107 protein-coding genes, 1 pseudogene and 1 riboswitch (2 of these 109 running past the window's edge) are annotated in these 115,343 nt (G+C 50.0%); of the genes and pseudogenes, 69 read left to right on the top strand and 39 right to left on the bottom strand.

Features of this window, described 5'->3' with window-relative positions; translation table 11 throughout:
• The 6 genes from P4D80_RS18380 to recQ all read right to left on the bottom strand — a co-directional run.
• Positions 1–197: the start of a M48 family metalloprotease gene (locus tag P4D80_RS18380; protein ID WP_421655456.1), read on the bottom strand. The gene continues 685 nt to the left of window position 1, outside the view; 197 of the gene's 882 nt are visible here — the first part of the coding sequence; its start codon is at positions 195–197; its stop codon lies beyond the left edge, outside the window.
• 237 nt (positions 198–434) lie between these two features.
• A complete protein-coding gene (locus P4D80_RS18375; protein ID WP_421655455.1) occupies positions 435–578 on the bottom strand; it encodes a hypothetical protein in 144 nt (47 codons plus the stop codon).
• 435 nt (positions 579–1,013) lie between these two features.
• Entirely contained in the window at positions 1,014–1,469 is a 456-nt protein-coding gene (locus tag P4D80_RS18370; protein WP_421655454.1) for a response regulator, read from the bottom strand.
• A gap of 284 nt (positions 1,470–1,753) precedes the next feature.
• Positions 1,754–3,784 (bottom strand): GAF domain-containing protein, encoded by a 2,031-nt coding sequence (locus tag P4D80_RS18365; protein ID WP_421655453.1) that lies wholly within the window; start codon positions 3,782–3,784, stop codon positions 1,754–1,756.
• Between the two features lie 272 nt (positions 3,785–4,056).
• A complete protein-coding gene (locus tag P4D80_RS18360; protein WP_421655452.1) occupies positions 4,057–5,748 on the bottom strand; it encodes an ATP-binding protein in 1,692 nt (563 codons plus the stop codon).
• Positions 5,749–6,128: 380 nt separating this feature from the next.
• Positions 6,129–8,372: a DNA helicase RecQ gene (gene recQ / locus P4D80_RS18355; RefSeq protein ID WP_421655451.1), complete on the bottom strand. Its 2,244-nt coding sequence runs from the start codon at positions 8,370–8,372 to the stop codon at positions 6,129–6,131.
• A 549-nt stretch (positions 8,373–8,921) separates the two neighbouring features.
• Between recQ and P4D80_RS18350 the strand changes: the two genes are divergently transcribed.
• Positions 8,922–11,729, top strand: a complete 2,808-nt coding sequence (locus P4D80_RS18350; protein ID WP_421655450.1) for a cation-translocating P-type ATPase — start codon at positions 8,922–8,924, stop codon at positions 11,727–11,729.
• A gap of 139 nt (positions 11,730–11,868) precedes the next feature.
• Here the strand turns inward: P4D80_RS18350 and P4D80_RS18345 are convergent, their stop codons facing one another.
• From P4D80_RS18345 to pgl, 5 genes are all read right to left on the bottom strand, one after another.
• Entirely contained in the window at positions 11,869–14,289 is a 2,421-nt protein-coding gene (locus tag P4D80_RS18345) for a sucrose synthase (RefSeq protein WP_421655449.1), read from the bottom strand.
• A gap of 698 nt (positions 14,290–14,987) precedes the next feature.
• Positions 14,988–16,073, bottom strand: a complete 1,086-nt coding sequence (locus tag P4D80_RS18340; RefSeq protein ID WP_421655448.1) for a tetratricopeptide repeat protein — start codon at positions 16,071–16,073, stop codon at positions 14,988–14,990.
• A gap of 405 nt (positions 16,074–16,478) precedes the next feature.
• A complete protein-coding gene (locus tag P4D80_RS18335; RefSeq protein ID WP_421655447.1) occupies positions 16,479–17,945 on the bottom strand; it encodes a protein kinase domain-containing protein in 1,467 nt (488 codons plus the stop codon).
• A gap of 246 nt (positions 17,946–18,191) precedes the next feature.
• The gene (locus tag P4D80_RS18330; RefSeq protein WP_421655446.1) at positions 18,192–18,947 is read right to left on the bottom strand and encodes an FHA domain-containing protein; all 756 of its coding nucleotides are present in this window, start codon (positions 18,945–18,947) and stop codon (positions 18,192–18,194) included.
• 49 nt (positions 18,948–18,996) lie between these two features.
• Positions 18,997–19,719, bottom strand: coding sequence for a 6-phosphogluconolactonase (gene pgl / locus P4D80_RS18325; protein WP_421655445.1), 723 nt, complete (start codon positions 19,717–19,719; stop codon positions 18,997–18,999).
• A gap of 419 nt (positions 19,720–20,138) precedes the next feature.
• On the opposite strand from pgl, the gene P4D80_RS18320 reads away from it, so the two are divergent.
• From P4D80_RS18320 to P4D80_RS18300, 5 genes are all read left to right on the top strand, one after another.
• Positions 20,139–20,897: an HpsJ family protein gene (locus P4D80_RS18320; RefSeq protein WP_421655444.1), complete on the top strand. Its 759-nt coding sequence runs from the start codon at positions 20,139–20,141 to the stop codon at positions 20,895–20,897.
• 698 nt (positions 20,898–21,595) lie between these two features.
• Entirely contained in the window at positions 21,596–22,318 is a 723-nt protein-coding gene (locus tag P4D80_RS18315) for a DUF502 domain-containing protein (RefSeq protein ID WP_421655443.1), read from the top strand.
• Positions 22,319–22,348: 30 nt separating this feature from the next.
• Positions 22,349–22,975, top strand: a complete 627-nt coding sequence (gene nusB / locus P4D80_RS18310) for a transcription antitermination factor NusB (protein ID WP_421655442.1) — start codon at positions 22,349–22,351, stop codon at positions 22,973–22,975.
• Positions 22,976–22,991: 16 nt separating this feature from the next.
• A complete protein-coding gene (ftsY, locus tag P4D80_RS18305; protein ID WP_421655441.1) occupies positions 22,992–24,674 on the top strand; it encodes a signal recognition particle-docking protein FtsY in 1,683 nt (560 codons plus the stop codon).
• Positions 24,675–25,299: 625 nt separating this feature from the next.
• Positions 25,300–26,739: a PP2C family protein-serine/threonine phosphatase gene (locus P4D80_RS18300; RefSeq protein WP_421655440.1), complete on the top strand. Its 1,440-nt coding sequence runs from the start codon at positions 25,300–25,302 to the stop codon at positions 26,737–26,739.
• Positions 26,740–26,795: 56 nt separating this feature from the next.
• Here P4D80_RS18300 and P4D80_RS18295 read toward each other — a convergent pair whose 3' ends face one another.
• A complete protein-coding gene (locus P4D80_RS18295; RefSeq protein ID WP_421655439.1) occupies positions 26,796–27,608 on the bottom strand; it encodes a carbohydrate ABC transporter permease in 813 nt (270 codons plus the stop codon).
• 649 nt (positions 27,609–28,257) lie between these two features.
• Between P4D80_RS18295 and P4D80_RS18290 the strand changes: the two genes are divergently transcribed.
• The 5 genes from P4D80_RS18290 to folE all read left to right on the top strand — a co-directional run bounded on the left by P4D80_RS18290 (position 28,258) and on the right by folE (position 33,264).
• Complete coding sequence (locus P4D80_RS18290; RefSeq protein WP_421655438.1) at positions 28,258–28,953, top strand: aldehyde oxygenase (deformylating); 696 nt, start codon at positions 28,258–28,260, stop codon at positions 28,951–28,953.
• 343 nt (positions 28,954–29,296) lie between these two features.
• Positions 29,297–30,337: a long-chain acyl-[acyl-carrier-protein] reductase gene (locus tag P4D80_RS18285; protein WP_421655437.1), complete on the top strand. Its 1,041-nt coding sequence runs from the start codon at positions 29,297–29,299 to the stop codon at positions 30,335–30,337.
• 80 nt (positions 30,338–30,417) lie between these two features.
• Positions 30,418–31,398 carry an acetyl-CoA carboxylase carboxyltransferase subunit alpha gene (locus P4D80_RS18280; RefSeq protein WP_421655436.1) on the top strand — a complete coding sequence of 327 codons (981 nt, stop codon included), beginning with the start codon at positions 30,418–30,420 and terminating at the stop codon, positions 31,396–31,398.
• Between the two features lie 355 nt (positions 31,399–31,753).
• Positions 31,754–32,479, top strand: coding sequence for an SDR family oxidoreductase (locus P4D80_RS18275; protein ID WP_421655435.1), 726 nt, complete (start codon positions 31,754–31,756; stop codon positions 32,477–32,479).
• Positions 32,480–32,556: 77 nt separating this feature from the next.
• On the top strand, positions 32,557–33,264 hold the full coding sequence (gene folE, locus P4D80_RS18270) for a GTP cyclohydrolase I FolE (RefSeq protein ID WP_421655434.1): 708 nt from the start codon (positions 32,557–32,559) through the stop codon (positions 33,262–33,264).
• 292 nt (positions 33,265–33,556) lie between these two features.
• On the opposite strand, the gene P4D80_RS18265 is transcribed toward folE, so the two are convergent.
• Positions 33,557–33,895, bottom strand: coding sequence for a hypothetical protein (locus P4D80_RS18265; RefSeq protein WP_421655433.1), 339 nt, complete (start codon positions 33,893–33,895; stop codon positions 33,557–33,559).
• A 306-nt stretch (positions 33,896–34,201) separates the two neighbouring features.
• Positions 34,202–34,765, bottom strand: coding sequence for a DUF721 domain-containing protein (locus P4D80_RS18260; RefSeq protein ID WP_421655432.1), 564 nt, complete (start codon positions 34,763–34,765; stop codon positions 34,202–34,204).
• Positions 34,766–35,060: 295 nt separating this feature from the next.
• Here P4D80_RS18260 and P4D80_RS18255 point away from each other — a divergent pair, with 295 nt between their 5' ends.
• The 8 genes from P4D80_RS18255 (at position 35,061) to P4D80_RS18220 (ending at position 41,604) form a co-directional block, all read left to right on the top strand.
• Positions 35,061–36,524 (top strand): SPOR domain-containing protein, encoded by a 1,464-nt coding sequence (locus P4D80_RS18255; RefSeq protein ID WP_421655431.1) that lies wholly within the window; start codon positions 35,061–35,063, stop codon positions 36,522–36,524.
• A 178-nt stretch (positions 36,525–36,702) separates the two neighbouring features.
• The gene (locus P4D80_RS18250) at positions 36,703–37,455 is read left to right on the top strand and encodes a PspA/IM30 family protein (protein ID WP_421655430.1); all 753 of its coding nucleotides are present in this window, start codon (positions 36,703–36,705) and stop codon (positions 37,453–37,455) included.
• A gap of 502 nt (positions 37,456–37,957) precedes the next feature.
• On the top strand, positions 37,958–38,758 hold the full coding sequence (locus P4D80_RS18245) for a PspA/IM30 family protein (protein WP_421655429.1): 801 nt from the start codon (positions 37,958–37,960) through the stop codon (positions 38,756–38,758).
• A 100-nt stretch (positions 38,759–38,858) separates the two neighbouring features.
• Positions 38,859–39,233, top strand: a complete 375-nt coding sequence (gene trxA / locus P4D80_RS18240; RefSeq protein ID WP_421655428.1) for a thioredoxin — start codon at positions 38,859–38,861, stop codon at positions 39,231–39,233.
• Between the two features lie 191 nt (positions 39,234–39,424).
• Positions 39,425–40,597, top strand: coding sequence for an LL-diaminopimelate aminotransferase (locus tag P4D80_RS18235; protein WP_421655427.1), 1,173 nt, complete (start codon positions 39,425–39,427; stop codon positions 40,595–40,597).
• A gap of 93 nt (positions 40,598–40,690) precedes the next feature.
• Positions 40,691–41,164 (top strand): 16S rRNA (cytosine(1402)-N(4))-methyltransferase, encoded by a 474-nt coding sequence (mraW, locus tag P4D80_RS18230; protein WP_421655426.1) that lies wholly within the window; start codon positions 40,691–40,693, stop codon positions 41,162–41,164.
• A complete protein-coding gene (gene rsmH / locus P4D80_RS18225) occupies positions 41,106–41,546 on the top strand; it encodes a 16S rRNA (cytosine(1402)-N(4))-methyltransferase RsmH (RefSeq protein ID WP_421655425.1) in 441 nt (146 codons plus the stop codon). The genes mraW and rsmH overlap by 59 nt, the downstream gene beginning before the upstream one ends.
• Positions 41,524–41,604, top strand: coding sequence for a hypothetical protein (locus P4D80_RS18220; RefSeq protein ID WP_421659564.1), 81 nt, complete (start codon positions 41,524–41,526; stop codon positions 41,602–41,604). Before rsmH ends, P4D80_RS18220 begins: the two co-directional genes overlap by 23 nt.
• A gap of 306 nt (positions 41,605–41,910) precedes the next feature.
• Here the strand turns inward: P4D80_RS18220 and pheT are convergent, their stop codons facing one another.
• Positions 41,911–44,364 (bottom strand): phenylalanine--tRNA ligase subunit beta, encoded by a 2,454-nt coding sequence (gene pheT, locus P4D80_RS18215; protein WP_421655424.1) that lies wholly within the window; start codon positions 44,362–44,364, stop codon positions 41,911–41,913.
• 158 nt (positions 44,365–44,522) lie between these two features.
• On the opposite strand from pheT, the gene P4D80_RS18210 reads away from it, so the two are divergent.
• Positions 44,523–46,589 carry a protein kinase domain-containing protein gene (locus tag P4D80_RS18210; RefSeq protein WP_421655423.1) on the top strand — a complete coding sequence of 689 codons (2,067 nt, stop codon included), beginning with the start codon at positions 44,523–44,525 and terminating at the stop codon, positions 46,587–46,589.
• Between the two features lie 585 nt (positions 46,590–47,174).
• On the opposite strand, the gene P4D80_RS18205 is transcribed toward P4D80_RS18210, so the two are convergent.
• The 8 genes from P4D80_RS18205 to P4D80_RS18170 all read right to left on the bottom strand — a co-directional run bounded on the left by P4D80_RS18205 (position 47,175) and on the right by P4D80_RS18170 (position 53,096).
• A complete protein-coding gene (locus tag P4D80_RS18205; protein ID WP_421655422.1) occupies positions 47,175–47,747 on the bottom strand; it encodes a PepSY domain-containing protein in 573 nt (190 codons plus the stop codon).
• 63 nt (positions 47,748–47,810) lie between these two features.
• Entirely contained in the window at positions 47,811–48,482 is a 672-nt protein-coding gene (locus P4D80_RS18200) for a Fe2+-dependent dioxygenase (protein ID WP_421655421.1), read from the bottom strand.
• Between the two features lie 128 nt (positions 48,483–48,610).
• Positions 48,611–48,949: a hypothetical protein gene (locus P4D80_RS18195; protein ID WP_421655420.1), complete on the bottom strand. Its 339-nt coding sequence runs from the start codon at positions 48,947–48,949 to the stop codon at positions 48,611–48,613.
• A 191-nt stretch (positions 48,950–49,140) separates the two neighbouring features.
• Positions 49,141–49,770, bottom strand: coding sequence for a calcium-binding protein (locus tag P4D80_RS18190; RefSeq protein WP_421655419.1), 630 nt, complete (start codon positions 49,768–49,770; stop codon positions 49,141–49,143).
• Positions 49,771–49,871: 101 nt separating this feature from the next.
• The gene (locus P4D80_RS18185) at positions 49,872–50,867 is read right to left on the bottom strand and encodes a sensor histidine kinase (RefSeq protein WP_421655418.1); all 996 of its coding nucleotides are present in this window, start codon (positions 50,865–50,867) and stop codon (positions 49,872–49,874) included.
• 47 nt (positions 50,868–50,914) lie between these two features.
• Complete coding sequence (locus P4D80_RS18180; RefSeq protein WP_421655417.1) at positions 50,915–51,277, bottom strand: hypothetical protein; 363 nt, start codon at positions 51,275–51,277, stop codon at positions 50,915–50,917.
• Complete coding sequence (locus tag P4D80_RS18175; RefSeq protein WP_421655416.1) at positions 51,243–51,920, bottom strand: response regulator transcription factor; 678 nt, start codon at positions 51,918–51,920, stop codon at positions 51,243–51,245. The genes P4D80_RS18180 and P4D80_RS18175 overlap by 35 nt, the downstream gene beginning before the upstream one ends.
• Before the next feature lie 207 nt (positions 51,921–52,127).
• A complete protein-coding gene (locus tag P4D80_RS18170; protein WP_421655415.1) occupies positions 52,128–53,096 on the bottom strand; it encodes a sodium:calcium antiporter in 969 nt (322 codons plus the stop codon).
• 247 nt (positions 53,097–53,343) lie between these two features.
• On the opposite strand from P4D80_RS18170, the gene P4D80_RS18165 reads away from it, so the two are divergent.
• The gene (locus P4D80_RS18165) at positions 53,344–54,033 is read left to right on the top strand and encodes an IS1 family transposase (protein ID WP_421655414.1); all 690 of its coding nucleotides are present in this window, start codon (positions 53,344–53,346) and stop codon (positions 54,031–54,033) included.
• Positions 54,034–54,037: 4 nt separating this feature from the next.
• Here P4D80_RS18165 and P4D80_RS18160 read toward each other — a convergent pair whose 3' ends face one another.
• Positions 54,038–54,244 carry a hypothetical protein gene (locus tag P4D80_RS18160; RefSeq protein ID WP_421655413.1) on the bottom strand — a complete coding sequence of 69 codons (207 nt, stop codon included), beginning with the start codon at positions 54,242–54,244 and terminating at the stop codon, positions 54,038–54,040.
• A 125-nt stretch (positions 54,245–54,369) separates the two neighbouring features.
• Between P4D80_RS18160 and chrA the strand changes: the two genes are divergently transcribed.
• The 18 genes from chrA to P4D80_RS18070 all read left to right on the top strand — a co-directional run bounded on the left by chrA (position 54,370) and on the right by P4D80_RS18070 (position 70,423).
• The gene (gene chrA / locus P4D80_RS18155) at positions 54,370–55,593 is read left to right on the top strand and encodes a chromate efflux transporter (RefSeq protein WP_421655412.1); all 1,224 of its coding nucleotides are present in this window, start codon (positions 54,370–54,372) and stop codon (positions 55,591–55,593) included.
• A gap of 289 nt (positions 55,594–55,882) precedes the next feature.
• A complete protein-coding gene (locus P4D80_RS18150; protein WP_421655411.1) occupies positions 55,883–56,791 on the top strand; it encodes a cation diffusion facilitator family transporter in 909 nt (302 codons plus the stop codon).
• 47 nt (positions 56,792–56,838) lie between these two features.
• Positions 56,839–57,327 (top strand): arsenic resistance protein, encoded by a 489-nt coding sequence (locus tag P4D80_RS18145; RefSeq protein ID WP_421655410.1) that lies wholly within the window; start codon positions 56,839–56,841, stop codon positions 57,325–57,327.
• Positions 57,305–57,979: an arsenic resistance protein gene (locus tag P4D80_RS18140; RefSeq protein WP_421655409.1), complete on the top strand. Its 675-nt coding sequence runs from the start codon at positions 57,305–57,307 to the stop codon at positions 57,977–57,979. The genes P4D80_RS18145 and P4D80_RS18140 overlap by 23 nt, the downstream gene beginning before the upstream one ends.
• Positions 57,980–58,033: 54 nt before the next feature.
• Positions 58,034–59,461: a F0F1 ATP synthase subunit beta gene (atpD, locus tag P4D80_RS18135; RefSeq protein ID WP_421655408.1), complete on the top strand. Its 1,428-nt coding sequence runs from the start codon at positions 58,034–58,036 to the stop codon at positions 59,459–59,461.
• Complete coding sequence (locus tag P4D80_RS18130) at positions 59,458–59,844, top strand: F0F1 ATP synthase subunit epsilon (RefSeq protein WP_421655407.1); 387 nt, start codon at positions 59,458–59,460, stop codon at positions 59,842–59,844. The genes atpD and P4D80_RS18130 overlap by 4 nt, the downstream gene beginning before the upstream one ends.
• A gap of 1 nt (position 59,845) precedes the next feature.
• The gene (locus P4D80_RS18125; protein WP_421655406.1) at positions 59,846–60,163 is read left to right on the top strand and encodes an AtpZ/AtpI family protein; all 318 of its coding nucleotides are present in this window, start codon (positions 59,846–59,848) and stop codon (positions 60,161–60,163) included.
• Between the two features lie 81 nt (positions 60,164–60,244).
• Positions 60,245–60,556, top strand: a complete 312-nt coding sequence (locus P4D80_RS18120) for an ATP synthase subunit I (RefSeq protein ID WP_421655405.1) — start codon at positions 60,245–60,247, stop codon at positions 60,554–60,556.
• 1 nt (position 60,557) lies between these two features.
• Complete coding sequence (locus P4D80_RS18115) at positions 60,558–61,265, top strand: F0F1 ATP synthase subunit A (protein WP_421655404.1); 708 nt, start codon at positions 60,558–60,560, stop codon at positions 61,263–61,265.
• Entirely contained in the window at positions 61,258–61,527 is a 270-nt protein-coding gene (locus P4D80_RS18110) for a F0F1 ATP synthase subunit C (RefSeq protein ID WP_421655403.1), read from the top strand. Before P4D80_RS18115 ends, P4D80_RS18110 begins: the two co-directional genes overlap by 8 nt.
• A 14-nt stretch (positions 61,528–61,541) precedes the next feature.
• The gene (locus tag P4D80_RS18105; protein WP_421655402.1) at positions 61,542–62,351 is read left to right on the top strand and encodes a F0F1 ATP synthase subunit B; all 810 of its coding nucleotides are present in this window, start codon (positions 61,542–61,544) and stop codon (positions 62,349–62,351) included.
• Positions 62,311–63,912: an alternate F1F0 ATPase, F1 subunit alpha gene (locus P4D80_RS18100; protein WP_421655401.1), complete on the top strand. Its 1,602-nt coding sequence runs from the start codon at positions 62,311–62,313 to the stop codon at positions 63,910–63,912. The genes P4D80_RS18105 and P4D80_RS18100 overlap by 41 nt, the downstream gene beginning before the upstream one ends.
• Positions 63,899–64,855, top strand: a complete 957-nt coding sequence (locus P4D80_RS18095; protein ID WP_421655400.1) for a F0F1 ATP synthase subunit gamma — start codon at positions 63,899–63,901, stop codon at positions 64,853–64,855. Before P4D80_RS18100 ends, P4D80_RS18095 begins: the two co-directional genes overlap by 14 nt.
• 1,273 nt (positions 64,856–66,128) lie before the next feature.
• A complete protein-coding gene (locus P4D80_RS18090; RefSeq protein ID WP_421655399.1) occupies positions 66,129–67,859 on the top strand; it encodes a serine/threonine protein kinase in 1,731 nt (576 codons plus the stop codon).
• A 259-nt stretch (positions 67,860–68,118) separates the two neighbouring features.
• The gene (locus tag P4D80_RS18085; RefSeq protein WP_421655398.1) at positions 68,119–68,268 is read left to right on the top strand and encodes a hypothetical protein; all 150 of its coding nucleotides are present in this window, start codon (positions 68,119–68,121) and stop codon (positions 68,266–68,268) included.
• Positions 68,268–69,569 carry an IS110 family transposase gene (locus tag P4D80_RS18080; protein ID WP_421655397.1) on the top strand — a complete coding sequence of 434 codons (1,302 nt, stop codon included), beginning with the start codon at positions 68,268–68,270 and terminating at the stop codon, positions 69,567–69,569. The genes P4D80_RS18085 and P4D80_RS18080 overlap by 1 nt, the downstream gene beginning before the upstream one ends.
• Positions 69,570–69,793: 224 nt before the next feature.
• Entirely contained in the window at positions 69,794–70,024 is a 231-nt protein-coding gene (locus tag P4D80_RS18075; protein ID WP_421655396.1) for a DUF433 domain-containing protein, read from the top strand.
• A gap of 261 nt (positions 70,025–70,285) precedes the next feature.
• A complete protein-coding gene (locus tag P4D80_RS18070) occupies positions 70,286–70,423 on the top strand; it encodes a hypothetical protein (protein WP_421655395.1) in 138 nt (45 codons plus the stop codon).
• Between the two features lie 61 nt (positions 70,424–70,484).
• Here P4D80_RS18070 and P4D80_RS18065 read toward each other — a convergent pair.
• A pseudogene (locus P4D80_RS18065) lies at positions 70,485–70,864 on the bottom strand (IS1 family transposase).
• An 85-nt stretch (positions 70,865–70,949) separates the two neighbouring features.
• Positions 70,950–71,183, bottom strand: coding sequence for an IS1-like element transposase (locus P4D80_RS18060; RefSeq protein WP_421659563.1), 234 nt, complete (start codon positions 71,181–71,183; stop codon positions 70,950–70,952).
• Between P4D80_RS18060 and P4D80_RS18055 the strand changes: the two genes are divergently transcribed.
• On the top strand, positions 71,112–71,279 hold the full coding sequence (locus P4D80_RS18055; RefSeq protein ID WP_421659617.1) for a hypothetical protein: 168 nt from the start codon (positions 71,112–71,114) through the stop codon (positions 71,277–71,279). The genes P4D80_RS18060 and P4D80_RS18055 overlap by 72 nt on opposite strands.
• Before the next feature lie 207 nt (positions 71,280–71,486).
• Here the strand turns inward: P4D80_RS18055 and P4D80_RS18050 are convergent, their stop codons facing one another.
• The gene (locus tag P4D80_RS18050) at positions 71,487–72,146 is read right to left on the bottom strand and encodes a sigma-70 family RNA polymerase sigma factor (protein ID WP_421655394.1); all 660 of its coding nucleotides are present in this window, start codon (positions 72,144–72,146) and stop codon (positions 71,487–71,489) included.
• Positions 72,147–72,670: 524 nt separating this feature from the next.
• Between P4D80_RS18050 and P4D80_RS18045 the strand changes: the two genes are divergently transcribed.
• The 11 genes from P4D80_RS18045 to P4D80_RS17995 all read left to right on the top strand — a co-directional run bounded on the left by P4D80_RS18045 (position 72,671) and on the right by P4D80_RS17995 (position 81,878).
• Positions 72,671–73,507 (top strand): Npun_R2479 family HD domain-containing metalloprotein, encoded by an 837-nt coding sequence (locus P4D80_RS18045; protein ID WP_421655393.1) that lies wholly within the window; start codon positions 72,671–72,673, stop codon positions 73,505–73,507.
• 141 nt (positions 73,508–73,648) lie between these two features.
• The gene (locus P4D80_RS18040) at positions 73,649–74,785 is read left to right on the top strand and encodes an ABC transporter permease (protein WP_421655392.1); all 1,137 of its coding nucleotides are present in this window, start codon (positions 73,649–73,651) and stop codon (positions 74,783–74,785) included.
• A gap of 151 nt (positions 74,786–74,936) precedes the next feature.
• Entirely contained in the window at positions 74,937–75,206 is a 270-nt protein-coding gene (gene pipX, locus P4D80_RS18035; protein WP_421655391.1) for a transcriptional coactivator PipX, read from the top strand.
• On the top strand, positions 75,203–75,892 hold the full coding sequence (locus tag P4D80_RS18030; protein ID WP_421655390.1) for a YggS family pyridoxal phosphate-dependent enzyme: 690 nt from the start codon (positions 75,203–75,205) through the stop codon (positions 75,890–75,892). Before pipX ends, P4D80_RS18030 begins: the two co-directional genes overlap by 4 nt.
• Before the next feature lie 435 nt (positions 75,893–76,327).
• Positions 76,328–76,939 carry a cell division protein SepF gene (locus P4D80_RS18025; protein ID WP_421655389.1) on the top strand — a complete coding sequence of 204 codons (612 nt, stop codon included), beginning with the start codon at positions 76,328–76,330 and terminating at the stop codon, positions 76,937–76,939.
• 317 nt (positions 76,940–77,256) lie between these two features.
• Positions 77,257–78,069: a pyrroline-5-carboxylate reductase gene (gene proC, locus P4D80_RS18020; protein WP_421655388.1), complete on the top strand. Its 813-nt coding sequence runs from the start codon at positions 77,257–77,259 to the stop codon at positions 78,067–78,069.
• Between the two features lie 358 nt (positions 78,070–78,427).
• Positions 78,428–78,718, top strand: coding sequence for a hypothetical protein (locus tag P4D80_RS18015; protein WP_421655387.1), 291 nt, complete (start codon positions 78,428–78,430; stop codon positions 78,716–78,718).
• A gap of 62 nt (positions 78,719–78,780) precedes the next feature.
• Positions 78,781–79,278 (top strand): FHA domain-containing protein, encoded by a 498-nt coding sequence (locus tag P4D80_RS18010; protein ID WP_421655386.1) that lies wholly within the window; start codon positions 78,781–78,783, stop codon positions 79,276–79,278.
• Positions 79,193–81,019: an ATP-binding cassette domain-containing protein gene (locus P4D80_RS18005; RefSeq protein WP_421659562.1), complete on the top strand. Its 1,827-nt coding sequence runs from the start codon at positions 79,193–79,195 to the stop codon at positions 81,017–81,019. Before P4D80_RS18010 ends, P4D80_RS18005 begins: the two co-directional genes overlap by 86 nt.
• The gene (locus P4D80_RS18000; protein ID WP_421655385.1) at positions 80,991–81,173 is read left to right on the top strand and encodes a hypothetical protein; all 183 of its coding nucleotides are present in this window, start codon (positions 80,991–80,993) and stop codon (positions 81,171–81,173) included. Before P4D80_RS18005 ends, P4D80_RS18000 begins: the two co-directional genes overlap by 29 nt.
• A 210-nt stretch (positions 81,174–81,383) precedes the next feature.
• Positions 81,384–81,878 carry an SAM-dependent methyltransferase gene (locus P4D80_RS17995; RefSeq protein WP_421655384.1) on the top strand — a complete coding sequence of 165 codons (495 nt, stop codon included), beginning with the start codon at positions 81,384–81,386 and terminating at the stop codon, positions 81,876–81,878.
• Positions 81,879–81,890: 12 nt separating this feature from the next.
• Here P4D80_RS17995 and P4D80_RS17990 read toward each other — a convergent pair whose 3' ends face one another.
• From P4D80_RS17990 to P4D80_RS17980, 3 genes are all read right to left on the bottom strand, one after another.
• A complete protein-coding gene (locus tag P4D80_RS17990; protein ID WP_421655383.1) occupies positions 81,891–83,423 on the bottom strand; it encodes a glycosyltransferase family 39 protein in 1,533 nt (510 codons plus the stop codon).
• Positions 83,424–83,502: 79 nt separating this feature from the next.
• Entirely contained in the window at positions 83,503–84,516 is a 1,014-nt protein-coding gene (locus P4D80_RS17985; RefSeq protein ID WP_421655382.1) for a glycosyltransferase family 2 protein, read from the bottom strand.
• Positions 84,517–84,588: 72 nt separating this feature from the next.
• The gene (locus tag P4D80_RS17980) at positions 84,589–85,317 is read right to left on the bottom strand and encodes a C40 family peptidase (protein ID WP_421655381.1); all 729 of its coding nucleotides are present in this window, start codon (positions 85,315–85,317) and stop codon (positions 84,589–84,591) included.
• A gap of 743 nt (positions 85,318–86,060) precedes the next feature.
• Here P4D80_RS17980 and P4D80_RS17975 point away from each other — a divergent pair.
• Positions 86,061–88,364, top strand: coding sequence for a glycogen debranching N-terminal domain-containing protein (locus tag P4D80_RS17975; protein ID WP_421655380.1), 2,304 nt, complete (start codon positions 86,061–86,063; stop codon positions 88,362–88,364).
• Positions 88,365–88,616: 252 nt separating this feature from the next.
• Here P4D80_RS17975 and P4D80_RS17970 read toward each other — a convergent pair whose 3' ends face one another.
• The 4 genes from P4D80_RS17970 to P4D80_RS17955 form a co-directional block, all read right to left on the bottom strand.
• On the bottom strand, positions 88,617–89,198 hold the full coding sequence (locus P4D80_RS17970; RefSeq protein ID WP_421655379.1) for a Uma2 family endonuclease: 582 nt from the start codon (positions 89,196–89,198) through the stop codon (positions 88,617–88,619).
• Positions 89,199–89,263: 65 nt separating this feature from the next.
• Positions 89,264–90,583, bottom strand: coding sequence for a YcjF family protein (locus tag P4D80_RS17965; RefSeq protein WP_421655378.1), 1,320 nt, complete (start codon positions 90,581–90,583; stop codon positions 89,264–89,266).
• Between the two features lie 11 nt (positions 90,584–90,594).
• Positions 90,595–90,915 carry a DUF2973 domain-containing protein gene (locus P4D80_RS17960; RefSeq protein ID WP_421655377.1) on the bottom strand — a complete coding sequence of 107 codons (321 nt, stop codon included), beginning with the start codon at positions 90,913–90,915 and terminating at the stop codon, positions 90,595–90,597.
• A 164-nt stretch (positions 90,916–91,079) separates the two neighbouring features.
• Positions 91,080–91,397, bottom strand: a complete 318-nt coding sequence (locus tag P4D80_RS17955; RefSeq protein ID WP_421655376.1) for a DUF2605 domain-containing protein — start codon at positions 91,395–91,397, stop codon at positions 91,080–91,082.
• Positions 91,398–91,745: 348 nt separating this feature from the next.
• Between P4D80_RS17955 and thrS the strand changes: the two genes are divergently transcribed.
• The 5 genes from thrS to lepB all read left to right on the top strand — a co-directional run bounded on the left by thrS (position 91,746) and on the right by lepB (position 96,824).
• Positions 91,746–93,578 (top strand): threonine--tRNA ligase, encoded by a 1,833-nt coding sequence (gene thrS, locus P4D80_RS17950; protein WP_421655375.1) that lies wholly within the window; start codon positions 91,746–91,748, stop codon positions 93,576–93,578.
• A gap of 155 nt (positions 93,579–93,733) precedes the next feature.
• Positions 93,734–94,810 (top strand): DUF3616 domain-containing protein, encoded by a 1,077-nt coding sequence (locus tag P4D80_RS17945; protein ID WP_421655374.1) that lies wholly within the window; start codon positions 93,734–93,736, stop codon positions 94,808–94,810.
• Positions 94,811–94,816: 6 nt separating this feature from the next.
• Positions 94,817–95,014, top strand: coding sequence for a hypothetical protein (locus P4D80_RS17940; RefSeq protein ID WP_421655373.1), 198 nt, complete (start codon positions 94,817–94,819; stop codon positions 95,012–95,014).
• 28 nt (positions 95,015–95,042) lie between these two features.
• Positions 95,043–95,224: riboswitch (cobalamin riboswitch) on the top strand.
• A 32-nt stretch (positions 95,225–95,256) separates the two neighbouring features.
• Positions 95,257–95,964 (top strand): FAD-binding oxidoreductase, encoded by a 708-nt coding sequence (locus tag P4D80_RS17935; protein ID WP_421655372.1) that lies wholly within the window; start codon positions 95,257–95,259, stop codon positions 95,962–95,964.
• Positions 95,965–96,152: 188 nt separating this feature from the next.
• Entirely contained in the window at positions 96,153–96,824 is a 672-nt protein-coding gene (lepB, locus tag P4D80_RS17930) for a signal peptidase I (RefSeq protein ID WP_421655371.1), read from the top strand.
• Here the strand turns inward: lepB and P4D80_RS17925 are convergent.
• Positions 96,814–97,434, bottom strand: a complete 621-nt coding sequence (locus P4D80_RS17925; RefSeq protein WP_421655370.1) for a ComEA family DNA-binding protein — start codon at positions 97,432–97,434, stop codon at positions 96,814–96,816. The two genes, lepB and P4D80_RS17925, sit on opposite strands and share 11 nt — an antisense overlap.
• Positions 97,394–97,792: an SHOCT domain-containing protein gene (locus P4D80_RS17920; RefSeq protein ID WP_421655369.1), complete on the bottom strand. Its 399-nt coding sequence runs from the start codon at positions 97,790–97,792 to the stop codon at positions 97,394–97,396. The genes P4D80_RS17925 and P4D80_RS17920 overlap by 41 nt, the downstream gene beginning before the upstream one ends.
• Positions 97,793–98,042: 250 nt before the next feature.
• Between P4D80_RS17920 and P4D80_RS17915 the strand changes: the two genes are divergently transcribed.
• On the top strand, positions 98,043–98,984 hold the full coding sequence (locus tag P4D80_RS17915; protein ID WP_421655368.1) for a J domain-containing protein: 942 nt from the start codon (positions 98,043–98,045) through the stop codon (positions 98,982–98,984).
• Between the two features lie 121 nt (positions 98,985–99,105).
• On the top strand, positions 99,106–99,429 hold the full coding sequence (locus P4D80_RS17910) for a DUF1825 family protein (protein WP_421655367.1): 324 nt from the start codon (positions 99,106–99,108) through the stop codon (positions 99,427–99,429).
• Positions 99,430–99,562: 133 nt separating this feature from the next.
• On the opposite strand, the gene P4D80_RS17905 is transcribed toward P4D80_RS17910, so the two are convergent.
• Positions 99,563–101,479 (bottom strand): transglycosylase domain-containing protein, encoded by a 1,917-nt coding sequence (locus P4D80_RS17905; RefSeq protein ID WP_421655366.1) that lies wholly within the window; start codon positions 101,477–101,479, stop codon positions 99,563–99,565.
• A gap of 309 nt (positions 101,480–101,788) precedes the next feature.
• Here P4D80_RS17905 and tyrS point away from each other — a divergent pair, with 309 nt between their 5' ends.
• Positions 101,789–103,018, top strand: coding sequence for a tyrosine--tRNA ligase (tyrS, locus tag P4D80_RS17900; RefSeq protein WP_421655365.1), 1,230 nt, complete (start codon positions 101,789–101,791; stop codon positions 103,016–103,018).
• Here tyrS and P4D80_RS17895 read toward each other — a convergent pair.
• Positions 102,925–105,411, bottom strand: coding sequence for a PAS domain S-box protein (locus P4D80_RS17895; protein ID WP_421655364.1), 2,487 nt, complete (start codon positions 105,409–105,411; stop codon positions 102,925–102,927). The genes tyrS and P4D80_RS17895 overlap by 94 nt on opposite strands.
• Before the next feature lie 247 nt (positions 105,412–105,658).
• Between P4D80_RS17895 and pyrF the strand changes: the two genes are divergently transcribed.
• From pyrF to rsgA, 3 genes are all read left to right on the top strand, one after another.
• Positions 105,659–106,387, top strand: a complete 729-nt coding sequence (pyrF, locus tag P4D80_RS17890) for an orotidine-5'-phosphate decarboxylase (RefSeq protein WP_421655363.1) — start codon at positions 105,659–105,661, stop codon at positions 106,385–106,387.
• 126 nt (positions 106,388–106,513) lie between these two features.
• Positions 106,514–107,113 (top strand): hypothetical protein, encoded by a 600-nt coding sequence (locus tag P4D80_RS17885; protein WP_421655362.1) that lies wholly within the window; start codon positions 106,514–106,516, stop codon positions 107,111–107,113.
• 442 nt (positions 107,114–107,555) lie between these two features.
• Positions 107,556–108,629 (top strand): ribosome small subunit-dependent GTPase A, encoded by a 1,074-nt coding sequence (gene rsgA, locus P4D80_RS17880; protein ID WP_421655361.1) that lies wholly within the window; start codon positions 107,556–107,558, stop codon positions 108,627–108,629.
• 63 nt (positions 108,630–108,692) lie between these two features.
• Here rsgA and P4D80_RS17875 read toward each other — a convergent pair whose 3' ends face one another.
• Positions 108,693–109,400, bottom strand: coding sequence for a uracil-DNA glycosylase (locus tag P4D80_RS17875; RefSeq protein WP_421655360.1), 708 nt, complete (start codon positions 109,398–109,400; stop codon positions 108,693–108,695).
• Between the two features lie 407 nt (positions 109,401–109,807).
• On the opposite strand from P4D80_RS17875, the gene P4D80_RS17870 reads away from it, so the two are divergent.
• From P4D80_RS17870 to P4D80_RS17845, 6 genes are all read left to right on the top strand, one after another.
• Positions 109,808–110,494 carry a phosphoribosyltransferase gene (locus P4D80_RS17870; protein ID WP_421655359.1) on the top strand — a complete coding sequence of 229 codons (687 nt, stop codon included), beginning with the start codon at positions 109,808–109,810 and terminating at the stop codon, positions 110,492–110,494.
• A gap of 388 nt (positions 110,495–110,882) precedes the next feature.
• Positions 110,883–112,301 carry a glycogen synthase GlgA gene (gene glgA, locus P4D80_RS17865; RefSeq protein WP_421655358.1) on the top strand — a complete coding sequence of 473 codons (1,419 nt, stop codon included), beginning with the start codon at positions 110,883–110,885 and terminating at the stop codon, positions 112,299–112,301.
• 113 nt (positions 112,302–112,414) lie between these two features.
• Positions 112,415–112,897: a hypothetical protein gene (locus P4D80_RS17860; protein ID WP_421655357.1), complete on the top strand. Its 483-nt coding sequence runs from the start codon at positions 112,415–112,417 to the stop codon at positions 112,895–112,897.
• 261 nt (positions 112,898–113,158) lie between these two features.
• Positions 113,159–114,022, top strand: a complete 864-nt coding sequence (locus P4D80_RS17855; RefSeq protein WP_421655356.1) for an ABC transporter permease — start codon at positions 113,159–113,161, stop codon at positions 114,020–114,022.
• Positions 114,022–115,299, top strand: coding sequence for an ABC transporter ATP-binding protein (locus P4D80_RS17850; protein WP_421655355.1), 1,278 nt, complete (start codon positions 114,022–114,024; stop codon positions 115,297–115,299). The genes P4D80_RS17855 and P4D80_RS17850 overlap by 1 nt, the downstream gene beginning before the upstream one ends.
• 25 nt (positions 115,300–115,324) lie before the next feature.
• Positions 115,325–115,343: the start of a class I SAM-dependent methyltransferase gene (locus tag P4D80_RS17845; RefSeq protein ID WP_421655354.1), read on the top strand. The gene runs 866 nt beyond the window's last position; only the first 19 of its 885 coding nucleotides appear in the window; it begins with the start codon at positions 115,325–115,327; its stop codon lies beyond the right edge, outside the window.

The raw sequence follows: 115,343 nt of genomic DNA, 5'->3' as shown, positions 1-115,343 counted from the left end.
TGCTCAGGACCAATGGGTTGAGCACCATAGGCTGCAAGGGCAATTTTATCTGAGAAGAACCAGGAGCCCAGGTTTGTGACCGCCGCCAGTACGATGCCAATAATGATCCCACTGGTGCCACCGATAATATAGTAACCGATCGCCACCAACAAACCCGACAACAAAGCTAACAGAGCCAGCGTTTTGAATTGGTTCATACTTCTTGTACTCCTTGAACAGGCAATTTCTTGAGTTTTCGTTCCCTGGCGAAGAATGGGTTGGAGGCTTTTATTCTTCTATAACATTATTTTTTACAGTTCCTTTATGATTATCTGACAATTGCATCAGGCTGTATAGGCGGGAAACTCGAATGTGAGGAGTTCGGTCGTTTGTTGCTAGGGAGCAATCGCCTCGAAATCCAACAAGGCTTCACCGAAAGTCCCATTTGTTTTGTTTCAAAGACAAAGCTTCAATTCGCGTCGCATCTCTACTAGTAGTTTTCCTGCCTGACAGGCCAGTAGCCGCAGAATGAGCGATCGCTCTCCTTCCTGTCGCATCCTTTCCAGAATCTCCTGGTAAATCACAGACTCGCGCATCATCCCCTCCCAAAACATCCGCCCAATCAATTCTTTCTCAAATTTTAGCCCCGCCAGAATCTCTGCATCGGCGTTACTGAATTTGGATATGAAATATAGCGATAGTCACCAAGCTTAAGACGGGTACAGGTGGGGAAACCTTGGTTGGGGACGGAAGCCTCCCCTTAAAACCAATGTCTTAAAAACCAATGTCTTAAGCAACCTGGTGACAGCTATTTAGGTGCAGTATGAATCGAAACTTCGTTTCGATTCATACTGCTTTTTAGCAATGCCCTGCATCAGTCACCGCTTCTGTCCATTGCAGCGGTCACTCACGATTTAGGGCGTAAGTATGTTGCGAGATGGACTGTGATTAAATCCGTTGATACTACTGGTGTCCATGCAGAGAATTTTCAGGACATTTTGCTCATGAAATTGGAGGTGTTTGATGAATTGAAACTAACTGAGTCTTTGATAGCTAGGAGGAGCTTCATTTAACAGTAACCAGTACATGCCTAACTGCTGCACGGCCTGAGAAAACTGAAGGAAGTCAATTGGTTTACGGACGTAGCTATTACACCCCAGACTGTAGCTATTAATGACATCCTGTTCTTCTTCGGAAGTGGTTAGAATCACAATTGGCAACAAGCGAGTACTTTCGTGGGCTCGTAACTCGCGCAGTACTTCAATGCCATCCATTCTCGGTAGTTTAAGATCAAGCAAAATGACTGCAGGTTGATTGGACAGATCTCGCCCGGCGTAGGCTCCACGGCCAAACAGGTAATCAAGGGCTTCGACGCCATCATGAACAACCACAATCTCATTGGTAATTCGGCTGCGCCGCAATGCACGAATTGCCAGTACTTCATCATCGGGGTTATCTTCCACTAAAAGAATTGATCGCTCTCTAACCATTCTCAACTGAGTAACCTTTCCATAGAAACTCTGATTTCCTCAATTCAATCCAGAAATTGAAGGTTCCAGAGCGATGATTTGAATCCTAGAAGCAGGTAATAACTTGTTAAGGTTAAATGCTGGCCTGGATTCCATTTGGTCAATCTATTTTACGCATTATTAAGTTTAAGTTTGGTAGTGTTAATTGCTGGGCGGAGTAAATCCCCTTTGCAGAGTCTTTACGGAACGGGTGGGAAAATGAATACCTTATTTAGGATCGCGATAGCAAATGTACATGCTTCCTTTCACTGCAAAGTGAAGTAAAAAGTGGCTCCTTGCTCGATCGCCCCCTCTGCCCAGACTTGTCCACCGTGACGATGGATAATTCGCTGAATCGTGGCCAAACCAATACCATTGCCAGGAAAGTCTTTCATGGAGTGCAACCGCTGAAAAGGTCCGAAAAGCTTATGGGCATATGCCATATCAAACCCTGCTCCATCATCTTTAAAAAAATAAATTTTTTTACCATCTTTGTTGACAAGTCCAAATTCGATGCGGGCATGGGGATGCTTGGAAGTGAACTTCCAGGCGTTTTCAAACAGATTGATCAGCATAATCCGCATCAGGCGTGAGTCGCCTGTTACCGTCATTCCTTCCTGGATCACGATCTCAACTTCACGTTGGGGAGCCGATTGTCGAAGTTCGGTGGCAATGGCGGTTGCGATCGCGCTCAAATCCACCGTTTCTTCTCGCAAGTCAATGCGAGTCACCCGTGACAGGGCAAGCAGGTCATCAATGAGTTGTCCCATGCGTTGAGTGGCCGTCCGGATACGTTGCAGGTAGTCTTTGCCCGTGTCATCAATTTGCTCAAAGTAATCTTCGAGCAATGCCTGACTGAACCCGTCAATGCTACGCAGAGGTGCCCGCAAGTCGTGGGAGACGGAGTAGGCAAAGGATTCCAATTCATGATTAATCAGGGCCAGTTCTTTATTCCGCTTTTGCAAATTCTGGTTGAGTTGGTGCACCTGTTCCTTGGCTTGCTGCCGTTCAGCGATTTCCACTCGCAGGTTAGCAATGAGTTCTGCTTGTTGCAGGGCGATTCCCAGTTGCACTCCAATCTGAGCGAGCAGTTTTACCTCTCCCGCCTGCCAGAAGCGAGGACGATCGTTCTGGTAGGCTGCCAGCAATCCCCAAAGTTGATGCCCCATGAAGATGGGAGCGATCGCATAGGCTCTTGCCTGAAATTGCTCTAAAAGTTCAATATGGCAGTCGGTTAAGCCAGCCGTGTAAATATCACTGACTGCAGAAGTTTCACCGTTGCGGTAACGGCCTCCCTGGTTTTCTTGAAGATAAGTATCTTCCCAAATTTTTTGGATATCCGTTCCAACCAAGGGTATCCAGCCTTCATCCCGTGATTCGGCAATGAATTTACCATTCCAGTCGGGGGTAAAGCTGTAAACTGCAACCCGGTCTGCATTGAGAAGTTGGCGAATTTCCTGGATTGTTGTTTCAAGAATCACCTGAATATCCAGGGGTTTGCGGATGCGGTTGGCAACGTTGGCAATGATCTGTCTCCGCTCTACCTGGAGTTGAGCTTCCTGGATAGAGTCTGCCAGTTGCAGGGCTGCCCCCAGTTGTCGCCCAACCTGAATCAAGAGCTGCACTTCTGATTCCTGCCAGGTGCGGGGGCCAGAATTCTGGTAGGCTGCCAGCAATCCCCACAGTTTTTGGGCAACATAGATGGGCACGATCGCGTATGCTTTTGCCTGATATTGTTCCAAAGCTTCGATGTAGCAGTTGGTGAATCCAAGGTTGTAGATGTCGTTGGCAATAAAACTGTCCCGTTTCTGCAAGACTTCTCCCTGGGTTTCGCGGATGTAGGAATCTACAAAGTCTCCTAGTTTCACCTGATAGTCACTTAAGCGGCAATTGCTGATATTTCGCACCAAAATGGGGTTTTGATGTTGCTCTTTCGACAAAGATAACCAACCATCGCCAACAGATTCGCTGATGAACTCTCCACTCCAGTCAGGCTGAAAGCGATAAACGGCGACCCGATCAGCCCCCAGGAAATGCCGCACTTCATCAAGGGTGGCATAGAGGGTATCGTTGAAGTTAAGTGATTGTTGAATTTGGTCGATGATAGATTGCCCCAGCTTGCCAATCACCCGAATGATGCTGCTTTCGCGCTCTCTAGCCTGCTGCGATTGCGCCACCTGTGCCTTCAACTGTTCCAGGTTTTCTCCAAATTCATTATTAAGAATTTGCTGCAACTGCTCAAATGCTTTGTCATCCCGGCAACATTTTCGTAGCTTTGTCAACAGTTCTGGATTCATAAAAAAGTTTTGAGTTTTGAGTTTTGAATGAAAGGTGAAGAGCGAAAGGGTGGATGAGTGGATAAGTGGATGAGTTTTTGAGTTTTGGGCTTTCACCTCACTCCTCGCTCCTTACTCCTCATTTCCTTAGCATGGCTGATTCTGGGTATGAATTAAAAGCAGTATGAATTGAAACTTCGTTCCAATTCATACTGCTATTCAGCAACACCCACTTCCTCTGATACCTGGCACCTGACACCTCCTTCCCCCTCTCCCCTCCCTCCCCTCCGCCCCTAGTCCCTGGCCCCTTCCCCGCCTGGCTTCTCAACCCCTTCAACTGGCTTACTATAGAGCGGTAAGCAAACAGTAAAGGTAGTGCCGACTTCCACCTGGCTCTCTACAGAAATGGTGCCACGATGAAGCTGCACTGATTGATGGACGATCGCTAATCCCAATCCCGTTCCTGGAATTTTACCTACATTGCTGCCCCGGTGGAAAGACTCAAACAGTTGCTGGCGATCGATTTCAGGGATTCCGATTCCCTGATCCTGAATTTGGAATGTGGCCCAACTCTGCTGGCGAGTGAGTTCAAAGTGAATGTTCCGATTAGCTGGAGAATACTTGATGGCATTGGAAAGCAAATTGGTGAGGATGTGCCTCAGCAATACCTCATCCATACAGACTGAAAGGCTGGTTTCCTGGCAAATGAAGTGAATTACATGCCCACTACTGATGGTTAATTGCATTTCTTCTACCAGATCCCGGCAAAACTGCACCAGTTCGAGGGGGGAGGGTTGAAATTCTTGTTTGCCCAGCTCTGTTTTGCCAAGAAACAACACATCATCCAGAAGTTGGGTCATTTGTTTTGCTGCTGTTTGAATGCGATCGAGGTACAGTAACTGCTTTTCTTCCGGTGCAACTTTGTGGAAGCGTTCTAACAGGCGGGCTGATAAAACGACGACACTGAGCGGAGTACGAAATTCGTGGGACACCATTGAAACAAACCGGGATTTCAAGTCATTCAGTTCCTTTTCCTTTTGCAGGGCTTTACGAGTTTCCTCTGCCTGCTTCCGTTCTGTGATGTCGCGGGCATTGACGACCAGACGGCTGACCCCGGCAGATTCCACAAATTGCCTGCCAACTGCTTCTAGAACCCGCCAGGAGCCATCCCGATGGTGGAACTGAAATTCTGCGGAAACAGCTTGATTGGGGCTTTGAATGGCTTTCTTAAATGCTGAGAGGATCATTCGAGCATTATTGGGATGGACATAATCGAATGCCACTTGACCCACTAAATCTTCAGGTTTGTATCCTAAAATCTGCTCAATGGAAGGGCTGATGTAGCGAATAATGCCTGCTTCATCTAGAACAGCGATAATATCCAGGGCATTTTCGATCAGCGATCGCAACCGCTCTTCACTATCCCGCAGGGCCTGTTCTGCTTTGCGTCGTTTTCTTCGCTCCTGGGCTTCTCGCAATTCTCGTTCTACCGCAGGTACTAGCCTTGCCAGATTGTTTTTCATGAGATAGTCATGGGCACCCGCCTTCATGGCTGCCACGGCTGTATCCTCTCCGATACTGCCCGATACGATAATGAAGGGGATGTCCAGCTTTTTTTCCTGAATGAGCTTGAGGGCGTCGATCGCATCAAAATGGGGCAGGTTATAATCGGCAATCACCAGATCCCAGGATTGTTCTTCTAACACCGCTTTCATCTCCTGGCGGCTGTCCACTCGTTTGTAGGTGAAAAGATAACCTCCACGTCGCAATTCTCTGGTGATGAGAAGAACGTCATCTTCAGAGTCCTCAATGATAAGAACCCGCAGTGTTTGACTGGTGGGGTCTGAGTCAGTAGGAGCCAAAGATGCGGGTTGGGTGATTGCTGGGTTGTTGCCCGATGGCAAAGATTGACCTGATTGAAGTTCCATCTGGGAGGCTATGGCTGGTGCATTTTTTCCTGGAGGCTTTGGAGCTGACTGGGACATAAAGCCAACCTAGATCCGCATTTTCTGGAATGGCTCAATAGTAGGGGATTACGAAGAGATCGGTGGCAGGAGTGAGAATCCATTGCACCATTTGTCCTAACCCCGTTACGACTGTGGCTATAGCGGTAGTCATCATGGTTAGGACGGGGTGCAGGGGTGAACCCCTGACTGGGGGTGCAGCCCCCACTCCCTCTCTAATTCTAATGTCCTAACGCACCCGCGTAGAGCTATATCTCAAGGGTTCACAGAAGGATTCGAAAAATGGTGATCTCAGATACGAATCCGGCAAAATCGAATGATTCAATCTCGCAATTGCAGGACAGGCAATACTTCAGGGCAACTTAAAAACAGAAAGAAATATTGCGTTTTCTCAAAATCCTTTACATTTCTTTTCCCTGCCGCTTCATTTGTTGTTTCCACCAGGCCAGAACCAGGTGAATTTCGTCATACCCATAGCGGCCCTCCAGGTGGTCATAGATCGTGCGCCGGGAGGCTGTGCCCACCACTTGAATCGCTTCTAGAATTTTGTCGCAGCGATCGCATTCCACCAACTCCTCCAGATTGATTGCATAGCCCATTTCCACCAGTTCGATCAGGTGGCTCAAAATAGTGCCAATCCGCAGGTTTCGCTGCTCAGCAATCTCCGCAGGTTTCATTCCCTGCTGGAACAGCTCAAAGGTTTGCAACTGAGTGAAGGAGGGGGAGACAGGAGGAGTCGGGGCAGTGGGGGGCGAGGGAGGAGTCGGGGAAGAGGAGAGCCCCCGTTCTTCACGAAAGCCGCGAATTTCGGCCAGAAATATATCTCCGTACTGGGAGAGTTTACGACTCCCAACCCCAATAATTTCGGCAAACTGGCTGCGGTTTTGGGGTTGTTTACGGGCCATCTCGCGCAGACTGGTGTTGGCAAACACGACATAGGGCGGCACGGATTGTTCGTCTGCCAGGCGTTTGCGTAGCTTTTGCAAGCGCTCAAATAAAGCTTCGGTTTCCTCTGTATCAATGGTCGTGGTGGTTGTGGAGGTATCTGGTCTGGTCGCGATGACAGCCATCTCAACTTTTCGCTGCTTGCGCAAAACTTCCCAACTCTGGTCATTCAGTTTCAAAACCGAGTAACCGTCTGTAGTTTCATCCACCAGGCGTTGATGGATGAGCGATCGCGCCAGCATGCGCCACTCTTCACTGCTGCGCTCCTTACCAATACCGTAGGTTGAAAGCTTGTCGTGCCCATTTTTCAACACCCGTTCATTCTTAGCCCCCCGCAGCACGTCAATCGTATGCCCAATGCCAAAGTGCTGCCCCCGCTGAGTAAAGCGAGCAACGCAGGAAAGGAATTTTTGCGCTTCAATCGTCCAGTCTTCAACGGGTTTGGGATAACGGCAGTTGTCACACTGATTGCAGTTCCCAGGAAAGGTTTCCCCAAAATAACCCAACTGAATAATGCGGCGGCATTCAGTAGCTTCCGCATAGTTTACAACTCGCCGTAATTGTTGAGTGGCAATACGCTGTTCATCTTCTAGCGGCTTACCCGTTGTAGGGTCAATTTTCTGGCTGATCAGATATTCAACCGTTTTGATATCCCCAACTCCAAAATAGAGGGTGCAGCGGGCCGGTTCCCCATCTCGCCCGGCCCTACCCGACTCCTGATAGTAGCCTTCAATATTGCGCGGCAAGTCGTAGTGGATGACAAAACGCACATCGGGTTTATTAATGCCCATCCCAAAGGCGATCGTCGCTACCATCACCTGCACATCATCCCGAATAAAGTGAGTCTGGTTTTCCTTACGAGTGGCATTGTCCAATCCGGCATGGTAGGGAAGGGCTGAAATACCATCGTGTTGAAGTTTATAGGTGAGTTCATCAACTCGTTTGCGACTGAGGCAGTAAACAATCCCCGATCCTTTGCTTTGACGAATTTGCTGCACCATGTCGGCGTAGGAATTCCGGTGCTTGGGGCGCACTTCATAGTACAGATTGGGACGGTTGAAACTGGCAACGTGAATGCCTGGATTTTGCAGGTTGAGTTGCTCAATAATGTCCTGCCGTACCCGCTCAGTGGCCGTTGCCGTCAGTGCCATCACCGGCACCCCCTGACAGTGCTGCCGGACATGTCTCAACTGACGGTATTCCGGGCGAAAATCGTGCCCCCACTCGGAAACACAGTGGGCTTCATCGATCGCCAGCGCAGAAATACCAGCCCGCTCCTGAATTTGAGGCAAAAATCCAGTCAAAAATTCCTCACTCAGTAGCCGTTCTGGTGCGACGTACAATAACTTGATCTGGTTATTGAGAATGGCCTGCGATCGCTCCCGTACCTCCGCCACACCCAGACTACTGTTGAGAAAGGTGGCAGGAATGCCATTGTCCTGAAGCAACTGAACCTGGTCTTGCATCAACGCGATCAGCGGAGACACCACAATCATCAGTCCCGGCTTCAATAGAGCAGGGAGCTGAAAACAGAGCGACTTGCCCCCGCCGGTGGGCATCACAACCAGTAAATCCCGGTTTTGTAATGCTTCTTCAATAATCTGGCGCTGTCCCAGTCGAAAACTGTCGTAGCCAAAGTAATGCTTGAGTGCCTGTTCTAATGAGTTGAACTGAGTGGGGAGAGAAAGGCTGGCTGTCATGGAATTGAACGTTTAGACGCACTTTCATAAAGAGTTCCCTGAAAGTTTAGCAGTGGAATGAAAACTTCGGTGTTTCCCCATTTTGAACATCCGGTTCCTTCAATGGTGGGGTTCCTATCACCAATCTGGCCTGTAGCACGATTATGCTACACGGCAGGCGATCGCTGATGGGCTACTGGCCGGCGGAGAAGGGAAGTTAGAGCGGTGGATGGGGGAATAGGCGAGTATTCACTCATCCACTCATCCACCCTCGCACTCCCCACTCTCCACTCCCCACTTCGCTCCAATCATTAACCTCTGTAACGACCTGCGCTGTTTTGCGGGCATCTCTTTCATGCTTTAAACAAGCTTGCAGACTTGAAAATAGCCAATCGTCAAGCTAATAGCCAACCGCCTATAGCGATCCTATTTGAATTGTGAGAAAGGACTCCTGCAGAATCCTTTCTCACAAAGCCTCTCCATCTCACGACTGATTTAGGACTGCTATATTTCCATTTATTTCCATTGGTGGCGTTGTACGCGGTTCATCGTCGCTTGGCTCAATAGCAGATGACTTACTGGCACCAACTGGATGGAGCCCAGGTATTGCAGCAGTTGGAAACCGATGCCAACTGTGGGCTTAGCCATGAGGAAGCCAGTCGTCGGTTACAGCAGCATGGCCTGAACGAGCTGATGGAACAACCTCCTAAGAGTCTCTGGCAGATGCTCTGGGAGCAATTAACTGCTACGGCAGTGCTGGTTTTGATTGCAGGCGCAGCAATTTCGGCGTTTTTGGGGGACCTTAAAGATACGACAGCGATTCTGGCGATCGTGGGATTTAACGCGATTTTGGGAATCAGCCAGGAACAACGGGCTGAGCAGGCGTTTGCCGCACTGAAGAAGCTGACGGTTTCAAAAGTAAAAGTTTGCCGGGATGGTCGCTGGCAAGAGCTTGCGGCTACCCAACTGGTGCCCGGTGATATTGTCATGCTGGAAGCGGGAGAACTGGTTCCTGCCGATAGTCGAGTGTTGAAGAGCTTTAACCTGCGTGTGCGGGAAGCGGCGTTTACGGGAGAATCGGAGTCCTCTGAAAAGCTGGCTGATCCAGTGCAGGGAGAGGATCTGTCGCTGGGCGATCATCACAGCATGGTTTTTATGGGAACCGTAGTCACCACTGGACGGGGGCAAGCAGTGGTGACTGAAACGGGGATGAATACGCAGTTGGGCAAAATTACCCGCGATATTCAGACAGTGGCTACTGAACCAACGCCTTTGCAGAATCGCCTGGAGCAGTTGGGGCGTAAACTGGCGATCGCCACTCTGGTGCTGGTAGCCATTATCTTTGTTCTGGGGCTACTGCGCGGTGAATCCCTGCACATGATGATTTTGACTGCTCTCAGTGTAGCGGTAGCTGTGATTCCTGAAGGGTTGCCAGCGGTGGTCACGATCGCGCTGGCGATCGGTTCTCAGCGCATGTTGAACCATCAAGCCCTGATCCGCAGACTGCCAGCAGTTGAAACCCTTGGTTCAGTCACGGTTATCTGTTCTGACAAAACAGGAACGCTAACCGAAAATCGAATGACGGTCGTTACCCTGGAGGGAGCCAGTCAACGCCTTGACCTGAAGGAGTTGCTACCCTCAACGACCCAATCCATGGGTCAAAAATTTCTGACAGCAGACCGAGCCCCTTTCTCCGATTGGTCTCTCCCTATCCTGCTGTTGACGGGGGCTGCCCTCTGCAATGATGCACTGCTATCGAATTTCAATGAAGCAACCCCTTCGGAGGCTCTGGGCGATCCAACGGAAATCGCTCTGATTGTTGCAGCGGCTTACCTCGGTTTGCATAAAGGGGAACTGGAAAAACAATACCCCCGCATTGCCGAAGTTCCCTTCGATTCCGATCGCAAACGGATGACCACCATTCATCAGCGAGTGGAAGACCCACAATCATGGGTACTGGAGAAGATTCAACTCAAAACTCAAAACTCAAAACTCAAAACCCCATTCTCTACCCCCTACATCGCCTTCACCAAAGGAGCCGTTACCAACCTGCTGGAAGTAGCCAGCCAGGTATGGACCCCAGAGGGAATAGAACCTCTCGATGCTGAGTGGTTAGAAAGGATTCAATGCTCTAATGACGAACTTGCTCAAACCGGAATGCGTGTTTTGGGAATTGCGTTCCGGTTACTGGAGGCAATTCCATCGGAGGGAAATGGGAAGGCGATCGAACAGGATCTGGTTTTCGTCGGATTTGTGGGGATGCGCGATCCTGCTCGTGCTGAAGTGGCAGGCGCGGTGCAACTCTGTCAACGGGCAGGTATTCGTCCCGTGATGATCACAGGCGACCATCCGCTGATGGCTCAGCACATCGCGAAAGAACTCGGTATCGCAACAAACAGTGGTTTGCTGACGGGCAAAGACCTGAACCAGCTTTCACTTCAGGAGTTAGAAGAAAAAGTAGAAACTGTTGCAGTCTATGCGCGAGTTTCTCCCCAACAGAAGCTCAAGATTGTGCAGGCACTACAAAACAAAGGGCATATTGTCGCAATGACAGGCGATGGCATCAATGATGCACCCGCTTTAAGAAAGGCGGATATTGGTCTGGCGATGGGCATCGCTGGGACAGATGTAGCCAAGGAAGCGGCAGACATGGTGTTGCTGGATGATAACTTTGCCACCATCGTTGCGGCGGTGGAAGAGGGCAGGGTCATTTATGACAATATCCGCAAATTCATCAAATACAGCATGACTGGCAATGCTAGCGGTGTCTGGATTATGCTGCTGGCTCCACTTCTGGCGATGCCTCTGCCGCTGTTGCCGCTCCAGATTTTGTGGATTAATTTGTTGGCAGATGGGCTGCTGGCGATCGCCCTCAGTGTAGAACCGGCTGAACAGGAGACGATGCGGCGTCCCCCCTATCGCCCGGATGAAAATATCTTTGGCCGGGGGGTCGCCAGGGATATTCTCTGGGTGGGGCTGCTGGTAGGGCTAGCAGTGTTGCTGCTTGGTTATAAACTGTGGGCAGCGACACAAGTCACCTGGCAAACAATGGTATTTGTCACCCTGGCTCTTTCCCGAATGAGTCTGGCGCTGGCCATGCGGTCTGAGCGAGATTCCCTATTCACCATCGGGTTAACCACTAACATTCCCATGCTGGTGGCAGTGGTACTCACCTTTTGCCTGCAAATCGCGGTGGTCTACGTTCCCTGGCTACAAGAACTCTTTCATACCCAGGCTCTTTCAACTCCACAACTTTGCCTCAGCCTTGCAGTCAGTACGATTGGATTTTGGGCGATCGAACTGGAAAAATGGGTGCTTCGACGGTTTGGGGATAGCAATCGACGGAGTAATTGTGTAGCAGTCACAAATAATTTGTGAACAAGAGGGGTGGGGCCACAGCCTCCAACCCCCCTTAAAACCAACGTCCTAACGCACCCATGTAGAGCTATATAAGCAGCCTGGCGACAGCTATAAAAGACACTCCCAATGAATGATTCGACGGGGACAGGGTTGTGAATTACCGACGCAGATGTTCTTCTAACAGCGCCTGTGCCCGTGGTTTGTAGAGCAGGTAGAATAGAGCTTCGATATAACGCAGTATATCTTTGCGTTCTTCCAGAGAGGTGTAGTTCCAGAAGCCATAGATTTTGGCCAGCGATAGCAGGCGGGTAGTGTGGATTTTCCAGGTGTAGGTGCTGTAAACTCGCTCGATCGCCCGATTCGAAATCTCATGCCAGTAGCCGGGGTTCTGGTCACACTTAGAAATGAACTCCAGAATAATGCTCGCCATCTCTTCCAGGTGGGTAGGATTGATCAGGAAGCCGTTCACTCTGTTCTGAATAATTTCGAGGGGACCGCCAAACCGGGTAGCAAAGGTGGGGAGGCCAGTAATCATCGATTCCAGGATGGTTAAACCAAACGCTTCGAACAGAGCGGGCTGGACGAAAACTCCCTGGCGATCAGCAATGATGCGATAGACTTCACCCGTGTCTCCCTTCGGCAACCGCACGCCGAGCCACCGGATCTTGCCGTGCAGGTTGTACTCATCAATTACGCGGTACAACTTTTCAATTTCGCTGATTTCTTCGTGATCGGTGGAGTCTTCCGTCCGCAGTTTCCCGGCGATCAGAATCAGGTTGCAGTGCTCCTGAAGTTCCTGATTTTTGCCAAAGCACTCGGCCAGACCCGTGAGGTTTTTGATCCGATCAAGCCGCGCCATTGAGAAGAGGGGGCGCTTGCTGGGGTCTTCCAGCGTGCCATAAACCTGAGCCGGATCTTCCAGAGTAAAGAGTAAATCTTCTAGGCGATCGCGGCATTCCAGGAGGCGATCGTCCATCCGGGTATAGGGGAAAAAGACGGCCTCATTTACGCCTGGTGGCACCACATTAAATTTGGGGCTGAATAGCTCAATGCCGCTGGTAACGTGGTACAAATCGGGCATGGTGAAGCTTTTGTAGGACTCATACTGGCCCACACTTTCCGGCGTGCCCACAATTTCCTGATAGGTGCTGCTAATGATGAAGTTGGCGGCATTCATCGCAATCAAGTCTGCCGTGAACTGTAGTGAGAAGTGGTATTTGTCCTCAAGGTCTTGCCAGTAGAGGTTGCTAAACAGGTACTTGGACTTTTCCAATGCGTGGGCGATGTTGCACTGGGTCACTTTTAATTGACGGGCCAGCAAGAACGCGACCAGGTTGCCATCGGAATAATTACCAACTATCAGATCCGGCTTGCCACCAAACTCTGCCCGCAGTTCCTTCTCGGCATCGATCGCAAAGGTTTCCAGGTAGGGCCAGATTTCAAACCGGGAAATCCAGTTCTGAGTCAGTTTAGGGTTGAACTCGCGGAAAGGTACTCGCAAAATCCAGGCGTCTTCGGCGCCGTGAATCTTTTCCAGCCGCTGGTTACAGAGGGTGCCATCACTGTTAGGAATTAAGCGGGTGAGCACAATCACCTTGGGGTGGACATTTAGCACATCCAGTCCTGCCAGCTCAATATCTTCCTGGAGCTGCTTTTCCAGACTCTTGACCTGATCCAGGATATAAACCACCTGCCCGCCGGTATCGGGACGGCCCAAAACGCCTTCCTGCCCAAACCAGCCGTGGGGAGAAATCAGCGCAATCCGGAAGATCATCGGGATGCGGGAGATGAAGGATTCCAGGGCCTGGTGATCGGGAGAGTCGATGAGTTGATCGAGCATTTCCAGGGTTTCTCGCACCCGGTAGGCCGTGTTGCCCCAGCCCGGTTCAAACCCCAGATTTTGCAGGTCAAACCGAAAGGATTCGTAGGGGGCATCACTGGGCCAATCGCTCAACAGATGTAGTGCAGCCTTAATCTGGTCAGACAACTGTTGCTGAGACTGGATGCGTTCGTTAATCAGCAGTTGAGAGACATCATGGCTATGCAGACGCAAGAAGTTGAACAGCGCATTCTGCCACTGGCTGGGGTCCTGAAATAGTTTGCTGGAGAGGTAGCGGTTGAGGAATTCCACCCCTTTGCCAATGTTTTTAGGATCCCGAATTGCCGGGGAATAGTCATAGAACGGCTGGAAGTCAATTTCCAACACATCGCCTTCCTGAGGGTGATAGCGGTTCACCAGGCGATCGCGCAAATCCAGCAGTTCCTGAATACTCATCGGTTCAACGGTCAAATCTTCCAGTAACCGATAGGCTTCTTGCCGGGCAATGCGAGGGCGAATAATAATGCAAAGGCTTTCCGCATCCAAAATAATTTCCTGGATGTAATAGATCAGCTTACCCAGGCGAGAGGATGTACAGAAATGTTCAGATTTTTCATAGTTTCGGCAGTAATCATCAAAGGCCGTTAAAATCTCGTTTCGTAGTAGATACCGTTTATCTGATGCTCGCAACAGACTCGCAAACTGTCGCAAATTCGTTTTCTCGTCACTATTCAAAACTGCCTGGATCAAATCGGACATTAGAACCTCTCTCTATGCCTGGTAAGGTTTGAACGAATCTTTTCAGTTTTTCTAGCTCTCAATCAGTAACCAGTCTGTTTCTCTCTGTTTCTCGTGAATTCATCCCCATTTGAGACTAGAATCCATTTTTGCAACTGAGCGTCTCTCTGTGGGTTGAAAGAGTTAGGCATCGTTCCCTAAGTCAACAAATGTTTCTTGCATCCGCCCGTGGGTAAAGCAATATCTAGAAGGGAACAGTTGAATCTAGTAGGGAACGGTTGAGCCGTAACCCATCAAACCCTTAGCTAGCATAGGCCAAACTACTGCTAACTCATCCTAAAGCGGTCTTCTATTGAATGTGTCCCACCGAACTGAAAGCTTTAGCCAGAGTGTGGACTCAGGGTAACCAGATTTTTCCCGTTCGCTCATAAGTCTCTGGATGTGGAGAAATGAATGCCAGATAGGCTTTTCTAAAATTTTGGTGATACCGATGCCTATCACCGAAGCAGATTCGACATTCCAGGGAGTTTGCTTGGGATGAAAGAGTATCTTGCGCTACCCTTTCATCGGCAGGCCAAATGAGCCGCGGATGAGCGTTGAGGAGTCATTTGTAATTGCTTAAACCACCATACCCGTTGATTTACTGATGAATCTGTAAAGCTTCCCATCAAAAGTTTTAAGTTCTGATGAAGATTCCGACAAATTACGTGTTTATTCTACTAAATCGATTGGCGCGGGTACAGCCGATAAATGACTCGGGCACGGGGACCAAATACAATCAGATCTTCGGGCTGGAGCTCCCGAATGGGTCGCTTTTGACCGTTGATCAACAAACCATTGGTACTGCGCTTACCCTCTGGAGTGCCATCCGTAATTTGATAGGTGAAAGTTCCGTTTTCTTTGAGAATTTTGGTCAGGTAGGCGTGCTGGCGAGAGGCAAACTGGGAATGCAGACAAATATCATTCTTGGGGTCCCGCCCAATCAAGTAGCAGTCTTTCTCTAAAAAGACTTCTCGCTGGCCCCAGTCGTCTTCAATGATGAGAAACGGCTGACCCTGACTGACGGGTGGCAGTTCCCTGGAAGAGGTGACCTCTGAGGAAAAAGTTACTTTTGAGTCCGTTTCTCCTTCAATGTAGGTGGAATCCCCGTAACCAGCACCATACCAGGCAGGATTGGTGGTGGGCTGACGATCGCTCAATGTAGTTTTCTCGGAAACTAGGGTGCGAGCCTGCCAGGACACCTCATCATCGGGCTTGATGGAAAGGGCGCGATCGTAACTAGCAATCGCTTCAGAATACCGTCCCAACTCAACCAACGCATTTCCGCGGTTGCGCCACCCCAGATGGCTGTCTGGGTTGATATGAAGCGTGCGGTTGTAACAAGACAGCGCTTCTTCAGGAACATTCAGTCCATACAGTAGAGCATTTCCCCGGTTTTGCCAGGCCATTTCGTGGTCGGGCTTTATCTGTAGCGCCCGATTGTAGCAGGCGATCGCTTTCACATAATCCCCTAGCCCGTAGTGAAGAGCATTACCGCGATCATGCCAGATCTGACAAACCGCATCGGTCTTGGGGCTCAGGGCGATCGCGCGGTCAAAACTGATTATAGCCTCACCATAATCCCCACAATTCTCTAGCGCCAGCCCCCGTTCATACCAGGCTTCGTAATAGTCAGGACAGATTTCCAGTACGCGATCGAAATGAAAAATAGCTTGCTCATACTCCTCAGCCGCAGATGCTGCAAGTCCCTGTCGAAACCGCTGCAGGGCCTCACCCGTAAGTGGCAGTTGACCTGTATCTAGCATCTGGTAACTTCCTGAAGGGGCTAATGTCCGGCTACCAATTGAAGAAGCAAGATTAAACCCTGATGGGATTGTATATCATTGTATAGCGGTAGTCATTATGGTTAGGACGGGGTGCAGGGGTGGAACCCCTGGCTGGGGGCGCAGCCCCCACTCCCTCTCTAATTCCAATGTCCTAACGCACCCGCGTAGAGTTATATATCTACGGTCATTACATAAACTTTACCGAACCTCCATAAAGTTCACGTCAAGCCAGGTAGATTCTCATAGATTCTTTAAATAAAGTAGGAATGTAAGGGGAAGAAAAAAGAACGAAGAAGGAAGAGAAAGAAGGAAGAAAAAGAAAAGGGAAAGAAACTGGGAGACGGGAGGCAGGATTCAATTCAGAACTCATCTACTCCTCCACCCTTAGGCTTCCAGCATCAAACTTAAGGCTTCTGCTACTTCACGAGCACTGCTGTAACGGTCTTCCAATGGAGGGTTAGTCAACTTGCGAATCACCGTCACCATCTCTGGAGACAGGCCCGGTACGTATTCCGGATACAGGCGAAAGCCTTGCTCACGCTGGGCATAGAATTCCTGGGGTTCTTTTCCTGTCAACAGATAGACCAGTACAGGTCCCAGCGCATACAAATCAGATGCAGGGGTTGGATGCCCCCGTCGCTGTTCCGGTGCGGTATAGCCTGATGGGGCGAGGGAAGTGTCTTCTGCCAGTTCTTTCAGGGATGCAAAGCCTACAACCGCAATGGTGTAGGGGTTGAAGGTGGAGGGGCGCTGGATCAGGTTTTCAGGTCGAATATCCTGGTGGATGAAGGGTAATGGCTGCTGATGCAGGTAATCGAGAACATCACAGACCTGGAGGATGGTTGCGATCGCCTCATCTTGAGAAAAGGGGCCATTCTTCATGACCTGCTGGCTGAGGTCTTGCCCATGGACCCACTCCATAATCAGGTAGGGTTGCCCCTCCGCCAAGAAGAAATCAACAAAGCGAGGAATCCCTGGATGGCTCAACTGAATTAAAGCTTTTGCTTGCTGTTCAAATAGCTCCAGGGCCTTTGGGTGATGCATCCATTCCTGGCTCAGCGTCCTCAACAGCAGGCTTTGACCATTTCGCCAGACCACTTGAGTAATGCTAATTCCATCATCCTTGAGGGTTTTGACCACCTGATACTCAACCAGGGTTTGCAATATTCGGAGTGGCTGCCCACTGGTTTGACAAAACAAAAGATCTTCTGAATTGCTCTGATCTGGGCTTTTGCCCACAGGATTGTTCACGACAGGAGTGGCTGCCGAGGGGGAATGTTCCTGGTCAACCGCAGTAGACGGCAGCTTTCCCGCTGCAGAAGGCCCGGCATCTTCCGACTCTGGCTGGTATGTGATGGGTAGGGGGTCGCTGGCAGGGTTGGCCGATACTTTTGGCTCCGTACTGCTTCCAGAACGACCTTTCTCTCTTTGAGCCAGCGTCTTTTCTCCAGCCAGGCTTTGGGAGGCTTTCGGAACTGCCTGCCCGATGTGAATTTGAATATTGGGGCCAGACCGGGCCAATCGAATAATCACTCCGTCCTCAACGGGAACTTGAGTCACCCGTTTGCCATCTAAATAGGTTCCATTAGCACCCAGGTTGACAATTTCCCAATGGGAGTTAATCTGGCGTAGCTCTACGTGATGGCGTGAGACAACCGCGCTGTAAAGGATGACATGGTTATCTGTCGAGCGCCCAATCCGAATAACGGGCTCGTGTTCAAAAGTCCAGTTTTGAACCGGAGTTAAGTGGATTGGATGCAGAAGCGTTAGCGTAATCACACTGGCGGCGCAGAGTCTATAGCAGGTGACAGAGAGCAGGGGCAGGCGTCGGATGTAGAAAGGGTAATACACATCACTGAGACGATACTACCTGTCCTACCATTATCCTGACGATCGCTATCAATAGGAGGTGGGGAGGGAGATTGCTAGTGTTTTCAAAGTTTGTTTCTATCCTACGTTGCTTTCGCTGAAGTTGAACCCGAAACTTCTCAGGTGGAAATGGAATGGGAGAGTGACAGGGGTAGTGAGAGATGGGGGGGTGATTACTCTTTACATCTATTACTCCCCTACTCCTTTACTCATCCCCCCTTCTACTCATCACGAAATTTGAAACAGAAACGTCACCTTATCGCCCTTGCCCAGAGCGATGCGATCGCCCGATCTGAGCCGATGGCGATTCCCGGTTGGGAGGGGTGAGTTGTTGATATAGGTGCCATTGGAACTGCCCACATCTTCAATGTAGAAGGCGTCCCCCTCAATCCGAATATCGGCGTGAACCCGAGAGACAATCTCAGAATCTGGAAATCCTGAAATATCAATGTCGGGGGGGATACGATCGTTCGGTTTGCCGATATGAATGACCGACAGATTTTGGGGTAACTCAATCGAGGTGCTGGTTTGCACGTGCACCAGCCAGGCAGTGTGATGCTGTAACTGGGTCTTAAAACTCCCAGGAGGGGAGGCGATCATAGGAGTTTTTTCAACTTCTGGTTGCTTCGTCACGGGAATCGGGGGTGGCATTACTGGAGGAGCCACTGGGTTGGATGAAACAGGAGTTGGTGAAGGAGTGGCAACTAGAGGTTCTAATGGCAGTAGGGGGTCAGGAGGAACCAGGTCAGGAATGCCCGACAGTGAAGACGAGGGATCAGGAGAAACATTAGTGTTCATAGTGTTTGCTGCTGGAACTCTGGCTGCCCGTAAATCGAACCCACATTGACCACAGAAGCTGGCATCAACCTGTACCGTCGCTCCACAGTTGGGGCAGTTTGTAGTAGCCGGTAAGGGCGTGTAGCACGCTTCACACTGAACTGCCCCATCTGGATTTTGATGATTGCAATTTGGGCAAACAATCATGGACCTTTCCTTTCACCAGGCAAAGCCTGCTGCGTGATTTCTACTGTTATTATGTCTTCAAATCTTGTCCTGCTAACTGATCGAGGAACCACCAAAGCTCTCCCTGAGGTTGAATCAGCCGGGCAGGGTAGGTTGTTGCATCGGCCTCAGGGGCAAAGATTTGATCCAGCGCATGGCGTTTGCCTGCACCCGCGACGATAAAGATGACTGTATTAGCATGGTTAATCAATGGAACGGTGAAGGTGAGGCGGGGTTGCCCATCTTTATTGCCTACGGTGATGAGGCGATCGCGCACCTGCAATGCCTCTGTGTGGGGAAATAGGGAAGCCGTATGCCCATCATCCCCCATTCCCAACAAAATGATATCAAAAACAGGGAACTCTCCCGGCTGCACCTGGAAAAACGCTTGAAGCTCGGCTTCGTATTTGCTGGCGGCATTTACTGGGTCGGCTTCATCGGTTGGCATGGGGTGGATGTTCATCGCCGGTATCGCCACCTTGTCTAACCAGGTTCGCCGTGCCATTCCCTGATTGCTGTCGGCATGGTCGGGGGCAACGTACCGTTCATCACCCCAGAACACGTGGATACTCCGCCAGGGGAGGTCTTGAGTGGCAATATGTTCATACAGTGGCCTGGGCGTATTACCGCCCGCAAGTGCGATGGTACATTGCCCCCGTCCAGCGATCGCCGCTTTCATCTTGTCCAGCACGACCTCTAGCGATCGCTGAATTAATGTTGCCGAATCTGGCAATACCTCAACCATTCTGTTCATCGTTTCCGCTGTCTCCCAATGACGGGCACCCACAAACCCTAAAAGCTAATCGTTAAAACCCCATTTAATCGAGACTTTGCTTCCTACAGCATCCTATCTGAATTAGGAAAAAACTTCTCCAGGGAAAAAATTCCCCGCAGGGAAAGACTTTCACAGATCCCTTGCTTCACAAAGTATTTAGAACTGATATAGCATTTACGCCATTTGTGAACAAAGGGGGGCTTCGCCCACACAAAGTGGTTCCACCCATGCACCCCATTCAAATTTTAAGAAAGATCGCTACATGTCTAAATTTCTATGAAAATCGGCTTTTTCAGCCAACCTGCCCAATTTTGAATGCAGGAGAGATTCAAACCAGTACTACTATAAGTGGTTGGCAGAGTAATTCTAGTTAACTTCATACCAAATCACAAAAAGCAATGAAATCGCCAAGCCTGACTCCTCTAACCTCCTTCATCCTCAAACTGGTTGGGGGCGTACTGATCCTCTCTTATCTCATCGACCTGGTGTTGTACTTAACCGCTGCTAACTTTCAAAACAACCAGTGGGTGATGACGTTGACCACCCAGCTTGTAGATCGGGGATTTATTCCTCTAGTTGGGTTGGCGGCTTTGTTTGCCGGCTTCTGGATTGAAAGCACCGCTGACACTGCTAGAGAGTCCTCTCAAGGATTGAAACTGGCTGCCCTCTGGCTTGCTAGTGTTCTTGGCCTGATGTTTTTGTTGATTGTGCCGTTGAATGTTAATGCCACTCGCCTGGCTGCTGAAGAGCAGGTGAATAAGATTGGGCAGGAAGCCAGCAAAGCCGAAGCTCAACTCGACACGCAGGTGCAGCAGTTTAAGGCACAGCTAGATCCCCAGCTTGCGGTTCTTGACCAGGCCATTAAAGGAGGCCAATTTCAAGGCGCTCAGCTAGAGCAGGCCAAGAAACAGCAAGAACAGTTACAAAGGCTTAAATCTGACCCCAAAGCTCTAGAAGCTCAGATTGCCCCAGAACGAGACAAGAAACTGAAGGAAATTCGCGACCAGAGGAAACAATTAGAAGAGCAGACCTATCGGGGGGCCCTACAAACCGGAATGCGAGTTGGGCTAATCAGTCTATTGCTGGCGATCGTCTATGCCCTGATTGGATGGACAGGGTTGCGCCAAATGTTTTACGCCCCGGAACGCAACCATTAAATGGGAACCCAAAATTCAGCATATAAGTAGCTCCACCCAATTCACTGTAATAGGAAAAATAAAAGCTGTGCCCCCAGGCAAGGGGGTTCCGCTTCATGCACACCCGAATCTATCTTCAATTTAATTTTGTCCAATGACTTACAGCAAAGAAGTAGTACCCAAATCCTAAATCGGAATGACGTTCAGAGAAATGGCAATTGGCTCCGCTCATCATCACCTCTTGAGGTCCCCAACAAAGATTGTGTCAAATGGAATACGGATCACCGTAGGATAGATTGGATGGATAGCATGATCCCATGCCTTTTCTTGTGGAACCAAGTGCTTTACAACAGGGGTTAGGAGCCAGAAGTTGCTCAAAACCAAAGCTTTCCTGGTCCGCAGCCCCTAATCCCTGGTCACTCTACTTTACCCCGACCCAAGTTATACGAGAGATACCTAAGATGTAGAAGTGGAAGTTTAAATGAGTGTGCTGCAACAAACCTTTACATTTCTTGTTGCAAGTCTTAAAAATATAGAGTGGGAGGGCTGAACTATGTTCACTGATTTTGACAACCCCCTAGAAGCTGAGGTTTACAGGTAGGTTTTAGTTAAACGCCCTGCATGCCTTGATCCCAGAGGTTTAATTTCTATATTTTTACGACCAATTAGGTTCTTAGTGTTGCTAACTGCAGTCAAATTTCAAGGAGATTGGGCAAGCCGTGCTCCAACGCTTTAAGCAAGACCTGAAGAATGACCTGATTGCTGGATTGCTGGTGATTATTCCACTGGCAACCACCATTTGGTTGACGTACACGGTCTCTACTTGGGTCATCGACTTCCTAACTCGCATCCCCAAGCAGTTGAACCCATTTGATGACTTACACCCGGTTCTGCTGAATTTGCTAAATTTGGTTATCGGACTGGCAGTTCCCCTGTTCTTGATCTTGCTCATTGGCCTGATGGCGCGGAATATTGTGGGCAAGTGGTTACTGGATTTCGGTGAGCGGTTGCTTCAGGCTATTCCCCTGGCAGGTTCGGTCTATAAGACACTTAAGCAGCTACTCGAAACACTGTTTAGAGATTCTGGTAATAGATTTCGACGGGTGGTGTTGGTGGAATATCCCAGGCAAGGTGTTTGGTCCCTGGGGTTTGTTACGGGGGTGATATCGGGAGAATTTCAGTCACACTTCTCGGGACCAATGTTGGGAGTTTTTATTCCCACCACTCCCAATCCAACAACGGGTTGGTACGCTATTGTGCCTGAAGATGCTGTGATCAATCTTTCAATGTCCATTGAAGATGCCTTTAAGGTGGTCATCTCTGGTGGTATTGTGAGTCCGGATACATCTGCTGTGACGTCTTTATCGATTTCGGGCAAACGTCCGCTTGAACCTTTTCTTGAGCAAAGCCATCCAGCGATCGCCCTTGAAGAGGAAGTGTAGTTCTCACTTGTCCTTATTTCTACATTTGCCATGCAAGCCCGTCGAATCGCTCGTGAACTGGCATTACTTAGCATCAGCCAACTACCTGCCAAACAGGAGCGATTGGAAATGCAGGATTTACAGGGGGTTGTGGTGGCTGCGGTTCGCACCCTTACTACCGAAGCCCAAGACGCCCTGGAGACAGCGTCAGCTGAGCTTCAGCAGAGCAATGCTCGCCTTCTGAATAGCGAAACCCGTGCGACAGATGTGCAGAGTGCGCGGGATATGGTACGAGAAGCGATCGAGATCACTCAAACTGCGATCAATCGTCTGGGCGTTGCTATCGAAGTACCAGAGTTCATCCAACTGGCGAACCAGAAGGATGTGCGGTCTTACACGCTGGAGCTGATTCGCACCTTAAAAGCAAATCGGGAAAGAATTGACCAGATCCTATCGCAAGCATTAGTAGACTGGCAACTTTCCCGCCTCGCGTGGATCGATCGGGATATTCTCCGCATTGCAGTGACGGAAATTTTATTTCTGGGAGTTCCTGATCGTGTCGCCATCAATGAAGCCGTAGAGTTGGCAAAACGTTACAGTGGGGATGATGGACATCGCTTCATTAATGGGGTCCTGCGCCGGGTGATGGATCAGGTTAAGACGGAGTTGCCTTCTTAGGAGACCAAGGATTGATATGACGTTTGACTGGTTTCGTCGGCGATTTGATCAACAGGCTGAAGAAGCTCAGACATCAGAAACTGAGCAAAGTGAACCCGCAGAGTCTGTCTCCGAACAGCAGGAAGAAGAAGCCGCTGCTGCTAAAGCCGCCGAGGATTATCTGAACTGGGCCAAGGCCGCCTACCAGAATATTCAGAAGCGACAGCAAACCCAGGCGACGACTCAAACGGCATCTTCTACAGCAGAGGCGACCGCTCCTCCGTCGCCACCAGCCCCCGTTGAAGCAAAAGCTGAACCTGCTCCACAAGATGTAGTTTTCCCGCAACCTGTCTCTGAAGCACCCGTCGAGACAGGTTCCCTCATTCCATCCGCTGAGCCAGTATCCATCTCAACCGGATCGGGCGTGGTAGCTGAAGCGCCTGTCGAACCCAGGCAAGATTTTCTCTCTGAGGAGACAGAAGTAGTTGCCTCAGAACCCATTGCTCCCATTACAGACCCTTCCCAAGAAACCGTTGTAGCGGCTGAAACGGCTACCCCACTTCCATTCTGGGCAGAGTCAGAGTCAGAGCGACAGGCTCGTCTGGAGCGGCTGAAGGAAACCGCGATCGCCGAACCTGAACCTGAAACCGTTTCTCCAGTCACCGTTACGACTCCAGCCGCACCCCTTTCAGAGATTGAATCCATTCCTGACCTGATGCTGGATGAGGGCTTCCTCTGGTCAGCAGAAGTTCTAGCATCCCAGGGACGACGCCCTGATCAGGTTTCTATTGAAGAAATTACCTGGTTGAAACGGCTGCGTCAGGGATTGGATAAGACCCGACGGGGATTGGTTAACCAGTTGCGGGCGATCGTCGGGCAGGGACCGCTGAATCAGGATGCGGTCATGGAAATTGAAGCGGCACTCCTGCAAGCAGACGTCGGAGTCGAAGCCACAGACGCCATCATCGACGCCCTTCAGAAAAAATTGCTCGACGAAACCCTCCCTCCCGATGCAGCCCTCAGCTACTTAAAACAAATCCTACGGGATATACTCGATGCTCCTCTGGGTGAAGCCAATTACCTCTTTGCGCCGCAAAAAGACACACTCAACATCTGGCTAATTACTGGCGTCAATGGTGCTGGCAAGACAACCACCATCGGGAAACTGGCCCACATTGCCAAAAAATCAGGCTACAATTGCTTGATTGCCGCCGCAGACACCTTTCGGGCCGCTGCCGTCGAGCAGGTCAAAGTCTGGGGAAAGCGCAGTGAGGTTGAAGTGATTGCCAACCCTGGGCAAAATACCGACCCCGCAGCCGTCGTGTTCGATGCAATTACCGCCGCCAGGTCACGAGGTACCGAACTGCTTCTGGTAGACACGGCTGGGCGACTGCAAAACAAAAAGAATTTAATGGATGAATTAAGCAAAATTCGCCGCATCATTGACAAAAAGGCAGAGAATGCCGTTGTCGAGTCTCTCCTGGTGCTGGATGCCACCCTGGGGCAAAACGGGTTACGCCAGGCCGAGGTCTTTTCCGAAGTCGCCCAATTGAGTGGTGTAGTGTTAACAAAACTGGACGGAACTGCCAAGGGAGGCATTGCCCTGGCCGTGGTACAACAGCTAGGATTACCTATTCGATTCATTGGTGCTGGCGAAGGCATTGAGGATTTACGCCCCTTTTCTAGCTACGAGTTTGTTGAAGCCCTGCTGAGTGGCTAATAGTCTGTCAATACTGTTTTAGGGTTTTCAACCCCCTAGATTACTACTCCCATCCACTCCTCTACCCCTTCAGGTAGGGAAAACCTCCCTTTAACCCCGTGGCAGAAAGTAGAATTTCGCGCTATCAATAGAAGCCAATGTAATAGGGGTGAGGGGAAGTTGTTAGTTGTTAGTAAGGGGTCAGGCGACAGACAAAAGGGTGGATGGTCAGTTATTAGTGTTGGTTGTTAGTTGTGAGAGAAGGGTGAGGGGGTAGAAGGGTAGATGAAACTCATTCACTCATCCACCCATTTACTCCATCACTCCCTGCCCTCCCACTCATCCACTCCTTTCCCCTTCTGACTCCTGGCTCCTGGCTTCTGGCTCCTTGTTAAGGTTGACAAACAGAAGCGAGATTTGCAGTAAACCTTATTTAAGGTTGGTAGAACGAAATACCGCATCATTTTGTTTATTCGATAGAATCTGTTGCAAAAATTGTCAACTTCCGTTCGAAGTAAGTTAAATTGATTTGACTCCATTAGTTGGAAATGATTTGGTCTCTGGTCTACTTGTTGCTCTCTTTCGCCAACAGGTGATCTGCTCTGTATCCATTTAGCGTGATGATGGTTACCTCATCCTGATCCCGATGACTGCTGTGCCCCTTCCTCGACAGCCATCTCAATCGAACGATCGCCCCACAACTTCGAGTAGTGGGGCGGCTCCTGACATCACGCCGGTGTTTGTTTTGAAAGAGCTCATTGCCCGGCTCAATCGAGAACAACATAAGATTCAGGATCTGCTAAGCTCTTTGGGTTTTGCACTGCGGAGCTTTAACAACCTCAACCAGTTTCTGGAACTCATTCCGTTAATGGCGAGCCGAGTGACAGATTCTGACGGAGGGGCATTGCTGTTGTTTAAGCCTAATGGACAGGTGCGCTTGGAACGATTGCACTGTCAGGACAGCAACTGGTGCCAGGATATTCGCAGAGCAATGGAGCTGGCAACCCGACAGGTGATGGCTTCCCTTCCTCCAACGGCTCCGGGCAAGCCTCTGACGTTGCCTCTGGGAGCGATCGCCGCCCTCGACCATCAAGTCAGCCACCATCTGGGAGGCAATATTCAGCTATTTGGCACGGCCATTCTGGTTAAGAATAACGAGCGGGGACGTCTCTACGTCTTTAGCCGCGATCCCCAATACACCTGGACCGAAACCCGTCAAAAGCTGGTTCGTCTGGTCGCAGACCAGACTGCCGTTGCAATTGAAAACGATGAACTCACGGTTGAGCTTCGCAAGAAGGAACGGCTGGATCGGGAACTGGAAATTGGGGCTGAAATTCAGTTGCGTTTGTTGCCGCGCCAATGTCCCAATATTCAGGGGGTCAGGCTGGCCGCCCGCTGCAAGACTGCCAATCGGGTTGGGGGGGACTATTACGACTTTATTCCAGCGAGCTATGACCAGATGCGATCGCGCAAAGAAGGTGGTAGCGAGTTGGGGCGCTGGAGTGTGGCGATCGGCGATGTCATGGGTAAAGGCGTCCCCGCTGGGCTAATTATGACGATGACACGGGGTATGCTGCGGGCAGAGGTATTGAACGGACACTCTCCAGCTCGAATTTTGCAACACCTGAACCGGGTCATGTACGCCGACCTGGAAAATTCCAACCGCTTTGTCACACTGTTTTACTCGGAATACGATCCGCAAACGCGCATCCTTTCCTACAGCAACGCAGCCCATAATCCACCCCTGCTGTGGCAGGTTGCGACAAAGACAATTAAACGGCTGGATACGCCGGGGATGCTAATTGGGTTAGATGCGGATACCCATTATCAGGATGCTCAAATTCAACTACATCCAGGAGACACCCTGATTTACTACACTGATGGCTTTACGGATGCGGCTAACCAGAGCGGCGATCGCTTCGATGAAGAAAACCTGACCCAGGCATTTCAGTGGGCCTGCCAGCACTGTAGCAGTCCCCAGGAAATCCTGGAATACCTGTTTGAGCGAGTTCGCAGCTTCACTGGCAACGCTGATCGCAACGCCGATGACATGACCCTGATCGTGATGCAAATCGTTGATGACTGACTTGAAAAAAGAAGTCAGAAGTCAGTAGCCAGAATCCAGAATTCCTATCATTGGGGCTAATTTTTAATCCCTGTCGTCGCAATTCCACGGATAAACTGGCGCTGTCCTAGCAGGAACAGTACGACGATAGGAAGCGTGGCGATTACAACGGCAGCCATCATCAATGCCCAGCTATTGGTGAACTGTTCCTGAAACTCAGCCAGAGCAAGCTGTACCGTTCTTAGCTCTGGCCGAGTCGTAAACACCAGGGGCTTAAACAGGTCATTCCACTCACCAATGAAGGTAAATAGAAACAGTGTCACCAGAGCGGGACGTGCCAGAGGCAACATCACCTGCCCAAGAATTTGTAATCGATTTGCCCCATCGATCGCCGCCGCTTCCTCTAGCTCAACGGGAATCGTCTGAAAGTACTGGGTCATTAAAAAAATGCCGAAGCCATTCACCGCAGTCGGCAGAATTAAAGCTGCGTAGGTATTAATCAGATGCCCCCACTTCAGGACCAGAAAGATAGGAATTACCAGCATTTGAAAGGGAATCACCAGCGTCGCCAGTATGATCAGCAAAATCGCTTTCCGACCCCGAAACCGCAGTCGCGCCAGAGCATACCCCGCCAGGGCTGAAGTCACAATTTGAAAAGCCGTAACCGCCAGAGCAACCAGCGCAGAATTGGCGAAGGCCAAGAGAAATCTCCCCTTTGCCCAGGCATCCTGATAGTTCTGTAACGTCCAGCCACTAGTCGTTCCGGCGACAGCACCAGGCGGCGAAAAAGAAGTCGCAAGCACGACTGCCAGGGGAAGCAAAACCAGCCCTGCCCCTACAAGCAGCAGGATGAGACTCAAAAGAGCCCACCAGTTTCGGATTGAACCCATCAACGCCGGTTCACTCGCGAACCATTGCCGCGAAGAAAAGAACGTTCTATGAAACATCCCTGCCGGACGATTGGTGTGGGGTAGGTTCGAGTGATCTTCAGGCATGACAGTTGACGCAATGAGTTTCAGAACTATAATTCATCCTCTGTAAGAACGCTTTATAGCGGTAGTCATTATGGTTAGGACGGAGTGCAGGGGTGGAACCCCTGGCTGGGGGCAAAGCCCCCACTCCCTCTCTAATTCCAATGTCCTAACGCACCTGCGTAGAGCTATATATATCCTTACAGAGGCAAACCATAGGTCTAACATAAGTAGTCATAGTGATCCTTCTTGAAATTCGAACGGCGTGCAGGAGTTCTACCCCTGCATGGGGGCGCAGCCCCTACTCCCTCTGATTAGAGTTAATTACGGCTACTTACTGTTCAATCCAATGATTTTATGGAATCTCAGGCAAAGGGAAGGATGAATCATTAAAGCTTGGAAATTGTGCCTGAATCTTGAATGGGTTAGTCGATTTCCTACATATAAAGAGCTAAAGTGATACAAGTATGAGTTTGATAAACCCTGTTACGGTAACCCTTTTTTGCTTAACCTAGTGTCCTAGCGCCGAGATGGGTATCGGCTGTATTCGTGAGGAGATAAGAGACCTATGCCGCAGCTTGAGGCTACTGCAGCAATCGACTTTCATAGTGAAACCTACAAAGACGCCTACAGCCGGATTAATGCGATCGTCATTGAAGGTGAACAAGAGGCCAACGAGAACTACATTAAACTGGCTGAACTGTTGCCAGAGAGTAAAGATCAGTTGCTAAGCCTGGCAAAGATGGAAAACCGCCACAAAAAAGGCTTTGAAGCCTGCGGACGCAACCTCAGCGTCACCCCAGATATGGAGTTTGCCCGCCAGTTTTTTTCTCAGCTTCACAAAAACTTTCAGGACGCAGCGGCTCAAAATCAGGTCGTCACCTGTTTGTTGATTCAGTCGTTGATTATTGAATGCTTTGCGATCGCCGCCTACAACATCTACATCCCCGTAGCGGATGACTTTGCCCGCAAGATTACCGAAGGCGTGGTAAAAGATGAGTACAGTCACCTCAACTTTGGTGAAGAGTGGTTGAAAGCAAATTTCGAGGCATCCAAAGAAGAATTAGAAGCTGCCAATCGCCAGAACCTGCCAATCGTCTGGAAAATGCTGAACCAGGTCGAAGCAGATGCCCGTGTTCTGGGCATGGAAAAAGAAGCCCTGATTGAGGATTTTATGATTCAGTATGGCGAAGCGCTTAGTCATATTGGCTTTAGCAACCGGGATGTCATGCGCCTCTCGGCCATGGGGCTGACCGCTGCCTGAACCAGGTGTATAAAAGAAAAGATGATGTTTTGGAATTTACCTCGTCAACACGAGGGATTCCTGGTTATCGTTTGCATCAGCCCAATCATTATGTCTACCAATTTGGTGAATCAGTCACCAGAATTTGGTGGCGCTGAATATCCATGGACGGAAACGAGGTTTCCATTCATACAACGCCTGCTCCGTACCAGAATCAGCAATATCTGGAATAAATGGTATCTTTGAGCACCTCTTTTGAGCCGCCTTTGCTGTTTGCTCAGCATCATTGTTTCAGCTACAGAGTCTGTCAATAGAACCTGTTATTCAGTAAAACCCGTTAATTTCTATAGAGATAGAGTTGTCCATGTTCGGTCTAATCGGTCATCTTACCAGCCTGGAACATGCTCAGGCAGTTGCGAAGGAGTTAGGCTATCCAGAGTACGCGGATCAGGGGCTTGATTTTTGGTGTAGTGCTCCACCTCAAATTGTTGACACCATCAAAGTCATCAGCGTTACGGGGCAAACTATCGAAGGAAGATACGTTGAATCCTGTTTTTTGCCCGAAATGCTGGCCGCCCGACGCATTAAGGCGGCTACCCGTAAAGTCATCAATGCCATGGCCCATGCCCAAAAGAATGGCATCAACATCACCGCCCTGGGGGGCTTTTCATCCATCATTTTTGAGAACTTCAACCTGGAGCAAATTAAGCAAGTCCGCAACGTCATTCTGGATTTCAAACGGTTTACGACGGGAAACACCCATACGGCTTACATCATCTGCCGGCAGGTTGAGCTGGCATCCCAACAATTAGGGATTAATCTTTCAAAAGCAACTGTTGCTATCTGCGGCGCCACCGGGGACATTGGTAGTGCTGTCTGCCGCTGGCTCAATACCCATACTGATGTGGCTGATATGCTGCTAATTGCCCGTAACCAGGAGCGCCTGAAGGCTCTGCAAGAAGAGTTGGGGCGGGGCAAAATTATGGATTTGCTGGAAGCGTTGCCAGAGGCTGATATCATCGTCTGGGTTGCCAGTATGCCGAAAGGAGTTGAAATTGACCCAACGACTTTGAAACAACCCTGTTTACTGATTGATGGGGGGTATCCCAAAAATCTGGCTACCAAAATCCAACATCCTGGTGTCTACGTTCTCAACGGTGGTATTGTGGAGCATTCCCTGGATATCGATTGGAAAATCATGAAAATCGTCAACATGGATGTGCCCGCCCGCCAGCTCTTTGCCTGCTTTGCTGAATCCATGCTGTTGGAATTTGAAAAATGGCACACCAATTTTTCCTGGGGACGCAACCGAATCACAGTAGAAAAAATGAAGCAGATTGGAGCAGTGTCAGTAAAGCATGGGTTTAGACCTCTCTTAGTGGAGGGGTTGGAGGTTGGAAGCTAGTAACGCCTCACACAAACTCTTAAAATGACAGTAGTGTGAGTGTTCTCCTTCTACTCCCAGCCCTAATCCCGATTCACCCTATGTCAACGACTGAACGCAAACTGATTCTTCTCGACTTTGAAAAACCCCTGGCAGAGTTGGAGGCACGGATTACGCAGATTCGTGAATTAGCAGAAGAAAATGATGTCGATGTTTCTGATGAAATTCGGCAGCTTGAATCGCGTGCCATGCAGCTTCGTCAGGAAATTTTCAGTAGCCTATCCCCGGCTCAGCGGCTTCAGGTTGCTCGCCATCCTCGTCGTCCCAGTACACTGGACTACATTCAAGCTATCAGCGATGAATGGATAGAACTGCATGGCGATCGCGCTGGTTCTGACGATCCTGCCCTTTTAGGTGGTGTTGCCCGCTTGAATGGGCAACCCGTGGTCATGCTGGGTCATCAGAAAGGGCGAGACACTAAAGATAACGTGGCCCGTAATTTTGGTCAGGCGTCTCCAGGTGGCTATCGCAAGGCGCTGCGATTGATGGAACATGCCAATCGGTTTGGGATGCCCATCATTGCTTTTATCAACACTCCTGGTGCCTGGGCAGGGTTAGATGCGGAACGCCTGGGGCAAGGGGAAGCGATCGCCCGCAATCTGCGCGAAATGTTCCGGTTTGAGGTGCCCATTATCTGTACGGTGATTGGGGAAGGCGGTTCTGGCGGCGCACTGGGGATTGGAGTGGGCGATCGCCTGCTCATGTTCGAACATTCCGTCTATTACGTGGCGTCACCAGAAGCCTGTGCTGCCATTCTCTGGCGGGATGCGGCCAAAGCACCCCAGGCAGCCGAAGCGTTGAAAATTACAGCCGAAGACCTGAGACAATTAGGACTGATTGACGAAATTCTCCCGGAACCTGTGGGGGGAGCCCATTCCGATCCTCTAAAAGCTACGGAGATTCTGCGCGAAGCCCTTCTACGGCACCTGAGTGAACTGACTCAAATGACCGGCCAGCAGCGGCGTGACCTGCGGTACCAAAAGTTTCGAGCAATGGGCGTTTTCAGTGAGCTTTCTGCTTAGCTGCAATGACCAATGCCACAAACACGAATTCTGAGTGATATAATATATTCGTAACAAATGTTCACAGTTTCCCTACTCTTTTAAGGGTTCAGAGAATATTGCATTTTGAAGTTGCCTTTTGAAATTAGTTGAATTAGCCAGGCTGGATTCCCCTATCTACCCAAAGCAGTGAAATCCTAGCCTGTTTCTGCTTATGACGTTTTAAGGATTGGAGCATTGTCGTTGTAAATTTCCTGATTTTAATCTCAATCTCAGCGAGTTCCCTTAACGTTTAAGTTCAGTCTGGTTCGGCCAGCGTTGCCTTCAACGGTGCAGAATTCAGATGATTTCAGGCTTTAGGACATTAGATTCTTTCATGACTTCACACGTAGAACGGCGTGCTCTCATTACCGGAGCAAGCAGTGGTATCGGTAGGGCAACCGCCTTGGCCTGCGCCCAGGCTGGCATCCATTTAGCGTTGGTCAGCCGTAACCAGTCTAGGTTAAACGCAGTGGCCCAGGAGGTTGCTGAGTATGGAGTAAAGGTGAACGTTTACTCTGTGGATTTGTTGCAAGTGGCTCAGGTGCGCGAAAGGATTGGGGCGATCGCCGCCGACATGGGAGTGGTCGATATCCTGGTCAATTCCGCCGGTATCGGCTACACCAGTTCTCTGGCCAACACCACTCTGGAAGACTGGCAACATGTACTCAATCTCAACCTCACCAGCGTTTTTCAATGCATTCAAGCCGTTTTGCCCCAAATGCGCCAGCGCCACCGAGGAACGATTATCAACATCGCATCCATTGCCGGTTATCAAGTCTTTCCCGATTGGGGAGCTTACTGCGTCAGCAAATTTGGGCTAGTTGCACTTTCTAAAACGCTGGCAGTCGAGGAGCGGGTTCATGGGATTCGAGTAGTCACCCTCTCTCCGGGAGCCGTAAATACTCCTATCTGGGATACCAATACCGTCCAGGCCAACTTCGACCGTTCCAAAATGCTGACCCCTGAGGATGTGGCACAGTCAATTCTGCACACAATTCTCATGCCAGAGCACGCTGTTGTCGAAGAACTCAAGCTGATGCCCAACGTGGGCACGTTCTAAAGTTTTCCGGTGTTTCTACTTCTTTTCGGCTTTGCCGAATTTTGTCCACATGTTCACGTAACTAATCTTGAATTGCCATGACTATCGCTTCTACTAATGGTTCCAACGGTTCTCAACCCGTTTCCCTCAAGCCATCCAAAATCCTTTCGACTCGCCCGGACCGCAATACCCTGAACGGGCAGGAAGAACCTAAACTACAAGTACCCCCAGAGGAAATTCAGGATGAAATGGTGGATGCGGTCAGAACGCTTCTATTAGGCGTTGGAGAAGACCCGGAACGCGAAGGGTTGCTTAAGACCCCAAAGCGGGTAGCAGAGGCAATGCGGTTTTTGACCAGCGGCTATCAGCAATCCCTGGAAGAAATTGTAAATGGCGCCATCTTCGATGAAGGGCACAACGAAATGGTTCTGGTGCGCGACATCAATGCCTTTAGCCTATGCGAACACCATATGCTGCCGTTTATGGGTAAAGTTCACGTTGCTTATATTCCCGATCAAAAGGTGGTTGGGCTTAGTAAGCTGGCTCGCATTGTGGAAATGTACTCCCGGCGTTTACAGGTACAGGAGCGTCTGACTCGTCAAATTGCTGAAGCGGTACAGGAAATTCTGGAACCGCAGGGAGTTGCGGTAGTGATGGAAGCCACCCATATGTGTATGGTCATGCGAGGGGTACAAAAACCCGGTTCCTGGACTGTTACTAGCGCCATGCTTGGAGTTTTTCAGGAAGATCAAAGAACACGAGAAGAGTTCTTGAACCTGATTCGTCACCAGCCTGCTTTCTGGTAGTCCGCTTAAACTATAGCAAGCTTATATCGTCGAAAAAATTCCTGCGGAATCCTTCCTCAAAAAGCCTCTCAATCTCACGACGGATTTAGGGCTGCTATAGTTGTGTGTTGATCTATAACTGATAATTTGTAGGGATGTTCTATGAAATATCTCTACAAATTTTTGGTTGATATAGCGCTCCTTCTTGAAATTGAATGGGGTGCAGTAGGGAAATCCTTGCGCGGGGAGAGGCCCTTGTTCGCCAATATTCACAAATGGTTTGTGGACACTAATAGGTTTAAAGCACAACTGTTTACATCCATAATGCCTGAATTCCAACCACTGACTTTGTAGATAGGTTTGTAGATAGGAAAGTGGGTTCTGTTTGAGCCTGCTCAGTTAAAGTAGAATTATTGACGTGAGGATTATTAGCGGCAACTGCCTCCTGGGCAACCACCATACGTTCTTGCCAACGCATGATTTGGTCCAGGTTCTCCCAGGATGGTGCAAAGGGCGGGATCACCAAAGAGCAAGCCTTCCATCCACCTTGAACAGCAGCATTCAGTTGCTGACAATGCCCACCTCGTCTTCCTTCTGGTAGATAATAGCGACAATGCCGACAGGCGAAAGTAGAAGAACTAATTCTTTTCATATAAAACATGTTTGAAAGTAGTTCCCCCATTCTGATTGACCAAATTACCCAGTGCGAAATCGGGAAAAATCCAAAGTGGTGATCCCAGGGAAGATCCAGGCGATTATCCTCAAAAATGAGAGTTTAGATTCTTTTTATTTTTGAGATAAGAAGAGCAACATTTAGTAGAGAGGACTCTCTTAAGTTTGGAAGTTAACCCACTGAGTTTCCTTAAAAAAAGGGTGGGGATCAACTAAAACGTAAAGCGAATCCCTGAGCCAACCATCCCTCCAAAGATTGAGAAACTACGGACGCAAGCTGTACATTTCACCACCGCTTAGCGGCACACAGAGCACAAACATTCCACCGTTCTAATTCTCCGAAGGGTGTGGGACAGTTGCATTGAGGGCAGAGGGGCAGATGTTGTGATCGCGATCGCACTGTTCTGGCCCAGCTTTGAAAAGCTTGTGTTGGGTCCATTGGTTCCTGATTGGGTCGGGCGCTGAAGGATGTGGCTGGCTCTGGCATCCAGCTAGGGTGCTGTTGCCATAGTTGAGCCTGCTGCTCTGTTCCAAAAGAAGGTTGTGGTGTAGAGACACCCTGCCATTGAGCGACTGAAAAGCGAATGTCGGCTACAGGAAACTTCAACCGCGCATTCAGTTTTTCCAGAATTCGCTGGCGCTCGAACACGAGATTTTGTGCCCAGACTGAACTGGAAGTTGCCACTCGTAAAACATTCCTTTGAATGGAAATGGGTTGCGCCTGAGCCGCCACAACTGGACCCACTACCTCAGCCCAACACTGGAGTAGGGATTGAAGTTGTCGTTGCTCTTTGGGCTGGTACTGAGTTCCCAGACTGTCTAAAACGTGATGAAGCGATTTGAAGCTCATAGTTTGGAATGAACGTGCAGATTCGCGTAAAAAAGTGTATAACTTTGCTCGATTCCCTATTCAAATTGCTGCCAATCAGTAATACTGGACGGCTATGGGTTCATGGAACAGGCATCTACTTGGTTAACGAACAGGTTGACGAACGGCAGATAGTTGCTTATAAATGGGATTTGCCCAGAGTTTACTCCCTCCGCCGCGTCAGGAACTGCTCTTTATAAAAAAACCTCCATTCGTTGAGCAGAAAAGTTTACATGACAGAAACGGTTTGTAGAGTGCTGGTAAAAGGAGCTGCGATATGCGCCAATTCCCCAAGATAGAGTCCCCCGCTGAGGTACCTGCTATCCAACCGCTGCACCCCATTTTGAGCAGTGCCCTCGCCAGTTTGGATATTCAGCTAGAGGAAGAGTTGGCGCGGTACCGCCGAATGCGGGTTAACCCAAACCGGGCTTCCCGACGTACCAATCGCCGTTCGGCTTCTAAACCGTTGGATTTAATTCGTGTTGCAGCTTCGGGGGACGGAGGTTTTTCTCCAGAGACAGTTAGCCCCGCGATCGCCACTCTTGCCCAGGATGGAGTTGATTTGCAACGGGTACCCCCGGTCAATCCGCCTGATCGCACCGCTGACCATTCGGTTTCCTCCCCCTATTCTGGAGATGGTGCGGTGATCGCTCCCCACCTGCAAACCTCGGACCTGGCAATTGCTCCCCAGCCGCCTGAAAGCCCCCTGGCGTCTGATCCCCCTAATGGCACGTCTCTTTCCCAGGAGCAGATTGAGGCGATCGTCAAACCCCTCAATCCTCAGAGCCTGGATGATTATCTGGAATCCTCGGAAGAGCTATTGAGAAGCCTAACAGAAGAAGAAGCAGCCGTTCAGGCAGAGCGTGGTTTTGTACAAAGTTTGTTGACCCCCCTGGGCGCTGGCTCCATGCTTCTAATGCTGTTATCCAGTGCGATGTTTGGCTACCTGGTCATGAATCCCTCCAGCGTCGGACGGCTATTTACGGCAGGCAATAGTGGTTCAGGTGGTGCGGGTAGTAACCAGAGTATTCAAACAGGAATGATTAGCCCGCAGCCCAACCTAATGATTAGCCCGCAGCCCAACCTGGCGGCTCAGGAGTTTAAAGATCTTAACTTGAACACTTTAGGGACGTTGAAGGCAGATTCATCCGTACCCCGATCCCCCAGTAATCTAACTTCCAGTGTTACTTCTTCCCCTGCACCGAAGGTTCCTGGTCAACCAACCATCACTTCAACTCGCCTGGGATCTGCTGGTAGCCCTGGTACAGCGACTACTGGAAACCAGCCCCCGGCCCCTTCCGCGCCGTTGGCAACTCGTTCTGAAGCCGCAGCACCTCCCCGGCAGGTAGCACCGCCGGTTAAAACCTATGAACCTCCTCAGTCTGCCCGCACCTATGCTGAACCCAGGCAATCAACCGCTTCCACAAAACCAGTTTCCATCCCTTCTAAGACCCGCTCTTACAATCCCGCCCCTGAGGTTCGCAAATCCACTCCTGTTCCGCCTGTGGGTTCTTCTGCTGAGGCCAGGTCTTCAAGCTCTTTTGATCGAAAGGTGGTAACTCACTACGATAGTGATCGCACCCTGGAAGAGGTCAAAAAAGTTGTTCCTGATGCCTATGTCAGAAACTTCCCTGACGGTGCCCGCATTCAGTTGGGGGCATTTACCAACGAAGCCGAGGCCGAGGCCAGGGTTCAGCAACTCCGCAATCAAGGAATTTCCGCCGAAGTGTATAAACCCTAGCGGCAAAGGGGAGGTACGGTAGTATTGAGAAAAGTTTTGAGTTAGAAGTTCTACGTTTTGAGTCAGGGCCAAAGGGAAAAGTCAGGAATCAGGAGTTGGGGCTAGGATCTGTTGCGGCTTGAACTCAGAATTCAAAACTCAAACTCAAAATTCAAAACTACCGACCACGGAGAGTGTCATGGGACTTTTTGACCGAATCTGGCGGGTGATTCGCGCCAACCTCAACAGCCTGGTGAGTAGAGTCGAAGATCCCGAAAAGATTCTGGAACAGGCGGTTTTGGATATGCAGGAGGAGCTGATCCAACTGCGGCAGGCTGTTGCGCAGGCGATCGCCACTCAAAAACGCACCGAGCGACAATGCTCTCAGGCCCAGTCTACGGCAGACGAGTGGTATCGTCGGGCTCAGATGGCGCTGCAAAAAGGGGATGAAAATCTGGCACGGGAAGCCCTGACTCGGCGCAAATCTTACCAGGAAACGGCAGAGGTGATGCAGGCTCAGATTCAGCAGCAGTCTGCGGTTGTGACCCAGCTCAAGCAAAACATGATGAAGCTGGAAAGTAAAATTGCTGAAGCGAAGACGAAGAAAGACCTTTACATTGCCCGTGCCCGCTCTGCTAAAGCCTCTCAGCAAATTAATGATATGTTGGGTCGCGTCGGCACGGGTAGTGCCCTGCAAGCGTTTGAGCAGATGGAGGAAAAAGTCTTGCAAATGGAGGCGCAGGCAGAGGCCGTTGCCGAATTGGGAATGGACGATTTGGAAAAACGGATTGCCGCTTTGGGGGAAGCCGATGAGGTGGAAGCCGAGTTGGCTGAGATGAAAACTCAGATGCTCGGCGGCTCTCAATCTACTGCTCAACTACCTGCCAGTGAAGCACTTCCAGAACCCGATCAAGAACTGGAGCAGCTGCGATCGCAAATCAAAGACTCCTAAATCCACCAGGTGTTACCCTATCACCCCATCACCCTATTACCCTTGCTCCTCCCGTCTGTCACGCGTCACCTGCCATAAGTAGCTCTACCCAATTAATCGTAAGAAGAAGGAATAGGGGCTACGCCCCCGGGCAAGGGGTAAACCCCTCCACCCTCGAATCTATCTTTAATTTAATTTTGTCCAGTTACATAGAAGTCTCTTAAAAAATTCGCCGTAAACTGACGATCGCCGCCTGAAATTTTTACACTGGAACCAGAGCGGTTTGTTTCTATTGAGAATCTTTACTTGGCGAGACTGCTCAAGATCAAACAATCTGCTCTCTAAAATTCAAAATTAGTTATAGCCATAGTCACCAGGCTTAAGACGGGGTGCAGGGGTAGAATCCCTGGTGGGGGCAAAGCTCCCACATCACCTTAAATCCAGTGTCCTAAGCAAGCTGGCGACAACTATAACATTTCAGCTTGCGATCACTCATTTCGTACACCACTGAAAGGAAATCATCATGGGACTATTTGACCGCGTTAGCCGGGTAGTTAGAGCCAACCTGAACGATCTGGTCAGCAAAGCAGAAGACCCCGAAAAAATCCTGGATCAAACCCTGATCGACATGCAGGAAGATTTGGTGCAGATGCGCCAAGCTGTTGCGAGCGCGATCGCAAGCCAAAAACGCACCCAACAGCAACTCAACCAAGCCCAGACCGAAGCAAATAACTGGCAACAACGGGCCCAACTTGCCCTCCAAAAAGGAGATGAAAACCTGGCACGAGAAGCCCTGTTGCGGAAAAAAACTCATACCGAAACAGCGGCTGTCCTCAAAGCACAACTTGATCAGCAGACTGCTACAGTTGATACCCTCAAGCGAAACTTGATTGCCCTAGAAGGCAAGATTTCCGAAGCAAAAACCAAGAAGGACATGCTCAAAGCCAGAGCCGCGGCGGCTAAAGCAAACGAGCAACTGCAAAATACGGTCGGTCGCATGAGCACCAGTAGCTCTATGGCTGCTTTTGAGCGGATGGAAGAGAAAGTCCTTCAGATGGAAGCCCGCTCCCAGGCAGCCGCAGAACTCGCAGGAGCTGATTTGGAAAGTCAATTTGCCATGCTAGAGTCTGGCAGTAATGTGGATGATGAGTTGGAAGCAATGAAGGCTCAGTTGCTGGGCGGTGCGCCTCAAGCCGCCCAGGCGCTTCCCGGTACCAAAACCGCCAGCAGCGGCTCCAGCAGCACCACAGCCAGCACTCCCGCCCAGGACTCCGCTGTGGATGAAGAACTGGAAACGTTGAAGACAAAGCTAGATCAATTGTAGGACGTGGTTAGTAGTCAGGGGGAAGGGGGTGGGTTCCATCCATCCTCCCACTCCTTCACTCCCCTACCCTCTTTGCCTAGTGATAACAAAACGCGTCAAAATGACTGAGGCAAATATTTTTTTCAAAGATGGTTTGGGAATGGGTATGAGTAGCGTGCAGGTTATTAGTGATGCTGAGTTTGAGACTGAGGTACTAAAAGCAGACCAGCCTGTGTTGGCGTATTTCTGGGCGTCCTGGTGTGGTCCCTGTCGGTTGATGTCACCTATTGTTGAAGATTTGGCGACGACTTATGGCGATCGCCTCAAGGTGGTTAAACTGGAAGTAGACCCGAACCCAGAATCTGTGAACACCTACCAGGTTGAGGGAGTTCCTGCACTGATCCTGTTTAAAGATGGAAAAGTGGTGGAAACCAGGGAAGGGGCACTCACTCGGCAGAAACTAGAAGAAATTTTGAATGCTCATCTATCATCGTAAAGCTGTATGAGCAATCCGCTAAGCTCTCTAGTGTTGCAAATCATAAATTTTGCAACATGGGAAAATGGGGGCTTCGCTCCCAGAGGGGGGCACCCCATCCACCCTCTTCAAAACTTTTGTTTTGATCTACTAGTGCAAGCGCTAAACTGGAATCTCCCCCTCTTTTGGAGTGCCCCGACCGCTGAGAACCTATGCAGTTTGCCAGGCGTTTAGACCCGCTCCGCTCCAATGTCTTCGCAGATATGGATCATGCGAAAGCTAGAGCCAGAGCCACCGGGTTAGAAATTATTGATTTGTCGCTCGGATCGTCGGATTTACCAACAGAGCCTCATGTGTTAGAAGCGATCGCTCAGTCCCTCACCGATCCAACAACGCATGGGTATCTCCTGTTTCACGGCACTCAATCTTTTCGGGAAGCCGCCGCTGCCTGGTATACCCGCAAATTTGGAGTAGCAGTCGATCCGGGAACGGAAGTTTTACCCCTGATTGGGTCTCAGGAAGGGACTGCCCATCTGCCGCTGGTGGTGCTTAACCCTGGCGATTTCGCGTTGCTGTTAGACCCTGGTTATCCGTCCCATGCAGGTGGAGTCTATCTGGCGAGCGGGCAAATCTATCCCATGCCACTGTTGGAAGAACGGGGATTTTTACCTATCCTGGAGGATGTGCCAGCTCCGGTGCTGGCACAGGCCCGTATGATGGTATTGAGCTACCCCCACAACCCCACCACGGCTGTCGCGCCCCTATCCTTCTTTCAGGAAGCGGTTGCCTTTTGCCAGCGTCATCATCTGGTGCTGGTTCACGATTTTCCTTATGCAGATCTGGTTTTCGATGGTAACCAGCCACCTTCTGTGCTTCAGGCAGACCCTGATAAATCGGTCTCAATTGAATTCTTTACCCTGTCCAAGTCTTACAACATGGGAGGGTTTCGGGTAGGATATGCGATTGGCAACCCCGATCTGATTCGGGGATTGCGTCAGGTGAAGGCATCCATCGACTTCAACCAGTACCGGGGCATCTTGAATGGGGCGATCGCAGCTCTTAATGGCTCCCAGGAGGGTGTCAGAACCGTAATTGATACTTTCCGTCGCCGTCGGGATGCTTTTGTCGATGCCTTGCATAGTATTGGCTGGGCAGTCCCTACTCCTTCAGCAACCATGTATGTCTGGGCAAAATTGCCCGAACCCTGGGTGAATGATTCGGTGGCGTTTTGTACTCGACTGGTAGAGGCAACGGGTGTGGCAGTTTCTCCCGGTGCCGGGTTTGGCAAATCAGGGGAAGGTTATGTCCGGTTTGCCCTGGTTCATGAACCTTCTGTTTTGCAGATGGCTGTCGGAAAGATGGCTCAGTTTTTGGGTGACGGCTAAAAGTAGGGGCGCAAAGCCCTGTTTTGGCTAGGGGGATAGGCTGTTGATGGTCATTGCGGTCAAAAATTGCTGTAATGGTTGAGAACCAACAGTTTGGATTCCCCCATTCTTCGGAACGAAATGGATAAAGCCGATCCTCCAGTTTCAGAGTTTATCCATGTGCCTGTGCTGGGAGCGGAGGTTGTGGAGGGGTTGGCCGTTCACGCTGGTGGGCATTATCTGGATGCCACGGTGGGGGGTGGGGGGCATAGTCGGTTAATGCTGGAGGCAGCAGCGGATGTACAGGTGACGGCTTTAGACCAGGATGGGCAGGCGATCGCAGCGGCTCAGCAATCTCTTTCTGATTTCAAACAGCGGGTTCACTTTCAGCACACCAACTTTGCCACCTTTGAACCTGGAAGCACTCAGTTTGACGGAATCCTGGCCGATTTAGGGGTAAGTTCAGCCCAATTTGATATTCCCGATCGCGGCTTCAGCTTTCGGTTAGAAGCTCCCCCTGGATATGCGCATGGATCAACGCCAGGAGTTAACAGCGGCGGATATTATCAACCACTGGGACGAAACTAAACTGGCCAATATTTTCTACACCTATGGGGAAGAGCGGCTCTCGCGCAGAATTGCCTGGCGCATTGTAGAGCAGCGTCCCTTTCAAACAACCACAGAATTGGCAGAAGCGATCGCCCATGCCGTTCCAAGAGCCTACCGCTATGGCAGAATTCATCCGGCTACCCGTGTTTTTCAGGCCCTCCGCATTGTTGTCAACCAGGAGTTGGATGTCTTAGAAACCTTTTTAAGAAAAGCACCCAACTGGCTAAAACCAGGTGGTCGGTTAGTTGTAATTAGTTTTCACAGTCTGGAAGATCGAATTGTGAAACACAGGTTGAAGGAATCTCCACAATTGCAAGTGTTGACGAAAAAAACCGATCTTGCCAACGCAAGCAGAAGTTGAAGGCAATCCCAGATCCCGTTCTGCCAAGCTACGAATCGCAGAACGGTTACACCTCTGAGGGTTCCAATCTTCTCCTAACCGCCCCTTGGCAAGGGGCGGTTAGGAGGCGGTGGGGTGATGTGCAAGGTTCATCATTTATAGCGGTAGTCATTATGGTTAGGACGGGGTGCAGGGGTTCCACCCCTGGTTGCGGGCTGCGCCCCCACTCCCTCTCTAATTTCAATGTCCTAATGCTCCCGCGTAGAGCTATATCGCATAGAGCTATATTATTTCAACTCTACAGCACGGGTGAGGGAATAGTTAAGAAAGGTCACGGCTTAAACCTGTAGCCCCCTCCTAGGGAGGGGGGAGGTTATGCACCAGCTTAGCTCCGCAGGTCTACCCTGAACTTCTCAACCAGCGCTTCCCGTACTTTCTGATGAACAGGTTCAATGTCTTCATCGGTAAGGGTGCGATCGCTGGCCCGATAAACCAATCGGAAAGCTAGGCTTCGCTTACCCTGAGGAACGTTTTCACCCCGGTACTCATCAAACAATTCGACTGACTCCAGCAGTTCCTTGCCGGTTTTTATGATTAATCGCTCCAGTTCGGCAACGGAAACTTGATTGGAAACAAAGAAGGCAATATCGCGATCGGAGGGTGGATAGGTAGAGTAGGGTTTGAAAATAGGAACGAGGAGTTCTTCCTGATCGATCTCGCCCAGCAAAACATCCATATCCAGTTCAAACACGTATACCTCATCTGGAAGCCCCCGTTCTTGGCGCAACTGGGGGTGCAGTTGCCCGAAGGTGCCCAGACGAGTGCCCCGCACCCAGAGTGAAGCCGTTCGACCAGGGTGCAAGCGGTGATCGCGGCGATCGGGTTGATATTCCACGACTAGCCCCAACCGGGTAAACACACTTTCCAGGACACCTTTGGCGGTATACCAATCCATTGGCTGTTCTCGCCCAGCCCGTTGCCACTTACCCTGGGTCGGATCCCCACCTAAAATACCTGCCACGGATTCTGCTTCATTTAGCCCATCTTCCTCTGACCAGAAAACGTGGCCAATTTCAAAGGCATTCAGTGGACCATTCCCCTGTTCCAGGTTATATTGGAACGCATCAATCAGCCCGGAGATGAGATCTGTTCGCAGGGCAGAGTATTCCGCAAATAGGGGATTGGTGAGAATGATTTGCCGCTCTCCGCCGGGTTTTACCAGAGAGTAATGCATGACTTCGGTTAAACCTACCGCTCGCAGGGTTTCCCGCAGTTTGCGAGTCAACATCTGCTCAATCGGGAGATAGCCAGGTTCTGTTTTGTCTGGGAGGGTGTCACAGAAGTTGTTGTAACCGTAAACACGAGCAATTTCTTCAATCAGGTCAATTTCCCGTTCTAGGTCACGGTAGCGGTAGGGCGGTACCGTAACGGTCCAGACGCGTTCTTCAGTTGTGGGAGACACGGTACAACCCAACGCCATCAGAATCCGTTCAACCTCCTGGGGCTGAAGTTCGCCAATTTCTTCGCCAATCATAACTGGCCCCAGGATTTGATTCACCCGGTCCAAGCGTAGCTCGATGGAGCAGGTAAAGGAGGTTTGATTGGCAGCGGTGTCGGCAGTTTCTTGAGCGGTGAAGGTTCCTCCAGCCAGTTGGGTAATCAATTCCAGGGCGCGGCGGCAGGCAAGCTCCAGTTCAGCCTGATTCACACCCCGTTCGTAGCGGGCGGAGGCTTCAGTTCGCAATCCTTGAGAACGGGCCGAACGACGAATGGTGGCGGCATCAAAATAGGCGGCTTCCAGCAGCAGATTCTGGGTGCTGTCAGATACTTCCGTTTCTTCGCCGCCCATTATGCCTGCCAGGGCTATGGGGACGTTGTTGGCGGTAATCAACAGCGCCTGCTCGCTCAGGGTGCGTTCCTGACCATCTAGGGTTTTGAGGGTTTCACCGGATTCTGCAAACCGGACTCCAATTTGCAGCACATTTTGTTTTTTGGCTTGCTTTTGACTGACGGCAATCAGGCGATCGCGATCAAACGCATGCAGTGGCTGCCCCCATTCCAGCAGGATGTAATTAGTGGCATCCACCACATTGTTAATTGGGCGAATTCCTAATGCCTGTAAGCGCTGCTGGAGCCAGAGCGGAGAGGGGCCAATTTTGACCTGCTCAACTACAGTGCCAATGTAGGTTGGGCAGGCTTGTGATTCGGAAATCTTCAATTTCAGGTTGCCTGTGCCGCTAGGCGGGTGGATGGGTGCGGGTTGGGGCAACCTTAAAGCAGCTCCCGTCAAAGCAGCAAGTTCCCGGGCAATACCCACCATGCTGAGGGCATCTGCCCGGTTTGCAGTAGAGGTTAAATCCAGAATTACATCATCCAGTCCCAGTAGTGGACGGACATCGCTGCCCACCTGCAAATCATCTCTCGCAAAACTGTGAATCCCCTCTGATTCTTTCGCTAATCCCAGCTCTGCCAGGGAACAAATCATGCCTTCGGAGGGAACACCCCGCAATTTGGCTGGCTTGATTTTCAGGTCAATCACTGGCAGGTAGGTTCCCAGGGTGGCAACGGGGACAAACAGTCCCGCTTTGACATTGGGAGCCCCACAGACGATATTGGATGGAGTTTTTGCCCCAATATCCACCTGACAAACGCTGAGCCTGTCGGCGTTGGGGTGGGGTTCGCATTCCAGTACCTTGCCAACGACGACTCCATCAGCCCAGGTGCGTCGGTCTTCGATGTCTTCTACCTCAAACCCGGCCATCGTGAGCAGGTCTGCTAACTCCTCTGGAGTCATGGTGATGTCAACCAGTTCTTTTAGCCAGTTCAGAGAGATCCGCATGAGTGCCTTAAAACCCCTTTTTACGCCAGCCTGACTATTCTATCGTTGTGTCGTCTCAATCCGAATAGTGGGAGCGATCGCCAAAAAAGATGACGCTTTGTCCCCAACCCGGCTAGGTTAGAATCTGGTCAATTTTCCAGAAGCGTGGGGAAACCAGAATGGCACCGCTCTATTGCAGCCAGGGACACGAAAACCTTGAAGATAGCCGCTTTTGTCGCCAGTGTGGTGAACGACTGAACCCGGTGACGGAAGAACTCTACCAGGGTGGCATTGTGGGTAGAACGTTGAGTTTTCGCTATCGAGTTTTACGAGAATTAGGGCATGGGGGATTTGGACGCACCTATCTGGCAGAAGACATCAATCGTTTCCATGAACCCTGTGTTTTGAAGGAGTTTGCGCCCCAAGTACAGGGTAGCCAGGATCTGCAAAAAGCAGAAGAGCTATTTGAGCGAGAAGCTGGCATTCTCTACCAGCTTCAGCATCCTCAAATTCCCCGCTTTCGGGAACTGTTCCGGGCCGAATTTCAGGGTCGGGGACGACTGTTTCTGGTACAAGACTATGTGGAAGGGCAGACCTATCAGGCGATTTTGCGATCGCGCCAGAGCCAGGGATTCTGCTTCAGCGAAACAGAAGTGACCCAGCTCCTGTTTCAGCTACTGCCCGTCCTGACCTACATCCATGAACGCGGGGTGATTCACCGGGATATCTCGCCGGATAACCTGATCTGGCGCAGTGCCGATGGGCTCCCGGTTCTGATTGACTTTGGCGGTGTCAAACAGGTTGCTGCAGAGGTCATATCTCAGGTCAATCCGGCGCGTGTTGCTCAACCGTCGGGAGCCACCCTTTTGGGAAAAATTGGCTATGCTCCGGTTGAGCAGATTGCTAAAGGAGAAGCTTTTCCTCACAGTGACCTGTACGCGCTGGCCATGACGGTCCTGGTGCTGCTCACTGGAAAAGCCCCCCAGGATCTGCTCGAAGACAACCACTGGCAGAAACAGGTTCGCCTCAGCCCCCAGTTCATGTCTATCTTGAACCGCATGCTGGAGCCTTACCCGGTGAAGCGCTTCCAGTCCGCCCAGGAGGTTTTAAGGGCATTGAAGGGAGGAGTGCCCAAGCCTCGCCACAATATCACCCAGCCCCCAGTTGAATATCAATCAGGACAGAAGCCCTATCCAGCGACAATCGCCGTTGCCCTGCCTGCCAAAACAGAATTGAGCCAGTTCCAGACCCTGCCACCTGTTCCTGTCCGTTCAAGGCGAGGTTCCGGCTTTGTGGGATTCTTTGCTTCGCTTCTATTCGTAGCTGGACTGGTAGGTAGCGGCTGGTGGGCGGGTAATCGCTGGTTATTGCCACTGCTACCCATTTCCCAGGAAAACCAGGTCAAACCCCAAAAGCCAGGCCCTCAGCCCACTCCTTCTAACCCACTGGAACCCACTTTCTCAAAGGCAGAGCAGACCCGGAAAGAGAAAATCATCAAACGGCGCGAAGAACTGGGGATTGACAATACGTTCTTCGTAGGGCTGGTCAACCAGGTTTTTCATGCAAAACATCCGGAACTGGAGGGACGGCAGTTGAGCCGAGAAACTAAAGATAAAGTGCTCCGCTCCGAGTGGGACAAAATTGCAACTGACCTCCTCGATCGCCTGCAAACCATTAGCCCGGAGGCGCGATCGCGGATGGGACAGTACACGGAGGCCAGTATCCAAGCGCGACAGACCACCGTTAACCAGCTCAACCTCAGTAGCCGTGCCCTCAATGACCTGACCGATGCTCAATTCTTTTCTCTGTTTCCAGAGCAACCCCGCGAGAATTTGTTAAAACAGCCGGTTGGTCAGGTATGGCAGGCGATCGCCGATGACCAGCTCAAAGCGCTTCGGGCGGGCACCGCTCTGGAGGCAATTCAATTCCCTGAAGGCAGTTTTAGCCATCAACTCAATGGCAGCCTCAAGCCCGGTCAGGGTAAAGCCTACACGGCTCAACTAGCCAAAGAACAGATGATCCGCCTCAAGCTGCAAACCGACAGCCCCTCTGCTCGTATCTCTTTCTATCTACCCACCAGCAAATCGGCAGCACTGCTGGAGGATTCTTCTGAAAGGGAATGGTCTGGCAAACTGACGGAAACAGGGCTGTATGAAGTGGTGATTGTGGCAACTGGCAGTGATCCGGTGAACTACACTCTCGATTTAGGAGCCGCTGAGGAAGTCAACACTGGAGGAGAAAATTGAAACTCTAGCTTCCTTCAGCGCTAGTCGCGAATAAGTGTGCCAGGTTAGTGGGAAGTATCTCTTGCATAGCTGTAGCCAGCAGGCTTAGGACGGGGTGCAGGGGTGGAACCCCTGGCTGGGGGCGAAGCCCCCACTCCCTCTCTAATTCCAATGTCCTAACGCACCTGTATAGAGCTATAACACATCCAAAGTTGCAAGCCGTATAGACGGAAAAGCTCCAGAGTTTGACAATCTAAGTCCGGCTGGCTGTTCCCGTCGTCGTTGCCTGCGAATATGGTTCCGGCCTCCCCGATGGCAATAGATAAGAATGGCTGTTATGGCAAATCTTCGAATTTTAGCAGCCTTCACCATTCGATCCATTACGCTGTCGGGATTCCTGGGAATCGAGCTTCGAGCAAAGTTGACATTTTTCCTAGTCAGGACGTGCCATCATCCACTTCGAATCGGAGCTAGTAATTCATCCACCTACAACTGATCTGCTTCGGATAGTTTGGGTGGGGAACCTGTTGGTGATGATCGATATGAGTGTCATAGGGTGCTCGCTCGTATACTTAATCAAACACCACATTTGACAATAATTCCCCTTTAGTCACTTTCCGTCGACTGAGAAGATCGTCGTCTGTGGAAAATGCCTGACATTTGAATCCCCGTTAACAACATCGCAACCAGGCTGGTTCCAACCAAAAGGACGTAGATAGGTTTGAGTGTTGAACCAAGATATGATCCTTGATGAATTTTGAGGAGGAAAGTGGCTTGCTCATCTGACAAACCAAACCAAGCTCTGCCAAGACGGTAAAACACACCTGTAATCGCACTCACGGCAAAAGGCAGAGATGCAATCGGAGCAATAACTTGATGTAACCTTCGTTCATCCAGTTTGAGAGGTTTAGATATTGCAGTTTTTTTACTCTGTTTAATTAAAGTAATGCCGCTGACAATCATGCCCAGTAGTCCTAGTCCAACCAACAGGACATAAATTGGAACGATCGGCTTACCCAAAAAACGACCTTCATGCAGCGCCATCATGAAATCACCAAATTCATCAGACAAACCAAACCAACTTCTACCGATTCGATACGCAACCCCTGTCAACGCTGTGAGCAATAGAGGGATAAACAGAATCGGTGCAGTTTTCCGGTGCAGTTTTCGTAGATTCATTGCTAAATATCTCCTGATTGTGTAGTCTTTGGTACTTTTGGTACTTTATGTGTGTGGTTAGCTCTAAACTTCTGCCCATTTTCGGAGTAAGTTGGCATGAAGTTTACAGAGCAAATCAAATTCCACTGTTTTTCCGTGTTTTTCAAATGTTGCGCGTCGAACAGTGTCCAGTTCAAATAACATTTCGCGCTCATGGGCATCTCGAATGATGCTGTGTACCCAAGTCACCGCTGCCAGTCGAACCCCATCAGTCACTTCTGCCACACGATGCAGAAATGTAGACGGATAGACGATCATTGATCCGGCCGAAAGTTTGAAGAATTGCTCTCCTAGGCTAGGATCAATCACCAGTTCGCCACCGCTATAGGTATTGGGATCATTGAGGAATAGCGTTAGAGATACGTCAGAGCGAGTCAAAACGTCATCTCCCATCAGGGCATTGTCAGTGTGCATTCCGTAAAACATTCCTGCCTCGTAGCGACTGAATAGGAGAGGGCGAATTGCTTTAGGACGAACTGCTGTCTGAAAGAGAGAATTTCGTTTGAGTGCCTGATTAACGATCGCCCTAATTTCTTTGGCTATGTCACTATCTCCTTTTAGCTGATAGTTTTCTTTCACTGTCTTAGCGTAGGTTCCAGCAGTCAGCTTGCCATCTACAAATTCTGCGTCTTTCAAGCCGAGATGAATCTGCTCCAGTTCTTCAGGCGTGAGAACATTGTCAATGCACAAAATCATCGCACTCAAACCTAATTGCTTTGGAATAGAATATAGAATGAACTCATTGTTGCGATCGCAACTTAGAACGTTTAGATTGAATTCCTTGCTGCGATCGCACTACATTCAGCACAACAATGTACGCTCAGTTATGAAACCGTACAGGTCGAATTTTCTCCGGATTCACCTTTTTCACCAGATTCACCATCTTCACTGCATTCACCAGATTCACCTGATTCACCCTGTTCTCCGTTTGAAGCGAAAAGTAATGCAGTGGAAAGATTTACAGTTGCAGGTCGGGTAGCTTTTAGCACGGACGATTGCTTTGGCAGTGCGCTCGATTCCCCACCTTCGCTATCCTGCGAACTAGGAGAAGGACTTGGAGACATTTCACCGCCTTCTTCACCGCCAGCATCGGCAGTTCCACAAGCGCTTAGAGTCGCAGCTAGACTGATGCTGAGAAATAGAGCAACAGCTTTAGAATTCATGACAAATTCCTCCATTAGCAACTAAGAGTCGAGGTACGAATACAAGAAGTAAGAATCCAGAAAAGGTGCATTGCTGAATCTGGGAATGAAAAAGTTGCTGGATGCTTGAAACTTCCGTTTCAATTCATCCCACTTTTCAGCAACGCCCAGAAAAGGCATCCCTAACTCTATGCTGGTCAAAACTTAGTGTGTTAAGAAATCACAAAGTCTGTCGCGGTGATTTGCGAGGCATTAATCCCCTGCAATATCGCCAACGTCTTGCCTGTGCCAGACAGTTGAATTAGCGTGTCTTTGGCAAAACTGCCGGTGCCTTGAACGATTTGGAGATCTGAAAAGCTTACATCATCGAGCTTTAGCTGATCCACACCATCCCTAAAGTCAGTGATGGTATCGGCAAATTGATAGCCAGGTTTATTGGGCTTGTACTTGATTTCAAACCTATCTTTGCCTCTTCCACCCGTGAGAATGTCTGCTCCTTGGCCACCTTCGAGCAAATCGTTGCCACTGCCGCCAATAAGTGTGTCGTTCCCTTTTCCGCCTTCGAGGTAATCGTTACCACCTCTACCAAAGAGGCGATCGCTGCCGTCCTTTCCATCAAGTTTGTCGTTGTTGATGCTACCTTCTAGGCGATTGTTACCCTTTGTCCCTTTAATTTTGGTTGAGGAACCGTAGTTATCACCGGACTCACCGAATTCACCGGACTCGCCCGATTCACCCAATTCACTGGATTCACCCAATTCACTATCGAAACGAGTGCGAAGAGACCGACCTGTCGACAATTGCGAATCAAGATCGAGAAATAAAGACAGTGCTTTGGACATGGTAGTTCTCCTCTTTATCCATAACTGGAACTACCAGTTAGTAAAATCTGAAAAAGTAAAGAAGTCGGAAACCTAGTCTGAGTTTCTAAAAAGAGGATATTTCATCTTGCTAGTGGGAGCTTCACATAGAAGCAACTTCCTTCCCCCAATTTGCTTTTCACAGTGATATCACCTTGATGGCGTTGAGTAATTGTTTTGGCGATCGCCAGCCCCAGCCCAGAACCCTCCCCATATTGGCTACGGGCTTGGTCGGCTCGCCAAAAACGATCAAAGATATGCGGCAGTTGTTCAGGAGCAATGCCGATGCCCGTATCCTGGATTGTTACAAGAGCATAAGTTCCAATTCGCTGCAACGACACAATCACAGTTCCACCCGATGGCGTATATTGCAACGCATTGGTCAAGAGATTCATAAATAACTGCTGAAGCTGGGAGGCATCGCCATTGACCTCTACACCAGAAATCAATTGGAATTTCAGGGAAATTTGGGACTGCTCAGCGCGATCGCTATAGAGATTTACCAGATCTTCTAGCAGTTCATCTAAGGCGATATATCGCCATCCGCTTTGATCTGGAGCTTGCCGATCCATACGAGCCAACAGCAATAGATTGTCAATCAATTGGCTCATTTGAGCTGAAGCCATTGCCATGGAATTTAGCTTTTCTACATCAGCAGGATGAATACGCTCCGGATGACTCTGCATCACTGCAATCGATGCGCGAATGGCAGTGAGAGGGTTACGCAACTCGTGAGAGGCATCTGAGGTAAACTGCTTCAGCTGATCAAAACTTTGCACAACTGGCTTTAGTGACTCACAAGTCAGCCAGATTCCACCCAGCGCAGCTAATCCTGAAACGGTTAACACCCCAACAATTAAGCTCCACCGCAAGCGGCGCAGTTCCGCTTCCAATGTAACGGTCGATTCAGTAGCGCGAACGTACCCTAAAATTTGATAGACTTTATTGGGATGAGTCTTAGAAACAGCGTAAGCAGGCCGAGTAAAGCTGCGAATATTACCTATCTGGATTAATATTCCATGCTGAGGAATATCTGATGGGAGTGAAGTTTGTAAGAAAACCTTCCCTTCACGTACCATTAATCGCTGCTGTGCATCATACCATTCCACCCCTTGATGAGAGGCTGCTAGGGACTAACAGGAATCTGCGAAACCGATTTTGCCTTATACTTACCCATCAGTTGAGACAGCGTGATTGGAAGTGGCATGCCATCAGAGCCAACCGGAACATAACCTTTGTATTTGTCCTCCGTTGTCAGTTCTTCATATTCATGCTGGATGATTTCCAGTGTCCCTGCAGAGGAAGCGGCAACCTGACGGAGGTGAGCATTTAACTGCTGGTTGCGGTCGTGAGCAACTAGCAGATAAACAGCAGCAGAGAATGTTCCTAAAATTGCAGCAATGATTAGGAAATAAGAAAACAACAGTCGATTTCGCAAATTACGAAATCGGCGATCAGAGATTGGGGTTGAGTCGGTATCCCAAGCCATAAACAGTCTCAATTAAATTAGGCGGTGCACCTGCGGCTTTGAGCTTCTGACGCAAGCTTCGCAGATGAACTTTAACAGTTTCTTCTCCAGGCATATCCTCGAATGCCCATACGCGCTCCAAAATCGTGCTACGACTGAGAACACGACTTCCATTTCGTAAGAATAATTCTAGTAAAGCATATTCTTTAGGGGTCAAAATCAAGGGAGAATTGTGATACATCACTGAGCATTCATTCGTGTTCAACGTCAATTTTTCCCACTCCAAGATTGGTGAAAATGTCACATTGCCACGCCGCAACAGTGCTCGAACTCTTGCTAGCAACTCTGGGAGATCGAATGGTTTGACCACATAGTCATCAGCCCCAACGTCTAGACCTAATACCTTATCCATACTGGTATCACGCGAGGTCAGCATTAGAACTGGAGTTTTATTTCCACTTTGTCGTAGTTTTTTGCAGAGGCTAATCCCATCCAACTTTGGCAACATTAAGTCTAAAACAATCAAATCAAACGCACCTGTCTCGGCAAACGTTAAACCAAGCTCACCATCATTAGCCACTTCTACCACATAGTGCTGATCACTCAGGGCTTCTGCGATCGCCTTTGTAATTCGAGAATCGTCCTCTACTAGCAGGATTTTCATCTCTATTACCCATCCAAACAAGTTGACGCTTTGCCTAAAGTAGCGCTATCAGTGCTGCCGTGATCATAAGATAACGTTAGATGATAAGGATTGACGAAGATAGGTTAAGCATCATCATATCCGTTCTACTGTGGCTAAAAACCTATTCCAGCCATAGTAGAATAATTTCAGTGCTGCGTAGAGTCCAACCATTGAAACTTGGTTGCACTAGATCAGCAACATGGCGATCAGAATGATCGGGTAAATCGCAAGAAGAATACCTCCGCTCATTTGACTGAGGCGCTGCTGAGGCGCTGCTAGTAAAATGACCAAGACCAGGGCAAGCAGCATCGCGATCACTGGTTGATGCAATAGCGTAGCGTCGGTAACAAACAGTGGACGAATCACAGCCGCCGCTCCCAAGGTCATCGTGATGTTATAGGCAAAAGACCCCACAACCCCAGCGACTACAACTTCTGTAGCTCCTTTGCGAGCAGCTGACCAGCACAGGACGACCAACTCAAACGCTGTGGCAAAACCCACCACCGTCAATGAAAGGGTAGTTTGATTTGCCTCAATATCTGTAATCTGGCGCACGGCTTCAACCAGCATCACTGAGCCAATCGCCATTGCCATCAAACCTGCCATCACCAACATCAATTCCTTTCCAACACTCCCTTTTTGTTTCCCGTTTCCCTCCAGCACTAATTCTTCAGCAGCGGCTTCAATCGCACCTGTTTCTCCCATGGCAGGAGGTTGCCGCTCCAAAATCCAGATCACACTGATATAGAGAACATAGAGAGCTAAAAGAATGGCACCTTCCAACCCGGTCACTTGACCATCCCAAATAAAACTAACTGCTGCTATGCCGATGGAAAACCCGACCAGAGCATAGCGCATCACTTGTTGCCCAAATGGTAATGGAGCTACGATCGCGCCTACGCCCAATGCCACTAAGCAGATGGCAATATTTGCACCAATCACATCTCCAAAGGCGATCGCTGGGGCGCCTCTCAACGTTGCAGCAATCGTTGTTGCCAGTTCTTCCGGCTCTGCTCCCGCCAGCAATAGTGCCAGAGCGAAACTGCTTACCTGTAACCTCACTGCGGCTTCGCCCAGATGCTTGGCAAAAATTTCAGCTCCCCACACAATCGCTGCCACTCCTGCAATAATCACTCCTCCCCACACAATCACCATAACGATGGTCCTCTAAAGAATCTACTCATTTCATTCAATCATTTCATTCAGTATGAAAGTACATCTAAGCCAAACTAAGAAGCACTAGGCAACTCTTTCCCCCAATCATCTGAAGGTTAATATCTAGCCACTCGTTTTGATAAGTCAAAACTGGATAAATTTGACGGCACTGAGAACTGTCTGAAAGTAAGTAATCAATGAATGGGCGTTGCTGCAAGGGTAATGCACAATTTGGCATTATAGAAGGATGAAATGTCCTCAATGTAATTCAACTGAAACGGCAAAGAACGGGCATCGTCGAGGCAGACAATGCTACAAGTGCAAGCAGTGTGGTCGACAATTTCTTGCAACTTACTATCCTTGGCGCTATTCGAATGAGGTGAAGCAATTGTGCATCAAGATGTACCTCAACGGCATGGGACTGCGAGGCATCGAACGGGTCACCGAAATCCATCACACGACGATTCTGCGTTGGATTCGGGCGGCAGGACACCAATTGCGGGATGCGCCAGAAGTAGAGGAGATTCCAGAGAACACCGATTTGGACGAACTGCAAACCTTTGTAGGCAATACGCGCAACAAGCTATGGATTTGGACAGCGGTTAATCATAAGAGAGCCGGAATCTTGGCGTGGGTGATTGGTGACCGCAGTGCGGAAACATTCAAGTGGCTGTGGTCAATGGTCAAATGCTGGCAATGCTTCTTCTATATCACCGATGGATGGAAAGTCTACCCGATGTTCATCGAAGAGGGCGACCAGATTGTGAGCAAAACCTACATGACTCGCGTGGAGGGGGAGAACACTCGTCTGCGGCACTACTTGGCACGGTTGCACCGCAAGACCTTGTGCTACTCTAAGTCTGTCGCAATGCTGAAATGTTCCCTTCGTTTGCTGCTTCACTCCTTGAAGGATTGGACAGTTCCTTTGCCAGCTTAAATCATTACAGTTTCAGCAACGCCTCGGTGCAGTCTACCAGTATGCATAGCAGGAACCGTCCCACTGCTTTGCGACGTTTGTGTGCGATCGCTGTGGTGAAATGACCGTGAAACCCTACAGTCGGCACATCAACGGTCAGCACGTCTGTCTGCCCTGTAGTGAGGCTTTGCAATTGGAAATGATGCCAACTGCAACTCCGATGCCGGCTCATTCCTAGTTTATCTAATTGGGTGAATGGGGGATTGCTTGCCGCAAACAGGCAATCCTCACGACCGGATTAATACTTGATTAATACTTGATTGATACTTGTCGGAAGGGTTGAGAGGGTGATCGAGAATGGATGATCACGCAATGGAACTGAGCAGCAACGGTTCCCCTGTCAAAACGACACCGCCGATGATGACTCGGCTTGAGATGGCGCTGCGTTTTTTGAAACTGGGTTCCATTGGTTTTGGCGGTGGTGTGGCGGTCATCGCCCTGATGGAGCAGGAATGTGTGCGGCGGCGGACATGTGTGGAAACTGAGGAGTTTCTGCACGGGGTTGGGTTAGGACAAATTCTGGGTCCCTTTGCGGTCAATACGGCCTTTTTCATTGGCTATCGAATGTTTGGGCTAGGGGGGGCACTGCTGGCACAAGCTGCATTCTTAGCACCATCGGTGTCACTGGTAATTGGGTTGTCTTGGCTGTACTTCAGCTTTAACCAAATTCCTTCGCTCCAAGGGGCACTGGCGGGGCTAGCTCCTGTGGTGATTGCGCTGATCCTGAGTGCTGCCTGGTCAATGGGGCGCAAATCAATTCAATCGACGGTGGCGATCGCCCTCCTCCTGGTAGCTGTTGGGGGTAGCTTGGCGCGGATTAATCCTGTCTGGATACTGGCGATCGCGGGCGTAGTCGGCTATTTACTGAAGCTTGACCGTTCGCGTTCCCGTGGCCAAGCGGCTTATCTGATACTGCCTCTGCCGCTCTTGATCAAAGGATTGCCGCATACCCTGTCTGCCGCCCTGCCCGCCACTTCAACCCTGATGACGGTGGGGCTTTTAACGCTGGCAATGGGCTTTCTTAAAGTCGGAGTCGTCTTTTTTGGCGGGGGATTTGTGCTGATTCCGGTGCTGCATCAGCAATTGGTGACGCAGCTAGGTTGGCTAACGCCGCAAGAATTTATCGATGGGGTCGCCATCAGCCAGTTAACCCCTGGGCCAATGGCAGTGCTAGCCACGTTTACAGGCTACCGAATGGCGGGCATTGCCGGTGCTTTGGTGGCAACGGTGGCTCTGTTTTTGCCTGCGACCCTTTTAATGTGGGGAATTTCCCATTTCTATCAACAACTTCGCCAGGTCACAGCGGTCAAAGATTTTCTGGCTGGGGTCAATCCAGTCGTGGTGGGCTTAATTCTGGCGGCGGCGATTGCGCTGGCTCCCAGTTCGCTCCATTGGGAGCGTCCGCTCAGTCTAGTTTTGGGTGCGATCGCCCTTGTTTTGTTCACTCGCTTCAAATGGCATCCCGCCTTTGTTTTGGCGATCGGAGCGCTAACGGGAACACTGGCCTCCGCTTGGATTTAAGTATTTATTTCGTGTTGGCAAATCGCCGTTTAGGTATGAAGGAACTAGTACAGCAAAATATAAGTTTTGAATTTTGAACGGGGTAAAGGGGTAAACCCCCAAACCTCCATGTTGCAAAATTTAGTATTTATAGCTCTACGCAGGTGCGCTAGGATATTGGAATTAGAGAGGGAGTGGGGGCTTCGCCCCCAGCCAGGGGTTCCAATCCTGCACCCCGTCCTAACCAAAATGACTACCGCTATACAACACCAGTTGCTTAAAGTGCTTGTATTCATTGATAGTAAGATCCATGGTTCATGCCCACTCCCATCACCACACTCCCCAAACTGATACCCGCGCCTTTCAGATCGGCGTTGGGCTAAATGTGGGCTTTGTGCTAATTGAAGCGGCGACTGGACTCATCATCAACTCTCTGGCGTTGCTTGCGGATGCGGGGCACAATTTAAGCGATGTGCTGGGGCTGGGGTTAGCGTGGGGGGCAAGTTATTTGAGTCAGCGTCCTCCATCACAGACATTCACCTATGGACTGCGGCGGTCTTCCATTTTGGCATCGTTGCTTAATGCCTTGCTCTTGATGATGGCAATGGGGGCGATCGCCTGGGAAGCGGTGCGGCAACTGCAAACCCCGTCTGAGATTTCTGGCTCGGTTTTGATTGGTGTAGCGGCGATTGGGGTGGTGATTAACAGCATCACAGCATGGCTGTTTCTAGGTGGGCGCACCCATGACTTAAATATTCGAGCAGCATTCTGGCACATGGCTGCCGATGCTTTAGTATCGCTGGGAGTGGTTTTGGCAGGGGCTGCTATTTTGACCACAGGATGGTTTTGGTTTGATCCTGCCATTAGTTTAGTGATTGTTGTAGTTGTGGTCATGAGCACATGGGATCTGCTTAAAGACTCGCTGAAGCTGTCGCTCGATGCGGTTCCCGCTAAGATCGACCCCAGAGCTGTTCACTTGTTTTTAGCCGAACGACCGGGCGTTGCCTGCCTTCATGATTTGCACATCTGGGCGATGAGTACGACTGAAACCGCTCTCACAGCTCACTTAGTCATGCCCGATGGGCACCCCGGCGATGACTTTCTCCATCAGGTCTCTGATGAACTGCATCATTATTTTGGAATTGACCACACCACCCTCCAAATTGAAATTAATGATGGTGTTTATCCTTGCCAGTTGGAGTCAGATTCTAGAGTGTAGACAGCGATCGCTGCGATCGCGATTTTGAAAAAGGGGAGTTACCATTCATGAGTGTTCCAAATTCTCAGACCCTGAATCAGCCGATAGAGAAGTTAAGTGTATTTCAGCGTTATCTCACCCTCTGGGTCTTCCTGTGTATTCTGGCAGGAATTGCTCTGGGACGGCTGTTTCCAGGAGTAGCTGTGACCCTGGATGCCATGAGCATCTATCAGGTTTCGATCCCGATTGCTATCTGCCTGTTTTTCAGGATGTACCCGATCATGGTGAAAATTGATTTTACTCAGATTGATCGGGCATTCCGTACCCCCAAACCCGTCCTGCTGACTCTGGCGGTCAATTGGCTGATCAACCCCTTCACTATGTTAGTGATTGCCCAATTTTTTCTGGGCTGGCTATTCAAACCCCTGATTAACGGCACCGAACTTATTCATGGACAGGAAATCTCTCTGATCAACTCCTACATTGCCGGAGCTATTCTGCTGGGGATTGCACCCTGTACAGCAATGGTGTTGATTGGGGTATCTCTCCTTTGGTAATCAGGGATTGACGCTGGTGATGGTGGCAGTGAATTCGTTGACGATGCTCTTTCTGTACGCGCCTCTGGGTCGGCTGTTGTTGTCCGCTAACAATTTATCAGTGCCCTGGGCCACGATCGTGTTGTCGGTGCTGATCTACGTGGGGTTGCCATTGTTGTGCAGGGTCTATAGCCGCTACTGGATTTTGAAACATAAGGGACGGGATTGGTTTGAAACCCAATTTTTGAAATACCTTGATCCAGTGGCGATCTCAGCGTTGCTGATTACCCTGATCTTGCTGTTTGCTTTTAAAGGTGAGTTGATTGTTAATAATCCCTTGCACATTGTGCTGATTGCAGTGCCGTTGTTTATTCAAACCAATTTTATTTTCTGGATTGGTTATGTTGCAGCGCTGAAACTTAAGCTGTCCTATGAAGATGCGGCTCCGGCGGCGATGATTGGAGCCAGTAATCATTTTGAAGTGGCGATCGCCACCGCTGTCACATTATTTGGCTTAAACTCGGGCGCAGCTTTAGCAACGGTGGTGGGTGTATTGATTGAAGTGCCGGTGATGTTAATGCTAGTGGGCATTTGTAAACGCACCGCTTTTTGGTTTCCACGGGAGCCAGAAAAGGCCAGTCTGCGTGATCACCGCTGCCGGATTCCTGGCTAAACCGAGATCTCACCTCCAACACCCGCAATTCAACAGTTCAGGAGGTTTACAGCCATGCTCACTGCAACCAACCTATCCAATACTGACGTACCCAATAACGTCCCTAATCACGTACCCAATAATGTAGGAACTGTCGTATCGGTTCGGGGCAGTGTCGTGGATGCGTCTTTCCCGCAGCGATTACCCGGTTATCTCCATCGGTTGAATGCAGGGGAGGATGGCAAGGTAATTGTGGAAGTGGTCGCCCATGTGAACGCAGAAGTGGTGCGGGGGATTGCGCTGACCCCCACCTCCGGGTTAGCGCGAGGATCGCCCGTCATTGACTTGGGGCATTCCTTAGAGGTGCCCGTAGGGCGATCGCTCCTAGGGCGGATGTTCAACGTATTTGGCACCCCCATCGACAAACGGGAACCGTTGACGGAGGTTACATGGCGATCGATTCATCAACCGGCAGTGCCCTTGCTCCAACAGTCTACACAATCGGAAATTTTAGAAACAGGGATCAAAGTGATTGATGTGCTAGCTCCGATCGAGCGGGGCGGCAAAGCCGGACTGTTTGGGGGCGCGGGGGTTGGCAAAACAGTGCTGATTACGGAAATGATCCACAACATGGTGAATCAGCATCAGGGGATCAGCTTATTCTGCGGCATTGGTGAACGCAACCGGGAAGCCGAAGAACTCTATCGGGAAATGCAGGCGGCTGGCGTCCTGGATCATACCGTCATGGTCTTTGGGCAGATGAATGAACCGCCGGGTGCTCGCTTTCGTGTGGGTCATGTGGCATTGACAATGGCGGAATATTTTCGGGATGACGCACACCAGGATGTCTTGCTGCTGATTGACAATATTTTTCGGTTCATCCAGGCGGGGCAGGAAATATCGGGTTTGATGGGGGAATTGCCGTCGCGGGTGGGGTATCAGCCGACCTTAGCGACAGAATTGGCGGCATTACAGGAACGCATTACCAGTACCACCACCGGAGCAATTACGTCAGTCCAGGCGGTGTATGTCCCGGCGGATGACTTCACCGATCCGGCGGCGGTACATACCTTTGGTCATCTTTCCGCCTCGATCGTGCTCTCCCGCAAACGGGCTAGCGAAGGCTTTTATCCCGCCGTTGATCCCCTGCGATCGACTTCAAAAATGTTAATGCCCGCGATCGTTGGCCAGCGTCATTATGAAATTGCCCTAGCTGTCCGACAAACTCTGGCGACCTACGAGGAGTTAAAAGACATGATCGCAATGCTAGGGATGGCGGAACTCTCCGCCCACGATCGCCAGATTGTCTACCGTGCCCGTCGTCTAGAACGATTTTTGACCCAGCCCTTCTTTTCCACGGAGCAATTTACGAATAAACCGGGACGATTGGTGCGATTAGAGGCCGCCTTGGAGGGGTGCGATCGCATTCTGAATGATGACTTTGCGGACTATCCCGAAAGTGCCCTCTACATGATTGGCAACATCGAGGAGGCAAGCCGATGATGCAGCTCAAGGTCATGCAACCGACGAATGTGTTGATTGATGAGCGTGTTACGAAGGTGACTGCTGAGGGCGACAGTGGTTCCTTTTGTCTCTTGCCCCAACATGTAGATTGGATTGCGGCGTTAGTCCCTGGCATTTTGTCCTTCGAGTCGGAGACTGGGGAGGAAATCTTTTTGGCGATCGATGAAGGCATTCTGGTCAAGCAAGGGGCAATGGTCTGGGTCTCCGTGAGAAATGCCGTGCGTGGGGTCGATCTTGAAACCCTGCAACAGGCCGTACAGCAACAGTTTTGCCAACTGGATGAACAGGAACAACGGGCACGCAGTACGCTCGCACGCCTAGAAGCCAGTTTTGTGCGCGAGTTTATGGAACTGGGAGGCTAGGATGAAATTACCTGATCCGTTAGACCCGAAACCCCCTAATGCTGATTCCACGGCTTTTGAACAGCAGGTGCGCCAAAAATCAACGCGAAAAATTCAGGCACGGCAGGAGGGCGATCGCAGCATTTGGGCGGGGTTGGGCTTGTTTGGCATGGTGGGCTGGTCGGTGATGATCCCGACCTTGTTGGGAATTGCCCTCGGAGTTTGGATCGATAAACGCTTCCCTAGCCCGTACTCTTGGACGCTGATGTTGCTCTTTGTTGGTGTGGTTCTGGGCTGCTGGAATGCCTGGTACTGGATTCAACGGGAACAGCAAAAATGAACTCGGATCCAAACATTTTGCATACATATCGGAATTAACTAAAAACCCATTGATTAGCTTATCTTTTGAGGGAGCATCACCATGAATCTTTTGATCCGCACACTACTGCCTGATTTATTCGTATTCCCCCTCGGCTTTGTTTTAGGGATCTTTTATTTCAGTTGTTTGTGGTTCACAGTGCAGCACTTGCCCCGCACACAACATCCCGTATTGCTCATAGTTGGCAGCGGAGCAGCACGACTGACTGTGGCACTCCTGGCATTTTATTTCATCATCGGCGGACACTGGGAACGACTAATGATTGCGCTTTTGGGATTTTTATTAGCTCGCACGTTGCTCATTGCTCGCTGGCGGCCCCACGCCTCCGGTAGCGATCTGATTTTGGAGGATTGAGGTGGAAGTCAGTCCTGACAATATTGTGATTTATGCACGCGAGCCGATCGTACTCAATGCCACGTTGTTATTTACCTGGCTCACGATGGGGTTACTGGTGGGAATATCGGGCTGGGTGACGCGACAGCTATCGGTTCGGCCTCACCTCCCTCCTTGGCAAAACCTGTTAGAGATGGTGGTCGATGGAATTTACAATCAAATTCAAGACATTACCCAGCAAGACCCAGAACGCTATTTATCTTTTGTGGGAACGCTGTTTCTTTTCATTGTCACCTGCAATTTGCTCACGGTGGTTCCGGGTTATCATGCCCCTACTGGGTCTCTTTCAACAACGGCAGCCTTGGCACTCTGTGTCTTTGTCGCGGTGCCGATTTTTGGCATCCGCCAGCAGGGGTTAGGACGTTACTTCAAGAGCTACCTGGAACCCACGCCGATCATGCTGCCCTTTCAAATTATTGGGGAGTTTTCACGCACTTTGGCATTAGCCGTGCGACTCTTTGGCAATATTATGAGCGGCAATCTATTGGCAGCTATTTTGCTCTCGCTCGTGCCGCTGTTTGTCCCGATCGCGATGCAATTACTGGGGCTAGTCTTTGGTGTGATTCAAGCCTATGTTTTTTCAGTATTGGCACTGGTGTATATCGCCTCTGCCAGTAGTGTCCAACAACATAATCATCATATTTCTACACAGGAGAATCGAGATGAGTGATTTAGCCATGATTGGCGCGGTGTCTATGGTGACTGCCGGTCTCACGATCGCCATTGGTTCGATTGGGCCAGCCTTTGGCGAAGGTTGGGCGGTGGCGCGGGCACTGGGGGCGATCGCCCAGCAACCGGACAAAGCGAATGTCATTACCCGCACTTTATTTGTCGGGTTAGCCATGGTGGAATCGACTGCAATTTACTGTCTAGTTGTGTCCATGATTTTGCTGTTTGTGAATCCATTCTGGAATCATTTTTTGGGAAATTAATTTGGGAAACTAACGTGTTAATTAACTGGTTTACTGTCTTTGCCCAGGTACTGAATTTTTTCATTCTCGTTGCTTTGCTACGGTGGTTTCTCTATCGACCGATTCTCAAGGTGATGCAGAAACGTCAAACGCTGATTGAGGAGCGGTGGCAAGAAGCAGAACGCTTGCAAGCAGAGGCCCAACAAGCCTTGACGATCTATCAGCACCAGCAACAGGAACTGCACCAGCAACAGGCAACTTGGCTAGCAGAGGCACGTCTCGCAGCAGACCAGGAACGGCAACGGTTGTTGGCACAAGTGCGGCAAGCGATCGCCGCCCAACGGGCAACCTGGCAGGCGGAACTCCAGCAGGAACAGAATGCCTTTCTGCACCGCCTGCGCCAACAAGTGATTCACCAAGTCACCGCGATCGCGCGTCAAGCATTGAAAGATCTGGCCAATGCAGATTTAGAGGCGCAATTGGTGCAAGTCTTTTGCGATCGCATCCGTCAGTTAGATACACTGCAACACCAGGCGATCGCCCAAGCACTCTCACAAACGACACAACCCATCCTAATCCGCAGCAGTTTCGCCCTTCCTCCCAACCGTCGTCAACAGGTAACAGACACCCTGCGGACTCAGTTCGCGATCGCTCAACCGCTTGAATTTGTTACAACTGCTGACCTGTTCTGCGGCATTGAGATCAAACTCGCTGGTCAGGAAATTGTTTGGAGTTTCGACACCTACTTGCAAACCCTAGAACAACGGCTAGCCAATGCCTTAACACAAGAAGAAACATCGCACCATGAACCGCATTTCTCAGCAGGTGCAGGCTGCTTGCGCTGATGCCTGTGACCTAATTGCTCAAGTTCTTAGTCACCAGTCGGCAAGCCTGACCATTCGTGAGACAGGCGTGGTTCAGTCGGTCAGACCGGGCATTGCCCGCGTCACAGGGTTACCTGGAGTGCAAGCAGATGAACTAGTGTGCTTTCCGAGAGCAGGCATTGTTTCTGGTAGCTCACCCCTGTTAGGCATTGCCTTTAACCTTGACCCAGAAGAAGTCGGTGTCATTCTGCTGGGAGACAGTCAATACCTGCAAGCGGGCGATGACGTCTACCGCACTGGACGAGTGATGGATGTTCCCGTAGGAGAAGCCCTACTGGGGCGCGTCGTCACCGTACTGGGACAACCGCTGGATGGTCGGGGTGCCCTCGATATCGCCGAGCGCCGTCCGGTAGAGCGGGAAGCCCCAGCAATTCTCGATCGCGCACCCGTCACAGTACCGCTGCAAACAGGACTCAAGGTGGTGGACGCCCTGATTCCCATTGGGCGGGGACAGCGGGAACTGATTATCGGCGATCGCCAAACCGGGAAAACCACGATCGCCATTGATACCATCCTTAACCAGAAAGACCAGGATGTGATCTGCATTTATTGTGCGATCGGGCAACGATCGGCGGCGATCGCCAAAGTCATTGCGACGCTGCGAGAACAGGGCGCAATGGCCTACACCATTGTGGTCGTTGCGGCTGGCCAAGATCCCCTAGGGCTGCAATACATCACCCCCTATGGCGCGACCACGATGGCCGAGTATTTCATGGCGCAGGGGCGCGATGTGTTGATTGTTTACGATGACCTCACGCATCATGCCCGTACCTATCGCGAACTCTCGCTACTGCTGCGTCGCCCGCCCGGTCGTGAAGCCTATCCCGGCGATATTTTCTACCTCCACTCGCGCCTATTGGAACGCGCCACGCACCTGCGTCCTGAATTAGGCGGCGGGTCGCTGACGGCACTGCCCATTATCGAAACCCAAGCCCAGAATCTGTCCGCCTACATTCCCACTAATTTAATCTCCATCACCGATGGTCAAATCTATCTCTCACCCGACCTATTTCAGAAGAGTCTTTTCCCAGCAGTTGATGTGGGGAAGTCGGTTTCACGGGTGGGCGGCAAAACCCAACTCCCGGCTTACCAGGCAGTTGCGGGTGATCTGCGCCTCGCCTATGCTCAATTTCAAGAAGTTGAAGTCTTTGCCCGCTTTGGCACCCAACTCGATGCGCAAACTCAACAGACCCTCGATCGCGGTCGCCGCATCCGGGAAGTGTTAAAACAACCGCAATCCCGTCCCCTGGCTGCCGCCGAACAAATCGCCATCCTGTTTGCGGTCACGCAAGGGTTATTCGATGCTATTCCGATTGCGCAACTGAAGGAAGTCGAATACCACATTGCTCAGACCGTGACGCAGCAATTGCCGGAGGTGTGCGATCGCATCCACAGGGGTAGCCCCCTGACCGAGGGCGATCGCGAGACCCTCAGGTTCACCCTTTCAACGATAATTTCCACCCTGAGAAGCAACGCAACACCTTATCCTAAAGGCCATCCCCTCTCCCATGCACACCCTTGAAACCCTCCAAACCCAAATCCGCAGCATTGAAGAGTTACGTGCTGTTGTCAGAACGATGAAAGCTCTGGCAATGGTACACATTCGCCAGTATGAACAAGCAAGAACATCACTCACTGACTACAATCACACCATTGAACTGGGACTGCAAGCTCTGCTCCATCACCGCCATTTTTCTGAAACCCAGATAAGCCTCCCCCTCACTACGCCACCCAAACATCATGGATTAGTTGGAATCATCTTATTTGGCTCCGATCACGGTTTATGCGGGTCGTTCAACGAGCAAATCGTCGCCTATGCTCTGGCGCAACTCCATCACCGCCAAATTCCGCCCGATCGCCGTCTGGTGGCAGCCGTTGGCGCACGGCTAATTCCTCACCTGGAAACAGCACACCAGCCAATCCAAGCAACGTTTTCTCTCCCCAGTTCCCTCGCCGGTAGTCTTCAGTTAATCCAAACCCTATTGTTAACCATTGAGCAGTGGCGCTTTCGCCAGCACTCCGACCAAGTCACAGCTACATCCGATGAGATAACGGAAATTCCCCATTCATACATGGAATATATTCTCTTGTTCTATAACCAGCATTTGTCCACAACAGCCTATCAACCGTTCAGCCTGCAACTTTTACCGCTCGATCGCGTCTGGCTGCATCAACTCGAACAGCGCCCCTGGGACTCTGCAGCACGCCCCAGCTTAAGTATGAATTGGGAACCCTTATTCTCTAAGTTGATTCGTCAGTATTTATTGATTTCACTATATCGGGCTACCGTCGAATCTTTGGCGAGTGAAAATGCAGCCCGACTAACTGCGATGCAAACAGCTGAAAAAAATATTGAAGAACGGCTAACCCTTCTCAATGCAGAGTATCGTCAGCAACGCCAAAATACCATTACAGGAGAATTACTCGATATCGTGTCTGGATTTGAGGCACTTAAAACGTCTTAGGAGCACAGGCAGTCTGCACCTCAAAACCCGTGACCCAGATGCAATCAATGAATGAGGTCAGGCTGGACATTAGGTTAAACTTCCCAGCGTTGCATAGTTGCATAAATGAGGGTAAGCCCCATGAACTATCCGGATTGTGGATCAACCAATACCAGCAAGAAAGGCAAGCAGAGAGGTAAATAAATAAAATTACATCTGAAAAGCTTGTCGCAGACAATTTATTGAAACTTATGATCCACCTTCTGATTATTTAGATGAGTTTAAGTGAGTTTAAGCGGGAATGTCTTAAAATGCATGTCAATGACATGGGGTTGCGGCATTGAACAGGTAAAAGGCGTTCACCCTACTATTGTCATAACTTGGGTCAAAAAATCGGGGAATTGTTCCCGATGCTTATGACAACCAGACGACACTTTGACCTATGCCATAATTCCGCCAGACTAGATAGGTCATTCTTGCCATGGTGGTTGAAATCTCCTCCCCTTTAGGTCTAGTTAGTTGCCACTCACGGGAATCAATGCCACCGCCGAGACCAGCGTGGTCCTATCAGGTACCAGACAGAATTCTCACCTGTGACCTGGTTACACCAGATGATATCCTGCCGTCCTGGTTCAGGTCTCTCATATCCCGCCCACGACCAGTTTTGATGCACTATAGGCAGCGTGGTGAAAGAGCTCAGGGTGGTTTCATTCATGAACCAGACAGTGGTTTCCCCTGTGCTTTGATTACGCCAGAGCAAATCGGTCTGTCCATCCTAGTTATAGCTGCGTTATAGCTGTCACCAGGTTGCTTAGGACATTGGTTTTAAGGAGGTGTGGGGACTTAGCCTCCAGCCAGGAGTTCTAACCCTGCACTTCGTCCTCAGCCTGGTGGCTATTGCTATAAAATCCTCCGCGCCCCGATTGCCCAGCTAACCGCAACTGCCAGCAGCGAAGCCATACTACTGACCTTGGTGCCCTCCATCAACCAGGCGAGGTTTTCGCCGGTCACCTGACTGCGCCAGATCAAGTCTGTTAAGATGCATCCAAATTGGAAAAAAAGTGCAAGAATTTCTGGATTTTCTGCTTAAATGCAGGTGCGATCGCGAGGAATTTTGCCAAAAAACTTTTATTTTAGTACATTTGTCCTATAATTCTGTCAATTTCTAAGATTCGATGTTTTATACCTCCTTTCACCTCTTTCCCTCTCCCTGACTAACAACTAGCAACTAACAACCAGTACTCTCCCCTCCTCCTTCCCCTTCCACATTTGCCGTTTACCTGGCTAGTTCATCATGTACGCCCCTCTTGCCTCTGGAACCCTTCTGGATAATCGCTACCGTGTCGTTGGTATGGCGAAGCGGGGAAATCTTGGGCAAACCTACCTGGTGCGAGACCAAAAGCAGCTCAACGCCCTGTGTGTGCTGAAGGAGTTTATTCCCAATCAGCAAGATCCAGCCGTGGTTGACACATTGCTTCAGTTGTTTCACCAGGAGGCTTCTCCCCTTTACGAATTGCGCCACCCCCAGCTTCCCCGTCCGCGGGCAATGTTAGTTCAGGGAAATCGCCTGTATTGGATTCGGGAATATGTAGAAGGGAAAAGCTATAACGTCATTCTGGACAGCCGTAAAGCCCAGGGACAGCCTTTCTCAGAGGCGGAAGTCATCCACCTGATGATGAAAGTTTTGCCCGTCCTGAGCTATCTGCACAGCAAGGGAATTGTGCATGGCAATCTCACGCTGGATACCTTAATTCTGCGTCAGCAAGACCAGTTGCCCGTTTTAATTAACTACGGGCTGGTCAGAGATCTGGTTGTGCGGTTACAACTCCATCCGGTTAAGCCAGAGACTGCCCTGGGTACCTGGGGGTACATTCCCCCCGAAAAGATCAGCGATGGGCAGGTTTATCCCTGTAGTGACCTCTACTCTCTGGGCGTTGTGTCGATCGCCCTGCTGACTGGAAAATCACCAGAAGAGCTCTATAACCAGAAAACCAAAAGCTTTGAGTGGGAATCCCTGGTGAATATCAATCCCAAATTTGCCCGGATTCTTAGGCAAATGCTGGAAACCCGCCCACAAAAGCGCTTTGCCTCTGCCAATCAGGTGATGCAGGCATTAGAACCCCTGGAGGCTTCTGCACCTCAGATGACAGAGTTGTCTTCGGTTCCCCCACCGGTCGTCTCTTCTTCGGCTCCGCCATCAGTCATTCCTGCGGCGCCGCCACATCCTCCCCGTCTACCGACGGAACCGGTTGCTGCCCAGGTGGCGGTTGAGGAGCCTTCCCCTGCTGCGCCCCAGGCTGCTACTCCGGTCTCTAAAAAACGCCCCTTCAAACGACGGGTGGGCGGCCCCCGCGCTTCCACGGCACTGGTTGTCGGGCTGGCACTGCTAATGGGTGTGATTGCCTGGAAAGCCCTGCCATTTTTCCGGGGCGATCGCAAATCTGCCGAGTCGCCTGTCCCAGAGACTGCGGCCAGCCCAGCCACTCAACCAGCAGAGCCACCTGCAAAACAGATCCCCCCGGTTGAGGGCAAGAGCCAGAAATCCTCTCCAAATCCAGCAGCTCAAGCCAGTGGAGTCTCAGAACAAGCCCTGCGCGATCGGGTCCAGAAATTGGGGGTTAATCCCCAATACTTCAATAATCTGGTCGATGAGACGTTCTATATCAAATACCCTCAACTTAAAGGGCAGTCCCCTACCAGCAACGGAGATGCCAGACAGAAGGAGAATTGGAACGCGATCGCCAGCGCCCTGACGGACCGGCTGGAGTCTCTCAATCCAGAAACCCGCAAAAAACTGGGCACCTACACGCTGGATAACTACAATCAGTGGCTGGCAGCACTGGGAGAATCAGGCAAGCAAAACAGCCCTACGCTTGATGCCCTGGCTGATGGTCGCTTCTTCAAGTTGTTTCCAGAATGGAAAGGGCGAACACTGAACCCGGATACCATGGGGCAGGTCTGGTATGCGATCGCCGATGAAATGCTGGAGGCCGCAAAGGCTAAGAAAGCAGAGAAGAAGAATTAAGACATATAACGACCCCGTTCACCCGCCGCACACAACCTTGATTCTCACAAATTACCTTGATGCGATCGACTCCAACAACAGTTATGGGGAGACGGAACAGCGCAAGAGAGGAGACGACCATGCAGTGAGCGACCGGCAGATGTCTACTAACATATTGCTTCGCTCCTCTCATGCAGCTCGCTAAGAGCCAGAGAAATGGTAATTAGGAAAAGAGACTGGGCTAGGGATTGAGGACGACCATCCAACGTCAGACAGCCGGATGTCTACTAACATATTGCCTCGCCTCAACCCTGACCGGCTTCCTTTAACGAATTCTCAGGGATTGCGTGGTTTTCACACCTTCCATAATCTCTTCGCTCAGAAGCAGGCAGCCCAGTTCCTGACAACAAACTATCCCCAACTTAGCTGATGGAAAGAACCTTTGTCGCCTACATCGGCATCGACTGGTCAGATCGTAAACACGACATCTGTCTGTATGACCCCGAGAGCGCACAGCGAGAATACAGCGTGATCGGCACTCAACCGCAAGAGATTGCCAATTGGGTTGCGACCTTGCAACAGCGATACGGCAATGACCCAATCGCCATCTGTCTGGAGCAAAAGCGAGGACCCCTGATTTACGCACTGTGCCAGTACGAAAACCTAGTGCTGTTTCCCATCAATCCGCGCACAGTCTCCAACTATCGGCGAGCCTTTCAGCCCTCACGCGCAAAATCAGACCCCGTGGATGCTCAAATTCTAATTGAGCTGCTGCTCAAGCATCCTGACAAGATTCCTCCGTGGCAACCCGCATCTTGTGAACTGCGAGCCTTGCGGCAGTGGAGTGAATCTCGCCGCATGCTGGTGGGCGAGAAGGTGCGGTTGACCAATCGTATGACCGCTGCGCTGAAGAACTTCTACCCCCAAGTGCTGGATTGGTTTGAGGATAAAGATACTCAAGTGTTTTGCGACTTTATGACTCAATACCCTGATCTCCACTGCGCCCAAGCTGCCTCGGCTGAGGAATTGACTCAGTTCTTCCAGTCTCATCGAGTCATTCGCCATAGCGCCATTGAACGGCGCATTCACCAGATTCAAACCGCTGGTACCCCGCTGACAGAAGACCCAGGCATCGTCAAACCGATGCAATGGCTGGTGCAAACGCTGGTGATTCAACTCAAGGCACTCTTGCATCGACTCGATGAGTTGAATCAAACGATTGAGCAGTTGTTTCAGTCTTTGCCAGATGCGGCGTTTTTCGAGGCTTTACCAGGAGCAGGCCCCCATTTAGCCCCTCGATTGCTGGTTGCCTTTGGTGATGACCGCAGTCGCTTCGGCAACGCCCAGGCGTTTATGAGCTATATCGGCATTGCACCGGTCAAAGAAGAGAGTGGCAAGAAACGCTGGACGCACTGGCGCTGGAGTTGTCCAAAGTTTCTGCGGCAGTCCTTTGTGGAGTGGGCTGACCAGTCGCGGCGACACTCATCGTGGGCCAATGCGTTCTATCAGCAGCAGCGGCGATCGGGCAAAAGTCATCCCAAAGCGATTCGCGCTCTGGCGTATAAGTGGGGACGAATTCTCTGGCGCTGCTGGCAAGACCGAGTGCCCTATGACGAAGACCGCTATCTGGCAGCGCTCCAGCGGAAGAGGTCGCCGTTAGCGGCGATGCTAGTCCAAAGCCCAGTTGAAATGACTACTACAGCAGGTGAGTGCGGCAATTCTACGGCTTAAGTCACGCTAAAAGACACACGACAGTTCAACGAATGGAACGTATTTAGGAATGAAATATTGAATGCAATTTAGCCAGCTTTAGGATGGCTTATGGTCTGCTGCGTTTTGAGTCTGTGCATCAATTTACTCGGTATCTTTTCACAGTTGACTGTTGACTCCGTCTCCCTCAGGGCCTATGTTATCCTGCTCTGGACTGAGGATGTACTAAACAGTCTATAACCACAATGAGTTATCGTGACATCATCACCATTGAGCCAGATAAGCGTGGCGGCAAACCTTGTATTCACCGGATGCATATCACTATTTATGATGTTTTAAGATGGCTGGCGACTGGTATGTCCCATGCTGAAATTCTAGATGATTTTCCCAAACTGACAGAAGCCGATATTAGGGCTTGTTTGGAGTTTGCAGCGGATCGTGAACATCGTCTCGTTGCTTCAGTAGGTGCTGTTTGAAGTTGCTTTTTTGACCAGAACTTGAGTCGAAAGTTAAGTAGCTAGGCGCAATTAAATTAAGGATAGTTTCGGGGGTGGAGGGGGTGAACCCCCCTGCCTGGAGGCTGCGCCCCCACTCCCCCCTTGACAATTAATGATGACTACCTACCTAGTGACTCGCTTAGCAGATATTTTTCCTGATTCTAGTCACGTTCAGTTTCATGGATTGGCAGAAAAAACTGATACTGAAATATAGGAATTTGCTAGAACGACTTTTGTATCTTGACTCAGCATGCAGATTTTGCCGAGAGAAGTCGTTTGTATGGCTCCCTCCCCCCTAAATTAGTAGGACTTCGATGCGGAAATGCGCCTACTAATCACAGGGATAAGGTGTCTAACTCGCGTTTAGAATGCTCTTAGCCTGTCTAGTTTGAATAACTACCCGATTTTGGTAATGTTCTAGACATGGGGATCGATGAAGTCAAACAGCCCGCCCAAACTCGTAGCGATTGATGAACAATCCAATCACGATGTCATGCAGCCATTCGGACTTGGAGAAGCAGATGGTTTTGCGAGAGCTAATCGCTTAATTCGCGTTCGTAACGTTAAGTGTTTGCGCTCGATTTTTTGGGTATTCCACTTGCCAACGACGTACTGGTCTTCATCCACCAAACGGGCATACGCTCCCCATCCATCGGTGTAAAACGTTTGAACGCCAAACGGCTCTAACAATGCTTTTAACTCAACGAGCGCCTGGTCTGTATGATCGGCCAGCACATAGGCCAACACGTACCCGGTTTGATGATCAATTGCGTGCCGTAACCAACGCTCCTGCTGCTTCGAGTGAACAAAACTCCCCATCTCGTCAGCTTCCGCTTCCTCAATGTGTTTGACGACTATCGCAGAGGTCGGCTTAAGTTGTTCTAACAAGGGTCGGTTCACGTGTTCAAGATGACGATCTTTTTTTTAATTCTTCAAGGACGGTGGTTGGGCTAATCTTGAGTACCCGCGCAGTATCGCGAATCCCGCCGCCGTTGAGCGCCATCTCACAAATCTGTTGTTTCACAGTAGGCAAGTAGCCTCGGTAAGAATACTCCTGAACAAAGCTATGACGAGTGCATTCAGGATTACGGCATTTATACTGTTGCTTACCCTCGGCGGTTTTACCATGCTTGACGATATTCGTGCTCTCACAGGTGGGGCAATGCACAGGTTCAAGTACCGTCGTAGTTGTTTGGGAGAATTTAACGGGTTCGAGTGCTCCGATTTTCCCTGACTCCTATCCCCATGTCTAGAACATTACCTTAAGGTGAGAGATGACTTGAGGTGGCTAAATCCAGCACTCTAGCAGAGAATGCTCAGGCTACTGCCCCACCGAGAACTAAGCAGCCCAACAAGGAAATCGGCGTTGCTAAAAAGCAGTATGAAGCGAAACGAAGTTTCGAGCATACAGCTCATGGTGGATTTTTACCCTTCTCCTGCTTCAGGCACTTTCTAAATAGGGCTGTAGCTGTAGTTGCAAGCGTTGACGGGCACGAGCAATGCGAGATTTGACGGTACCCAGGGAAGAGCCAGTAATTTCGGCGATTTCTTCGTAGCTCATGCCTTCAATTTCCCGTAGCACAATGGTTGTGCGGAAAGCCTCCGGCAGTTCGGCGATCGCCCCTTTCAACTGACTGTAGAACTCTTGCCGATCAGGCGTTTCAGAAGGTTCCGGGTCAGGTGCTGCGATTTCCCATTCAATTTCACTATCACCAAAAGAAAGGGGAGCATCCATAGATACCACAGAAGTGGACCGCTTACGCTTGCGTAATTCGTCGTAAAACAGGTTAGTGGCAATTCGGCTGAGCCAACTTTGAAATTTAGCTGGTTCGCTCAGACGGTGCACATTACGGTAAACCCGAATCCACACTTCTTGAGCCAGGTCAGCCCGGTCTTGCCAGTCAGGAGCAAGATGATAAAGCACCTTCTCCACATTGGGGCGATAACGGCAAACTAGCTCTTCAAATGCCATCCTATCCGGGTAAGGATCTGTTTGACAGCGACGAACAAGCTCCTCGTTAGATAGTGCCTTTGCAGGCGCAGAAATCCGAGAAACTGCCGTCTTGACTGCTGACCAGGACGTAGACAGAGAAGGACTCATGGGTAACGCTCACTCTAAACACTCCATCAAGCATCGTCATTCAAAGATTCTTCGACTTAGACTCCAGGTTAGAGATTAGAAGTCCAATTTTTCAGCAAATAAACTTGAACGACCGATAGTGTTGACTTGCACCATGTCATTCTCAGAGTAAAAGTTGGGGTACAGTTCATTGATTTATCCGGGTGACACTTCGCGAACTGGATAATGGTTTATTAAGAGCTGTTAGTTACGTGAGGTGTGAGGGAATAGGAAGAAGAAAGAAGAAAGAAGGAGTGGATGGGTGGGGAAGTGATGGAGTAAAAGGGTGAATGGATAGAGGAGTGGGAGGGTAGAGGCTGTTCTAGAATAGGGCCCTTGAAACCCCGATTCCCTCGCCCCCCCTTTCCAGGATTGCCACAAAAAATTTGGCAAACCCAGAGCAACAATTACTCTATCCCCCATCCACCCTATCCCCCCATCCCTTCCACTTCTACCTGCTATAGAATTCAAAATCATTCCCTGTACTTAAGCCCAGGCAGGCAGCAATGTTTAACGCGACAGAACTTCTCATCGAAGACTTTGTGAACAAACTCAAAGAAGGTTACCGCCGCACCTATGGGGGCTGGAAGTCTGACTATGAAGATATCATTGCCTGGGTGGGCGGGATGGCTATGGAGAACATTGCAAACAGCGATGCGCTTTACCACAATGTTGAACACTCCATTTTGGTGACTCTGGTAGGGCAGGAAATCTTGCGCGGAAAACATATCCGCCAAGGGGGAGTTTCCTGTGAAGACTGGCTGCATTTCATTATTTCGCTGGTGTGCCACGATATTGGCTACGTTAAAGGGGTCTGCCGTCAGGATCGGGATGGTCTTTATGCCACTGGCAGGGATGGTGCCATGGTCTCTCTGCCTCCCGGTTCTACCGATGCTGGGCTCACTCCCTACCATGTTGATCGGGCAAAACTTTTTATTGACGAGCGATTTGGTGGACACAAGCTCATTGATGCTGAAGTGATCAAACAAAACATTGAACTTACCCGTTTTCCCGTCCCCGCTGCCGAAGACCACCAGGACACTATCAATTACCCTGCTCTCATCCGTGCCTCGGACCTGATTGGGCAACTCAGCGACCCCCGCTATCTGAAAAAAATTAGTGCCCTCTTCTATGAGTTTGAAGAAACGGGTGTCAACAAAGTCCTGGGCTACCGCCATCCTGGCGATTTGCGTAAAAACTATCCCAAGTTTTACTGGCACGGTGTTTTTCCTTATATCAAGGATGCGCTTTACTATCTGTCTCTTACCCAACAGGGCAAGCAGATTATTGCCAACCTGTATTCCAATGTGTTTGTGGTAGAGCACGAAAAGCCACAGGAGTGAGGGGGAGTGAGTGAATGAGTGGATGGGTGGATGAGTAGATGAGAAGACCGATGGAGTGATAGGGTGAAGGTCAGTTGGTACCTGCTATAGAAGTTGGTACCTGCTATAGAATAGTTCTTTGACCCTAGCCCATCTCCTCCCATGAACTGGTGGCAACGACTAAAGAAGAATAATCTGGCGCGGTTTGGAGCACTATTGTTGCTGGTGTTTTACCTGGCGGTGATTTTTGCAGAGTTTGTCGCTCCCTATGACCCCTATGCGTCGCAGCCGGATGGAGCTATGTTGCCACCAACGCAGATCTATTGGCGAAACCAGTCTGGGCAGTGGATTGGTCCCCATGTTTACCCCACTACTCAGGGGCCGGTGGATTTGCAGACGGGCGATCGCCAACTCATTGTTGATCGGGACCAACCCTCCCCTATCCGCTTATTGGTGCAGGGGGATGAGTATCGCATCCTTCAGATCAAACTCCCTCTGCCCACCCAGTTCTCCCTGACCGACCCTAGATTTGAAGAAGTGGAGCTTTTTCCTGGTATCCCCGGTAATCTCCATTTGTTTGGTACAACGGGGCCTGGCCAATTCAACCTGCTTGGCACTGACGAACAGGCACGAGATCAGTTCAGCCGCTTGGTATACGGTGGGCGCATCAGTCTCAGCATTGGCCTGGTTGGAATTGCCATCTCCTTTCCATTAGGAATGCTGGTGGGCGGTATCTCTGGCTACTTTGGTGGCTGGATTGATAATGTTTTGATGCGTCTGGTGGAAGTGCTGATGACCATTCCCAGCATCTACTTACTGGTGGCATTGGCGGCAGTCTTACCACCCGGTCTTAGCAGTGCCCAACGGTTTCTGCTGATTATCCTGATCACCTCCTTCATTAGTTGGGCAGCCCTGGCACGAGTGATTCGGGGTCAGGTGCTTTCCTTAAAGGAGCGAGAATTTGTACAGGCAGCCCGCGCGATGGGGGGCAAGTCGCTTTACATCATTATTCGCCATGTTTTACCGCAGACCCTGACCTATGTCATTATTTCAGCTACGCTGGCAATTCCCAGCTTTATTGTGGCGGAGTCGGTTCTGAGTTTAATCGGACTTGGCATTCAACAGCCTGATCCTTCCTGGGGCAATATGCTCTCACTGGCTACGAATGCGTCGATTCTGGTGCTTCAACCCTGGTTAATCTGGCCCCCTGCGATTCTGATTATCCTGACTGTACTGGCATTCAACCTACTGGGGGATGGCTTGCGAGATGCCTTAGACCCTCGCAGTCTTCAACGGTGAAGGGGTTTTCCTAAGAGTTTAGCGGTGGGGTTGATAGGGTTGACCATAGGGCGGTGACAGGCATGACTGGAAGAGCGCAGCAATATCACGTAAAGTGATGGGATAAGAAAATGGGTGTAATATCTTCAACGTCTGTCCAGTTCAAACCTGAATGAGCAACGAAAATTATCTCAATCATCCCAACTTTGGCTTGCTGTTCAGGGTATGTTTGGTCGATGAAAAGCGAGAGTTGTTCACGACCCTGTATGCGCAACGTTTATTTTTCTTGGTTGCAAATGGGCAAGATGGCTTGGAGTTTGAGCCGATCACTCGAACAGATGCCCGGATTTTGGTTGAAAGCCGAATGCGATCGCTGCGCCGCCTGGGTCAATCTCTAGATTACGATCGCCTCCATGGAGTTTATAAACAAACATTTCAATGATGCCGTTTTCTAAACTTGGGGGTACAATTTCAGAGCGCATTTTGGAGATACGTCGAACCCTGCCCCCGTCTGTGCGATTGATTGCCGTAACCAAGCAGGTTTCAGTTGATGCAATACGCGAAGCCTACGATGCGGGGATTCGTGACTTTGGCGAAAGCCGGGTACAGGAAGCCGAAGTAAAGCAAGCGCAACTTCAAAACCTGACCGGTATAACCTGGCATTTAATTGGGCATTTACAAACTAACAAAGCACAAAAAGCGATAGGGCAATTCCAATGGATTCACTCAGTTGATAGCTTAAAGCTGGCCCAAAAATTAAATCGGTTAGCAGAACAGCTATCGCGAAAACCGCAGATTTTGCTACAAGTCAAACTTTTACCAGACCCTAGTAAATATGGCTGGTCAACCTTTGATTTGTTGAAGGATTTACCAGAACTAAATCGCTGCGAGCACCTCAATATTGAGGGTTTAATGACGATTGCACCCCTGGGCTTAAATGACTCGGAAATATTAGCTGTTTTTCAACAAACGCGCGAACTTGCTAACAAAATCGCCACTCAGAACTGGTCTCATATTCGAATGGGCCAACTTTCAATGGGAATGTCGGATGATTACGAGCTGGCCGTTGAAGCAGGAGCAACCATGATACGCCTGGGCCGCATCCTGTTTGGCGATCGCCCAGCCTAGTAAGGCCTTGAGCACCGAAGACAATCTCAAACAATAACGGCAAATTGTCGAGGAAAACCTTTAGACATCATTAAATTCTGGGCGCGGAAAAGACTTTTGAGATTATTTTTGTTCGTTTTTTGAGTGAATGGTCTATCATTAGTTGTTCCTATAATGTAATTTTCGTAAATCCTCCAAACTTTAAACGAAAAACCGTTAATAACCTATCCATTTCAAGAATGTGGATGTATACTAAATTTTCAATTCAGCCAAACCAGGCGAGGCGCCTAATATATTCGCTTGCAGATTGAGCCACTAACGTAAATCGTTTGGCTATCACTACAACCCCTAAAGGCAGTCCTCATCATTTGTACAGTAACGGCTAGTTTGATTCCTGGATTTCTAGCCACCCGCATTGATTCATAACTACACCCTGATCGTGATGGAGCGTGAACAGTGAGCAATCTATTCAATAAACTACGGGACTTCGTTGGCTTTAACGAGCAGATGGATTACGAGTACGAATATGACGAAATGGATGGAGGTGACTACGAGAATCTTTATCAGCAAGAACACGCTCCCCAGCCAATGCCTCAGGCATCCCAGGAAGATGTGCGTGCTCGTCGCAGTCGGTTCCGCGATCGCCCAGCGATGGGTGCAGATGTTGGTATGGGCACCACTCCTGGTATGAGCAATGTGATTGGTATGCCTGGTGCCACCAACGGGATTTCTGAGGTGGTAGTGATGGAGCCTCGTTCCTTTGAAGAAATGCCCCAGGCGATTCAAGCTTTGCGGGAGCGTAAGTCGGTTGTGCTCAATCTCACCATTATGGATCCCGATCAGGCTCAACGAGCGGTGGATTTTGTTGCTGGTGGTACCTATGCGATCGATGGGCATCAAGAACGCATTGGTGAAAGCATTTTCCTGTTCACCCCCAGTTGTGTTCAGGTCAGTACCCAGAACACCACCGGTTTCGATGCTCCGATGCAACAACCTCAAATGCGGATGCCCCGTCAGGCTCCTCCGGCAGCGGCTTGGTCTAATGACCAGATGCGGATGGCGCAATAATCAGTTGTTAGTGATTAGTTGTTAGCTAGAGTGCTAAACCTCTACCCCTTAGGTATGAGAGTTAAATAACTCCGAAAACCTCACCCCGCCTTTGGCGCCCCTCTCCGAGTCGGAGAGGGGAAGGAGGAGGTGTCAATTTGCTCGAAGAATGCGGTGTTATTAAAGCCACAATCCTTAACTGTATTGAGCTGTATTGACATACAGGGTTGTATTTGCAGGGTGCTGTTAGCGATAGCGTAATGCACTAATCAAATGGGAATAACGTCTGGTGTCATTACACCTAGCAATCAACAGCTAATCGCTTCAGGAGACGTTCAGTGTCTGTAAAATTAAGTATTATTGGCGGCGGGGTAATGGGAGAAGCTCTCTTATCCCGTCTTATTTTACAGGGGATCTACGCTCCGCAGGATGTGTTGGTGAGTGAACCCCAACCACAGCGACGGGCGTTTCTAGCAGAGCGGTATCGGGTTCAGGTTACGGCAGACAATCGAGCGGCGATCGCTACGGAAGTGTTGATGCTGGCGATCAAACCTCAAATGTTTGAAGCGGTGGTTGCCGATCTATCCGTTACCGCCCAAACCCTTCCCCCCTTAATCCTTTCCATCCTGGCGGGAATCCCTTTGAGCAGACTGGAAGCTGGGTTTTCTGGACACCCGGTTATTAGAGCAATGCCGAATACCCCGGCCACCATTGGGGTAGGAATAACGGCAATCGCAGCAGGTAGCCATATCCAACCCCACCACCTGAAGTTAGCCCAGCAGATCTTTGCAGCCGTTGGAGAAGTAGTTGAAGTTCCCGAAGCTTTGATGGATGCTGTTACTGGGCTGTCCGGTTCTGGGCCTGGATTTGTTGCAGTCGTGGTTGAAGCGCTGGCGGATGGTGGAGTTGCTGCCGGATTGCCGAGGGCGATCGCAATGAAACTGGCCTTGCAAACGGTCAAAGGTACAGCCCAACTGTTGCAGGAATCGAGTATGCATCCTGGAGAACTGAAAGATCGGGTTACCAGTCCCGGCGGCACAACGATAGCTGGAATTGCTCAGTTAGAACGATCAGGTTTGCGTTCGGCGCTCATTGAAGCGGTACGAGCTGCATCTGTGCGATCGCAGGAACTTGGGCGTTTTAATTCATGATTCCTCACGTTAAGATTAAGCACAGGGGTGTGAATGTGGAACGCTAGCGAAGCAGGTTCTAACCTGTTAGTGCTATTCCGCCAGTTCGCAAAGCATAAGAATTTAACTGATTTCAATCCTCTTGCTTTCCTCCTGCGCCTACCAGTAGGGGGGGAGTTGTTTTTATTACCTACCCCTGCGATCGCTGCTTATAGCCCTGGTACAGCAAAACGAAAGTTTTGTTGGGGAATGCAGGGTTTCCATCCCTGGCTGGAGGCGCAGCCCCCACTCCCCCTTAAATCCAGTGTCCTAAGCAAGCTGGCGAGAACTATAAAAACAGGGTGCAGCACCACTGTCCATGAATTTCTCAGGAGAAACTATGGAACATCTGGCTGTACAACTCATCGTTGCAATTCTCTGTGCGGGCATTGCCAACATTCTGATTCCCCACCGCATTCCCGGTCGTTTTCTGGGATTGATGCTGACCGGATTGACAGGCGTCTGGTTAGGGGAAGTGGTTTTCAAATTCCTCAAAGACCAGTATGGAGTCAGCTCTGACATTCTGCATTGGGGGATTCTGGGAGTACCGCTGATTCCTTCGGTGATTGGTTCAGTGATTGAACTTTACCTTGTGACCACCTTTTTCGGATGGAGACGCTATACCGGCTAGGGCAGTGGGTATGCTGGACGAAGGGCTCGTCTGCCTGTTCTTTTTAGCCCCTAACCGCCCACATGCCTATCTCTGAGCAGAAGACTGTCCTCACTCAACCGTTCCTGGAACTCAATAACCAGGGACACGCCATTCAGCTCTTTCTCACCCAGGAGCAACATTTTCTGGGCCGAGATCCCTATCGCTCAGATTTGCTAGTGCCGAGTGACTGGCAGATCATTTCCGGCTGCCATGCCCTGCTACGGCGCGAAGGGGAAGACTATTGCATCTATGATGGCGATGGTCAAAAGCCCAGCACAAATGGGCTGTTTATTAACCGGACTCGCATCACTCCGGCTAAGGGCTATCCGCTTAAGCATGGAACTGAACTGCGGATTGGGCAAAATCCCCGCAATCAGATTGTGCTGGCCTATCGCAATCCCTTTGGGGCGGAAACGGCAGAGATGCCAGAGAAGCGATCGCTGTCCCTCAAAAATCGATCCGTATTACTGGGGCGCGATCCCCCAAACCACCCTGCAACTGGAAGCACTCATCGTTTCTCGTCGCCATGCCACCATTGAACCCGATGGAACCGGACGCTACATCCTGCGGGATCACAGCACCAATGGAGTGTTTGTTAACAACGTGCGGGTTGACGGCAGTGCTTACCTGAGCGAAGGGTCCAGCGTCCAGATTGGTCCCTTTACCCTGGTTCTACGGGGAGACATCCTGGAGGTGGTAGACCGGGGCAATCAAATTCGCCTGGATGCCTGGGAACTGGTACGGGAAGTGAAAGATCGGCGAAACCAGACTCGCCGCTTACTGGATGAGATTTCGCTGGCAATTGAGCCGGGACAATTTGTGGCTCTGGTGGGTGGCAGTGGTGCGGGTAAATCGACATTGATGAGAACCCTGCTGGGTCTTGATCCCACCGATAAGGGCATCGTGTATTTGAATGGCAATGCCCTGCGCAGCAACTTTGGCATTTACCGTTCTCAGATTGGTTACGTGCCCCAGGACGACATTGTGCATCGGGAATTGACCGTTGCAGAAGTGTTGACCTATGCAGCAAAGTTGCGGCTTCCTGCCGATACTGATATCGATGAGGTGGTTAGCAAAACTCTGGAACAAATTGAAATGGCCGAACGGCGCGATGTGCTGGTCAGTAAGCTGAGTGGGGGTCAGCGCAAACGGGTCAGCATTGGGGTGGAATTGCTGGCCGATCCCAAATTGTTCTTTCTGGATGAACCCACGTCAGGGCTCGATCCGGGGTTGGATAAGAAGATGATGCAACTGCTCCGCAAACTGGCAGACCAGGGGCGAACGGTGATTCTGGTGACCCATGCAACGGCAAACATTACACTCTGCGATCACATCGTTTTCGTGGGTCGTGGCGGGCGGCTCTGCTACTTTGGTCCGCCCACTAAAGCGCTGGAATTTTTTGGCGTTACTTCTGGAGATTTTGCCGATATCTACAACGAATTAGAGCGGGGCGAAATGGTGGTTCGCCATTGGGCAGAAAAGTTTCGCCAATCCGACGACCACTGGTGTTACGTAACCGGACATCTCAGCCCTGGCAATGCCACCCGACAACCACTGCCTGCCTCTCCCAGCAAAGGCACTTCTTTTGTCAAACAGCTCTCCTTACTGACTCAGCGCTATTTCCAACTGATTCTTCGCGATCTGGCAACTCTGGCACTATCTTTGTTGACGGCTCCGATCGCCATCGGTCTGATTACTCTGGCGGTGCGAAACAAAGCCCCCCTGATTCTGGGCGACAAGCCCGACCCCACACTGGCTCCCCTGGCCCTACGAGTGTTGTTTGTATTTACCTGTGCGGCTCTCTGGGTCGGACTTTCCAGTTCACTTCAGGAAATTGTCAAAGAGACGGCAATTTACATGCGGGAGCGATTGATTAACCTAGGGTTGTTTGCCTACCTTGGTTCCAAAACGGTGATTCTAGCTGGGCTGGCACTGGTACAAACGCTGCTGATGGTTGCGGTCATTCTGACGGGCTTTGCCGATCCGAAGCCAGAATTGCTGCCCTGGTCGTTGGGTTTGGGGATTACCACCTTCCTGACGTTGATTGCCTGCATGAGTATGGGGCTGATGATTTCGGCGATTGTCCGCAACAGCACTCAGGCCAATAGTGCCCTTCCTCTGTTGCTGTTACCTCAAATTATTTTTTTCCGGGGTTCTGTTCAAGATGGAAGGCTTTGCCAACAAAATCTCCTGGTTGATGCTGAGCCGCTGGTCCGTGGGAGCCTACGGCAGCCTGGTGAATGTCAACGCCATGGTACCAGAACCGATCTTGCTGCCTGATGGCAGTTTCGTTGCCCAACCCTTGGAGAAAACGGCAGTTTATGACCCAACCTGGCATAACCTCTGGCTCAACTGGGGTATGCTGGGCTTACACGCCATTCTCTATCTTTTCATTACATTCTGGATTCAAAAACAGAAGGATATTTTTAGGTGACAGGGGGAAGGAAGGAGCCAGGTGACAGGTGACAGGAGTTGACTCAGAATTCAAAACCGGGTTTGTCAATTTTTTGGGTAATCTTGGAAAGGGGGCGAGGGAATCAGGGTTTCAAGGAGTCAAAGCCCCGTTTCTGTAACACCCTCCAAAATTCGTTACATCCATCTACTCATCCACCTATTTACTCATTCCCCTCTCTCCCTTAAAAAAATGCAGCGTTTTGACCGTAAGCCAGATATTGGTTATATCCCTACAGAGGCGGAGGCGATCGCAGAGGTGCTGAAGCTGGCAGAGGTGGCAGCATCCGATGTTTTCTATGATTTGGGGTGTGGGGACGGGCGTCTGTTAATTGCAGCGGCACAGCAGTTTGGTACCCGTGGTGTGGGCGTTGACATTGATCCGGAACGCATTCAAAAAGCAAAGGAGGATGCAGCGCGAGCAAGTGTCAGTAATCTTGTGGAGTTTCGCCATCAAGATTTGTTCGAAACGAACTTCAGCGATGCTACTGTGGTGTTTTTGTATCTATTACCCCATCTCAACTTACGTTTACGTCCTCAGTTATTTCGTCAGTTGAAACCAGGTACACGAATCATATCCCGTGATTTCGATATGGGTGAGTGGTTACCAGAGCGATCGCTCCAGCTTCAAACACCGGAAGAACCCAAATTTTACCGATGGACGATTGGTATAACAACGAGCAACTAACAACAAACAACTTCACCTTACCCCTCCCTTCAACTCATACAGATAAGTAAACGCACCGGGCTGCCTGAAGACATCAACCCGTTGACCGATGCGATCGAGGTTGGGTTTGACGAGGGTTTCGTCGATTCTGTCCCCAGAGAAGAGAAACCACACGCGCTGCTTATCTCGGAGATGACTGGATTGGCGCTTGAAGTTTTCCCAGTCCTGTACTGAAAAAGTTGCGAGATTCAGAAAGTTGTTATAACCAGGCACGTAATCTGATTTGGAGTAGCCGTACTTCGGTGCGTAGTATTCAAATGGCAAGATTCCTGAGTCAATATACAGCCCATCTCCCGGCTTCTGATGGGTTTTGATGTACTCGATGACGGGCCGAATCTCATGGACGGTATGGGGGTGAACGAGCAGCTTACCTGAGTTAAGTAGGGGAGGAAACAGTAGCAGGCAAGCCATCACGACACCCGCGATCGCCACATAATTGCGGCGCTGATTCACCTGAGATAGAAGGTAAGCAGTTCCTTCCGCAATGATCAACAGGAAGAAGGGAACGAGAAATAGAATCAGGCGCGAGCGAAAGGGATATTTGTGGAAGTAAGCCGCCACCAGGGTTACAGCGATGGGAGCGATGAGGATGAGAAACTTGTCCCGCTTCTTTCTCCAGAAGGTGATGCAGCCGATGATGAAGGCCGCGATCGCGATCCCATCGGTTTTCCCAAAGAAACCCAACGGTCGATAGAACACCCTGCCCAGGGAATCGAGCAACCAGATGACGTTGAACACCGAGTCGGGGTATTCACCTCCCCAGGCCGTTTGGAGGAATTCATTTTTCATTGCTCTAGCCAGGGTCAAGAAGTAGAGAGAACCAAAACCCACTGCCCAGAGCAGATACACTGGCAAACGGTTGATCAGGATCGCTTTGCGGTTTTTGGCGGGAATAGTCCCCAGATGGGCAAGCTCAAGCCCTGCCAACACAAAGATGGCTGGATGGGAAAACCAGATGGCACAGATGCCCAGCAATCCCAGCAGGAGCGATCGCCTTTTACTGATGATTTGATCGTAGAGAGGAATCAGCAGCAGGCAGAGGAGCAGTGCCACCATCAGGTCACTGGAATACTGCTTAACCTCGGTTGAATAGTAGGTGGGGTACTTCAGGAAGGCGAACAGCGCGAGCGCAATGGGGAGGGCGATGGCAGAGACAGCCCATTTCCCGAATTGATAAAAGGCGATCAACGCAATGATTCCGGCGATGAGTGGAAACAATCGCATGGAATATTCATTGTTTCCAAATAGCTGAATAGCGAGTTTTTCTATCCACAGGAAACCCGGAGGAGCCGCCTGATTATAGTCCAGGGGTTGAAGGAGTTCAAAGTAAGAGCGATTAACCAGATTCAACGCCAGGTAAGACTCATCTCCCCAGAGGGAACGGTTGCTGAAATACTGAACAAGCCGAAGGACAATGCCAACCAGGATGATGAATAGACAGAGATAGCAAAGAGAATCTTTCTGAGACTCCAGCCAGATTTTAATTTCTTTAAGTTGACTCAGCACGTCGTTGATGCACTCTTTGAAAACAACAACTCGGTAAACGCAAAGCTCAGGACCATCGGTTTACTAACCTCTTTACCTCCTACTTCTCTACCTCAGGTTCCACCACCTCGCGTACCCGGTAGATCGGTCGTCCCTGAGATTCATGGTAGGTTCGTATCAGTAGCTCCGCTAGTAAACCAAAGCTAAAGAGTTGAACTCCAGCCAGCAGTAGCACGATACACAAAATCAACAGGGGGCGGTTGCCAATGCTGGCTCCCAGGACAATTTTGAGGAAGGTCAAATGGGCTCCGATCGCTAACCCCAACAGCAAAGAAACTAAACCAAATAACCCAAACACATGCATGGGCTTGGTTAAGAACTTTTGTATAAACCAGATGGTCAGCATGTCCATCATGACTCGAAAGGTTCGCCACAGACCATATTTGCTTCTGCCAAAACGGCGGGCATAATGCCGTACAGGAATTTCTGTAATGCGTGCGCCTTCAATAAAGGCAAGGGCAGGCAGAAAACGATGTAGTTCTCCATAAAGGTTCATATCGGCAAGCAATTCTGCCCGGTATGCCTTCAAAGAACATCCGTAATCATGCAGTTTAACCCCGGTTACTTGCCCAATTAGCCAGTTGGCAATTTTGGAAGGAAGCAGTCGGGTCAGGGCCGCATCCTGTCGTTCTTTGCGCCAACCGCTGACCAGATCAAACCCTTCTTCTAATTTGGCAAGTAATACTGGAATGTCTGCCGGATCGTTTTGCAAATCACCATCCATCGTAACGACGATTTGTCCCCTGGCATGGCTGAAACCGGCTGCCATCGCAGCAGTTTGCCCGTAGTTGCGGCGCAGAATGACAGCTCGCAAATCGGTGCGGCTTTGGGCCAGTTTCTTGAGTAAGTCAGTGGAACCATCGGTAGAGCCATCATCAACAAAGATGATTTCGTAAGAGAGCTGATGATCGCTCAGAGTGTTGGCGATCGCATCAACTAAGGGTGGCAAACTCTCAAACTCATCCCGAATCGGCACAACAACAGAAACGGCTAGTTCATCCACCGACGGAACAATCTGAAATTTGCTTTCTTCTGAGCGCAGAGAAATACTCATTGATTGATGCAGGGGACAACACCGATTCCTTCGCATGAAGAGTTGCACTTCATACGAATGGAAGTAACGTTATCACAAATCGTTAAAGCAGGAGGAGATGTAAGCTGCCATCACCCGTCCTGCACCCCGAATCTGGGCGGCGTATTTCTGACTAGTGAGGTTGTCCCCTCCAGACAGGCAATCAATTCCAATGCCATTGCGCCCCTGATCTTTGCCAGAACTGTGGATGTAGCAATCATCTCCCAGATAAATTCCAACGTGGGTCGCTTTAACGGGAGTTCCAAAGAAAACCAGATCCCCTGGGGAAAGGTCTTCAAGGGCGATCACCTGGACAAAAGCTTCCTGCTGATAAGCGTCACGCGGTAACCAGATCCCTACTGATGCAAAAGCAGTTTGCACCAGTCCTGAGCAATCAAAGTTAGGACCAACAGTACCTCCCCAAAGATACTCATTTGGCTGTGCCATTGCACTTTTAGCGAAGGCGATCGCGTCAGGTACTCTGGCTCGGATTTCGGCTTCTGAAAGCAGTGCAGGCTGATACGGACTACCTGCTACCTCTAACTGCTCCAAATCCCGAACATCCAACCAACCCGGGTAGTCATCCTCGCACAAGCAGACCTTAATTGCCTCATCTGCATCAGTTAGCGACACAACCTTTAAATATCGTCCTGCTGCTGCCTGAGTTGCCAGGCTATCTAAAGCAGAAGAGCTGTAAAGGTTGATATCGGCAGAACAGCGATATTGAGGACCAGAACCCGTACCGGGTGCAAACGTTGTTTGAAGCTGAGCAAAGGATACCACAAGCAATCACTATAGACTTCAATGGCTACGGTCAACAGGCGGCAGGTATCTCCCCATCGCCTGTCGCCTCATACTTATAGCAACTCTCCTTTAAGAGAAGCAAATCTCACCCAGATAGGGTTCAGGTGTATTTCTCATACGGCCAGCAAATGCATACATTCCCTAGCCCCTAACCCTTAGCCCCTTAAAGGGTGTGGCTACTTCACTGAAAAAATCTGTAAGACTTTCTCCAAATTCTTCCAACATTTTCTCCGGATGAGACACAGAGCGAATGAAGAGTGGAATGGTAGATGCACCCTGATTTCGCCCCTGGCTTTTCGTCGGGGGCTTTCCATTTGCGACGACAGGAGGCAGGAGCCAGAGTGGGGAATGGGTAGTAGGGAATAAGCAGGTGAAAAGGGTTTGTCAATTTTTTTGTGGCAATCGTGGAAAGGGAGTCGAGGGAATCAGGGTTTCGAGGAGTCAGAGCCCCGTTTCTAGAACACCCTCGGTGAAAACTCAGAACTCATCCACTCATCCCCCCATCCATCCCTCTCCTCCTCACCTGTAACCCCTAGCACTTAATTCTTTTAAGAAATAGAAAAAGATTCCATTCCTTAATGAATTCCTGGTGAAACCTTTTTCAAAGTGACCTGGACAAATATTGATAATTATGTAGCCTGGAATAGTGTGTTTTCAGAAATCGCCTGCTGCATAGGCTCAAACGCCAGAATTTATCCTGTTACCCGCAACTACATGAAGGAATGACGTTAGAAATTATTGAGATTGAAGGCAAAACATTTGTGCCTGCCGACCAGTTGCCAATTCCAGAATGGAACTCAGTGCTGAGTGAACGCCCTCAGCCAATCCTGACCCTGAAAGATGATGATCTGTTTTTGTTGACAGATACACTTGGCAATATTGGTGGCTCTGTGGGTGAAGATCGCAGTGCCGGTATGGGGTTGTTTTGCAAAGACACCCGCTTTCTGAGCCGCCTAGAATTGCAGATTGAGGGGCGATCGCCCATTCTTCTCAGCAGCACTGCTGACAAAGGCTTTATCCTGTCCGTTCTGTGTACTAACCCCCACATCGACGATCGCATCAAAGCAGAATCAATAGGGATCAAACGAGAGCTAGTCTTAAATGGGGGGTTGTTTGAGGAAATTGAAATCTCGAACTACAGCACCAGCGCTGTTACCTTTGAACTGAGTCTTAGTTTCGATGCAGATTTCATTGACTTGTTTGAAGTTCGTGGATTTAGCCGAGAAAAGCGCGGACGGCTCCTTCGCTTATTACCGCCTCAGGAGGAGGAGACTAAAAGCTGGGAGGAAGAATTTGCAGAGGGGGTAGAAGAAACGGAGAAAGTTGACTACGAAGCAGATTTCTCCCCGAACCCTCCACCCCCCGCTGAATTAATTCTTGCCTACCAGGGATTAGATGGGGCGTTATTAGAAGCGCGAATTCAATTTGCCCATCACCAGCCTGACTTTTTCAAAGGGAATACAGCAATCTGGCAACTTCACCTGGAATCCCACGAAACTCAAACCCTGGGTTATCGCCTTCAGATGCTCAACAATGGTCGATCTGCTTCAACCGTCAGTGCCCCATCAACTCTGGCTCAGGCAAAGGCCGCAGAATTGATGGAAGAGCAAACCTGGCGGCAGCAGGTCACCCGAATTCGCTCCGACAAAAATACTTTTAATCAGATTATCGAACGAGCCGAGCAAGACATTTACCTGCTACGACAGTCTTTTGGTAAAGGCAAAGCCCTCTCAGCAGGGGTTCCCTGGTTCTCCACTTTGTTTGGGCGGGACTCCATCATCGCAGCTTCCCAGGTGTTGATGCTGGATCCGCAGATTGCCCGGGAAACGCTTTATATTCTGGCCCATTACCAGGGCAAAACGGATGACGAGTGGCGGGATGAACAACCCGGCAAGATTCTGCATGAGATTCGCTTTGGTGAAATGGCCCGCTGTCAGGAAATTCCCCATACGCCTTATTACGGCACCGTCGATGCCACGCCCCTCTGGCTAATGCTCTATGCTGAGTACTTTGCCTGGACAGCAGACTACGAAACCTTAGAAAATCTCTGGGATAATGCGCTGGCCGCAATGGGCTGGATCGATCGCAACATGAAACGAACAGGCTACCTCAGCTACTTCCGTAAATCGAGCCGGGGGCTGGATAATCAGGGTTGGAAAGATTCAGGAGATTGTATCGTCAACCGCAGAGGACAGTTAGCGCACGGTGATATTTCTCTCTGTGAAGTGCAGGCTTACGTCTATGCTGCCAAGGTCCGCCTGGCACAGATTGCCCGGATGAAGAAGCGCATTGACCTAGCCGACCGATGGGAGGAGGAAGCGAGAGATTTGAGGGTGCGCTTTAACCGGGACTTCTGGATGGAAGATCAGGACTTTTGTGCCCTGGCACTGGATGGTGAAGGAAAACCCGTCGATAGTATTACCTCCAATCCGGGACACTGTCTCAACCTGGGTATTTTTACTCCAGAGAAGGCGTATAGTGTTGCAGAGCGGCTGCGGGCACCGGATATGTTCAATGGGTGGGGAATTCGGACCTTGAGTAGCCTTTCTCCTGCCTATAATCCGATGGGTTACCACACTGGTTCCGTATGGCCCCATGACAATGCCATCACGGCGATGGGGTTGCGATCGCTCGGCCTCATCGATCAGGCTCTGGAACTGGCTCAGGGTATCCTCGATATGACGAAGCGCCAGCCCTACCATCGACCTCCGGAACTCTTCTGTGGCTTCAACCGAACCGATGACAATGACCCTGTCCAATACCCGGTTGCCTGCACACCTCAGGCATGGGCGACGGGTAGCGTCTTTCAACTTCTGCACATGATGGTGAATCTGGTACCGGATGTGCCCAGTAACACACTGCGCATCATCGACCCAGCCCTGCCAGAAACGATCAACTATCTGTCTTTGCAAAACCTGCGGGTTGGCCCCACCCTATTGGATCTGGAGTTTGAACGCTCTGGCTCTACAACCGCCTGCCGGGTTTCCAAGAAGCGAGGCAATTTGCGAGTCATCATTGAGGCGTAGCTATAGCGGGTACTGCTATAGCGATCCTATCTGTCCTATCTGATTGTGAAAAGGGATTCCCGCGGAATCCCTTTTCAAACAGCCCTTTCATTTCACAAACCCAGCCCTTTCATTTCACAAACCATTTAAGACTGCTTATATAGCGATAGCCACCAGGCTTAGGACGGGGTGCAGGGGTGGAACCCATGGCTAGGGGCTTCGTCTCCACACTCCATTAAGGCCAATGTCCTAAGCAACCTGGCGACGGCTATATCACTGCTTAGAAGGCATCAGATCTGGAACATCTTCGTACAGGGCTGCCATTTCACAGCGAAAGCCGATGCTGGCAAATTCAACTGTGTCAGCCATTCCGAAGGGATGCAGTACCCATTGTCCCTCTGGATTGCGACGGAAACATTCCACACTCATTCGCTCCTGGCTCACTAATACGTATTCCTGAAGTGATTCCAGCAGGCGGTAATCCGCAAACTTTCCCCCGCGGTCAAACGCTTCTGTACTCGGCGATAGGACTTCAATAATCAGACAGGGATACTGTTTGAAATACTGCAGCTTTCTATCCCGCTCGTCACAGGTCACCATAGCTTTGGGGTAGTAGTAGACGTTGGCTAGCTCGATATACACTTTCATATTGCCGGTATAAGCCCGACAACCACTACCCCGGAGATGGTTTTTTAACAGAGTTAGCAAGTTTAGTGAAATGGCATCATGGGCATCGCTCCCGCCTGCCATTCCGTAAATCTCGCCACGAATATACTCGTGCTTAATGGGGCTTTGCTCTTCGCTCTTAAGATAGTCCTCTGGGGAGGTATAAATCCCACTTTTGCTGACAACCATTTGAGCTCTTGGGTAGAGGTGACTGCTCTATTATGCGATCGCTAGTCATCTTGCAGTTCGTAAGTTCATTCACCTTTTCGCCTAAAGCGTTCCTTGCCAGCTTCAAAGGCTTCCTTCATCGCTTCCTGAATCCGTTTCGCATCAGGTTTTATACCCCCCATCAAGTCACCAAAGTAGACGCAGGCCGTTTCACCCAGAGCCCAGGTATAGGCAAAGGCCCAGGATGCCGCAATCACACTGCCAAAACCAGGGATGAATTTGATTAACTCACGTCCGATCGCCTGGGCCAGGAACCCACCGGCGATCGCGCTCACAATCCCTCCAGCTTGAGAAGGGGTCAACGTTTGCCCGTAAAGTTGGCCCAGCAACCCCACCAGGGACACCTGTAATGCAGTGAGAACTGGCATCGTTGAAAAAGGTAAGGGAACCGCCGCCAGGGTTGCAGCCATAATAGCAAAGGGCAGAATGTAACGTCTTCCCGCATCCCGATAGAGATTGCCAAGCTGCTGCCCGACATCACTGTCTAACAGTTGATAGACGGCTTTGGCTTCGGCTTCTGGCAGTAAATCTGCCAATGTGTTCACCAACTCCTCCAGACCGTAGAAGACTGGATTAAAACCATCTTCCTCCAGGGTGAAATCAATCATCACAGCCCGGTCGTACAATCCCGTAAAGGTTTGCTGAATCGCTGCAAAGGCCCGTTGTAGATCGGCAAATTCTGGCGGGTAAGGAGGATGATCCATTACCTTTGGTGGGTAAACTTCATGCAGACAGGTCACTGCCAGAAGGCAAGGAACCTCTGGGTGCTGCTTCCGGATTTGTTGAGCAATCTGCCGCAGGGTATCGGTTGCAAAATCGTTGATTTTCAAAGTCAGGATCAAAACTCGTGCCCGCTGACTCTCCTGTTCCATTGCACCTAGGAGTTCCTGGATGACTGTAGCCGTATCCTGAGTAGGGTCGGCCAGTCCAACTGTATCGGTAAATATCAGCAATGGCAAGTTATCCGTTGGGTAGCTGTATCGCTGAGTGTGCTGCGTATGGGGACGAAAACCCTGTCCGACAATTTCAGCAGATATCCCCGTCAGCCCCCGAACAATCGAACTTTTTCCTGCCTGCGGTTTTCCAATCAGCCATGCCTCAGTTGTGGGTAGTTCTGCCCTGACTTTTTCAAGAATTTCAGCAACCTTGGCTTCGCTGACACTGAACCAGGAGGTTAAACTTTGCACAAACCATCGAAAAGGTGCAAACCGTTGCCATCCACTCGTAGCATCACCCAACCAATCCGGCAATCCATCCATCATTCCCGCCTGAACCAGAGAAGAACGGTTTGACTCATCGGATTGTTGAGAAGCGTCTGAAGGGCGGGCTTCAGATGATTCAGGCATGGTGCAGAGGGCTAAACATCGTCACGAGAATCAGTGCTGGAGCCTGGAGAAGATTCATAAAGCGCGTCTAGCTGTTCACGTGCATCTTCCACACTCATGGAGCGCATCACCAGCAAGGGTTCATTGATGACATTTCCAGTGGAGTCAAGCAACTCCGGATGGGGAATAGGTTCTTGCCGGGAACTGGAGCCAGCTTGTGAGACACCAGGAGACCATCCCCTGGAAGCACGTTGGGACTCCACTCCTAAGGTCATTAAATTGCGAATCAAATTACCAACTGCTAATAACGCGAGGACGGTAAACGCAAGAATGTAAAGTAAGTGTAGTAACATAACGCTTCCCTCTGGCTCAGACAGCGTGATGCTGAAAGTTGAAACAGTATTTTTTCAAAGCACGAAGAGCGAACAACGAATTAATCGTCTAACTGACAGATTTGGCTTGAATCGAATTTACACTATCTAGTCTCGCAAATTTTTGGAAAATTCTGAATCCCGTTTCAGGCAGACTGTCCCAATCGAAAACGGACAGCAATCTGCCAGCATTCAGTCACCAGACGGTGCCAGGGAGCCATCATGGAGGCTTCAATACCGACCTGACCATTGGTTGCCTTAAACAGCATCTGGGTCGTGCTCACTTCTTTCTGAGCCGTCACCACTCGGTCTAGAAGGTCTGCCTGTTCTTCGGGACTAAGGAAGGGAATTTTTTCCGTTTCAAGAAACTGGCGAGATCGCCCAAACCAGTACTGAAAGTCATCCAGCAATGGCTCCAGAAGCGATTTTAGAAGATCTGAATCGGGAGGGTTGGGACTAAACATAAGAAATGAACTCTCGATGCCTTAAATCTAAGATTCTTCTGAAAATATCTTAGCGTCTTTTAAGAATTGAAACAAAAATCTACATTTCTTCGCGATCGATTCAAGCCATCGGTGTGCAGGTGGAATCAGTAAGATAGAGATTGTAGATCTAGAAAACGATTGGATTTTTCAAATTTCATGTCTTTTCAGGCATACAGGATGAGTTTAAGAAGTCATGGCTCTCAGCGATCGCGAAGCTGGGTTGCAACAACTGGACAGGAGCGAACTATCTAGGGGCGAACACACGCCCCTGAGAGGCTCATACCCCTTCATTTCGCTCCGTCTGTTGTTGTTTATCGAGTAAAGTTTATGCCTGGTAAAGAATCTGCAGCAAATCAACCTGATCCATCTGAAAAGATCCATCTTCCCAAAACCAGTGAATCAGAGTCATTAAAGAAGATCCGCCATACCACTTCCCACATCATGGCAATGGCGGTTCAAAAGCTATTTCCAAAGGCGCAAGTCACGATCGGCCCCTGGATTGAAAACGGCTTCTATTATGACTTTGACAATCCTGAGCCGTTCACCGAAAAGGACTTGAAAGCGATTCGCAAGGAGATGGTTAAGATCATCAACCGGAAACTGCCCGTGATTCGCGAAGAGGTGAGCCGGGAAGAAGCCGAATGCCGCATTAAGGCCATCAATGAACCTTACAAGCTGGAAATTCTGGCGGATATCCAGGGCGATCCAATCACGATCTATCATCTGGGCGACCAGTGGTGGGATCTGTGCGCGGGTCCGCATGTGGAGAATACGGCAGATATTCATCCCGATGCGTTTGATCTGGAAAGTGTCGCAGGGGCTTACTGGCGCGGGGATGAAAACAGGGCCCAGCTCCAGCGTATCTATGGCACTGCCTGGGAGTCGCCGGAGCAACTGGCTGAGTACAAACGCCGCAAGGAAGAAGCCCTCCGCCGTGATCACCGCAAGCTGGGCAAAGAGTTAGGGCTGTTTATCTTTGCCGATCCGGTAGGCCCCGGTTTGCCCCTGTGGACTCCGAAGGGAACGGTGGTGCGATCGCTCCTGGAAGACTTTCTCAAACAGGAACAACTCAAACGCGGCTATCTGCCAGTCGTGACCCCCCACATTGCACGGGTGGATCTGTTCAAAATTTCCGGGCACTGGCAGAAGTACAAGGAAGATATGTTCCCCATGATGGCAGAGGATGAAGAGTCTGAGCAGCATGAGCAGGGCTTCGTACTCAAACCTATGAACTGCCCCTTCCACATCCAGATCTACAAGAGCGAACTCCGCTCCTATCGGGATTTGCCAATGCGATTGGCCGAGTTTGGCACCGTCTACCGATTTGAGCAGTCCGGGGAACTGGGTGGTTTAACTCGCGTGCGCGGCTTCACCGTAGATGATTCTCACCTGTTTGTCACGCCGGAGCAGCTCGATCAGGAGTTTTTGAACGTTGTGGATCTGATCCTGTCGGTGTTCAAGAGTCTGCAACTGAAAAACTTCCGGGCACGGCTCAGTTTCCGCGATCCCGACTCCGATAAATACATCGGTTCCGATGAAGCCTGGGATAAAGCACAGAGCGCCATTCGTCGGGCAGTGGAAGCGCTTGGTTTACCCCACTTTGAAGGAATTGGGGAAGCGGCTTTCTACGGGCCAAAGCTGGATTTCATCTTCCAGGATGTGCTGGATCGGGAGTGGCAGCTTGGTACTGTGCAGGTAGATTACAACCTGCCAGAGCGGTTTGAACTGGAATACGTGGCAGAGGATGGTACCCGCAAACGTCCGGTAATGATTCATCGGGCACCCTTTGGCTCCCTGGAACGCCTGATTGGGATTTTGATTGAGGAATACGCGGGGGACTTTCCACTATGGTTAGCCCCAACCCAGGCGCGGCTCTTACCCGTAGCAGAAGAGTTTTTGCCCTATGCAAAACAGGTGGTTAAGCAGATGCAGGCATTGGGACTGCGGGCAGAGGTGGATACCAGTGGCGATCGCCTCGGCAAACTGATCCGCAATGCAGAGAAGGACAAAATTCCTGTTATGGCCATCATCGGTGCCAAAGAAGTAGAATCCAACTCCCTCAGCATCCGTACTCGCGCCTCCGGTGAACTGGGCGTAATCCCGGTTTCTGAAGTGTTGGAACGGCTCAAGCACACCAATGAAACTCATGGGTACTTCTGAGGAGGGGGGGGAAGGGAATTTTTGTTAAGTGAGGAGAGAGGGGTAAGGGAGTGATAGAGTAACGGGGTGATAGACTCCATCACTCCTTGACTCCATCACTCCCCACCCATCCCCCCATCTACCCATCCCCCCATCCACCCCCCTGGAGCATCTCCATGCCAGTTCCTTTTTTGCTAAGTCGAGTGTTGTTGCGTTTTGCTGAAGAGTCAGAGGATTTGCTGGGGGAGCTTTCAGCCGTTGTCAGGACACCGGATGGCAATCTCTGGTTGGGTTCTGATGAACTGAATACAATTGAACGGCTATCTCCAATTGAGCCTTATATTTTTGGCAAGCATCAACCGTTCAAGGTGGGGGATTTTGTCCCTTTGCTGAATCAGGAGGATGAAATTGACATTGAAGGTATTGATTATTCCGATTCCTATCTGTGGATAGCGGGTTCTCACAGCTTAAAGAGGAAGAAGCCTAAGGGAAAAAATTCAGATAAAGATATCCGCCGACTCGCCGAGATCCAGCGAGAACTAAACCGTTATTTAATTGCCAGAATTCCAGTTATTGAGGGTGAACTATACAAAACTTGTCCCCATCCCAGGGATCCAGATCGGGAATTGACGGCTGCCTATCTTCAGAGAACAGAAGAAAGCAATCAGTTGATTGATGTTTTGAAAGAAGATGAACATCTGGGTCCCTACCTTTCAATGCCGATTCCTGGTAAAGAAAATGGTTTTGATATTGAAGGTTTGGCAGTTTACAAAGACAGGTTGTTCTTAGGATTACGGGGACCTGTTTTACAGAGTTGGTCAGTCATTTTAGAGATTGAAGTGAAGGAATTGGAGCTGGGAGTGTTAACTTTAAAGACTCTTGGAAAGGATGGGAAGAAATATATCAAGCACTTTCTTGAACTGAACGGATTGGGTATTCGGGAACTTTGCTTTTGTGGGGATGATTTAATTATTTTGGCAGGCCCTACGATGCAATTAGAAGGGGAGATGCGTTTATTTCGGTTGAAAAAAGTGCTGGAGCGATCGCACGACTCGTTAATTTGGGAAACGTCCAATCATTTAGAAGTTTTGTTTGATTTGCCTTTCACAATTGGGAGTGATCATGCTGAAGGGTTATCACTTTTTCCATGTTTAGGGCAGCAAAATGCGCTCATGGTAGTTTACGATTTACCTGATGAAAGGAGAAGAATCGCACCCAATGCTGTCTTTGCCGATGTTTTTCTTTTGGAATGAAAAGTAATGGATGCCCACGAAAAGCTGAAAAAGGTTGAAACAGCAGCTCTAGAAGAGGCGATCGCCAAGATCGTCTCAGAAGCAACCGGATGGCAATATTCCTGCACCATTTCTGAGATTGAATATGGCGAGCTGGGACGGGCTCAGTTAAAACTGACCCTGGAAACCTCAGAATGGCTGAGTGCAAACCTGAAGCAGGATTAAGACGTTTGCGATCGCAACCTTGAGCTAGAATCACAAAGCGACTTCAGATTGTCTGGGGGATCAGCCCAGGCAGGGTCAAGTTGACCTGGGGAAAGTTCGGTGTAAATCCGACACTGTGCCGCAACTGTGAAGGGAATTCACATTGAACCATATCAATGTCCAATGGTGAATTTCCCAAGTCAGGATGCCTATCTGAAGCACCCTGTACCGTAATGCCTGCGACTCACAGGCGGAGGTTGTTGATGCAAAGTTTGAAAGTTTTGCGCCGTTCACCTACGGCGGACTACATTGCTACGGTTGTAGAATCGGTCTTTCTAACACCCACGATTAAATCGATTCGGTTGCGGCTGGATCGAGACGAGTTTCGGTTTTTACCGGGGCAGTCGGTATGGCCCAAGTTTGAGCGCGATGGACGACGATTCAGCAAAATTTACTCAATTGCCTCTTCCCCGTCTCGTTGCCCCGAAATTGAACTCTGTGTTTCTCGCGTAGGCTGGAGTTCTGCCTACATCCAGGATTTGCAAATGGGGCAAACCCTGCCCCTGCGAGGACCCTATGGGCTGATGACGATCAGTGAACTGCCCCCGAGATCGCGCCTTTACATTGCAGAAGGATCTGGCATTGCACCGCTAAAAAGTCAGATTGACTGGCTCTATGAGTCTGGTTTCCAGTACCCGGTATGGTTGATCCAGTCCAACCCTGAAACCCCAGACCAGTTGCCTTACCGTAACTACTGGCATCGCTTCAGCCAAACCTGGTCTACTTTTCATTACATTGAGGTGATTAACCACCATCCAGAGAACGTCCTGGCACGACAGGGGCTCAATCTGGCGGAGTGGGATGTGGACATTTGTGCCGTCGGCGATCGCCCAGACCAGATTCAGGCCACAGTTCTGGCTTTGGGAGCCCGGTTGGAGCAGGTGCGATCGGAGAAGTTCATTGCATTCTGATTTGGAGAATAAGACTTAGAAGCCAGGAGCCAGAAGGGGAAAGTAGGGAGAAGTGATGGAGTAAATCGAGTGGAAGAGTGAAGGAGTAAAGCAACCTGACCCTATCACCCTATTCCCCTATCACTCCATCACCTCTTCACTCCTCACCCGAATTCAACAAAGAGGGAGAGCATGAGAGAATAAAGTCTATGACTTTAGAAGATTCGACGGAACCCAAACCCCAACCGGCTTCGACCGTTCGTTCCCCAGCCTGGAAGAGCTGGCTGGAAAATGTTCAAATTCTTTTTATTGCACTGATCCTGGCGTTGTTGATTCGGACGTTTGTAGCAGAACCCCGTTACATTCCATCTGATTCGATGGTGCCTACCCTGGAGGTGAGCGATCGCCTCGTTGTTGAAAAACTGTCTTATCGGTTCCGACCACCGGAGCTGGGCGATATCGTGGTTTTCAATCCGCCTCCCCAGCTTCAAATTCAGGGGTATGCCAAAGACCAGGCGTTTATTAAACGAATCATTGGCAAGCCTGGTCAAACCGTTTTTGTTCGCGACGGCAAGGTTTACCTGGACAATCAACCTCTCCAGGAACCCTACATTACAGAGCCCCCCAATTACACCTGGGGTCCAGCACAAGTTCCAGAGGGTGCCTACTTTGTGATGGGCGATAACCGCAACAACAGCAACGATTCTCACATCTGGGGCTTTCTGCCTCAGCAGAACATTATTGGTCGAGCCTGGTTTCGGTTCTACCCTTTTAACCGAATAGGTGTCATTTACCACGCCCAACCCCACTCATCTACTCATCCACTCCATCACTCCCCCTCCCGACCCCTAACTCCTGATTCCTTCCAATCTAAAACTTGAGGTAATGCATTAACTCTGCCGTCAGGTCACTGGGTAAGGACAGACGGCGCTGGAGGTGAATTAAATTACGATAGGGTCCCTGCACTCGATTTTCAACGATCGCCCGTGCCAGATAGAGATCGACCCTGGGAATTCTCAACAGCATTTCAACCGTTGCCAAATTAGGATTGACGGGCTTGATACTGTAAACGCTGTCGCCAGCGTAATAGCAAAATTGAAGAATCAGTTCTAATGGCTTAAGACGCTGGACGGGCATGCCCAGAGCTGCTGCAATATCTTCTAAACAATGAAATTGCACACCCGCTTGAGCCAGATCAACTAACGTCCGTGCCTGATGAATAGACAACCCTGGTAATCTCAGCCAGTCATCTACCCCCGCCTGATTTGCGTCGATTTTAACTCCCAGATTGGCTGCCAGTTCAACTTCAGCCAGGGATTGAAAGCGGTAGTACGGATCATTTAGAATGCGCCAGCGGAGTGAGGGATAGGTGGCGATCACTTTCAATCGAGATTGGGTGGTTGTAGATAACCAATCGAGGAATGCCATCGGGTTACACAATGCGATCAGGTTACACAATGCGATCAAGCAGTTGGCGACGTTTTTGTTCAAACTCGTACTCCGAAATGAGCCCATCGGCGCGGAGCTGGTCAAGCTGGCGTACCGCATCGGCGATCGCCCCCACCTTAACCGGATCTACCCCCACAGAACTAGAAACCACCCGGGGTTCGGAAGTTATTCCCGAATTAAACTTCAAATCAAACTCCTCTGAGTCCTGTATTAAATACCAGGCCCCCTCAATCGCACTGGCGATTTTAGGAATGGGAGTCAATGCCAACAACATGTACAAAATGCCCCACAAAGGCTGTTGCAAATAAAACTTGTGCAACCCCGAAACGGGAATGGGATTTGCTGCACTGGCAAATGCCAGAAGAGCAGCAACCTTACGATTTTTGGGCTTATTCAACATGCTGCCTGACTCCACAGAAAACTCGCGAAGCCTCTCATTTGAAGAGGTGAAGAGGAACGTACCCGTTGCCTCACAATCACTTCTACCATATTGACTGCTTAAAGTAGACAACAGCTTAAAAAAGTAGACAACAGCAAATTTGTTGGCTATCCTTCCTCTGGATCTTTCCTGTTGGGTCTGAATGAACACAGTACAGTAGAAGTAGGGCATTTAATATCAAGTTTGTTCGGCATCCAAGGCTACCGAATCAATGTCACCAAGTTCGCTTTCCTCAGACTGGCTGAACCGATTTTCCGATCCTTACGCAGTGCTAGGGGTTTCCATTGCAGCGGACGATCGCCGAGTTTTGAACCGTTACCGGGCGGTCACTAAAATTCTTCACCCTGACAGTCAAGCCCTTGCCGATGCGGCAAATAAAGAGTTTGCCGTTCAGCTCCTCGCTCGCCTCATCAACCCCGCTTATCAAAAGTTAAAGCAGGAGAAGGGAAGAAAGGAAAACACCGCTTTGTTAAGGTTTAAGGTGCGACGATTGGTGCGGGAGGCTTCTCTATCACCTCAAAGTGACCCGGCCCGCAGACTCTTACAGTATCCAGTCAGCGAAGTGGATGTGTTCTATGAGCAGGCGATCGCCCAGCTTGCCGAAGTTCAATACAATCCCCTCAATCAGTTCGAGTCCATTACGCCGCAATTGGGAGAATTAAATCTGGTTTACCTTCAGCTCAAAATGGGGGAGGTCTTTATCGGCGAAAAGCGAACTGGGTTGGTCGCCGCCAAGGAAGCAAAGCTGCTTCAGTTTTCACCCTCCCCAGCGGACACCGCAACTGCTACTGAAAATTATGCTCAGCGCCACTACCGGCGAGCGCAGGAGTACATGAAAAAAGGAAACTGGAATCAAGCTGTTCAAGAACTGCGGGATGCTATCAAAATTGAAGCCGATAAAAGTGAGTATCATGCCCTACTGGGAGTTGCTTACCTTCAGCAAAATCTGCCAGGGATGGCAACGGTTTATATGCGTCAGGCACTGAAGCTTAATCCCCGTGACCCATTAGCTACGAAATACGCTGCTAAACTAGGTATTCCATCGTCTGCCGACAATGAAGCTCAAAAGAACAGCAAAACAGCCAATCGTCATCAAAACTCTAAACCGACAAAGGGTGGAGGATTGTTTAGTTTTTTTCGGTCAAAGAAATAGGGTAGTGAAACCCCTACCTGCTACGACTTAACTGAACCGAGGGACTGCATTAAAATAATTTCATAGTCTTAGACAGGCAATCCACAGTGGTGGGTTGATATCAAACATCTGATATAAAGCGATGGGATTTTTTGATTCTGAAATTGTCCAACAAGAAGCCCGACAGCTATTTGAGGACTATCAATCCCTCATGAAACTGGGGGCCGACTATGGAAAGTTCGATCGCGAGGGCAAAAAGCTCTTCATAGAGCAGATGGAATCCATAATGGAGCGTTATCGCATTTTTATGAAGCGGTTTGAACTTTCCGAAGACTTTATGGCACAGATGACGGTTGAACAACTGAAAACCCAACTGGGTCAATTTGGCATTACTCCTCAGCAGATGTTTGACCAGATGCATTTGACACTAGAGCGAATGAAAGCTGAAGTCGAGAGAATGCCATAAGCTGACTTTCTTACTAGTAGATCAAAATATGAGATCAAAAAGGATCGAAACAAAAGTTTTGATCAACGTTCTGGATAGGGTAGAGGGGTAAGATTTCTACTTCTCCGTATTGCAAAATTTAGTGTTTGCAAAACTAGGGGCGTGGAAATTCAGAGGGTGAGCGGAAGTTTTCAACCGGAACTCCTCTCAAAGCCTGTTCCATAAAATCTCGCCAAACTGGGGCGACAAACGTACCGCCAGTTGCTCCTTTGCCAACCGGACTATAGTTATCATTACCAACCCAAACAGCCGTAGCAAGCTGCGGCACGTAACCGACAAACCAGATGTCCCGTTCGGAAGATGTAGTGCCTGTTTTGCCTGCCGCTGGGCGATCAAGTCTTGCCGCAGTCGCCGTCCCCTTAGTGATGACACCTTGCATCACATCTGTGAGGGACGCTGTTGCCCACGGGTCAAGTACTAACTGAGGCTTGGGTGTGTTATCCAGCAGCACATTTCCCATACTGTCTGTCACCTGAACAATCAGGGTTGTTTCCGAATACCAACCATTGCTGGCAAAGGTAGCAAAGGCAGATGCCATTTCCAGGGGAGTCAAATCGACAGCTCCCAGTGGGAGTGACACCACAGGCTCAATCGGAGAACGAATTCCCAATGTGCGACATACGTCAATGACCTTACTTAACCCAATATCCTGCCCTATACGCACTGCTGGTACATTCCGAGATACCTCCAGCGCTTTGCGGATGGTAATCGGGCCATAGAAAGAGCCATCATAATTTTGAGGGGTATAGTATTCATACCCATCCGGATAACTGACCGGACTATCGGAAACAATCGATTCGGGAGTGTAGCGACCGGAGGCAAAGGCCGTGTAGTAAACAAAGGGTTTAAACGCAGAGCCTGGTTGCCGCAGTGCTTGAGTGGCCCGATTATACTGACTTTTCCGATAATCGACTCCCCCCACCAGGGCTTTTACGAAGTGAGTACGAGGATCGACCGCCACTAGTGCCATCTGATCGGCATATACCCCCTGGTTAACAAGGGTTGCGTGCCACTGTTTGACCACATTTTCTGCAATGCGTTGAAGTTTGGTATCGACGGTGGTTTGAACACGCATACCACCTTTGAGTAGAGCATCCCGACCAAACCGCTTTGTTAATTCCTGAACAGTTGCCTCAGTAACGTAGGGCATGGTGCTTCCCTGGAAAGAGGTGACCTTGCCCAACCGAATCGGTTGTTTGCGGGCAGCCGCTTCCTCCTGAGGAGTAATCCACTTCAATTCCTTCATCCGCTTGAGGACAACGAGCTGGCGCTGCTTTGCCTTTTTGTAATCAACGAAGGGGCTAAGGGTTTCTGGAGCTTGAATCAGTCCTGCCATCATGGCAGATTCTGCCAGGTTCAGGTCAGCAGAGGATTTTCCGAAGTAACTTTCGGCGGCGGTTTCTACTCCATAAGTATTGTGTCCCCAATAAACTTGGTTCAGATAGAGTTCCAGGATTTGATTCTTAGTCAGGATTTGCTCCAACCGCAGAGCCAAAACTGCTTCTGCCACCTTGCGGCTAAAGGTGCGCTGAGGGGTTAGAAAGAGGTTTTTGACCAGCTGCATCGTCAGCGTGGAGCCACCCTCAACGGTTGTCCCCTTTTCCCAGTTTGCCAGAAAGGCACGGGCCACAGCTCCTGGATTCACACCCCGGTGCGAGAAAAAATAGCTATCTTCAATGGCCAGTACGGCGCGTTTCAGGTGTGGAGAAATCTTATCCAGTGGCACGACCTCCCGGTTCGCTTCGCCGTGAAGACTGGTCAGCAACTTGCCTTTGACATCATAGATGTGGGTTGTTTCACTGGGAACGTAGCTACGCAGGATACGCACATCGGGCAGGTTACGGAAACTAATGGCCAACCCAACTAGCCCACCAGCAACGACAGAACTCGTCAGCATCATCGTTCCCAGCACCATGCCACCAGTCACTTTGCCGACTGTCTTAACAAACTGATAAATTGCTATAGGAGCGTCTGATTGGTGATTCGGTTGTTGAAGGGTATTGGACGACACGACGATTTTATCCTTTAAAGATTTAAATAACAGAACAGTGCAATAAACGAAATATAGTTGATTAATATCAACTTGGCGATCGCCTCATCAGGACACGCCGCCTACCAATTCAGAATGGCTTTAGCAAAGAGTAACACTATCACCTCGGAGAAGGGACAAATCACGTTACAGTAATGTATGCGGACTTCAGTGGATCGCCGTTTGAAGTCACAGGATGATAATCCCTGCAATTATAGTAGTCTGTCCGTTAATGGTGAATTTTAGTCCGTGAGTGTAGCGAACCAAGCTGAAAATTTGCGAAGGGCAGCGATGTCAATTGCTCTCAATCGAAAGCCAGACCTTACCTGGTTAAGGCGTGGGACGAGTGAAATTTTCCCCGACCAGTTGGATTCTACCAGCCCGGACGAAAATTTGGAGCAATGGCTTTTGAGCAGCGATCGCCCCCTGCGGGTTAAATTGGGCATTGATCCCACGGGAGCCGATATTCACCTGGGGCACAGCATTCCAGTCCGCAAACTACGGGCTTTTCAAGATGCAGGGCACACAGCAGTGCTGATTATTGGCGACTTTACTGCCCGCATTGGCGACCCCACCGGAAAGTCGGAAGTTCGCAAGCAATTGACTGTGGAAGACGTGCGGGCCAACGCCCAAACCTATCTGGATCAGGTACGCCCCATTCTGGACTTTGATACACCAGGGCGATTGGAAATTCGCTACAACTCAGAGTGGCTATCTAAACTTGACCTGGGCAAGATCCTGGAGCTGCTTTCCACCATGACCGTGGGGCAAATGCTGGCAAAGGAAGGATTTGCGGAGCGTTACGAGAAGGAAAATCCCATCTACCTGCATGAGTTTCTTTACCCACTGATGCAGGGTTTTGACTCGGTTGCCATCGAAGCGGATGTGGAACTGGGTGGTACGGATCAGAAATTTAACATTGCCGTTGGACGAGACTTGCAGCGTCATTTTGGCATGCGCCCTCAGTTTGGTTTGCTGATGCCAATTCTGCTGGGCACCGATGGTGTGCAAAAGATGTCGAAGTCCCTGGGCAATTATGTGGCTTTGACAGAAGACCCGCTCAGTATGTACTCCAAGCTGGAGAAAACGCCTGACCACTTACTCAAGCAATACTTCGAATTGCTGACAGACTTACCCCTGGAGACTATACCGGAAAATCCACGGGAGGCTCAAAAGCTCCTGGCATTGACGGTGGTAACCCAATACCACGGTGAAGCAGCCGCAAAACAGGCTCAGCAGGATGCGATCGCCCTGGTAAAAGGTTCCACAACCCAGGCCGATAGCGTCCCCGAATTTTCGCTGGCAGGCATTCAGTTTCCGGCCAAGCTCTTTTACCTGGTCAGTGCCAGCGGTTTGTGTAAAAGTAGCTCCGATGCCCGCCGCCAGATCCAGGGAGGAGCAGTGCGACTGGATGGGGAAAAGGTTGATCAGGTCGATCGCACCTTTGACTCTCCAGAGGCTTTAACGGGCAAGGTGCTGCAACTGGGCAAAAACAAGTTTGTTCGGTTTGTGATGTCCTGAACATGGGCAATAAAATAGAGGGGGTTCTGGTGACTATCACGAACCAGAGATACGCTGATCAAGGCCCACAGAATGTGCCCATCTTTGTGGAAGTAACGCTTTTTCAGGTGGTAGCAGGGAATTTCTCCAGTCAAAAGCTGCTCGGTGTAGGACCAATCGAGCCTGGCATCATCAGGATATGAAACTTGATCCAACTTCATTCCCAATATCTCTGACTCGCTGTAGCCCAGCATACGACAGAAAGCCGGGTTCACCTGCAAAAAACGTCCATCCAAGGATGCGATGTTCATACCAACGGCACTGGTGGCAAATGCCCCTCGAAAGCACTCTTCACTCTGTCGAAGGGCTTCCTCTGCTTGTTTATACTCGGTGATATCTACATCTACGGCGGTTACAATCCAGCAGTCCAATGCTTCGTCTCGCCGCGAAGTGACATACCCTGAAATCCAACGCAGGCTGTTGTCTTTGTGGCGGAAGCGGTATTTTTCTGAGAAGGTCTGCCGATTTTTGAAATTTTTTAGGAGAGCCATCCACATTCGTGTCAAATCGTCGGGAGGAATGCGTGAGTACCAGAGAGTTTTGTCTGCCATGAATTCCTGGGAGGTATAGCCAAAAATCGCTTCACATCCATCGGACCAATATTCGTACTCCCAGTCTCCATTTGGAAAAATGCGAGCACTGGTGACTGAGGCGATCGCGCTATTGAGGACATTTTTAAGCTGGGCTTCTGAGTGTTGGAGGGCCAGTTCCAGGCGTTTGCGATCGCTAATATCTTTAGCAATCCCAATCACACAGGACTGTCCCTGAATTTCAAGGATTTCTGAGGAAAACAGGGTCGTTACCTGCTTACCCGTTTTGGTTTGAAAGGTCTGCTCTTGATTGAGTACCTGTTTCTTAGCTTGCAGCAATTGAATATGGGCGCTTCGAGCAACCGGGCTGGCCCATATTTTGACCTCGGCTTGCTTGCGGCCAATCACCTCTTCTTTGGTATATCCAAATAGTTTCAGAAACGAATCATTGACCTCCAAAAAACGCCCATCCAGGGTTGTAATTTCCATTGGATCAGGACTGGCATGAAAAAATTTTGTAAACTTTTCTTCCGACTCCTGGAGGGCAGTTTTTACCTGATCAAAAGATTCCTGTAAATATTCAGCCATCTGGTTGAACGACCGCGCCAGCACTTCAAGTTCGGCGATTGGGCTGTCTTCTTCGATCGGGTAATCCCACTTACCGATAGCCAGATTACGACTGGCGCGGTTCAAGCGCAGGATGGGTTTGGCAATCCATTGAGTAGTGAGCCAACTGAGAGCGATCGCCCCCAACAGTGCTCCGGCACAAAGTAGAACAGTGGTGCGATTGTTGTACCGAATCTCTGCCATGAAACTGGACTGGGGTATTACCACTACAAGTAACCAGTCCAGCCCAAAAGAGTCAGCATAGGGAGTAACCTGAACAAACTGACGTTCATTTTCAATGTCAAATTGAAGTTGCTGTTCGGTTTTGATGTCACTCAAGTCTCCAAATTCGCTCAGCAAATACTGGGCTGTTTCTGCAATCAGGCGATCATCACTTCTAGAAGCTTTGAGTCGCTGAATATTCCCCTGAATTACTCCATAGGAAGGTTGGTCACTAGAGCTTGCAACCATCAACCCAGAACGTTCTATGATAAAAATTCTTCCGGTTGAGCTGAAATTGATCTGACTGAGAAAGTGATGCATCCTACTCAGGTTGTCCTCAATAGAAAGTACACCCATCAGCTTTTGGTGGGGATCATAAATTGGCTTGCTAAAAGAAATTCCTGACCCCTCATCCTGTGACCGCACCTCAATCACATTCCAGGCTGGTTTGCCTGTTTGGACCGCGTTGGTATACCAGGTAGTGGTTGTTAATTCATAGGTTGTTGGGGCTCTCAAATTTGTCTGAGCTCTAATGAAATTGCTAATGTTATCTGTTTTGTCGTGGTGGGGTTGTCTGCTTTGGTTCTCCTCTAACACTTCAATGACCGCCTGGTTGGCAACCCGCTGAGCACCAACAAACTCTCCGGTGGAACTGACCAGCGCAATGGAATTAATCTCAGGGTAACGCTCTTGCTGTTTCCAGAAATACCGCTCTATGTCGTGTAAATTTGACAAATTGAGCATCCCCAGTTCAACTGCATCAGCAATCATGAAGGCAATTTGAGGCGGTACTTGCAAATAGTCATCCAGTTGCTCGTGGGTGCGATTGCTCACCTCTTGAATAAATTGTCTGGCGATTTTATTGACAGATTGTTGCCCATTGCGAAATGATAGATAGCCAGTTAAACCAACGACGACAATAATTTCCAATAGAATAGAATAATTAGCACCATCAGTAAAGGGAACCGAGGCGAATGGCGGGAGGACAAAGAGCATATTCGATGGTGCTTGTGTGGTTTTTCCTTAAGGATGTGATTTAGCACAATTCAAAGTTTAGTGACGACGGATAAACCAAAACCAGGAGAGATCGATTCGTAGGCAAAGTATATTTTGCTACTTCTGAAAGCTTCTGGAATCACCCCTTTTCGTGATCTGGAAATCTTGTCTTCATCTGGAGATCTTGTATTGAGATATTGAGAACGTGACACAATAGGCGACATTGAAAGTAATCTCTTAATTCCCCATGTCACCGGCTGATCGAATAATTGTTCCGTTGGATGTGGCAGGTAAAGAAGCAGCGATCGCCCTTCTTGATCATCTCCCTCAAGTTACTTTTTGGAAAGTTGGATTGGAGCTTTTTGTCAGCACCGGGCCAGAGATTTTGGTCGAACTCAAGTCTCGTCAAAAAAAAATCTTCCTTGATCTGAAGTTTCATGACATTCCTAACACTCTTGCAGGAGCTTGTCGAGCAGCCGCCCGTTACGGTGTTGATTTAGTGACTTTGCATGCCACAGCCGGGAAGGATGCTTTGCGGTTGGCTCAGGCTGCGGCAATAGAGGGGGCTACTGAGACTGGCAACCCCGCTCCCCGGCTGATTGCCATCACCCTGCTCACCAGCCTCAACGCCCATAACCTGGCCTTTGACCTGAAAATTCCGCTGGAATTGCCAGAGTACGTACTTCAAATGGCTCTACTGGCTCAGGAGAGCGGTCTGGCCGGTGCGGTTTGTTCCCCTCAAGAAGTGGAACAACTGCGGCAGGCCTGTGGGTCTGATTTTTTGCTAGTTTGTCCGGGAGTTCGCCCGGCTTGGGCTGAGGTGGGCGATCAACGGCGAGTTGTGACTCCAGCCGCAGCACTCAAAGCAGGGGCAGATTACCTGGTGATTGGCCGCCCAATTACGGCAGCAGATGATTCGATCGCAGCGTTTGAGCGGATCTGTGAAGAACTGGAACAGGGGGGGAAGAGTTGTTAGTCAGGTAAGGGAGGTAGATGGGGAGATGGGTTGCTCATTCACTTCTCCACTCATCCACCCCCTTCTGGCTTCTGGCTCCTGCCTCCTGCCCCCTCTCACCTTTGTCTTAAAGATGGAATTTTAAGAATGATGAGCAGAATGATTTGGCTGAGAAGGTTTTGGGTGGGGACTGCGATCGCCCTCCTGCCTTGTCAACCAATTGATGCTGTCCCTGCCCCTGCGAGTCCACCTGCAAAAGTGGTTAAGGATAAAACCCCGCGCTACATTCGCCCTCGTGTGACCTGCCCCGTTAATGTAGAACCGCTAACAACAGCGATGTTGCGTGATTTGCCGGGCTATATCAATCGTCTCTACATCCGGGTTGTCCATCGAAAAACAGGGGGTTTGCTGTATGCGATCGCCGCAACCCAACCCGACCTGGTTCCCTTACCAGCTCAATCCAGCGAATATCCCAATCCGATAGACGAAAACCTGCATCAGATCTTTTTCACGGTTCTGGAGCGGCAATACTTCGGGCCCCAAGTTGTCGAATTTCAACACTACCATTGGCTATTTCTAACTAAAACGATGGATGGCTGGAAAATTGCCCTCATGTTTTCCCGCTCTGGCTCCTATCCATCAGGTGACCAACCCATTACTCCACCCAGAGATAGCAGCCAAAGTTTAACGGCTCAAGCGATCCGGCTCTGGTTACGAGATTGCCAGGCAGGTTCAGTCAAACTATGAAAGTAGGACTGACATCGGACACCAGGCACCCCCTAGTGTTCCGTCAGGAAAATTTTGACGGGTCGAAAACCCACAAAATTCAACCCTACTCAACAACCTGAATTTTGGCCACCCGTCAATTATTGATTGACTGACCACTAGGTCAATCATCCATGCCGACATTTCAGCATTGTTTTCAGGAATCTACTCAACTACACTTGTGGTCACTCTATGCAACTCGTCAAGGAGGAAGAACGATGACTGAGCTTCAAGGCGTTCAGGTCCTTGTGACCCTTCAAACTGAACAAACCCAGGGCGCAGAGAGTCCCGTTCGGCCCTCCCTTTGGCTGGCATAGAAGTTACAGCAGTTTCCCTTCACCACTTCCTACTCCCATTCTCTTAACCTGCTGTAACCCTCCTCTGTGCGCCCTACCAAAGCAGCACATTGAGGAACGAAATAACTATGAATTTGAATTTATTGGGCTGGAGCAATTTTTTTGCCTCCAGTTTTGCAGCCTACGGTCAGGCAGGATACGCTGTGGGCCGGGTGGCGATCGCATCCCGCACCCTCTACACCCTCTACACCGAATCGGGAGAACTGACAGCAGAAATTTCAGGCAATCTCCGAAGCCGGGCGACTGCCACCCAGGATTTTCCCGCCGTAGGAGATTGGGTCGTCATCCGGAGTCGAGCATTGGAAAAACGGGCCACCATCCATGCCCTCTTGCCCCGCAAGAGCAAGTTTTCCCGAAAAACAGCCGGTGCCAGGACTGAAGAACAGGTCGTTGCCACCAATATTGATACCGTTTTTCTGGTGTCAGGACTGGATGGCGACTTCAACCCCAGACGGATTGAGCGCTACCTGCTGTTAACCTGGGAGAGCGGTGCTAACCCAGTCATCCTTCTGAATAAGGCAGACCTGTGCCCCGATATAGACGGACGAGTAGCAGAGGTAGCTGCGGTTGCTCCCGGCGTCCCCATCATCCCACTCAGTGCCACCCACCAACAAGGATTGGATGCTCTCAACTCATACCTCCAACCAGGTCAAACCGTTGCTCTGCTTGGATCTTCAGGGGTTGGCAAATCCACCATTACCAACCAGTTGAAGGGAGAAACGGTTCAGTCCGTTCAAGCCGTGCGACGTGGCGACGATCGCGGCAGACACACCACCACTCATCGGGAATTGATTCTGCTACCAAATGGTAGCTTGATTATCGATACTCCCGGAATGCGAGAAATCCAGATCTGGTCGGCAGGAGAAGGGTTGGAGGAAACATTTTCAGACATTGCAGTTCTGGCAGAACGATGCCGCTTTCGAGATTGTCAGCACAATCATGAACCCGGTTGTGCTGTTCAGCAGGCTCTGGAGAGAGGCAGCCTTGACGAGTCAAGATTTCTGAACTATCGGAAACTGCAAAAGGAACTGAGCTACCTCACCCGTAGACAGGATCAGCGAGCCAGCCTGCTAGAAAAAGAGCGATGGAAAAAGATCCACAAATCCTTACGGAATCAGGATAAAAGTAGGAGAGGGGAGTGAGGAGGTGATGGAGTGATAGGGTGATGGGATGATAGGATAAAGTTTTCCTACTCCATCACTCCATTACTCCCCACTTCCTTGCATCTCATCCAATTTCTTCCGAACTTCCTGGATGTCTTGCCACATCAGCCATTTAGGGCTACCCTTCTCACGGGACTGATTTCGCAATAAGTAGGCGGGGTGGAAGATGGGCATATAGAGGCGTCCATCGCGCTCTACCCACTCACCCCGTACTTTGGTAATTCCCTGTTTGATACCCAGCAGGGTCAGCATGGCGTATTTTCCAGTCAGTAGTATGATTTTGGGATTCACCATGCGAATTTGTTCAAGCAGATACCCTTTGCAGGCTTCAATCTCAGCAGGTTGTGGGTCACGGTTCCTTGGGGGACGGCACTTAACCACATTGCAGATATAAACGTCATTTTCACTTAATTTGACTGAAGCCAGAATTTTGTCTAAAAGTTGGCCGGCTTTGCCAACAAACGGAAGCCCGGTTTCGTCTTCGTTTTGTCCCGGTCCTTCCCCAACTACCATAATGGGAGCCTTCACATTACCCCGTCCGATCACGGCATTGGTACGATTTTCGCCAAGGGCGCAGCGGAAGCACTGGTTACAGTGAACTCGCATCTGTTCCATGGTTTGATAAGTGCCCGCCGGAATGGGCACTGTTGCATCGGTTGGAATCAGATCGGGGTTAAATCCTTGGGGGGGAGAAGGTTTGCTGTTTGGAGAGGAAAACTCAAACAGGCTAATCTGGTCTTGGCTCGCCATAGGGGTTGGAAAAAGTGGTAGATCTGAGATAGAGAAAAGAAGATGTAAGCGATTGCAAGGCAGGATCCTAAAGAAATGTAAAAGGAGAAAGGTTCAAGCAATCAGAACACCACACCAGGAAACCCACGGCTTCTGGCTTCTGATTTCTGGCTCCTGACCCCCTAATTTCATTGATGCTGCTGTACATAGCTTATGGTTGCTGGTTTCTTGCAAAGTTCTTAAATTCTAGGCTACCGCTCAATCTTTTTAAGGCATCTTCAGAAAGAAGTTAGGGGAAATCCCATAAGGCACAATTGAGTATCGCTTGATTGGGTTTCAGGGTTAATAAGAAAGATTCTGGGGATGGGTTAACGTCTGACTTTTCGGCCATGATGGAATTGATCCCTTGCACGCACCGGAGGGAGATTATGTCGCCGTTTTCGTCATTTCAAGATGCGGGTGCAACCGTTCGATTTCCTAACCGCCAGAAGGCTGGTGAGGAACTGGCACGGGTCGTGTTGAGCGAAATCTCAAGGCATCCGATGCAGCAGGAAGAGATGCGCTATGTGGTCTATGCTTTGCCCAGGGGAGGGTTGCCGATCGCTGCACCTATTGCCCGCGCGCTCCATTGCCCTCTAGATGTGATTGTGGCAAAGAAGATTACTCGACCTGATAACAGTGAACTGGCGATTGGAGCAGTGACAGCTGATGGCCATGTGGTTTGGGCCCCCCACCGCCAGTTGATGATGCCGCCGTTTCATCAATACCAGTCTGCGCTGGAGCATGCCCGCACCCATGCAGAGGCGCAGTGGCGGGAGCTTTCACCAACAGGGCCTCGGGCAAATCCAGCAGGGGCGATCGTGCTTCTGGTGGATGATGGCATTGCAACCGGAATGACGATGGCAGCGGCGGTGCGATCGCTGCACGCCCAGCAAGCGGCTCAAATCTGGATTTGCGCTCCGGTGGCTCCCCCTGATTTGATGCCATTTCTACGCGAGTTGAGCGATCGCGTCATCATCCTTGCAACCCCCCATCCCTTCCATAGCGTCAGCCGTTTCTATGAAGAGTTTCCCCAACTCAGTACCGAAGAAGCGGCTTCCTACTTACAGAGCTAACTTGATAGGTTAGAGCTAACTTGATAGGTAGAAGTCAGAAGCTAGGAGCCAGAATTCTTTTCTCTTCTAACTCCTGGCTTCTAATGGTTCATGGCAGAAGTTTTCCGCCAATTGTAGATGAGCCCCCATCCCCCATCCACATAAAATAGAACCCTTGATTCCCTTGACTCCCTTTTTTCCCCTTGACTCCCCTTTTCCATTCGTGGCGCTGTATGCAGTTCATTGTGGCTACTTAGGAAGCAAAATCCATATTACCGGAAATATATCTGCTGAAGCATACTGGCCTCTACCCTTAGTCGGTATGATGACAATCATTGGCTGTAGTGATTGGTAATATTGCTAACTGCCATCTTGACCAGGTACTACTCAGAGAAACACAGAACCTAGCATGCAAATTCTATTTGTTGCAGCGGAGGCAGCTCCGATCGCCAAAGTTGGTGGAATGGGGGATGTCGTCGGTTCGCTACCGAAAGTTTTGAAGAAGATGGGGCATGATGTGCGCATCTTTCTTCCTTACTATGGCTTCCTACCAGACAAAATGAAGATTCCCAAGGAACCCGTCTGGCAAGGTTCTGCAATGTTTCAAAGCTTCAGTGTCTATGAAACATTGCTGCCCGACAGCGATGTTCCCCTTTACCTGTTTGGTCATCCCTCCTTTTCTCCCCGACGCATCTATTTTGGAGAAGACGAAGACTGGCGGTTTACTCTGTTTGCGAATGGAGCCGCAGAATTTGCCTGGAATTACTGGAAACCCCAGATTATCCATTGCCACGACTGGCATACAGGCATGATTCCGGTTTGGATGCACCAGTCTCCCGATATTTCAACTCTGTTCACAATCCATAACCTGGCTTACCAGGGTCCCTGGCGCTGGCGGTTGGAGCAAATAACCTGGTGCCCCTGGTATATGCAGGGACACAACACAATGGCCGCCGCCGTTCAGTTTGCCGATCGCGTCAATACGGTGTCTCCAACCTACGCCAAACAAATTCAAACTGCGGCCTATGGCGAAACCCTGGAAGGACTACTGTCGTTTATCAGTGGCAAATTGTCAGGCATTCTTAATGGTATTGACGTGGAATCTTACAATCCAGCGACCGACAAGTACATTACCCAACCATTCACCGCCGATACGCTGGATAATCGAGCCATGAATAAAGTGGCTCTCCAGGAAGAACTAGGACTGGAGGTGAATTCCAGCGCTTTCCTGATGGGGATGGTCACACGCCTGGTAGAACAGAAAGGACTGGATCTGGTGCTACAAATGCTGGATCGGTTTATGGCCTATAGTGATGCCCAATTTATCCTGCTGGGAACGGGCGATCGCTACTACGAAACTCAGATGTGGCAAATTGCTTCCCGCTACTCTGGTCGGATGGCTGTCTACCTGCTCTACAACGACCCTCTCTCCCGCCGCATTTACGCTGGCTGCGACGCCTTTTTAATGCCCTCCCGGTTCGAGCCTTGCGGCATTGCCCAAATGCTGGCGATGCGTTACGGTTGCATTCCCATCGTCCGCCGCACAGGGGGGTTGGTGGACACGGTCACTCACCATGACCCCATGAACCACATCGGCACTGGCTACTGCTTTGACCGCTACGAGCCTCTCGATTTCTACACCTGTATGGTGCGGGCGTGGGAAGGTTTCCATTACAAAGACCGCTGGCGAGAATTGCAACAGCGGGCAATGGCTCAAGATTTTAGCTGGGAAAAATCTGCCAAACAGTACGACCGACTATACCGCGAAATCTTAGGCTTGCCTCTGGAAGAGTTTGAGTCGCAGAAGGTAACGGAACTGGTCTCTTAAGTAGTCCGGCAATTTTCAATAAATGGCACGAAATGTCGGAGTTGTTCAGGGTTTGTAATTTCTAAAAAATCTCACACCCCGCTGGTTACAACGTTCCAACTCATTGCTTCATCATGCTCTTAAAGGCGTTCCATCTACTGAAAGCCGCGATCGCTCTCCCTGCTCTCTCACTGGTTGTCCTACCCATTACCTTAAACGCAGTAGCAACCTCCACTTCCCCGCCAGGCAAAACACTGAACCTGCTCCCCAGCTTAGAAAACCCGGTACTGCTGGCCCAGCGATCGCGGACTCAGCGCATCCGGTTTAAGCCCGGAGAAAGCTCTGCCAGTATACGAACCGCTGTCGTCAGAGGTACACGCGATATTTATTTACTGAGAGCTCAAAAAGGGCAAATCATGACTGTAAAAATAGAATCCCTGGAAAATAACGCCTTGTTTGATGTCGCTGCCCCTCTCAATCAGTCAGGGCAGCGACGGGTGCTGAAGCAGGAAACTATGGTCTGGAGTGGAAAACTGCCCGATACCGGAGACTATCAGATTGCTGTTGGCACCATCCGTGGAAATGCCACCTACAAACTGTGGGTCGAGATCAGGTGATAGTAGGAAATATTGCCTGTCCCTTGTCCCCTGTGTTTTCCCTCTTTGCTCTACTATAAATTCTTAATAAAGTGGCATAATTCTTAATAAAGTGGTATACCAGCTCCAATTTCCTCCTGACACAGTTTGGAATAATGTTTTCTGGTTAACATATCGCAGGCAATTCCTTTCTGTTAGATCATGTAGCCTTTGCAGAACCCTGATACAGTCTCAGTATTCTAATCTTTGACCTTCTCTGACCAGTGGTGGAGCAACACTGATATGCAAAAGCCGCGTCAACCACTGCACGAGGTTATCTACACACCAGAAAGTTATCTAAGACATCCGATTCGCCTGTTCAAGGAAATGGGACGTGATCTGCTAGCCGCACGGGAATTGGCTTGGCGCTTGCTGGTGCGGGATATCAGCGCTCAATACCGTCAATCTTTTCTGGGAATTTTTTGGGCATTTGTGCCGCCAATTGTGACAGCGCTGGGGCTGACTCTGGCAAACAATGCCAAAATCCTCAACGTTGGCGAAACCAATTTACCTTACCCCGCTTACGTGATGTTTAGCATGGCGCTCTGGCAAACCTTTGCAGAGGCGGTTAGTAGTCAAATTCAGGCAGTCAGTCTGGCAAAGCCAATGCTGGTCAGAATCAACTTTCCTCGTGAGGCGATTATTCTTTCCCAGTTGGGGCAGGTTTTCTTTAACTTTGGCATCAAATTGATCTTGATTGTGGGTTTGTTCCTCTGGTTTAAGATGCCCGTTGCCTGGACCATAGTTTTGACTCCAGTGGCACTGATTCACCTGGTTATGTTAGGCACCTGCATCGGGCTGTTCCTGGCACCGATCGCTGCTCTGTATGAAGATTTTTCTAAAGGGCTAACCCTGGGATTGGGGTTTTGGCTTTTTCTCACCCCCGTCATTTACCCGGTTCCTCAAGAAGGAACATTTGCAACTTTGGTTCGGTTAAACCCTGTGACGCCTCTGCTTGTGGCTGTTAGAGAACTGGCAACGATGGGCCATCTATCCAATCCTCAGGGGTTTTGGTGGATGAGTGTAACTGCAATGGTGGGTCTGCTGGTGGGCTGGCTGTTCTACCGGATTGCCATGCCATTTGTGGTTGAGAGGGTCAGTGCGTGATGACATCAACTCCGGACTATCAGATTGCAAATTCTTCATCCCTGGAGGAGGAGGTTGTGCTCTCAGTGGAGGGCGTGTCTAAAAAGTTTTGCCGTAGCTTAAAGCGATCGCTCTTCTATGGGGTCCAGGATATTGCGAGTGAGTTATTGGGGTTGCGCCAGCAAAGCAATACGCTAAGAACCAGGGAATTTTGGGCACTCAAGGATGTCAGCCTGAAACTGCTACGGGGTGAAGCATTGGGGTTGGTTGGGGCCAATGGCAGTGGTAAAACCACCCTGCTCCGAATCATTAGCGGCCTAATTCGTCCCGATACAGGTTCTGTCAGAATTAGAGGGCGGGTCGCTCCACTGATTGCTCTAGGGGCAGGATTTAACCCAATTTTGACTGGGCGAGAAAATATTTTTGCCAATATGTCCATTTTGGGTCTATCGACAAAGGAAATTAAAGCTCGATTTGATGCAGTAGTTGAGTTTGCTGAAATTGGGGAAGCGATCGATTCCCCTGTGCATAGCTACAGTTCTGGCATGGCCGCTCGCCTTGGCTTTGCCTGTGCTATTCATACCAATCCAGAGATTTTGCTAATTGATGAAGTCCTGGCGGTTGGCGATATTCAGTTTCTTGCAAAGTGCCATCGTCGTTTACATGAACTCAGGGAGCAAGGCATAGCCTTTGTGCTCGTGTCCCATAACCCTCAAGCAATCCTTTCAATGTGTCAAAAATCGGTGTATCTGCAAAAGGGAAACGTGATTGCCTGCGGTGATACCGAGATAATCATGAATCAGTATGAGGAAGATCTCTTTCTGGGAGCAGCCCAAAAAATCTCTGGCATGCTCAGAGTGCCAGTCAAGACGGCTGAGGAAAGTTTGGGTCTTGATATCACTTCACTCTGCTTCAAAAACATTAATAATCAGATATTGGAAGAGCTGATTAGCGGTGAAACAGTCCAGCTTTGTATCGGTTTTACATCCCATAAACTATTGGATGATGTCAATATTCGGATCTCAATCATAAAAGAAGGACAAACTGTTTTGTACTTTGGAGGATCCAACGATAAGTTAGCGTTTAACATTTCTCCTGGTCAGCATGAAGTAAAAATTTATTTGCCTAATTTTGGGCTTTCTCCAGGAGTTTACATCATGAGAGTGGATATTCGTAATAGTGCCCTTTTTATTCTGGACATTGTTGAAACTTTTCGCTTTGTGGTGCGAACTAATGGGCGAATGAGTAAATGTATATTCTACCAACCAAGAAGTTGGGAACTGGTAAAATGCGAATAAGAAAAGACTGCCAAGGAGGATGTGAATGCTTCTCCATAATCAAG

Origin of the sequence: Leptothermofonsia sp. ETS-13, from assembly GCF_049200465.1 — a bacterium.
Lineage (GTDB): Bacteria > Cyanobacteriota > Cyanobacteriia > Leptolyngbyales > Leptolyngbyaceae > Leptothermofonsia.
Note: the sequence above shows the minus strand (reverse complement) of the source record. Positions and strands in the feature narration are given on the sequence as shown.

Excerpts from the sequence above, each read along its gene's own strand:
- P4D80_RS18375 (WP_421655455.1), bottom strand. The coding sequence starts at position 578 with ATGATGCGCGAGTCTGTGATTTACCAGGAGATTCTGGAAAGGATGCGA.
- P4D80_RS18370 (WP_421655454.1), bottom strand. The coding sequence starts at position 1,469 with ATGGTTAGAGAGCGATCAATTCTTTTAGTGGAAGATAACCCCGATGAT.
- P4D80_RS18365 (WP_421655453.1), bottom strand. The coding sequence starts at position 3,784 with ATGAATCCAGAACTGTTGACAAAGCTACGAAAATGTTGCCGGGATGAC.
- P4D80_RS18360 (WP_421655452.1), bottom strand. The coding sequence starts at position 5,748 with ATGTCCCAGTCAGCTCCAAAGCCTCCAGGAAAAAATGCACCAGCCATA.
- recQ (WP_421655451.1), bottom strand. The coding sequence starts at position 8,372 with ATGACAGCCAGCCTTTCTCTCCCCACTCAGTTCAACTCATTAGAACAG.
- P4D80_RS18350 (WP_421655450.1), top strand. The coding sequence starts at position 8,922 with ATGACTTACTGGCACCAACTGGATGGAGCCCAGGTATTGCAGCAGTTG.
- P4D80_RS18345 (WP_421655449.1), bottom strand. The coding sequence starts at position 14,289 with ATGTCCGATTTGATCCAGGCAGTTTTGAATAGTGACGAGAAAACGAAT.
- P4D80_RS18340 (WP_421655448.1), bottom strand. The coding sequence starts at position 16,073 with ATGCTAGATACAGGTCAACTGCCACTTACGGGTGAGGCCCTGCAGCGG.
- P4D80_RS18330 (WP_421655446.1), bottom strand. The coding sequence starts at position 18,947 with ATGATTGTTTGCCCAAATTGCAATCATCAAAATCCAGATGGGGCAGTT.
- pgl (WP_421655445.1), bottom strand. The coding sequence starts at position 19,719 with ATGAACAGAATGGTTGAGGTATTGCCAGATTCGGCAACATTAATTCAG.
- P4D80_RS18320 (WP_421655444.1), top strand. The coding sequence starts at position 20,139 with ATGAAATCGCCAAGCCTGACTCCTCTAACCTCCTTCATCCTCAAACTG.
- nusB (WP_421655442.1), top strand. The coding sequence starts at position 22,349 with ATGCAAGCCCGTCGAATCGCTCGTGAACTGGCATTACTTAGCATCAGC.
- ftsY (WP_421655441.1), top strand. The coding sequence starts at position 22,992 with ATGACGTTTGACTGGTTTCGTCGGCGATTTGATCAACAGGCTGAAGAA.
- P4D80_RS18300 (WP_421655440.1), top strand. The coding sequence starts at position 25,300 with ATGACTGCTGTGCCCCTTCCTCGACAGCCATCTCAATCGAACGATCGC.
- P4D80_RS18295 (WP_421655439.1), bottom strand. The coding sequence starts at position 27,608 with ATGGGTTCAATCCGAAACTGGTGGGCTCTTTTGAGTCTCATCCTGCTG.
- P4D80_RS18290 (WP_421655438.1), top strand. The coding sequence starts at position 28,258 with ATGCCGCAGCTTGAGGCTACTGCAGCAATCGACTTTCATAGTGAAACC.
- P4D80_RS18285 (WP_421655437.1), top strand. The coding sequence starts at position 29,297 with ATGTTCGGTCTAATCGGTCATCTTACCAGCCTGGAACATGCTCAGGCA.
- P4D80_RS18280 (WP_421655436.1), top strand. The coding sequence starts at position 30,418 with ATGTCAACGACTGAACGCAAACTGATTCTTCTCGACTTTGAAAAACCC.
- P4D80_RS18275 (WP_421655435.1), top strand. The coding sequence starts at position 31,754 with ATGACTTCACACGTAGAACGGCGTGCTCTCATTACCGGAGCAAGCAGT.
- folE (WP_421655434.1), top strand. The coding sequence starts at position 32,557 with ATGACTATCGCTTCTACTAATGGTTCCAACGGTTCTCAACCCGTTTCC.
- P4D80_RS18265 (WP_421655433.1), bottom strand. The coding sequence starts at position 33,895 with ATGAAAAGAATTAGTTCTTCTACTTTCGCCTGTCGGCATTGTCGCTAT.
- P4D80_RS18260 (WP_421655432.1), bottom strand. The coding sequence starts at position 34,765 with ATGAGCTTCAAATCGCTTCATCACGTTTTAGACAGTCTGGGAACTCAG.
- P4D80_RS18255 (WP_421655431.1), top strand. The coding sequence starts at position 35,061 with ATGCGCCAATTCCCCAAGATAGAGTCCCCCGCTGAGGTACCTGCTATC.
- P4D80_RS18250 (WP_421655430.1), top strand. The coding sequence starts at position 36,703 with ATGGGACTTTTTGACCGAATCTGGCGGGTGATTCGCGCCAACCTCAAC.
- P4D80_RS18245 (WP_421655429.1), top strand. The coding sequence starts at position 37,958 with ATGGGACTATTTGACCGCGTTAGCCGGGTAGTTAGAGCCAACCTGAAC.
- trxA (WP_421655428.1), top strand. The coding sequence starts at position 38,859 with ATGACTGAGGCAAATATTTTTTTCAAAGATGGTTTGGGAATGGGTATG.
- P4D80_RS18235 (WP_421655427.1), top strand. The coding sequence starts at position 39,425 with ATGCAGTTTGCCAGGCGTTTAGACCCGCTCCGCTCCAATGTCTTCGCA.
- rsmH (WP_421655425.1), top strand. The coding sequence starts at position 41,106 with ATGGATCAACGCCAGGAGTTAACAGCGGCGGATATTATCAACCACTGG.
- pheT (WP_421655424.1), bottom strand. The coding sequence starts at position 44,364 with ATGCGGATCTCTCTGAACTGGCTAAAAGAACTGGTTGACATCACCATG.
- P4D80_RS18210 (WP_421655423.1), top strand. The coding sequence starts at position 44,523 with ATGGCACCGCTCTATTGCAGCCAGGGACACGAAAACCTTGAAGATAGC.
- P4D80_RS18205 (WP_421655422.1), bottom strand. The coding sequence starts at position 47,747 with ATGAATCTACGAAAACTGCACCGGAAAACTGCACCGATTCTGTTTATC.
- P4D80_RS18200 (WP_421655421.1), bottom strand. The coding sequence starts at position 48,482 with ATGATTTTGTGCATTGACAATGTTCTCACGCCTGAAGAACTGGAGCAG.
- P4D80_RS18195 (WP_421655420.1), bottom strand. The coding sequence starts at position 48,949 with ATGAATTCTAAAGCTGTTGCTCTATTTCTCAGCATCAGTCTAGCTGCG.
- P4D80_RS18190 (WP_421655419.1), bottom strand. The coding sequence starts at position 49,770 with ATGTCCAAAGCACTGTCTTTATTTCTCGATCTTGATTCGCAATTGTCG.
- P4D80_RS18185 (WP_421655418.1), bottom strand. The coding sequence starts at position 50,867 with ATGGTACGTGAAGGGAAGGTTTTCTTACAAACTTCACTCCCATCAGAT.
- P4D80_RS18180 (WP_421655417.1), bottom strand. The coding sequence starts at position 51,277 with ATGGCTTGGGATACCGACTCAACCCCAATCTCTGATCGCCGATTTCGT.
- P4D80_RS18175 (WP_421655416.1), bottom strand. The coding sequence starts at position 51,920 with ATGAAAATCCTGCTAGTAGAGGACGATTCTCGAATTACAAAGGCGATC.
- P4D80_RS18170 (WP_421655415.1), bottom strand. The coding sequence starts at position 53,096 with ATGGTGATTGTGTGGGGAGGAGTGATTATTGCAGGAGTGGCAGCGATT.
- P4D80_RS18165 (WP_421655414.1), top strand. The coding sequence starts at position 53,344 with ATGAAATGTCCTCAATGTAATTCAACTGAAACGGCAAAGAACGGGCAT.
- P4D80_RS18160 (WP_421655413.1), bottom strand. The coding sequence starts at position 54,244 with ATGAGCCGGCATCGGAGTTGCAGTTGGCATCATTTCCAATTGCAAAGC.
- chrA (WP_421655412.1), top strand. The coding sequence starts at position 54,370 with ATGGATGATCACGCAATGGAACTGAGCAGCAACGGTTCCCCTGTCAAA.
- P4D80_RS18150 (WP_421655411.1), top strand. The coding sequence starts at position 55,883 with ATGGTTCATGCCCACTCCCATCACCACACTCCCCAAACTGATACCCGC.
- P4D80_RS18145 (WP_421655410.1), top strand. The coding sequence starts at position 56,839 with ATGAGTGTTCCAAATTCTCAGACCCTGAATCAGCCGATAGAGAAGTTA.
- atpD (WP_421655408.1), top strand. The coding sequence starts at position 58,034 with ATGCTCACTGCAACCAACCTATCCAATACTGACGTACCCAATAACGTC.
- P4D80_RS18130 (WP_421655407.1), top strand. The coding sequence starts at position 59,458 with ATGATGCAGCTCAAGGTCATGCAACCGACGAATGTGTTGATTGATGAG.
- P4D80_RS18125 (WP_421655406.1), top strand. The coding sequence starts at position 59,846 with ATGAAATTACCTGATCCGTTAGACCCGAAACCCCCTAATGCTGATTCC.
- P4D80_RS18120 (WP_421655405.1), top strand. The coding sequence starts at position 60,245 with ATGAATCTTTTGATCCGCACACTACTGCCTGATTTATTCGTATTCCCC.
- P4D80_RS18110 (WP_421655403.1), top strand. The coding sequence starts at position 61,258 with ATGAGTGATTTAGCCATGATTGGCGCGGTGTCTATGGTGACTGCCGGT.
- P4D80_RS18100 (WP_421655401.1), top strand. The coding sequence starts at position 62,311 with ATGAACCGCATTTCTCAGCAGGTGCAGGCTGCTTGCGCTGATGCCTGT.
- P4D80_RS18095 (WP_421655400.1), top strand. The coding sequence starts at position 63,899 with ATGCACACCCTTGAAACCCTCCAAACCCAAATCCGCAGCATTGAAGAG.
- P4D80_RS18090 (WP_421655399.1), top strand. The coding sequence starts at position 66,129 with ATGTACGCCCCTCTTGCCTCTGGAACCCTTCTGGATAATCGCTACCGT.
- P4D80_RS18085 (WP_421655398.1), top strand. The coding sequence starts at position 68,119 with ATGTCTACTAACATATTGCCTCGCCTCAACCCTGACCGGCTTCCTTTA.
- P4D80_RS18080 (WP_421655397.1), top strand. The coding sequence starts at position 68,268 with ATGGAAAGAACCTTTGTCGCCTACATCGGCATCGACTGGTCAGATCGT.
- P4D80_RS18075 (WP_421655396.1), top strand. The coding sequence starts at position 69,794 with ATGAGTTATCGTGACATCATCACCATTGAGCCAGATAAGCGTGGCGGC.
- P4D80_RS18055 (WP_421659617.1), top strand. The coding sequence starts at position 71,112 with ATGACGAGTGCATTCAGGATTACGGCATTTATACTGTTGCTTACCCTC.
- P4D80_RS18050 (WP_421655394.1), bottom strand. The coding sequence starts at position 72,146 with ATGAGTCCTTCTCTGTCTACGTCCTGGTCAGCAGTCAAGACGGCAGTT.
- P4D80_RS18045 (WP_421655393.1), top strand. The coding sequence starts at position 72,671 with ATGTTTAACGCGACAGAACTTCTCATCGAAGACTTTGTGAACAAACTC.
- P4D80_RS18040 (WP_421655392.1), top strand. The coding sequence starts at position 73,649 with ATGAACTGGTGGCAACGACTAAAGAAGAATAATCTGGCGCGGTTTGGA.
- pipX (WP_421655391.1), top strand. The coding sequence starts at position 74,937 with ATGAGCAACGAAAATTATCTCAATCATCCCAACTTTGGCTTGCTGTTC.
- P4D80_RS18030 (WP_421655390.1), top strand. The coding sequence starts at position 75,203 with ATGATGCCGTTTTCTAAACTTGGGGGTACAATTTCAGAGCGCATTTTG.
- P4D80_RS18015 (WP_421655387.1), top strand. The coding sequence starts at position 78,428 with ATGGAACATCTGGCTGTACAACTCATCGTTGCAATTCTCTGTGCGGGC.
- P4D80_RS18010 (WP_421655386.1), top strand. The coding sequence starts at position 78,781 with ATGCCTATCTCTGAGCAGAAGACTGTCCTCACTCAACCGTTCCTGGAA.
- P4D80_RS18000 (WP_421655385.1), top strand. The coding sequence starts at position 80,991 with ATGGTACCAGAACCGATCTTGCTGCCTGATGGCAGTTTCGTTGCCCAA.
- P4D80_RS17995 (WP_421655384.1), top strand. The coding sequence starts at position 81,384 with ATGCAGCGTTTTGACCGTAAGCCAGATATTGGTTATATCCCTACAGAG.
- P4D80_RS17985 (WP_421655382.1), bottom strand. The coding sequence starts at position 84,516 with ATGAGTATTTCTCTGCGCTCAGAAGAAAGCAAATTTCAGATTGTTCCG.
- P4D80_RS17975 (WP_421655380.1), top strand. The coding sequence starts at position 86,061 with ATGACGTTAGAAATTATTGAGATTGAAGGCAAAACATTTGTGCCTGCC.
- P4D80_RS17970 (WP_421655379.1), bottom strand. The coding sequence starts at position 89,198 with ATGGTTGTCAGCAAAAGTGGGATTTATACCTCCCCAGAGGACTATCTT.
- P4D80_RS17965 (WP_421655378.1), bottom strand. The coding sequence starts at position 90,583 with ATGCCTGAATCATCTGAAGCCCGCCCTTCAGACGCTTCTCAACAATCC.
- P4D80_RS17960 (WP_421655377.1), bottom strand. The coding sequence starts at position 90,915 with ATGTTACTACACTTACTTTACATTCTTGCGTTTACCGTCCTCGCGTTA.
- P4D80_RS17955 (WP_421655376.1), bottom strand. The coding sequence starts at position 91,397 with ATGTTTAGTCCCAACCCTCCCGATTCAGATCTTCTAAAATCGCTTCTG.
- thrS (WP_421655375.1), top strand. The coding sequence starts at position 91,746 with ATGCCTGGTAAAGAATCTGCAGCAAATCAACCTGATCCATCTGAAAAG.
- P4D80_RS17945 (WP_421655374.1), top strand. The coding sequence starts at position 93,734 with ATGCCAGTTCCTTTTTTGCTAAGTCGAGTGTTGTTGCGTTTTGCTGAA.
- P4D80_RS17940 (WP_421655373.1), top strand. The coding sequence starts at position 94,817 with ATGGATGCCCACGAAAAGCTGAAAAAGGTTGAAACAGCAGCTCTAGAA.
- P4D80_RS17935 (WP_421655372.1), top strand. The coding sequence starts at position 95,257 with ATGCAAAGTTTGAAAGTTTTGCGCCGTTCACCTACGGCGGACTACATT.
- lepB (WP_421655371.1), top strand. The coding sequence starts at position 96,153 with ATGACTTTAGAAGATTCGACGGAACCCAAACCCCAACCGGCTTCGACC.
- P4D80_RS17920 (WP_421655369.1), bottom strand. The coding sequence starts at position 97,792 with ATGTTGAATAAGCCCAAAAATCGTAAGGTTGCTGCTCTTCTGGCATTT.
- P4D80_RS17915 (WP_421655368.1), top strand. The coding sequence starts at position 98,043 with ATGTCACCAAGTTCGCTTTCCTCAGACTGGCTGAACCGATTTTCCGAT.
- P4D80_RS17910 (WP_421655367.1), top strand. The coding sequence starts at position 99,106 with ATGGGATTTTTTGATTCTGAAATTGTCCAACAAGAAGCCCGACAGCTA.
- tyrS (WP_421655365.1), top strand. The coding sequence starts at position 101,789 with ATGTCAATTGCTCTCAATCGAAAGCCAGACCTTACCTGGTTAAGGCGT.
- P4D80_RS17895 (WP_421655364.1), bottom strand. The coding sequence starts at position 105,411 with ATGCTCTTTGTCCTCCCGCCATTCGCCTCGGTTCCCTTTACTGATGGT.
- pyrF (WP_421655363.1), top strand. The coding sequence starts at position 105,659 with ATGTCACCGGCTGATCGAATAATTGTTCCGTTGGATGTGGCAGGTAAA.
- P4D80_RS17885 (WP_421655362.1), top strand. The coding sequence starts at position 106,514 with ATGATGAGCAGAATGATTTGGCTGAGAAGGTTTTGGGTGGGGACTGCG.
- rsgA (WP_421655361.1), top strand. The coding sequence starts at position 107,556 with ATGAATTTGAATTTATTGGGCTGGAGCAATTTTTTTGCCTCCAGTTTT.
- P4D80_RS17875 (WP_421655360.1), bottom strand. The coding sequence starts at position 109,400 with ATGGCGAGCCAAGACCAGATTAGCCTGTTTGAGTTTTCCTCTCCAAAC.
- P4D80_RS17870 (WP_421655359.1), top strand. The coding sequence starts at position 109,808 with ATGTCGCCGTTTTCGTCATTTCAAGATGCGGGTGCAACCGTTCGATTT.
- glgA (WP_421655358.1), top strand. The coding sequence starts at position 110,883 with ATGCAAATTCTATTTGTTGCAGCGGAGGCAGCTCCGATCGCCAAAGTT.
- P4D80_RS17860 (WP_421655357.1), top strand. The coding sequence starts at position 112,415 with ATGCTCTTAAAGGCGTTCCATCTACTGAAAGCCGCGATCGCTCTCCCT.
- P4D80_RS17855 (WP_421655356.1), top strand. The coding sequence starts at position 113,159 with ATGCAAAAGCCGCGTCAACCACTGCACGAGGTTATCTACACACCAGAA.
- P4D80_RS17850 (WP_421655355.1), top strand. The coding sequence starts at position 114,022 with ATGACATCAACTCCGGACTATCAGATTGCAAATTCTTCATCCCTGGAG.